The sequence below is a fragment of the Pseudomonas imperatae genome, from assembly GCF_057128625.1.
Genome location: NZ_JBSKHP010000006.1, coordinates 1 through 112334 on the forward strand (window position 1 = coordinate 1; position 112334 = coordinate 112334).

Below are 112334 nucleotides of genomic sequence, written 5' to 3' on the forward strand. Positions count from 1 at the left end.
GCCCTTCGGGCAGCCCGTTGATCGACGCCTCCAGTCGGCCCTGGCGCTTTACGGGGCATACAATCAAGATCACAAGCAAGATCAAGATCAAGAGCCAGATCACAAGCAGATCAACAGCAGATCAAAATCCGATCGAGAGCTACCGCAATTACTTCTGCGCCAGCGCCTGGGTGAACAACGGATCGCTGTACAGCGCTTTGAGCAGGTCACGCACGAGCGGGTTATAAGCATTCGCCGCATTCGCGACGGCAATCACCCCGAAAAAACTACTGCTCCACTCGCTGTTCACCGTCTTGGTAGCGTCATACTTCACCACCGAACCGTCCAGCAAGGTGAACCGCGCCGCCAGGGTGCCATTGCCTGTCACCAGGCCTGCAGCCAGGTTGGTTTCGGTTACCAGCACATTCAGATGGCGTGGCGACTGCGGGTTAACCAGCCCGGCGCGGGCCAGCTCACCGTTGAGCGCGTCCTGCACGTGGCCGGCAATGCTGCCGCTGGGCGAGCTGATGGGGTTCATGCGCACGAACATCGAGCCCTGGCCCGGCGCCGCGGTCACCTGGGCCGGGGTCACCGGTTGCAGGGGAGCGTGCTGCTTGAGGGTCTGGACGTTATCGAAGTTGGGCTCGTAGGGGGTCATGGTGGCGCCACAGCCTTGCAGCAACAGGGCGAACAACGGCACCAACAATAAAGCTTTTTTCACAGCGGTTCCTTGCTTGGGGGTATTCAGAGGGCTTGATTATCGGGGGCAGGGCGCGACAGGGCAACCATGGGTGATGGCATAACGATATCTTTCATGTTCACGCTCCCTGACGCGGCCTGGGGCCGCTGCTACAGGAGTGCTGAACGGTTGCTGAAGCGGCGGCTGGTTTATCGCACGGCGCCGGCCCATGTCGTTAGGCTGCGCTGGCGCTTCGGGCGCCAATGACCTGGACGATCAAGGAAACCTACATGGACCGTTTTTTCCGTTATCACCCTCGGCTGGTGCAGCTGCAGCTCTACGGCGTCATCTGTCCGTTGATGTGCGTCTATGCGTATTTGTCCTTCCGCTACGTGCCGCTCATCGCGCTGTTTGCCTTTGGCGCGGTGTCATTGCTGGTCTTGCTGCTTATCCCCTTATTTCTGTGGTGGGGACTGTTTGGCCTGGTTCGCCTGTTCAGGTATTTCAGTGGGGAACAGGTACGGATCGGCTTCAAGACCTGGCTGGGTATCGGCGGTAGCCTGGCTGTCATGGCGTTGATGCTGCTATGGAAAAAAACGCCCGGCGGGAAATTGATGTGGCTGGCTGCCGGGGGGGCTTATTTGCTGGTGGCTACGCATTGGACGTGGCTGTATCGGAAACACTACCGACAAACCATCCTGGCCTCCCGAGGATTTAACTGGGTGGTCATCATGATGCTGCTGGTTGGATGTGGTTACGCACTCAACGTGCCGCTGGGGATCAACTTCGGCCGGCTTTGACCGCCGTCATACCCCGTAGCAGCGGCCCCAAGGCCGCGTCCTCAGGCGCCGCGTGCCCACGGTCCTGGTGGTGTCGTACTTGACCACCGAGCCGTCAAGCAGGGTGAAATGCTCACCCTAGCTAAGGTAGTCTACCGCCCGTTCATCTCCCTCACTGCCAAGCGACACCCCATGACACCCGAGCCGCCCGCCAAACTCACCAGCCAGTCCCCCGTGCCGCTGTACGCGCAACTCAAGGAACACCTGCGCTCGCGCATTCTGGATGGCACCTACCCGCCCAGCAGCCGCATGGGTTCGGAGAGCGAACTGGGCGCAGCGTTCGGCGTCAGCCGCATTACCGTGCGCCAGGCGCTGGGCGACCTGCAAAAGGAAGGGCTGATCTTCAAGATCCACGGCAAGGGCACCTTTGTGTCCAAGCCCAAGGCGTTCCAGAACGTCAGTTCACTGCAAGGGCTGGCCGAAGCGCTGGCGGCGTCCGGGCACGAAGTGGTCAACCGCATGTGTGGCTTCGAGTACGTGCCGGCGGATGCCATCGTCGCTCAGCGGCTGGGGCTGGAGGAGGGGCAAGCAGTGGCGGAGATTCGCCGGGTGCGGCTGGTCAATCGCGAGCCCGTGTCCCTGGAAATCACCTACTTGCCCGAAGCGGTGGGGCGCCGCCTGGCCTCGGCGGACCTGGCCACCCGCGACATTTTCCTGATTCTGGAAAACGACCTGGACATTGCCCTGGGGCATGCGGACCTTGCCATCGACGCCACCGAAGCCGATGCAGCCATGGCTGCCGCGCTGGGCGTGAAGGCGAAGGCGCCGATCATGCGCATCGAGCGCTTGACCCACACCGCCGACGGCCAGCCGCTGGACTTCGAATACCTGTATTACCGCGGCGACGCGTTCCAGTACCGTCTGCGCATCGACCGCTGACAGCCAATATATCGTTATAGCCAAACAGTATTTACGGCTCTCCCGTGATAACCAATAACATCCTCCCCTATCTTGTTATAACAAGTTACATCAAGGTGCGGCGGCGACCTGTTGGGTGCCGCGCAAGAGGAGCAGGGGATGACCGAGTTCAAGACAATCGAGCGCGAGTACGACATCGTCGTCATCGGCGGTGGCACGGCCGGCCCCATGGCGGCCATCAAGGCCAAGGAGCGCAACCGCGACCTGCGCGTGCTGCTGCTGGACAAGGCCAACGTCAAGCGCAGCGGTGCCATCAGCATGGGCATGGACGGCCTCAACAACGCGGTCATTCCCGGCCACGCCACGGCGCAGCAGTACACCAAGGAAATCACCGTCGCCAATGACGGCATCGTCAACCAGACGGCCGTGCTGGCCTACGCCGAACACAGCTTCGAAACCATCGAGCAGCTCGACCGTTGGGGCGTGAAGTTCGAAAAGGACGAGACCGGCGACTACGCGGTGAAGAAGGTGCACCACATGGGCGCCTACGTGTTGCCGATGCCCGAAGGCCACGACATCAAGAAGGTGCTGTACCGCCAGCTCAAGCGGGCGCGGGTCGAGATCACCAACCGGGTCATCGCCACCCGTTTGTTGACGGATAGCGAAGGCGCGGTCAGCGGCGTGATGGGCTTCGACTGCCGCACCGCCGACTTCCACGTGATCAAGGCCAAGGCGGTGATTCTCTGCTGCGGCGCCGCCGGGCGCCTGGGGCTGCCGGCTTCGGGCTACCTGATGGGCACCTACGAGAACCCCACCAACGCCGGCGACGGTTACGCCATGGCCTACCACGCAGGCGCGGAGCTGGCGAACCTGGAGTGCTTCCAGATCAACCCGCTGATCAAGGACTACAACGGTCCGGCCTGCGCCTACGTCACCGGCCCGCTGGGGGGCTACACCGCCAACAACAAGGGCGAGCGCTTCATCGAGTGCGACTACTGGAGCGGCCAGATGATGTGGGAGTTCCACCAGGAACTCGAGGGCGGCAACGGCCCGGTGTTCCTCAAGTTGGACCACCTGGCCGAAGAAACCATCCAGAACATCGAGCAGATCCTGCACAGCAACGAGCGTCCCAGCCGTGGCCAGTTCCACGCAGGGCGCGGCACCGACTACCGCCAGCAGATGGTGGAAATGCACATCTCCGAAATCGGTTTCTGCAGCGGCCACAGCGCCTCGGGCGTGTGGGTGAACGAGCGCGCGGAAACCTCGGTGAAAGGCCTGTACTCGGCGGGCGATATGGCCGCAGTGCCGCACAACTACATGCTCGGCGCCTTTACCTACGGCTGGTTCGCCGGCGTCAACGCTGCCGACCACGTGGCCACCGTGGCTTTCCAGGCGCCGTCTGCCGGGCAGGTGGCGGCTGAACAGGCGCGGGTGTACGCGCCATTGCTGCGTGAACACGGGCTGCCGCCAGCGCAGGTGGAATACAAGCTGCGGCGCATGGTGAACGATTACCTGCAGCCGCCCAAGGTCACCCGCAAGATGGAGATCGGCCTGCAGCGCTTCGCGCAGATCGAGGCGGACCTGGCCAGCATGAAGGCCAGCAACCCCCACGAACTGATGCGCGCCCTGGAAGTGACGGTGATTCGCGACTGCGCGGAAATGGCCGCGCGCGCCTCGCTGTTCCGTGAGGAAAGCCGCTGGGGCCTGTACCACCACCGGGTGGACCACCCGCTGCGCAACGATGCCGACTGGTTCTGCCATTGCCACCTGAAGAAGGACGCCGATGGCCGCATGGTCAGTTTCAAGCGACCGGTGGAACCCTATGTGGTGGCCCTGGATAACGACGAGCGCACCGCCTACAACCGGCTGCGGGTGGCCCCCGGCCAACCTGCCTGACTTCTGCCCGCCATCGAGGACCGCACCATGGCCTTTGCCCCCCAGGATATTTTCTTCCGCAGCACCGCCCCGGTGACCGTGGACAGCGACAAGTGCATTGCCGAGAAGGGCTGCACCGTGTGCGTCGACGTTTGCCCGATGGACCTGCTGGCCATCGACCCCACCACCCACAAGGCGTTCATGCAGTTCGATGAATGCTGGTACTGCATGCCCTGCGAAACCGACTGCCCCACGGGCGCGGTGAAAGTGGAAATTCCTTACCTGTTGCGCTGAACACCCGCCGAGGGGATAACCTATGATGCTTCGTACCACACTGGCCGGCCTGCTGCTGGCGGCCACCGCTTTCGGCGCCCAGGCGCAGACCATCCGCATTGCCATCGGCACCCAGGACACCACCATCAATTGCGCCGCCGGTGGCCTGATGATTCGTGAGCTGGGCCTGCTGCAGAAGTATTTGCCCCATGACGGCCAGTACAAGGACGCCCAGTACGACATCCAGTGGAAGAACTTCACCAGCGGCGCGCCCCTGACCAACGAGATGGTCGCTGGCAAGCTGGACTTCGGCGCCATGGCCGATTTCCCCGGCGCCCTCAACGGCGTGGCCCATGAGGCGGCGGGGCATCACAGCCTGTTTATCAACGTGTTGTCGGGCAGCGTGCAGGGCAGCGGCAACGGTATCGTGGTGCCCAAGGACTCGTCGGTGCAGTCGATTGCCGAACTCAAGGGCAAGACCGTCTCCGTGCCGTTCGCCTCCACGGCCCACGGCATGCTGCTGCGCGCCGTGGCGGCCCAGGGCTGGGACCCGGAGCGCGACCTGACCATCATCGCCCAGCCGCCGGAAGTGGCCGGCTCGGCGCTGCAGGCGGGCAAGATCGACGCCCACGCCGACTTCGTGCCGTTCGCCGAGCTGTTCGTCAGCCGAGGTTTTGCGCGCAAGATCTACGACGGCTCGCAAGCCAAGGCGCCGACCTTCCATGGCGCCCTGGTGGAACAGGATTTTGCCCGCCAGTACCCGGAGATCGTCGTCGCCTACCTGCGAGCCACGCAGGAAGCCAACCGCCTGCTGGCCGAGCAGCCCGAGCAGTACAGCGAGTTGATCGAAAAAGTCACCGGCATCGACGCTGCGGTGAACTACCTGTACCACGGCCCGCTGGGCCTGCAGACCCGCGACCTGACCTGGAAGCCTGAATACCGCCAGGCCGTGAGCACCGCCATCGATACGCTGAAGCTATTGAAGAAGGCTGACCGTGGCTTGAACACCGACACCTTCATCGACGACCAGTACCTGCGGGCTGCCTTCAAGGCCAGCGGCGTCGATTACGCCAAGGCCCTCGCCAACTATGCGCCGCAGCCGCTGGTGGCCAGGGACGCCGTGACCGGCCAGCCGATCACCGATTTCAAGCGGGTGGCGCAAATCTGGGTCAAGGGTGAAGCCAAGGTGCGCAGCTATGCCACGCCTGAAGAGGCGCTGGTGCAACTGGCGGCGCTGAAGCAGGCGGGCACGCCGATCCGTGGCTTCTACGCCCAGGCCAGCGACAGCGGCATCAAGCTGCTGGCCGACGACGCCTGGTTCGTCAAGACCGCCCAGGGCCGGGTCGACGCCTTCCTGCTCAAGGACCAGGCCAGCCGTGACGCGCAAAGCCGCGGCGGGCAGGTGCTGGACTTCGCCGGCGTTACCGGCACCGCTGCGCTGACTGCGCGCTGAGGACCAGCCATGAGCCATTCCATTCCGGCCCGCTGGGGCCTGCGCGGGCTGTCGATACTGGCCTGCCTGCTGTTCTGGCAGGTCGCGGCCGGCCACCACCTGGACCTGGGGTTGGTGACCTTTCGCAACGTGCCCACCCCGGGCGAGGTGTTCGCGGCGCTGCACGAACTGCTGTCGTCCGCCGCCCTGGCCCGCCACGTGGCCGCCAGCCTGGCGCGGGTGGCGGCCGGCTATGCCACCGCGGCGCTGCTGGGGGTGGCGCTGGGTGTATTGATTGGCCGCTGGCGCTGGGCGTCCGACCTGCTGCTGCCACCACTGGAAGTGCTGCGGCCGATTCCGGCGGTGGCGTGGATTCCCCTGGCGATCCTGATGTTCCCCTCATCGGAGCTGTCGATGGTCTTCATCACCTTCACCGGCGCGCTGTTCCCGATCCTGCTGAATACCGTGCACGGCGTGGAGAACGTCGACCGCCGGTTGGTGGCTTCGGCCCGTAGCCTGGGGGCAGGGCGGCTGGCCATCCTGCGCGAAGTGGTGCTGCCGGGCGCCGGGCCCAGCATCGTCACCGGCCTTGCCATCGGCATGGGCACCTCGTGGTTCTGCCTGGTGACCGCCGAAATGATCTCCGGGCAATGGGGCCTGGGCTATTACACCTGGGAGTCGTACACCTTGCAGAACTACGCGGACATCATGGTCGGCATGCTGCTGATCGGCCTATTCGGGCTGCTCAGCAGCCTGCTGGTGAAACGCCTGGGCGCCTGGTGCATGCCATGGCACAGCCAGGCGGGGGCACAGCAATGAGTGCCGGGCGCATCGAAGGCGAACGCGTGGGTATTCGCCTGGGCGCTGGCGCCGAGGCGTTCGAAGCGGTGCAGGCGCTGGACTTCAGCATCGAGCCGGGCCAGTTTGTGTGCATCCTGGGGCCTTCGGGTTGCGGCAAATCCACCTTGCTGGGCGCGCTGGCCGGCCACCTGCAGCCCAGCAGTGGCCAACTGCGCGTGGACGGCGCGGCGGTAAACGGGCCGTCGCCGAGCCGTGGCATGGTGTTCCAGCACCACACCTTGCTGCCCTGGCGCAGTGTGCTCGACAACGTCGCCTTCGGCCTGAAGATGCAAGGCGTGGCCACCGCCGAGCGCCATCGCCAGGCCCTGGAAATGCTGCGTTGGGTGGGCCTGGAGGATTTTGCCGGGCATTGGCCGCGGCAGCTCTCGGGCGGCATGCAGCAGCGTGCCGAAATCGCCCGGGTGTTGATCAATCGGCCGCGCCTGCTGCTGATGGACGAGCCCTTTGGCGCCCTGGACGCGCAGACCCGTGCGCGCATGCAGCAACTGCTGCTGGATATCTGGGGGCGCATCGGCACCACCGTAGTGTTCGTCACCCACGACATCGATGAGGCGTTGTTCCTGGGCGACCGCATCCTGGTGATGAGCGCCCGGCCCGGGCGTTTCATCGCCGACCTGCAGCTGCCGTTCCAGCGGCCCCGGCAGCCGGGATTGCTGACCAGCCCCGAGTTCGTCGCCCTCAAGCGCCACTGCCTGGAGCTGCTGGAACACGGCCCCGACGCACCGGCGTTGCCGCGCCTGACCCCCCTTGGCCTGCCCCTGCCACACGACCTGTCCCGAATTGCACTGTGAGCCAACCATGACCCTGAGCACCGACAACCCCGATATCCTTGACCTGCAACCGCGCCTGGAAGACGCCGACCCGGTGGTGCGGCGCATCGCCGTGATCGCCCTGGCCGACCTTGAAGACCCCGACAGCCTGCCGTGGCTAATCGCCACCCTCAAGCACGACCCCGCCGCCAGCGTGCGCGCCGAAGCCGCGCGCCTGCTGGAAGCCTGGGAAGAACAGCCGGTAGTAGCCGGCCTGTGCGAAGCCCTGGCCGACACCGACGCCCAGGTGCGCGAAGCGGCCGCGCAAAGCCTGTCCCAGCTGAAGACCGAAGCCGCCGGGCGCTGGGTGTTGCCCTGGGCGCGCCACGCCGATCCCTTCGTGCGTGCCAGTGCCTTGCGCGCCTTGCGCGAGCTGCGCCTGGCGGACAGCGCCGAGGTGGCCCGCGAAGCGTTGCAGGACGCTGCCGCCGACATTCGCCGCGAAGCCGTGGGCATTCTGGGGTGGTTGAAGCACACCGAAGCGCTGGCCGACCTGGCCCGACACCTGGCCAACGACGACGACCTGGAGGTACGACGCATGGCCGCCGGCGCTATTGGTTTTGCCAGCACCCCGGCAGTGACCGACGCCCTGACCGCCGCGCTGGGCGACCCGCACTGGCGGGTGCGCGAGGAAGCTGCCAGCACGTTGGGCAAGGTCGGCGACGACGGCGCCGGCCCGGCGTTGGTGGCCGCGGCAGACGACGCCTATTGGCAAGTGCGCCTGCGCGCCGTGCGCTCCCTGGGCCGCCTCAAATACCGCCCGGCACGGGCCGCGGTCGAGGCGTTGCTGGCGCACAGCATCAGCAACCTGCGCAAGGAATCAGCCCTGGCCCTCGGCGAGTTCGGCGACGCCCGCGCCTTGCCGGCCCTGTGGGCGGCCGAACACGATGGCGACCCCGAAGTGCGCAAGGCCGTACGTATCGCCCTGTCGCAGCTGCAGCCATGAGCACGCCCGTGGCCGTGCGCAACAGCTCGCACAGCGGTGTGCTGAAGGTGGAGTGGCCCGGCGGCAGGGTACAGGTGCTCACCCATGGCCAGTTGCGCGCACGCTGCCCCTGTTCCCACTGCCGAGCGGCACGGCTGCGTGGGCGAATCGACGTGGTGAACCCTGAGGTGCGCATCACCCAGGTGGTGGACCAAGGGTATGGGCTGCAGGTGGTGTTCAGCGATGGGCATGACCGCGGGATTTACCCGTGGGCGTATGTGGCGGGGCTGGGTTAAGGAGGGTGGAGTACATACGTACTCCTTCAGGCAAGGCTCAGGACGCAGCCTTCGGCAGCTGCTACGGGGTGGTTCTAGGCGCTTTCGACGCGGCGTGGCACACTGGCGCCCCGTTTTTTCATGGACTCGATTTATGCCCGCTCCCCACGTCTCGCCCGCGCTCTGGCAAGCCATCACCGAAGCCGCCGGCGCCTCCCTGCTGACGCCGGGCGGCCAGCGCAATTTCCTCGTAGGCGAGGGCGGCGAGACGCACATCGACGTGTTCACCGGGGCCGAGCGTGCCACCCGCGTGCGCCTGCCGCGCCGGGCCTTCGAGCAGACCCTGGGGTACCTGGCCAGCAACGGCCACCTCGATCGCCCCAATGCCATCGAGGTCAAGGCCAACCAGGACCCCGAGCGCGCCGGCCCGCTGTGCCGTGCCGCACGCCAGCGGCCCGACGGCAGCTTCGGCGCGCGGGTGGTGACCTACGTGCTGCCGATCCTGGAGTTCTGCGACGTGGTGGGCATCAACCGCACGGCGCTGCCCAGCGTTGCCTGGCTGGAGCCTTCCTGACGATGTTGACCTTGCAGCAATTCCTCGGATTCCTCGCAGCCGCGCTGCTGATCACCGCCACGCCCGGCCCGGACAACCTGATGGTGCTGGGCATGGGCATGTCCAAGGGCCGGCGCCAGGGCATCGCCTTTGGCCTGGGCTGCGCCTTTGGCTGCCTCAGCCACACGCTGCTGGCGGTGGTCGGCGTCAGCGCCTTGATCGCCGCGTCGCCTACCGCTTTCACCCTGTTGAAGATCGCCGGCGGCCTGTACCTGATCTGGCTGGGCTACAACGCCTGGCGCAGCTCTGGCGCGGTGAAGGTCGGCGCAGTCAACGTCGCGGACGAGTCGCTGGCAAAGCTGTTTTTCAAAGGCTGCTTCGCCAACGCCATCAACCCCAAGGTGGTGCTGTTCTTCCTGTCGTTCCTGCCGCAGTTCGTGGTCGCCGGCAACGGCAGCGTTGGCGCCCAGGTGGCGCAGCTGGGGCTGACCTTCACCCTGCAGGCGGCGCTGCTGTTCGGCCTGCTGGGCTATTTTTCTGGCGCGCTGGGGCAGTGGCTGAACCGTCGGCCCAAGGCGGGGGTGATCCTGGATCGGGTCGCGGGCACGGTGTTTATCGGGTTGGGGTTGAAGATCATGTTGACGCGCTGAGCGCTTAGGCCACGCAATTTTCGCCGGGAGCGCTGGCGAGTGAAGAAAAAATGGTGATAATCCCCTTAAGTTAAGATTTTCTTGGGTCGCTGAAGAAAAAATGCCCGGCGACGCGAGCAATTAAGGATTTACCAAGTGAGTGCTGGACCACACCCACCTGGGAGCCGCTTGCCAGCCTTGCGCCCTAGCGCGCCGTCAACAACCGCTTTACCGTCAACGCCAACGGCACCGTGAAGAAGAAGTGCGACATGAAGCCGCCGATGATCACCGCCGGGTCGTAGTAGTTGGGGTGGTTGTCGGAGGCGATGGAGATGGCCACGTGCATCGCCAGCCAGGCGATGACTGCGTAGAACAGGGCGATGAAAGTGGCTTCATAGCCGCGACGGCGGAAATACGGCCAGATCAGCGCGAACAACACGCCCCAGCCGATGGCGAAGGCGAAGTGAATGACCGTACCCAGCACCGACGCCCACAGGCCCAGGGCCTCCTGCACGTCCTTGCCGAACACCAGCCCCGTGGCGTTGCGCGGGATGCCGGCCAACGGCAGCAAGTGCTGCACGCCCACCCAGATCAACGCCTCGTAGACCCAGATGCACACCGCGCCGGTCAGGCCGCCCAGTGCACCGGCGCGCAACAGGGTCTTCAGGGTGTGTTTGTCCAGGCTGGCGCCTGTGCTGCGGCCGCTGGCGTTCAAGCTGAAATCTGCTTCGTGACTCATGCGCTCACCTTTTTATTGTTGTACGGAGGAACCGTCCGACAGCCGAACGTTGGGCACGACTATAGGCCTCGGGTGGTGGGCGCCTCCTCCGGGAAATGCTTAAGCAGGTATCGGTTCTTTTTATCGGCTTGAAAGCGCTCAGGTGGCGCTGAGCAACCGCTCCAGCTGCGCCCGTTCCCAGCCGCTCAACAGCTCCACGGGGTTGCTGCCGTAGGGCTTGGACGCGTCGAAGCGATAGGCCCGGGCATCCGGGCCGTGGCAGCTCTCGCAGTACTCCAGCACGGCGCCGTCGCAGTGCAGCGTAATGACCCAGTCATCGACGTCGAAGGTCACGGCGTCCAGCCGTTGCAAGCGGCGTTCGCCCATGGCGACGTCCCGCAGCACTTGGTAAACCTCGCGCGCAGCGAGGGGTGTGGTCGGCACGGTGGCAGCCCCTTTCATTCTGACGACGCGGGGCAGGGTACACGAACAGGGGGCTTGCCGCTCGCCCGAGGCATGCGGCAAGCGGCAAGCGGTGGCTATTTGAAACGCGCCGCGAACAGCGGCACCTGGTCAGGCTTGATCAGCTGGAAGGGCACGAAGGTGTCGCCACTCACCTGCTCGCCCTGGATCATCTTCAGCGCGATGGCCACCGCCGCCTGCGCCTGGGCCTTGGGGTCCTGGAACACCGAGGCAGCGAGCAGGCCCTTGTCGATGGCGGCCAGGCCATCGGGCAGGCCGTCGATGCCCACCACGGGAGTATCTTGCTGGCCGGCCTGCTTCAAGGCCATGGCCGCGCCGATGGCCATCTCGTCGTTGTTGGCGGCGATGCCGTCGATGCGGGTGCCGGCCAGCAGCCAGTTGCTGGTCAGGTCCATGCCTTTGTCACGCTGCCACAGGGCCGTTTGCTCGCCGACGATCTTGATGTCCGGGTACTGCTTGAGCACCTGCTTGAGCCCTTCGGTGCGGCCCAACGTGGCGTTGTTCACCAGGTCGCCCATGATGATCGCCAGGTTGCCCTTGCCGCCCATTTTCTCCGCCAGGTAGCGCATCTGCAGTTGGCCGGCCTCGATGTCGTTGGAGGTCACCGCCGCCACGCCGGGCGGCAGCGTTTTCTCGTCCGGGCGGCGGTTGACGTACACCAGCGGCACCTTGGCGGCGGTGGCCGCGCGGGTGATGTTCACTGCGCCGGCAGTGTCGGCGGGCAGCACGATCACGGCGTCGACCTTCTGCGCCAGGAAGTCCTCCACCTGGCTGAGCTGGCGCACCACGTCACCCTGGGCGTCCTGCACCTGCACCTGGATGTGCTGCTCCTTGGCGGCCTCCACCAGGTTGTTGCGGATATAGGTCATGAAATTGTCGTCGACCTTGGCGATGGTGATGCCGACGCGGTAGTCGGCCAACGCCAGCTGGCTGGCCAGCAAGGCAGCGGCGGCAAGAAGCAGTCTGGAGCTACGCATGGGGAGTGTCCTGTTGTTGTTATGGGGTGGAGTACAGGCTTAAAGGTGCAAGGTGAACGCCTCGCGGAACCGCTGCAACGCCAGCGCCGAGTCGCCCGAGGCCCAGCCTTCGAGGCCGACCACGCCGGTGTAGCCCAGCGCGTGCAGGGCCCTGGCGATGGCCGGGTAGTTGATCTCGCCGGTGCCGGGTTCCCTGCGCCCGGGCACGTCGGCCACCTGGATCTCGCCGATGGCGGGGCCGGCGCGGCGCAGCAGTTCGATCAGATTGCCCTCGCCAATTTGCGCGTGGTACAGGTCCAGGTTGAGCTTGAGGTGCGGGCTGCCGACGGCCTCGATCAGGGCCAGGGTGTCCTCGGCGCGGGCGAACGGCACGCCGGGGTGGTCCACGGCGGTGTTGAGGTTTTCCAGCAGGAACACCTTGCCGTGCGCTTCGCCCAGGCGGGCGAGCTGCTCCAGGGTCTTGCAGGCCTGCAGCCACATGCGCCCGGTGGTGACCTGCACCGGCCGCACCGGCAAGCCGCCTTCGCCAAGGCCGGTGCCGTGCAGGTTGAGGCTGGGGCAGCCCAGTTGCTCGGCCACGCCCAGGGACTCGCGCGCGGTTTCCAGCAGGCGTTGGATGCCGTCGGCCTCGGTGAGGTTGCCCTCGATGTAGCCGGTCATGGAGGTGAAGCGCGCGCCGGTGGCCACCAGCGCGGCGATGTCCTTGTGGGTCCAGTCCCAGATCTCGGCGGCGAAGCCCTGCGCATGAATGCGCCGCACGCGCTCCACCAACGGCAGGTCGAGGAAGACCATTTCGGCGCTGATGGCGAGGGTGAACGGGCAGTGGCTCATGCCGACACCCCCGCCAGCTGGATGGCCTTGCCCTGTTGCACAGACTCGATGCAGGCGCGGGCGATGGCCAGCGCGGCGCGGGCGTCGGCACCACTGGCCAGCGGCGTGGCACCGGTGCGCAGGCAGCCGACGAAGTGGTTGAGCTCGGCCACGTAGGCGTCGCGCAGCAGGTCGGTGTCCAGGCGCTGGGTGTCGGCCTGGATGCCGTCGGCCAGGTAGCGCACCAGCTCGGACTGGGCGACGCTGCCCATGGTCAGCATGCCGGCGCTGCCGAACACTTCGCCGCGCACGTCGTAGCCGTACACGGCCTGGAAGTTGGCCTCGGCGGTGGCGATGGCGCCGTTGTCGAAGCGAATCGTGACCACGGCGGTGTCCAGCAGGCCCTTGGCCTTGAAGGCGGGCGCCACCAGCGCGTCGGCCATCACGAACACCTCCACCGCCTGGGCGCCGGGGTTGAGGTAGCGCAGGGCGTCGAAGTCGTGGATCAGGGTTTCCAGGAAGATCACCCACTGGCCAATGCCCGCCGGGTTGTTCAGCGCCGGGTCACGGGTGACCGAGCGCAGCAGCTGCGGCGTGCCGATGCGCCCGCCGACCACGTCCAGGTGCGCCTGGCGGAAGCTGCGGGCGAAGCGGCGGTTGAAGCCCACCTGCAACGGCACCCGGGCGTCTGCGGCGGCAGCGATGGCGCGGTCGGCCTCATCAAGGGTGATGGCCATGGGTTTTTCGCAGAAGATGCCCTTGCCGGCGCGGGCGGCGCTGATCACCAGTTCCGCGTGGCTGCGGGCTGGAGCGGCGATCAGCACGCCGTCGATGTCCGGGTCGTCGAGCAGCTGCTGCGGGTCGGTGTAGACCTTCTGCACGCCCAGTTGCCCGGCCAGGCGCGCGGCCTGGCCGGGGGTGGGGTCGGCAATGGCGGCCAGGCAGGCGCCGGGAATATGCAGCGCGGCGGTCTGGCCGTGGAAGCTGCCCATGCGGCCGGCGCCGATCAGGCCCAGGCGAATGATGTTGCTCATCGATGACGCTCCTTTTTTGTTGTTGGGCGAAAGCGTGGTCACGCTTGGACAGGGAAAGAGCAAGGCCTGTGCCAGCGCCATAAGCCACTGATTTACCTAGGCTTTATGAGTTTTGCATGGGCTGGAGGTGTCTATTTCCAAGACATGTCTACACTGACATGTCCAGAATCCAGACACTGCCAAGGCCCGCGATGACGCCCATGGAGTTGACCCAGGAAGCCCTCGACTACATCACCACCCTCGACCCCCGCGAGCTCAGCGACGGCCCCGTCGCCGGCCTCGAACAGGCCTGGCAGGCTTGCCTGGAGGGGCAAACGGCGCGGCCGCCCAAGGTCCGCCCGCTGATCTGGGAGTCCTGGCGGCGCAGTTGCGCCGCCGGCATCGACCCGCAAGACGCCGCCTACCGCTTCGTCACCCCCCAGCGCCTGGCCGCCAAGCTGCACGAGCACCGGCTGCTGATCGACACGGCGATGGAGATCATGGGCGGCCTGCTGGCCTACAACCCGCGCGGCCACATCAACCTCACCGACGCCGAAGGCACCACCCTGTGCTTCTGCGGCCTGGAGCTGACGCCCATCGGCAGCCAGCTGCTGGAGTCCACCCAGGGCACCAACTGCACCGGCCTGGCCATTGCCGAGGACCGCCTGGTGTACGTGCTGGCCGAGGAAAACTTCGCCAGCGCCCTGCGCCAACGCCGCATGCATTGCGCCGCCGCGCCGATCCGCGACGCCAAGGGCCGTACCCTGGCCATCCTGACCCTGACCGCCGAGCCCGGCTGGTTCCACTTCCACACCCTGGGCACGGTGCAGGCGGCGGGCGAGGCCATCTCCCGGCAGCTGGCGCTGCAGGGCCTGCTGCAGGAACAGCGCAGCGTGCTGGAACTGCTCAACGAAGGCCTGGTGGTGCTTGATGAGGCGGGGCGCATCAAGGCCCTCAACCACTACGCCCGCCAGCTGTTCAAGGCCGGCCCGGAGCTGCTGGGCAGCCCCTTCGCGCAGCTGGGGCGCAGCGACCTCAATGCCGAGATCTGCCAGCACGCCGGCGACGGCCTGCGCGACCTGGACTGCACCTTCCAGCTGCACGACGGCAGCCAGCTGGCCTGCCTGGTGTCGGTGTGCCTGGTGGGGCGCCAGGGGCGGGTGGTGTCGGTGCGCGAAAACCGGCGCATCCGCGAGATCACCCGGCGCATCATGGGCGCCCAGGCGCGCTACACCTTCGACACCATCCTGGGCGGCTCGCCAGTGATGCAGCACGCCCTGCGCCTGGGGCGCATCGCCAGCCAGAGTGATTCCACCACCCTGATCCTCGGCGAAAGCGGCACCGGCAAGGAGCTGTTCGCCCAGGCCATTCACAACGCCAGCCCGCGCAGCGCCGGCGCCTTCGTGGCGGTGAACTGCGGGGCCATTCCCCGCGACCTGGTGCAGAGTGAGCTGTTCGGCCACAGCGAGGGCGCCTTTACCGGCGCGGCCCGCGGCGGCTCGGCGGGCAAGTTCGAGCTGGCCGACGGCGGCACCATCTTCCTCGACGAGATCGGCGACATGGCCTTCGACGCCCAGGTCAGCCTGCTGCGCGTGTTGCAGGAAGGCGAGGTGACGCCGGTGGGCGCGCGCAAATCGCGGCGGGTGGACGTGCGCATCATCGCCGCCACCCACCGCAACCTGAGCCAGGCCGTGGCCGAGGGCGCCTTTCGCGAAGATCTCTACTACCGTCTGAATGTGCTCAACCTCAGCGTGCCGCCGCTGCGCCTGCGCCGCGAGGACATTCCGCTGCTGGCGCAGCACTTCCTGCAGCGGTGCGCACGGTCGTTGCGCAAGGCGGTCAGCGGTTTCGCCCCGGCAGCCTTGGAGGTGCTGGCCGCCCATGGCTGGCCGGGCAACGTGCGCGAACTGGAGAACGCGGTGGAGCGGGCGGTGCACATGGCCTCCGGCAGCCTGATCGAGCCAGCCGACCTGCCGGTGGAACTGATGCACAGGGGCCGCCGCGAGGCGGGCCAGGAGCAGGCGAGCGGCATGGACCTGGGCACCCAGGAGATGAGCGCGATCATCGGCGCCCTGCGCAGCACCGGCGGCAACGTGCGGGTGGCGGCGCAGCTGTTGAAGGTGTCGCGGGCGGGGCTGTACGGGAAAATGGAGCGGTTTTCGATTCGCGCGGGGGATTTTCGCTGAGGGCTTGCTGATACGTATTGCGGTATGAATCAACGCACAACAATAACAAGGAGAGGGTATGGAACACTCGCTGCTGGCCTACGAACGCAGCACGCCGACCCCGGCGGACCTGCGCCAGTGCCTGCGTTTCTCGGACGAGGAGGCGCGCATCTGGCTGGACGACCAGAGCATGGTCATGCTGCATTCAACGGCCTTGGGCGCGTTGCGCCAGGAGTTGATCGACAGCCTCGGCCAGGACGGCGCCCAGCGTGTGCTGACGCGCATCGGCCACGCGGCCGGCAGCCAGGACGCCCTGCGCGTGCGCAAGCGCTGGCCCGGCTCGGACCCGCGCAGCGCCTTTATTGCCGGCGGCCGGCTGCACGCGCTGCAAGGCATCGTGCGGGTGCAGACCCTGCAACTGGAGTTGAACCTTGCACAGGGGCATTTCCACGGCGAGTACCTGTGGCACGAGTCCCGCGAGGCCCACGAACACCTGGCCCGCCATGGCGTCGGTGACCAGGCGGTGTGCTGGATGACCCTGGGCTACGCCGCCGGTTATGCCAGCGCCTTCCTGGGCCGGCCGGTGGTGTTCCGCGAGGTCGAATGCGTGGCGGCGGACGGGCATGCCTGCCGCATCGTCGGTGATACCGCCGGCGACGCGCCCGGCCTTGAACTGGCGACGCAGGCCCCGGTCGCCGCCTGCAGCCATCCCCAGGAAGCAATGATCGGCATCTCCACGGCCTTCCGGCTGGCCCGCCACCAGGTCGCGCAAGTGGCGCCTACCCGGGCGACGGTGCTGCTCAGTGGCGAGTCGGGGGTGGGCAAGGAGGTGTTCGCCCAGTGCCTGCATCGCCTCAGCCCCCGCGCCAACCGGCCGCTGGTGGCGGTCAATTGCGCGGCGCTGCCGGAGAGCCTGCTGGACGCCGAGCTGTTCGGCGCGCAGAAGGGCGCCTACACCGGCGCCAGCCATGACCGCGCCGGCCGCTTCGAACGGGCAGCGGGCGGCACGCTGTTTCTCGATGAAGTGCAGGCCCTGAGCCTGGGCGCCCAGGCCAAGCTGCTGCGGGCGCTGCAGGAAGGGGAAATAGAGCGGGTGGGCGGCACACGGCCGATCAAGGTGGACGTACGCGTGGTGGCGGCCACCAACGCCAACATGCGGGCGGCCATTGCCCAGGGCACCTTTCGCGAGGACCTGTTCTTCCGCCTCAACGTCTTCCCCATTCACCTGCCGCCCCTGCGCGAGCGGCGCGACGACCTGCCACTGCTGATGGAGCACTTCCTCGCCCACTTCACCCAGCTGCATGGCAAAGCGGTGAGCGGCTTCAGCGCCGCGGCGGTGCAGGCGCTGCTGGCCCACGACTACCCCGGCAACGTGCGCGAGCTGCAGAACCTGGTGGAGCGCGGGGTGATCGCCGCGCCCGCCCATGGCGCCATCGGCCCCCAGCATGTGTTCCCGGGTGGGGAACAGGCGTACGTCTGCGTAGGCGCGGCACCGCTGCGGCAGGCAGTGCGGCAGCAACAGTTGCAGCAGTACCACCAGGTGCTGCACGCCTGCGGCGGCAACCTCTCGGCCGCCGCGCGCCAGCTGGGCATGACTCGGCCGCAGCTGGCCTACCGGCTCAAGGCCCACGGCCAGCGGTGAGGTTCAAGGCAGGTGTGGCGCAACCAGCACCTTGCAGTGGTGGGTGCGCTGGCGCAGGGCGTCGAACGCCTGGGGCAACTGCGCCAGCGACACGGTGCTGCTGACCAGGGCCAAGGGCGCCGCGCCGGGCCCCTCCAGCACGTCGACCGCGGCGCGGAACTCGTCGCGCTCGAAGAACGCCGAGGTCACCAGGTTGACCTCCTTGGACACCGCCCGGAACGGGACGAAGCTATCGGCCACGGTGCACAGGCCCAGCACCACCACGGTGCCACGGGGGCGCACGTGCTCCAGCGCCTGGGCAATCAAGCCGGGGCGGCCCACGCATTCGAAGACGATGTCCGGCGGCCCGCCCAGCTGCTCGGGGATGCGCCTGTGCAGGCTGCCGTCGTCCACCAGCAAGGCACTGGCGCCCAGCTGCAGGGCGCGCTCGCGTTGCCAGTCGCCCAGGTCGGTGATGGCCACCTTGGCAGCGCCCAGGCGCCGGGCCCAGAACGCCACGGCGAGGCCAATGGCCCCGGCGCCCAGCACCAACACCTTGGCGCCGGGGCGCAGCTGCGCGCGCATGACCCCGTGCAACGCCACCGCCAGGGGTTCGGCCAGGGCGCTGTCCGCCACGCCAACGCTGGCGGGCAGCACCACGCACTGGTGCCAGCGGGCGGTCGCCCACTGGGCGAAACCACCGCCCTGCAGGCTGAACCCGGCGCACCAGGCCGGCCTGCCGCGCTGACACTCGGGGCAATGGCCGCAACCGCGCAAGGGCGCCACCGCGACGTGGTCGCCGACGCGCACCCCCTGCACCTGGGCGCCACACTCCACCACGCGCCCGCTATACTCGTGGCCCAGCACGCTGCCGGGCGCCAGGCCGAACGCCGGTTCTTGGGTCATGTGCAGGTCGCTGCCGCAGATGCCGCAGCGGCACACCTCGATCAACACCTCATCGGCCCGGGGCTCCGGCATGGGCAGGGTGTGCAGCTGCATGGGCTGCTTCAGCGCCTTGAAGACAATGGCTTGCATGTGCACCTCCTCAGTCCACGCGGCCAAGCATCTGCCCGCCATCGATAACGATCTGCGCGCCGGTGATGTAGCTGGCCGCCGGGGAGGCGAGGAACAGCGCCAGGCCCTTGATCTCCTCGGTGGAGGCGATGCGGTGTTGCGGCACCCGTGTGGCGAAGGCGGCGCGGTCCGCCGGGTTGCGCAGGCGGCCGCCGGCGATGTTGGTCACGAACGGCCCCGGGGCGATGGCGTTCACGGTGATGCCATGGCGCGCCAGCTCCATTGCCGCCTGGCGCACCAGCGCGGCGGCGCCGGCCTTGGCCGGCATGTACGGGGTGCCGACGATGGCTTCGTTGAGCATCGCCGCGTTGGAGGTGGTGACGATGATGCGCCCCTGGCCCCTGGGCTTCATCAGCCGCACCGCGGCCCTGAGCGTGGTGAACACCGAGGTCAGGTTGGTGGCCAGCACCTTGTCCCAGTGGGCCTCGTCGAGCGCCTCCAGCGCGCCTTGCGGGCAACGCTGGCCGTCGCAGTCGAGAAAACCGGGGCCGGCGTCGATGCCGGCGTTGGCGAATACCACGTCGAGGTGGCCGTAGTGCGCGCCCACCCGCTCGAAACAGGCGTACAGGGCCGCGCGGTCGGTGGCGTCCACCACCTCGCCGCGCACCGCCAGCCCCTGGGCTTGCAGGCGGGCCAACTGGTCGTGCAGTTGCGCCGCGTCAATGTCCAGCAAGGTCACCTGGGCGCCGCCTTCGGCCATCACCTCGGCGTAGGCCAGGCCGATGCCGCTGGCGGCGCCGGTCACCACGCAGGTCAGGCCGTCCACGGAGAATCGTTGCACTGTGTTCATGTTGATTCCCCCGGCACTCAAACGAATAGCGCGGTATTGATCGGCAGGCCGTGCTGCCGGCAATGGCTGACGTAATGGTTGATGAACCAGAACACGTCGGTGGTTTCGGTGTGGTTGCCGCACTCGTCGAAGAACTCGATGGGCCCGTGTATCCAGAACAGCGCCTTCATGCCGTCGGGGCCTTCGGCGTACAGGGTGTGGGCGGTGCCCGGGGTCTCGTACACGTAGCTGCCGGGGCGCGCCAGCCAGTCATATTCCTCGTAGCCCCAAGTGCCTTCCAGGGTCACGGCCTGCACCGCCGCCCGGTGCCGGTGGGTGCCGATGCGCCCGCCGCCCTTGACCCAGAGGATGTTGCAGACGCTGCCGGTGCGCACGTCGAAGCTCAGGTGGCGGATGGCGGCGCTGTCGCCGAAGGGCACCCAGGGCGACTCATCCTCGCCGGTGCCGATATGGCCGCCGTGCAGGCCGAAGCGCTCGATCATGGCGGCGTGGGGTTCTGGGGGGAGCTGGACGATAGAGGGGGAGGTAGGCATGGGACGGTTCCTGCTGATTGTTATTAGGTAGCAGGGCGGTTGCATGGGCTGTGCCAGGCGGGCAGGGGCCCGGATTTGCGAGGGGAAAGGGCGGCGGGAGTTGAGCGGATTGGTGCGGTTTGATGATCAAAAGTGGTGAAAAGGTGAAAGCCGGCAAGTCCTGTAGCCGCTGCCGCCAGGCTGCGTTGGCCCCTGCGTGCGCTGAAGCTCTATCCACGGTCATTTAACCGACACATGTGCAGGCTACAGTGGCCGCAGGGTCAATCATTCGGAGCAGCGCATGAAGGCAATGGACATTGCTACAGCCAGGCGCAAGGGCATCAAGCTTCGCGCCACGGTCATTTATCGCAGGGACGGCGAAGTATTGTTTGTGCGCAAGCGCAACGCGAAGTGGAACCTGCCAGGGGGCAGGGTCGAGGCGGACGAGACGCCGTTGCAGGCGGCGCAACGGGAAATGGCCGAGGAAACCGGCCTGGCCTTCGATGAACTGCGCTACATCTCCGAGTACCGCGAAGACAAGGTCATCCATTACCTGTTCGAAGCGCGCAAGTCGGCTGACAAGCCGCGCCCACTCAACGAAATAGACGCCTGCCGCTGGATCAAGCCCCGTGACGTGGCCAAGCGCCGCGTGCGCCGGCCGATCAAGACCCTGCTCAAGCGCTGCGCATAACACGCCAGCCACCCCCGTAGCAGCTGCCGCCAGGCTGCGTCAGCTTGGTCGCCCGCCAGGCCCGGCGTAGCAGCTGCCGCCAGGCTGCGTCAGGCACACCCCGGCGCTTATGACGCGGCCTTTGGCCGCTGCTACAGGGGTTCTGCGGCTGGCGGCAGGGCGCATTGGGTTGCCAACGCCGACCAATCCAGCTCCCCAAGGCCTGCGTCCACGCACGCCGCCATGACCTGCTGCACCCGTGCCGCCCCCGGCAATGCCAACCCTTCGGCGCCGGCGGCCTGCAAGGCCAGGCCGACGTCTTTCAAGCCCAGGCGCAGGGCAAACCCCGGCTCGAAGCGCTGCGCGACGATGTTGCCGGCGTAGCGCTGGTAGCTGGGGCAGGCGAACAGCGTCTGGGTGACCACCTCGGTGAACACCGCAGGCGGCAGCCCATGGCTGCGCACCAGGGCGCAGGCTTCGGCGATGGAAGCGATGGCCTGGGCGATCATCAGGTTGCCGGCGATCTTGGCGATACTCGCCTGGCGCGGCTGCGTGCCTAGGCGCCAGGTGTGCTTGCCGAGGGTGTCGAACAGCGGCTGCACCTGGGCGACGGCCTCGTCCGCACCGGCCGCCAGAATGTTCAACTGCCCCTGGCGGGCCACGGCAGGAATGCCGAACACGGGCGCTGCGACGAAACCGATGGTCGCCTGCCGATGCAACGTCTCCAGTTCACCGACCATCTGGGGGGAAAGCGTCGACATCACCACGTGCACCTTGCACGCGACCGAAGGGTGAATGACAACTGGTGCCACCAGCGTCTGCCGCACTGCAGCGTCATCGGCCAACAGCGTGATCACCACGTCCTGCTCGAACGCCTGCGCCACGCCCGCCAGGGCCCGCACCCGTCCTAGCCCCTCAAGCGCACCGGCGCTGCGGTTCCAGGCGCTGACTTCATGGCCTGCCTCCACCAGCACCGGGATGATTGCCCGGGCCATGCTGCCAATACCGACGATTGCTACTTTCATGGAAGCTCCGTTGCCTGTGCGTGTGCCGAGCATTGTCGGCGCCCGGCGCCTTGCTTGAGGACTGACAGGGGTGCATATTCGGCGTGCATTTTTGTAAGGGCGGCACATGAACTGGAGTGACATCAGGGTTTTCCTGGCAATCGCACGGGCCGGCTCACTGGGCGGCGCGGCGAAGGCGCTTGGCATCAGCCACCCCACGGCAGGCCGACGCCTCAAGGTGCTGGAGCAGGACAGCGGCGGCGCCTTGTTCCGGCGCGTGGGCGAGCGTTTGATCACTACCCAGCTGGGCGACTCGGTGCTGGCGCTGGCCGAGGAAATGGAAGCCAGCGCGCTGGCCATCGACCGCACCCTGGCCGGCAGGCCCCGGGAGGTGGAGGGCATCCTGCGGATATCCTCCGCGGACTGGTTTGCCGCCCATGTGCTCACGCCCGTGCTGGCCGAGCTGAGCCGTCGCTACCCCTTGATCGTGCCCGAGATAATGCCCGGGGCGCGCCAGTTCGACCTGGCCCGGCGCGAGGCCGACCTGGCGTTTCGCCTTGTGCCGTTCACCGAGCCCGACATTGTCCAGCGCAGGGTCATGAACATGGCCTACGGGCTCTACCGCAGTGCCCGCCACTGCGTGCCGTTCGACCCCGGGCAACCTGGCCAGGCGCTGATCCTGATGAACACCGCGCAGCTGCATTACCCCGACGTCGCCTGGCTGCAAGCGACAGTGCCGCACGCCAGGATTGTCGCGCACAGCAGCAGCCGGTCCGTGCAGGCGCAGCTCTGTGCCCAGGGCCTGGGCCTGGCGGTGTTGCCGCGGCCGGTCGGCGACAGCCTGGCGTCATTGACCCGCGTGGCCACCGCCGATCCGCCACCGGCGCGGGACATCTGGATGGGCTACCACCAGGACCTGCGCCGCAGCGACAAGCTGCGGGCCCTGGCCGACCTGGCCGGCGAGATGCTGGCCAGTGGTTAAGGGCGAGGGCGGGCTCGGCGTTTTGGTATAGTGCACGGCTGCCTTCCCAGGAACCGCCCCATGAACCGCCCGCTGTTTATCTCCATGGATGGCCCCAAGGGCACCGGCAAGACCACGCTGCTGGAAACGGTGACCCAGGCCCTGAGGGCCACCGGCCAGAAGGTCGTCCGCCTGTGCGAGCGCAATAACGATCCCTACCGGCGCGAGACCATGGCCCTGGTCAACCAGCTTGCTCGCCGGCCGTGCGCGGACCTGGAGTGGCAGGTGTGCGAGCGCCTGGCGCAGAGCCGCGCGTGGATAACTGCGCAGGTGCTGCCCAAGCAGCCGGCCGGCAGCATCATCCTCATCGACCGCTGGTACCCCTCCGATGCCGCATTCCGGCGGCTGGTGCCGTTCGCCGACATCCTGCGCTTGAACCTGGCGCTCGACGTGCGCGTGCCCGACCTGCACATCGGCGTGGTCACCACGCCTGAAATTTCCTGGGCGCGGGCCGCCGCGCGCAGCCGTGGCCTGGGCAGCACGGTAATCCTCGACCAGCAGGAGCAAGTGGCCTGCACCCAGGCGTTCGAACGCGCGGCCGCCGAGCAAGGCTGGCTGTTGTGCCGGAACGAGGGCAGCGTCGACGACGCGACCCGGCAGATAGCCGCCGCCATCAATCACCTGCTGTAATCCGTCGCGTCAGGCTTGCGGCGGTTTGACAACAAATCTGCATTCCGTTTACGTTAACGTCACATCTGCACAGGTGGCACATCAAGCAGGAAGCGACATCAGCACACAATAAGCACAACAAAGGTTTACGCCATGAACCCGCTGAGCTACTCCCACGGATCGACACACCCTCCACTGTTCAACCAGACCATCGGCGCGGTCTTCGATGCCACCGTCGCGCGGTTTCCCGAGCGGCCCGCCCTGGTGGTCCACGACCAGGCCGTGCGCTGGTCATGGGCCACGCTCAAGGCCAACGTCGACCGCCATGCGCGGGCGCTGATGGCCCTGGGCGTCCAGCCGGGCGATCGCGTCGGCATCTGGGCCTCCAACCGCGCCGAGTGGTGCCTGACCCAGTTCGCCTCGGCCAAGGTCGGCGCCATCCTGGTGAACATCAACCCGGCCTACCGGGCCAGCGAGTTCGAATACGCGCTGGCGCAGTCAGGCTGCAGCTGGCTTATCGCCGAAGCCGCGTTCAAGTCCTCCGACTACCACGCGATGATCAACCAGGTGCTGCCCGAGCTGGCCGCTACTGCGCCCGGAACCCTGTGCATCGAGCGCCTGCCCAGCCTGCGCGGGGTAATCAGCCTGGGCGCCGAGCCGCCTGCCGGCATGCTCGCCTGGGCGGCGTTGCAGCAGCTGGCCGAGTCGGTCAGTGACCAAGCGCTGCAGGCCCGCCAGGCCGCGCTGCAACCCAGCGACCCGATCAACATCCAGTACACCTCGGGCACCACCGGCGCGCCCAAGGGCGCAACGCTCAGCCACCATAACATCCTCAACAACGGCTTCCTGGTGGGCGAAAGCCTGGGCCTGTGCGAACAGGACAAGGTGGTGATCCCGGTGCCGCTCTACCATTGCTTCGGCATGGTCATGGGCAACCTGGGCTGCATGACCCACGGCAGCACCATGATCTACCCCTGCGCAGCGTTCGACCCACTGAAGGTGCTGGAAGTGGTGGCGGCCGAGCGCGCCACCGCGCTGTACGGCGTGCCCACCATGTTCATCGCCCAGCTGGACCACCCCCGGCGCGCAGCGTTTGACCTGTCCAGCCTGCGCACCGGCATCATGGCCGGCGCCGCGTGCCCGGTGGACGTGATGCAACGGGTGATGGAACAGATGCACATGGCGCAGATCCAGATCGCCTACGGCATGACCGAGACCAGCCCGGTGTCGCTGCAGACCGCGGCCCACGACGAGGTGGACAAGCGCGTGGCCACCGTCGGCAAGACCCAGCCGCACCTGCAAAGCAAGATCGTCGACGCCAGCGGCGCCATCGTGCCCAGGGGCGAGGTGGGCGAACTGTGCACCCGCGGCTACAGCGTGATGCTCGGCTACTGGGGCAACCCCCAGGCCACCGCGGAAGTGCTGGACGGCGAGGGCTGGATGCACACCGGCGACCTGGCGACCATGGACGCGCAGGGCTACGTCAGTGTGGTGGGGCGCATCAAGGACATGATTATCCGCGGCGGCGAGAACATTTACCCGGGCGAGATCGAAGCGTTCTACCGCGGCCACCCTGCGGTGGCGGACATCGCCATCATCGGCGTGCCCGACCCCAAGTACGGCGAGGCCCTTGTGGCCTGGGTGCGCTTGCATCCTGCCCAGCATGCAACGCAGGAGGCGTTGAAACTGTGGGCCAGGGAGCGCATCGCTCATTACAAGATTCCGCGGGACTTCACCTTCGTCGAGGCGTTTCCCCTGACCGTCACCGGCAAGGTGCAGAAATTCAAGATGCGCGAAATCACCCTCCAGGCGCTAAAACTCGGCTAAGCCCACCGTTAGATGGCAAAATTGCCGGGAACCGATGATTTGGAGACCCCCATGCTGCGCGTGCTTGAACGATGGCTAGACCCTTTCCCACCCGATGAGCTGCCACCGCCGCCCGAGGGTCTGGCCCGGTTCATGTGGGCGTGCACGCGCGGCGCGCGGGGCTACGTGCTGGCGCTGGCGCTGCTCAGCGCCGGCGTGTCGATCTACGAAGCCTGGCTGTTCTCCTTCCTCGGCCAGGTGGTGGACCTGCTGTCCACCTGGCAGGCCGGTGGCGACGCCGCCGCGCAAGAGCGCCATGTGCTGTGGGGCATTGGCCTGGTGCTGCTGGCCAGCATCGGCCTGGTGGGGCTGCGCACGATGGTCCAGCACCAGGTGCTGGCCATCAACCTGCCGCTGCGCCTGCGCTGGGACTTTCACCGGCTGATGTTGCGCCAGAGCCTGTCGTTCTTCTCCGATGAATTCTCCGGGCGGGTGACCACCAAGGTCATGCAGACCGCGCTCGCCGTGCGTGACGTGCTGTTCACCATCATCGAGATCGTGCCGGGCATCGGCGTGTACTTCATCGCCATCATCGCCCTGGCCGGCGCCTTCGACCTCAAGCTGGTGCTGCCTTTCATTGCCTGGATCGTGCTGTTCGGCCTGGCCATGCTGTACTTCGTGCCGCGCCTGGGCAAGGTCGGCCAGGAACAGGCGCACGCGCGCTCGTCGATGACCGGGCGCATCTCCGACGCCTACACCAACATCACCACCGTGAAGCTGTTCTCCCACTCCAAGCGCGAGGCGCAATTCGCCCGCGCCGCCATGGAAGACTTCAAGGACACCGGCTTCCGGCAGATGCGCCTGGTGAGCCAGTTCGAGATCGTCAACCAGACCCTGGTGGTTGCGCTGATCATCGGCGCCGGCGGCTATGCCCTGTGGCTGTGGCACCAGGGCCAGGTCGGCACTGGCGCGGTGGCGGCGATCACAGCCATGGCCCTGCGCATCAACGGCATGTCGCACTGGATCATGTGGCAGATGACCTCGCTGTTCGAGAACATCGGCACCGTGCAGGACGGCATGGCCACCCTCACGCGCGGCCCCAAGGTGCAGGACCGCCCCGACGCCGGCACCCTGGTCACCCGCGGCGGCGCCGTGACCTTCGACCACGTCAGCTTCAACTACAACGGCGAACGCCAGGTGCTCGACGGCCTGAGCCTGAACATTCGCGCGGGCGAGAAGGTCGGCCTGGTCGGCCGCTCCGGCGCCGGCAAATCAACGCTGATCAACCTGCTGCTGCGCTTCTATGACGTCGACAGCGGCACCATTCGCATCGACGGCCAGGACATTGCCCACGTCACCCAGGACAGCCTGCGCAGTGCTATCGGCATGGTCACCCAGGACACCTCGCTGCTGCACCGTTCCATTCGCGACAACATCGCCTACGGCCGCCCCGACGCCACCGACGCGCAAATCCGCACCGCCGCGGCCAACGCCCAGGCCGATGGCTTCATCGCCCAGCTCAGCGACCGTGACGGCCACTCTGGCTACGACACCCTGGTGGGCGAGCGCGGCATCAAACTGTCCGGCGGCCAGCGCCAGCGCATCGCCATCGCCCGGGTGATGCTCAAGAACGCGCCCATCCTGCTGCTGGACGAAGCCACCAGCGCCCTCGACTCCGAGGTGGAAGTGGCCATCCAGGAGAGCCTGGACGAGATGATGCAGGGCAAGACCGTGATCGCCATCGCTCACCGGCTGTCGACGATCGCGGCGATGGACCGGCTGATCGTGATGGATGAGGGGCAGATCATCGAGCAAGGCTCCCACGCCGAGCTGCTGGGGCGCAACGGGGTGTATGCGCGGTTGTGGCAGCATCAGAGTGGTGGGTTTTTGGGTGAGGATCGTGGGGTGGTGGAGGAAGTGGAGTAGGGGGTCGTGCGCCTTGGACGCGGCCTTTGGCCGCTGCTACGGGGATACGACCAAAGGCCAATTATGGAACTCAAGGCTCTAATGAATGGAATTTCACCCAATTAATCTATTTCAGGACGAAGGCTAGAATCCCGCCCCAGCCGTGTGGCCACGCCTGCTGAAGGCCATCACGTTCAACCTTCACACCCATACCCACCTGCGCACGAGCCCGGTTTTTTCGGGCTCGCGCATTCGTGCACCTTGACGAATGCCGCGGGGTCCTGGAGCTTCCATGAAAAGATTATTTCCCCTCGCGCTGGCAGCGGGCCTGCCGTTGTCGGCGCTGTTGCTGGCGGGGTGCAGCCCCTCCCAGGCGCAACCCAAGGCCGCCACGGCGGTGAAGGTCGGCTACTACGAGGTGGCCGCCGCGCCGCTGACGCTGACCACCGACCTGCCAGGCCGCACCGCAGCCCTGCGCGTGGCGGAAGTCCGGCCGCAGGTGGCCGGCATCCTGCAGCGGCGCCTGTTCACCGAGGGCAGCGAGGTCAAGCAGGGCCAGCCGCTGTACCAGATCGACCCGCGCACCTACGTCGCCCAGCAAGCCCGCGCGCAGGCCAACCTGCGCAGCGCCCGCAACCTCGCCGAGCGCTACGGGCGCCTGCTGCAGGCCCACGCCGTCAGCCAGCAGCAGTACGACGACGCCGTCGCGGCCTGGAAGCAGGCCGAGGCCGACCAGCGCGTTGCCGACATCAACGTGCAGTACACCCAGGTGCTGGCGCCGATCACCGGGCGTATTGGCCGCTCGGCGGTGACCGAAGGCGCGCTGGTGACTGACGGCCAGAGCAGCGCCATGGCCACGGTCAACCAGCTCGATCCGATCTACGTGGACGTCACCCAGCCCGTGACCCGCCTCCTGGCCCTGAAGCGTGCGCTCAAGGCCGGCGACTTGCAGAGCGCTGGCGCCGACCAGGCCGAGGTAAGCCTGACCCTCGACGACGGCAGCGCCTACCCCTTGAAGGGCACCTTGAAATTCTCTGAGGTCAGCGTTGACCCAGGCACCGGCTCCGTCACCTTGCGCGCGGTGTTCCCCAACCCCGAGCGGGCGTTGCTGCCCGGCATGTTCGTGCACGCCCAAGTGAAGGAGGGCGTGCGCGAGCAGGCCCTGCTGGTGCCCCAGCAGGCCATCGTGCGCGACAGCCGCGGCGTGGCCACCGCCTGGGTCATCACCGCCGACAACCACGTTGAACAGCGCGACCTGCAGACCCTGCGCACGGTCGGCAACGCCTGGCTGGTGGACAGCGGCGTGAAGCCGGGCGAGCGGGTCATCACCGAGGGGCTGCAGTTCGTGCAGGCCGACTCGCTGGTGGACGCGCAGCCAGCGGACAACGTCCAGCTGCAGACCGCCCTGACGGCAAACTGAGAGGTCGACCATGTCCCGTTTTTTTATTGATCGACCGATCTTCGCCTGGGTGATCGCCCTGGCCATCATGCTCGGCGGCGTGCTGGCGATCCACGGCCTGCCGGTGAACCAGTACCCCAACATCGCAGCGCCCGCGGTGCAGATCACCGTGACCTACCCGGGCGCCTCGGCGCAGACGGTGCAAGACACCGTGGTGCAGGTCATCGAGCAGCAGCTCAACGGCCTCGATGGCCTGCGCTACATCAGCTCGGCCGCCAACAGCGACGGTAGCGTCGAAATCACCGTCACCTTCGACCAGGGCATCAACCCCGACATCGCCCAGGTGCAGGTGCAGAACAAGCTGCAACTGGCCACCCCGAACCTGCCCGAGGAGGTGCAGCGCCAGGGCATTCGCGTGGTGAAATACCAGGCCAACTTCATGTTGCTGGTCAGCCTTTATTCCAAGGACGGCAAGCTCAACTACGGCGACCTGGGCAACATCATCGTCTCCAGCTTCCAGGACCCGCTGTCCCGCACCCAAGGGGTGGGCGACTTCTTCGTCTTCGGCTTCCAGAACGCCATGCGTATCTGGCTCGACCCGGCCAAGCTCAACAGCTACCAGCTGATGCCCAGCGACGTGACGGCCGCGATTGCGGCGCAGAACGTGCAGGTGTCCTCCGGCTCGATTGGTGGGCTGCCGACGCGCAAAGGCGTTGAACTCAGCGCCACGGTCATCGGCAAGACCCGCCTGCGTTCGGCGGATGAGTTCAAGGAAATCCTGGTCAAGGTCCAGCCCGACGGCTCGCAGATCCGCCTGAAGGATGTGGGCGAGGTGGTGCTGGGCAACGAGACCTACTCCTACGACGTCAACTACAACGGCAAGCCCGCCGCAGGCATTGCCCTGCGCCTGGCCACCGGCGCGAACATGCTGGAGACGGTAGAGCGCGTCAAGAAAACCGTGGACCAGCTCAAGCCGTACCTGCCGCCCGGTGTCGAGGTGGTCTACCCCTATGACACCAGCCCCTCGGTCAAGGCCTCGATCGAGTCGGTGGTGCACACGCTGTTCGAAGCCATCATCCTGGTGTTCCTGGTGATGCTGCTGTTCCTGCAGAACCTGCGCGCCACGCTGATCCCGACGCTGGCGGTGCCCGTGGTGTTGCTGGGCACCTTCGGCGTGCTGTACGCCTGTGGCTTCACCATCAACGTGATGACCATGTTTGCCATGGTATTGGCCATCGGCCTGCTGGTGGATGACGCCATCGTGGTGGTGGAGAACGTCGAGCGGCTGATGGCCGAGGAACACCTGTCGCCGCGCGAGGCTACCTACAAGTCCATGCAGCAGATCTCCGGGGCGCTGGTGGGCATTGCCCTGGTGATCAGCGCGGTGTTCATGCCGATGGCGTTCTTTGGCGGCTCGGCGGGGATCATCTACCGCCAGTTCTCCATCACCATCATCACGGCGATGGCGCTGTCGGTACTGGTGGCGCTGATCTTTACCCCGGCACTGTGCGCCACGCTGCTCAAGACTCACCCGGCGGCCGGCGAGAAGCAACAAACAGGCTTCTTTGCCTGGTTCAACCGGGTGTTCGAGCGCAACACCGGGCGTTACGAAGCCTCTGTCAGCAGGATTCTGCGCAACCCCCGGCGCACCTTCGTGGTGTATGTGCTGCTGTTGGTCGGCGTGGCGATGATGTTCCGCCACCTACCCACCGCGTTCCTGCCCGATGAAGACCAGGGGCTGCTGATCGTGCAGATCCAGACCCCGCCCAACAGCAGCGCCGAGCGTACCGAGGCGGTGCTGAACCAGGTGCGTGGCTACCTGCTGGACCACGAGCAGGCCGGCGTGGTCTCGGCGTTCTCCATCAGCGGCTACAACTTCGCCGGGCGCGGGCAGAACTCCGCCGTGGTGTGGGTGCGGCTCAAGCCGTTCGAAGCGCGCACCGGCGGCGACAACACGGCGAACGCCATTGCCCAGCGCATCACTCAATTCGCCAGCACCGTGAAGGACGCCAGCATCGTCTCGATCGTGCCGCCGGCGATCATGGAAATGGGCAACGCCACCGGCTTCGACCTGTTCCTGCAGGACAACGGCGCCCGCGGCCACGCCGCCTTGATGCAGGCGCGCAATCAGCTGATGAAGCTCGCTGCCAAGGAGCCGGCATTGGCTATCACCAGGGCCAACGGCCTGGACGACGAAGCGCAGTACCAGGTGACCATCGACGATGAAAAGGCCCGGGCGCTGCAAGTGTCCATCGAGGCCATCGACAACACCATGTCAGTGGCCTGGGGCTCGACCTACGTCAACGACTTCATCGACAAGGGCCGGGTGAAGAAGGTCTACGTCCAGGGCGAAATGGACGCGCGGCTGTCGCCCGAGGACTTCGACAAATGGTACGTGCGCAACGACGCCGGGCAGATGGTGCCGTTCTCGGCGTTCGCCTCGGGCCAGTGGGTGTACGGTTCGCCGAAGCTTGAGCGTTACGGCGGTATTCCGGCGGTGGAACTGCTGGGCCAGCCGGCACCGGGCTACAGCACGGGCGATGCCATGGCGGCCATCGAGCGGGTGGCCGCCCAGTTGCCAAGCGGCTTCGGGGTGTCCTGGACCGGGCTGTCATTTGAAGAGCGCGCGGCCGGTTCCCAGGCGACGATGCTCTACGTGCTGTCGCTGATGATCGTGTTCCTGTGCCTGGCGGCCATGTATGAAAGCTGGTCGGTGCCGGTATCGGTGATGCTGGTGGTGCCCCTGGGCGTGCTGGGCGCCGTGGCCGCCACCCTGGGCCGCGGCCTGGCCAACGACATCTTCTTCCAGGTGGGGATGCTGACCACCATGGGCCTGGCCGCGAAGAACGCCATCCTGATCGTCGAGTTCGCCAAGGACCTTCACGACAACCAGGGCCGCACCCTGGTGCAGGCCGCCACCGAAGCGGCACGCCTGCGCCTGCGGCCGATTATCATGACCTCGATCGCCTTCGTCATGGGCACGCTGCCGTTGGCCCGCGCCCATGGGCCAGGCAGCGGCAGCCAGCACTCGATCGGCACTGCCGTGGTCGGCGGCACCCTGGCCGCGACCTTCCTGGCGATTTTCTTCGTGCCGTTGTTCTACGTGGCGGTGATGCAGCTGTTCAAGCCCACGCCACGCCACGCCAACCTGGAAGGGGCCCGCCATGACGCCTAAGCCACTGCTGCTCGCCCTGGCAATGACCTTGGGCGGTTGCAGCCTGATCCCCGCGTACCAGCGCCCGGCCTTGCCGGTGCCCGCGCAGTTCCCCCAGGGTGGCTCTTATGCGGCGCCCGTGGCGGGCAGCGGCGCCCAGGTCAACTGGCAGCGCTTCTTCAAGGACCCGGCGCTGCACCAGCTGATTGACCTCGCCATCCGCCACAACCGTGACCTGCGCAAAGCCGTCCTTAACGTCGACGCCTACCGCGCCCAGTACCGCATTCAAGGCGCTGCACTGCTGCCGGAAATCGGCGTGGACGCCAGCGCGGGTCGCTCACGCACGCCGGCGGACCTGTCGTCCACCGGCCAGCAGCTGACCACCGGCAACAACAGCCTGCAGGTTGGCCTGACAAGCTATGAACTCGACCTGTGGGGCCGCGTGCGCAGCCTGGACAAAAGCGCGATGGAAACCTACCTGGCCAGCGAACAGCACCAGCGCACGGTGCAGCTGGCGCTGGTGGCCAACGTCGCCGTCGCCTACCTGACGTGGCAGACCGACCAGCAACTGCTCGGCGTCACTCAATCGACGCTGCAGAACTACCGCCACAACCTGGCGCTGGTACAAGCCAGCAGCGAAGCGGGTACGGCCTCGGACCTCGACGTGCGGCAAGCCCGCACGCTGGTCGACAGCGCCCGTGGCCAGCAGCAGGCCTACCTGCGCCAGGTGGCCCAGGACGTCAACGCCTTGCAACTGCTGGTGGGCACGCAGCTGCCGGCAGCGCTGCCCAGCGCCAGCCTCGACCAGCAGGTGCTGGCGCCGATTCCCGCCGGGCTGCCGGCGGCCAGCCTGCTGCAGCGGCCCGACATCCAGGCCGCCGAGCACCAACTGCTGGCCGCCCACGCCGACATCGGCGCCGCGCGCGCCGCGTTCTTGCCCAGCATCACCCTGACCGGCAGCGGCGGCACGGCCAGCAGCCACCTCAGCGGGCTGTTCGACAACGGCTCGGCAAGCTGGAGCTTCGTCCCGCAGATTCACCTGCCGATCTTCACCGGCGGCCGCCTGCAGGCCAGCCTCGACTACGCCAACATCCAGCAGGACATCGGCGTGGCCACCTACGAGCAGGCCATTCAGGCTGCGTTCCGCGAAGTAGCGGATGGCTTGGCGGCGCTGGGCACTTGGGACGAGCAACTGCGCAGCCAACAGGACCTGTTGCACACCGCCGAGGCGTATGCGCAGATGGCCCAGCAGCGCTATGACGAGGGCGTGGACAGCTACCTGGTGCTGCTGGATGCCCAGCGGCAGCTGCTCAGCGCACGGCAGCAGCTGCTGACCGGCCGCCTGGCCCAGCTCACGGCCCAGGTCCAGCTGTACAAGGCACTGGGAGGAGGGTGGTCGCCGCCGCCGGCCGGTTAACCGGTACCGCGCCCGGGCCTTGCCTGGGCGCATCCCTGGATTGGTGTATGATTTAGCGCTTCACAGGGCAAACGCCCACCTATTACAGCCTCGGATTCCACAATGCCCACCCCAAGCTTCGACGGTATCAGAGAGTTCGTGACCTGCGCCCGCACCCTCAGCTTCACTACCGCAGCCCTCGAACTGGGCGTCACCAGCTCCGCCGTCGGCAAGAGCGTCACCCGCCTTGAGGCCCGCCTGGGCGTCAAGCTGCTGCACCGCAGCACCCGCCGCCTCATCCTCACCAGCGAAGGCGAGGCCTACCTGGCCAGCTGCCAACGCGCCATGGACGCGTTGGCCGAGTCCGAGAGCTTCCTCACCACCGGCCAGCAGGAGCCCGTTGGCCGGCTGCGCGTCGACCTGCCCGCCGCCTTCGGCCGCCGGCACATCGTGCCGGCACTGATCGCGCTGTCGGTGCGCTACCAGCAGCTGGACCTGTCGGTCAGCTTCAGCGAGCGCCTGGTCGACATCATCAACGATGGCGTGGACCTGGTGGTGAGGATCGGCAATCTCAAGGACGACGGGGAAATTGTTGCGCGCAAACTGGGCAGTCAAAGCCTGCTGATCTGCGCCACCCCCGACTACCTGGCCCGGCGTGGCACGCCCCAGGTCGCCGAGGACCTGCTGCACCACGACTGCATCGTCGGCTGGCGCAACGGCACCCGCAAGACCTGGATGCTGCTGCAGCCCAACGGCAACGTGGTGGAGCAGGAAGTGTGCGTGAAGCACGAGATGGGTGACGGCGAGATGCTGCTGGACATGACCCTGGCCGGCGGCGGGCTGGCGCAGCTGCCCACCTGGCTGGTGCAGGACTTCATCGACCAGGGCCGGCTGGTGCCGGTGCTCGACGCCTATGCCGGCGCCGAAATGCCGATCAACGTGCTCTGGCCGCGCACGCGCTACATCCAGCCCAAGGTGCGGATGATCGTCGATGAGCTGGTGGCGCTGTCCCGGCGCGAGGCGAAGGTGTTTCGCCCGGATTGAGCAGGGGCCTGCACAGGGCAGCCCCCCGGTTGTTTACTCCGCTGCCGAATAGACCGGATAGTCCACATAGCCTTTGGCACCACTGTTGCCGTAGAACGTGGCGCGGTCCGGCGTCGCCAGCGGCCAGTCGTTGCGCAGGCGCTCAACCAGGTCCGGGTTGGCAATAAACGGCCGGCCAAAGGCCGTCAGGTCCAGCTCACCCGTCTCCAGCGCCCGCTGCGCCGAGTCCCGCGCAAACCCACCGGCAGCAATCAACGTGCCCTGGTACGACGCCCGGAACGTGCGGGCAAAGCCCTCCGGCATGCCCTCGGCACCAATGGTCAACTGGTCGCTGAGGTGCACATAGGCGATGTCGCGCTGCTGCAGCGCCTTGGCCACCTGCACCCAGGTCTCGGCTTCATCCTCGAACGCGGCCATATCGAACAGCCGGCCAAACGGCGAAATACGCACGCCGACCTTGCCCCGGCCAATGGCCGCAGCTACCGCATCAACGGTCTCCAGCAACAGCCGCAGGCGGTTCTCGATCGAGCCACCGTACTCATCCATGCGGTCGTTCACCGTAGGGTTGATGAACTGCTCGAACAGATAGCCGTTGGCGCCATGAATCTCCACGCCATCAAAACCCGCCTCGATAGCGCGCCGCGCCGCCAGCACAAAGTCCGCCACCACGCCCTTGACCTCAGCCGTCGTCAACGCCCGCGGCACCGACGCCTGCACCGGCCCCGGCTGCCCGTGCTCGTCATAGGCATACGCCATGGAATGGGCCGCCTGCTTGCCGCTGGCCGACACCGGCGCCTCACCCTCGGCCTGCAACGTGGTGTGCGACACGCGTCCCACATGCCACAGCTGCGCAAAAATCCTGCCGCCCTCGGCATGCACCGCAGCGGTCACCGTCTTCCAACCGTCCACCTGCGCCTGGGTGTACAGCCCCGGGTTGAACAGATAGCCGCGGCCCTGCAACGACACCGGCACGCCCTCACTGATAATCAGCCCGGCGCTGGCACGCTGGCGGTAATAGCGCTCGGTAAGCTCATCGGGCACCGTCGTCACGGCGCGGGCCCGGGTCATGGGCGCCATGACCACGCGGTTCTTCAGCTGGGTACCAGCCAAGGTGTACGGCGAAAACAAAATACTCATTGGGGTCTCTCAAGTGAAGCGCTGCGATGCGCTGACCCTGGCCACCATACGCACAAACAATGCGCAGATAACCGGGCTCCAAGGCCAAGCAGTCTGGAATGCGCGTCCAGAATCGCCCGGCACACTTCATCCTCCCGCGCTCAAGTGCCTGGAATCCAACCCGGATTATCTTTCCCCTGCGCGGGGTTACAGTGATCACCATCGAGCGTTGCTCGCACCATTAAGAGGTCAAACACGATGGACACCACACTCAAGGCACTGCTCGACCGCGAGGCAATTCGCAACCTGCGCACCCTGTATGCTCACCACCTGGACAGCAACAACATCGCCCAGCTTGACCAGGTGTTCACCGAAGATGCAGTGGTGGAAGTAACAGTTGGCCGAATGGAAGGGCTTGACGCCATTCGCGCCGGCTTGACGGACGCGTTCGCGCTGTACGACCGCGATCATCGGGGCAGCTACCCGTTCCTGCACGTGATCGCCAACCACTGGATCAACGTGACCGGGCCGGATACGGCGGAGGGGCGCTGTTACCTGGTGGATTTCGAGACGGCCAAGAAGCCTGACCCGAACCCGTTGTTGTTGCTGGGGGTGTATGCGGATGAGTACCGGCGGGTGGCGGGGGAGTGGCGGATCAGTTGGACGCGGTTGGAGGTTGTTTGGCCGGGGAGTGGGGAGTAGAGGCCCGTGAATGAAGGTATGCTGCATGGCTTACTCGTCAAGGACAGCGCACAGGAATGGCATCCCTAAATCTTCACTTCATAGACGCCCGCGGCCTACTGACCGACCACCGCGACTGGCTTCACGCGCGGTTGATAGCCACCCACCGTAAGGCGAGCGCGTTGCTACCGCTGGGCCCGCTGGATGTGATCGTGAAAGCCGGCGGCCAGGTTATTCCTGAAAAGGGGCACCTGGGATATTCGCCTGAGCCTGGGCTGATCTATTTGACTGTCGATCCAGCGAGTGACGTTTTCAGGGCGAATGAAAATGCCTCGCTTGAGCGGATGTTCGCGCATGAGCTTCACCATGCGGCGCGTTGGGATGGGCCGGGGTATGGGGCGTCGCTAGGCCAGGTTCTGGTTTCCGAGGGGCTTGCGGGTGTGTTTGCGCAGGAGGTGTGGGGTGGTTGTCCTGAGCCGTGGGAGCGGGTTGATGTGGAGGTTGTACGGCGGTATGTCGATATGGCGGCGGCCTGCTGGGACCGGGAGGATTATGGGCATGGGGCGTGGTTTTTTGGGGTGGGTGAGTTGCCTAGGTGGTTGGGGTATTCGCTTGGGGGTGAGTTGGTGAGGCGGTATTTGCGGGAGAATGAGGGGAGTAGTGCGGCGGGGCTTGTGGGGGTAGATGCTGGGGTGTTTCGGGGTGGGCTTGGGGGTATTTGATGGGTTTGGGTTCGGCGTTGGTTCTGCGGGGGGATTTGGCAGGTGCGGCTGAAGGTACCGGGATTTGTTTGCGCCTCCGATACTCAAAGCTGTTGGTTTCTTGATACGGCGATACAGCTGGCGCCAGTTTCATTCAACGATCGGTTACCTTCTGCAGTCGCTGATTAAATACCAAAGCAGTGTCCGGAATCAGTTGACCACTACAATAATCGCCAATCATGCTTCCACCAGTATTCCCAGCCCACGCAGACGAATTGCCACTGCTGTCTTCGAGACCTCGAAAAATCGGCTCAGCGCGTTGAGGATCAGGTGATAATTTTCTATATTATCCCGCTGATTATCAACGAAAAGGGCTCCGTGCCCTCGATTGCGGATACCATGGTGCTTAGCCAGAAGTGAAAACGCTTCCAGCAATTGCCTTTTGGGCATGAGCAGGGAGGAGGCAAAGGCGTTCGCTTGCCATTCTAGGCGCTCCAATTCGCTTCTTGGAACGGCGACATAATCAGTCCGATCAACATCCTTGGCACGTATGCTTTCCCGAGCAACGTAGCGCCCGTGTTTGAGATAGTGATGCCCCAGTTCGTGTGCCAATGTGAATCGTGTGATGTGGGCCTTTTTATTTGTGGAGAAGATTTTTATCTCTGTAGGCATGAATGTGATGCTCCCGAGCACGGAACTCGGTTCATCCAAGTAGCTTACGCTGAGCGCGCTAGCCGCACTGGTAACAACCCCATCCAGATCAACTGAACCTTGTTTATAGCATGCAGACCTCAAGACGTCCTCTGACAAGTCTTCAATCTCCTGCCGGGAGACGTAGGCGATTCGTAACCTTGGCGCACGTGGCGCCCGGATTCGCTCTAGGCTCGCGGCGTCAAACGCGCTAATCAGATCCAGCCCTAACCAGATGCCCTCCCAGGTGCTCGTATAGCCCCCAGGAGTTACACCGTAAGCGCCTGAAAGCGTTGGACGAAATTCTGGATGGGTCATTGCATACTCAATCCCGGCCCGTTTTCGCGACTTAGCGTTGCTCACGCCAGTGAGCAGAGCGCGAGCTAGTTCCCATTGGAATCCTTCGTCTAGGAAGTACCGAATCACGCTGAAACCGCGGTTCCTGGCAATATTGAGCGTTCCTGATTGAAAAGCGCTCGCCGACACGAAGATTCCCTTTGCGTTGAATCCCGCTACCTGTCCAATTTTTGCTCCGAACTCTTCAATGTCACCGACAGGAACCGTGCCGGCGTAATTCTTACACTCGACAAGGACAAGCAACGACGGTTTAGATTGACCAGGAATATAGACCTCAACGGCGATATCAAAAACGATGTCATCTTCTCGGTCACGGGAGTAGTAGCGTCGCTTTCTGAATATCGCGCAGTGCTCGGGTCTGCAGAAAAATCGCCCTTCATCAATTTCGCGGCTTAAGAATTGAAATACCTCCTCCTCGAAGATATCGCCCTTCGCGTAAGTACTGAGAACACTTGCTTCCATTTTGATAACAGAGATCCTGAGTTTGCTTGCGCCATGGGGCGCCCGGGCGTTCGAACGCCGTGAATAGGACGACCTCAATCTTGCGCGGCTCGCCCAACGTGGGACTGCATCAGGTAGCGGAGAGATACCCCGATAGGCACTGCCATTTGCTAGGTATGGGCTGACTGCCCGCGAGCGAAATGGGCGGCTCCGTCGATGTCCAGGTGTGTCGAAGCATATGACTTCATCAGTAGCTGATGCGGTAATGCCCAATCCCACTTTTCGCGCGCCAGATTTTTCACTTTCTTTAAGAGAAGATCAATCGACAATGGCGCGAGGCTCGCCACCTCAGCAAGCGCTCGTGAGGTGTCCTCAGGCGAGGCGTTGATTTCCAGAGCAAGTCCGGAAACCTGGCACTCGACACCGACGTGGCCAAGCATGAGAGCAAGAGCATCGTTGGTGTAATCCCCGCGCCAGGTCAGCAGGTTTGTTTTACTGGCGGAGCCGAACGTGCTGCAAGACGCCAGCCCCAGCGCCTTGAAGTTGGTGCGGGCCTCCTCCAGCAGCGCTTTGGCCTGATTGTCCAGGAAAGGGTAGAGCTCCTCCGAAGTCAGGACGGAATGCATCTCCTGCCGGACGCGGTCATGTACCTGTGCCCCCAGACCATCGAACTGAGGAGGTTCCCCACCGCGGGCGGCAGTCACGACGATGACTTTCGCCTCCTGATCAACCTGACTGACTTGCCATCGGCGCCCACCAAAGATAATCCGCTGCCCAACCGCGAGCGGCCTGCTGATGGGTACTGAACCAAGAGGTTTTCCGTCTTTTATGAGACGGAACTCCTCTTCGCTGGTAAAGGCGCTGTAGAACTCGTAGTGATTTATCAAGCGTTCGCCAACTTCTCCCGGTAACAGCAGACCCGAGCTGTCCTGGACGATCAATTCATTATTCCCAAGGGCCGTCAGTAGCCCTGCGAATTCCGCTTTCGAGATGCACGGAAAAACGCCGGTAGCTATCAAATTGCTCCAGAGCTGACCCGCGCTCGCGCCGCCCAATTGCGCAATGGTGGACAGGCACTGCTGCACAAGCGTGGACACGTGCAACCCCTCAGTCCGTGGTGGTTCAAACCAGTTCCCGATAAGCAGCCGGATCATTGCCACAGACTGTACGAGCGTTTCACGTAGCTGATCCGACAGGCTCGATTTCGCCGTCAGGGAACGCTCCGAGCAATACACCCTGAGAATGGCAGGCTCACCCGCCCTTCGACCTGAGCGCCCTAATCGCTGGCGCAAACTCGCAACGGAAGGCGGACAGCCGATTTGCGCAACCGTTTTGATGTTGCCTATGTCGATTCCAAGCTCAAGCGTAGTAGTGCATATCGCAGAGGCAGGCAGCCCGCCAGCCTTCAGTGCCCGCTCGGTATCCTCTCGGAGTTCCTTGGACAAGCTGCCATGATGTGGCCAGAACTCATTGACGACACCGTCCCGATCACAGAGCGAACGGAGGCGATCTGCATACCACTCCACGCCCTGTCGACTGTTGGGGAAAATCAGGTTGTTGCTTCCCCGCAGCACTTTGTACAGGTGCTCGGCGATCGCCATCTTCGTTCCAGCGCCAGTGTTTTCGTCGTCGTCGTCATCTTCGACGGGCTGTGCGGATGACTCGGCGTGCTGGCGCAGTACTTCTTCCATCGGGCGCTCCAGGTATCCGCGAACCTGCACGAGCAACTCTTGCCCAGACGACTTCGACTCAATAACCTTGACAGCCTGAGGTGTGGTAGGTCTCAGGAAGGACTGCGCCAATGACATGTCGCCTAGGGTCGCTGATAACCCCACCCGCGGCACGGTACGTCCAACCACCAGTTCAACACGCTGCATCAGGGACTGAAGCTGTTTTCCACGCTCACTACCAATGAATGCATGGAGCTCATCCACCACAATGTAACGAAGGGCGGTGAACAAGCCTGGCAGAGCCGTACCTCGGTTGACGAACAGCGCTTCTAGCGACTCAGGGGTAATCAGCAGCACTCCCTCAGGTGTCTTGAGAAACCGCTGCTTCCTACTCGCTGAAACATCCCCATGCCAAGCAACGACCGGCAGCTCCAGGCGCTCGCACAGGTGGCTGAGCCTGTCCCATTGGTCATTGATCAAAGCCTTGAGCGGGCTGATATAGAGGACGCAGCCCCGCCCACCTTCCTGATTGAGCAGGTGAGTCAATATGGGCAGGAAGGCCGCCTCGGTTTTGCCTGATGCCGTGGATGCAGCGATGATGACGTCCCTGTCTGCCTCCACAAGCGCCGGTACCGCCCATTCCTGCGCGTCCCGCAGTGATGTCCAGCCCTGAGACCACACCCACTGCTGCACATCCGGATGCAGGCGCTCGAAGGACGATGACTCAGAGTTTGAAGCTTGCGAGTTCATCGTCGGCCTCGACTGCAAGATCCTGCCTGCCTCCATCGTCCTGTGCCACCTCAACAGCACCTAGTAAAGCCCGCCATTCGGCCCCCGGGTTCTGCTCCAGGACAGCCAACAAGTTGATGAAGGCCGTTATCGTGGTACGGGGTGTGCGGAAGTACGCCTCCCCCAAACGGTGGTTGCAATGCGCCATGAACGCTGGGATAGCTTCATCGGGCAAAAGGTATTTCTCTGGATCCCCATAGCCGTAGACGTTGCGCAGCTTTTGCAGGAGGACGTAAAAATCTTCAGGCGTGAGACTGCTCAACCGAATAACCGGGCCGGACAGGTCGACCAGGCCCGTGCGGGCAAAGGAATTCTCGGCCAGACGTGATTGCAGGGCAGGGTAGCTGTACAAACCGCGTCGGGTGTCCATTAGGAATTCAGGGGTTCCACCCAAGACAAATCCTAGTCCTTCGGCGGAGCCCTGAAGCGAGTCATTCAGAATCCGCAGGATCTGCTCGTAATTAGCATTCCGCGCTTGGGTGTTGGCCAGTTTGTACAAGTTGACCAGCTCGTCAAGGCAGACCATCAGCCCGGAAAAGCCTGCCAACCGCACGAAGCGGGCGAGCAGTTTCAACTGATCGTACACGGATGCGTCGTCGATGATGGTACGCACCCCGAGCGCCGCGCGCGCGTCCGTCTTGGTCGTGAATTCCCCACGCAACCAGCGAATAGCATCGGCCTTCAGTTGCTCGTTGCCCTCCTCGAATCCCCGGTAGTAGGCCGCGATGACGTCCGCGAAGTCATACCCGTTCACCATCTCCGTGAGATCGGATAGATATTGTCGAATGACCACGTCGGTCTCCACGCCTTTGCCTTTTGCTTCCGCTTTGGCCTGGGAGATGAACTTTTCGACGATACCCTGCAAGGCGCCACCATCAGGCTTTGTGCGGGTGGCCATGTTCTTGGCTAGCTCAGAGTACAGTGAGCGAGCTTGTCCGCCAGAAGCATGCAGGCGCCGATCAGGGTTCAAGTCCGCGTGCATGGTGACTAGCTTGCGCTCCATGGCGATACCTCGCACGAGGTTCAGGAAGAAGGTTTTCCCGGCGCCATACTCACCGATCACAATTCGAAACGCCGAACCGCCATCCGCAAGACGATCAATATCCTTGAGCAGGGAGTCCAACTCTCCGGAGCGACCAACTTGAATCAGGTGCTGGCCGACACGTGGTACCACCCCAGCGCGCAGCGACTGGATGACCGCATCGCGATCTTTGGCTCGTATCGTCGTCATAAAGCTAGCTCGTCCAAAATTTCAGGGTTGATTTCGATGGGGTCGTCGCCTTCGGAGACCGGTATGTCAAAGCGCTCGAATGCCATGTCGTTGATGTTTTCCAGGGCTCCGTCCAGCATGAGGTCGAGATCGGCAGCAGCGTCCTCAAGCTCCGCACGGCTCCATTCTTTGCGGGACACAAGCAGGCGCAGGAATGCCGAGTGATCGATGTCCAGGCCGTAGAGAGTTGCGTCCTCGGTTTCGACCTGTGCCTCGGGCACTTCCTGCGGTTGTGGAGCGGGCGCTTCGACAGCGGTTTCGTCCACGAAGACGCCCGCGAGCAAGGCTGAGACCTCCGCGGTCTCACGCTGAAGGCGGGCGATCTTATTCATGTCGAGTGCAAACGCAGGTGCAGAGGCCGCCGGCGGATTAGAGGAATCGATTGATCCGGGTGCTGGCGCAGAGGTCACCGGTGAGGTACTTGCCGTCCCCGCAGCGGCTGAGTGAAGGTCGCTGTACACCGCTTGAGGGTCGAGGGAGAGAGCTTTGTAGACCCGCTCAAGCAACTTCACCTCCTGAGGACTCACTACACCGTCCGCCTGAGCCAGATGGGCGAGAAAACTGGCTAACTTGCGTTTGGCATCAAGACCAAGCGGCTCCAGCTTTTTCTTCAAGCTTGCAAGGGTAGGGGGCTGCTTGAGCTGAATGGCCAAATGAGCGCTCAGCCGACGACGATGCGCTGAACTCAAGTGATCCCAGGAATCAATGTGCCCTAAGAGCAGGCGGATCTCTTCAAGCGACGTGTCGCCATCGGCCGCGGCGACGGCGCTTGCCAGATCCAACGTAACAACCGCGGTGTTGTAGGCATCATCGGCACGTGCCGTACCCTCTGCCGACAAAATGGCAAACAGCGCAATCGTATCGTCCGCCTTTGGCGTTCGGGCACCTGACAGCACATCAGGCTCGAATCCGATGCTCAGAGATTCCAAGGCTCGCGCCAAAGCCAAGAGTTTGTCACGCGAAAGTATGCCGGCGAATTTGAAACGGCCAGAGAGCTCGCCAAAGCTCATACACACGGTATCCACACCCACGCTCTCCTTGAGCAATTCAAGCTCGGTCAGAGATGCGGCCGGCCAAAGCGTGGTAGGCAATTGGACTAATCCGTCCAGCGATTCGGCGCCCTCAGGGTTGCGCCCCAAGTAACGGCTGTAAGGGTCAAGAATGGCCGAGCAGTCATCGACGATCGTTTGAAGCTTGTTGCGTGTCCCAGAAGTGGCAGAAACATCAGGTAGGTCACCTAGCTTGACGGGGATTACATCCAGTCGTGACGAGGCAGGCCGATAAGCGATTTGCAGCTTGGTCTTATTGTTGGTCAGTACAATCCCGTTTGGATAGCGGCGGGAGTACTCCTCAGTGAACAACAGAGCGAATTTATCGCCACACCGCGTGACGGGCGTACGTCGCCCAATGTTGGGATCACTTAGCGCCCACGCCAGTGCCCAGGCCGAATTCAGTGGAAACTTGTCGACGGCCATTTGGCCCAATGCAATCCGTAGGGGCATCGATAGCTCGTAGGAGCCCGAGTAGTCTGTGCTTGGCGCCTGCAGATAGGTTCGCGGAGCGATTTCCCCTATGTTCAGGTGCTCCAGGAATCGAGATGCATAGCCCCTGAATGAGTGGTTCTGCCCATACAAGGCCAACAAGCGGCGCACCTCCTGCTCGATCACCGGTACTTCCTGGCGCGCCTCGACAACCTCAGATGTATCCACGAGGGCTCGACGTTCTAGCCCATAGAAAAATAGGAAGACGTTGCCAATATCAGCGTCGGGATCACTTCGCCCACCGGCCTGCCACTGAAGGTAGCCCCGCCGCGCTTCGGGAGAAATATCGTTGTATCGGGGCCAGTAGGACATGTGGCTTACGCTGATGTCGACCGCCGACTTGCGCACTTGCTGTGAGGCATCGATAAGTGAGGGCTCCTCGTAGCCAAACATCGGAGCACTCTGTGCAAAATATAAAAGCCCGCCTGGCAGTTTGAGGCCCGCAACCTCAATAACCTCGTTCAGCCCCAACCAACGCGCCTTAGCACGGCGCTCCGAGGCTGTTGGAATAGAAAATTTAAGGTCCGCTTCCGAACCAATCTGCACTCGATGAAAATCGGCCGAAACGGAACGTGCCGTACTGCCCTGCAGCTGTCGTGGCGCACTATGAGTCACGAGGGATGGTGAACCGTGTTGCGAACCAGCGGCAGCTGCCAGCGCCTTTGCCTTTGTCCTCTGAACCAGCCAGACAAAAATAGCCAAGGCCGCAACGATGCCAATCACGACCCATGCTGGTTTAGGTACCCGTGCCAATAAGGCCAATACGATGATGATGGGGAGGGCTCTCCCCAGACCAGCACCGCGCCCTTTTCGCTTCCGTGCCATGGCTGTATTCCATGAAAAAATAGTGGCTTATTACCAGTATTGCGGATTTGCGACTCGGGGCCAAGTAGCGCGACTGGGTGAGCCGCCATACGGCAAGCTATGTTGAGATAAGGTGCAGATTCTCGATGCAGCCCAAAGTACGATCACCTTGGGAAAGACTGACTAGCCACGAAGAGAACATTTGTACTCATGCAGTACGTAACTGCTTGTCTGCTTCACAGCGATGAAATCAGCCTATATGTCACCGACGTTTCCGCTAAAGTCTATGTCGCTGCCGTTTCAAACCGGGCATGTTTGCATCGCAGCAGCCATGACAACCCGCCAAAGGAGCCGAATGGTTACCGGAGGTGGACTACATGACCACGTACCTCTCCCAGGCTCCTGGTTCGCCTGTACACCTGATTCCGAGTGGACTTCAGCGGTGGGGCTCGCCGCCCTGGTCATCGCACTAATGGCAGCCACGAACCAGTTCATTTGTCCGTAGCGCCCCGACAGCACCATTAGCTAGGCGTGATCACCGGACGCTTACCTCTTGCCCGGAATAACCTGTGCCTGTACACGATGCGCTAGAAGGAAACCCAGGGGCAAACCGAAGGTTCTTACCGCACCCGATCAACGTGGGTTACACCAACCAGAGCACAGCCTTCCGGTCGTTTCCGACTGAACGCACCGACTCCTTTCACCACCCCGAGGACGATAAGGCCAATGCCAATTGCTTCTGGCACTGTCGGGTATCGGTGGTGAAACGCCAGGCCCAAACAAGTCGCAAACACCATCTCCATTGAGAGCAGTTGGCTGGCCAAGGTAATCGGCAGGCGCTGGGAGGCGATTGTCCACGCGCCGGCTCCAATAATTGATGCAACTACGGCAAGCATGGCCGCAGGGAGCAAGAGATGGGTAGCGGTATTGATATCCAGATGGAGGCCCGCCTCGCCAATCGTGAATACACCCAGTTGCATCCCTAGCGGGATAGCGACTAGGGTTTGGACACTGCCTCCGATCATCATCAATGCTGTCCAGACCCAAGCGTCCATGGATGGCCGCCGGGCTAGGGCCTTTTGGTTCGCCAAGCCGAACCACGTCCAGAGTGCCACCGCAGAAATGGATGCCGCAACGCCCAACAAGAGCGTCGAAATGGGCGTATGAACCGGGAGCGTAAGCGTTTGAACGTTCACCAGGATCAGGCCGGTGGCAGCCATGCCAAAGGGAAGGTAAAGGTAGCGCCAAGGCGTACCGCCACCCAGGTTTCCGCTGATCGCAAGTATTACCGGAACAAGACCGAGAAATGCGGGAGCGATGACTGGCCCGGCGTAGGTCGCGGCGATCATCACCGCCATGAAATAGCCTACATAGCCAATGAAGCCGATGGCTGCTGCTGCGACCCAGTCTTGCAGGACCAAGCCACGCACGCCCTTGCTGCGGATGGCCAGAATCGACACGCCGATTAGCCCCGAGATGATGAATCTACAAGCGGCCAGGTCGTAAATGGTAAAGTCGCCAATCACCAGCGGTGCGACAAAATTCATCGACCATGTCAACGCCGCAAAGAGGGCCGCGGCTATTCCCACGGTTGATGTACTGCTAACGCCAAGTGATGGGTTCATGGGCAAACTCATTCGGAGGTAAGAGATGCGGCGACGGGCTGCTCAAGCGATTTTCTATTGCTTACAGGTGCGCGCTAAAACAGCGATCCTGCTCTTCAATTCGGAAGAGTCCAGATAGCAACCTTGGAAAAAACGGTCACCGCTCGAAGTGTCAAACCCATTCCTGCCGTGCAAAATCCGCCTGTTATTGAAGGCCAGCATTTCACCGGGTTGAAGTTTTATTGTGATGAGGTGATCAGGATGCTCCAGTTGCGCCACAAACAGCCGGATTGCCTCTCGCATCTTTTCCATTCGCGAAGGGGGCACGTCCAGTGGAGCGGAGGTGCTATTGGACCAGTTTATGTACCGGGGTATCTTGTGATGATCACACTCGATCAACGGGTGCCTGGCCGTGTAATCACTATCGGCATCCTGAAAGCGATAAGGTATTGTCTCGGAGCACAGGATGTTGTACGCGTCCGGATGGGATTCTTTAAGCTTGATGGCTACTTTCAGGCCATCTGACAACAGCGACTCCCCACCACTTGCTGAATTAATTCGACAATGAAGCAGCTGAAACCCTGGTGGGAGTTCGTAATGCGGCATGTCCGTGTGCAGGGGTAAGTGGTATGAGGTATAAGCATTGCTATTGGGGTTGGGCTTGGAGCGCACGTCGAAGCTGAATCCAAAGTTGCTAGAACGGATCACTCCGATTTTCTGCCCGAACTTAATGCACGCCCCGTCCTCATTCGGCACCCCGCTGACAACTGACCATCCCATTTCGTGCATATTCGATAGCCATTTGAAGAAGTGTTCTTCGTTGTCCATTAACGACTGCCAGTCTCCGCGCAATGGTTCGCGGCCTTTGCTGATGGGCGTGGCTAAAGTATTTCCCGGCTCTGGGCTTGAGGTGTAACAGTGCGCTCGCAACCAGCCCGGGGTGTAGAGGCTTCGATGGCCAGCGTCGGTCGATTGTTGATTTGCGGTCGGCCAGATTATTGCCAAGGCACCGTGACTATCGAGGCTGACTGATAGTGGTTGTATCGTCACGGGAATGCTGAGCGGATGAATGAGACGCTCCATGGATGTTGGGTGACGCGAAGTAGGGGACGGGCAGTTTTCCCGCAACCAGCCATGATGAAAATAACTAAGATGACCGTCGTACCAGGTCACGGCCACATGGGAGGAACTTACTTCGTACGACTGAATCCGGTCGTGCGAGCCATAGTTTTTCAGGTCTGCCATGGCGTTCTGGTGAAACGCGCCGTCCAGAGGCAAAGCTGCATTTTCTGTTCCGCATTGCTTTGCGATTACTGATTTCATGAGTCACACATCCATTGTGAGAGTAAGAGAACCGTCGCCACGAGTTGATTTTCGAGTAAACCACCCTGAAATGGAATTCCTTCATTTTTCTCAACAGCTGTTCCATAATGGAACAAAAGGAGGGGTGGATGGACCGATATAGCGACATGGCAGTCCTGGTTGCAGTAGTTGACGCACGTGGATTTTCACCTGCAGCTAGGCAACTGAATATGACCCACTCTGCACTCAGCAAGAGGGTGCAGCGCTTGGAGGAACGCTTGGGCGTCCAGTTGCTGCTCCGTACAACGCGGCAGATGAGCCTTACGGAAGCCGGGGAGCTTTACGTTGGCGAAGCACGGGAGATTCTGGAAACCATCAGGGCGCTGGAGTTGTCTGTCGTCTCTGAATCCGAGACGCTTCGCGGGCAATTGAAAATATCCGCTTCCAATGTATTTGGCCGCTATCATGTAGTGCCAATGCTGGTCGATTTCATGAAAGCACACCCTGACATCAAGGTCGATCTGGTATTGACGGATGACTTTGTTGATATTCGAAGAGAAAAAATCGACGTAGCAATACGCCTTGGCGAAATGGGTACTCCCGGGGCGGTCTCATGTGCAGTCGGGGTCAGTGAACGTGTCATCTGCGCCGCTCCAGAATATCTACATCGGTTTGGTCAGCCCTCCAATCTTGCCGATCTGGCAAAGCATATTTGTTTAGGCTTGAACTTTGAAACAAGTTTTAATGATTGGGGTATTTCTCAGTCAACCGGCCGCGCACTCACATTTTCCGACAGGTTTTCATGCAACAGCGTCGAAGCGCTTTATGCGGTGTGCCTAGCGGGTGAAGGGGTATCTCAACTGCCCAAGTATATCGTCAAGGATGATATTAAATCTGGTAGGTTGCATCGGCTGTTCGAGGGGGTATTTACCCCGCCTTCTTCAACTGTTTATGCCGTCCGATCAGAAAGTAATTTCGTGCCGGGGAAAACCAGGGCATTGATTGCTTTTCTTCAAGAGCGGTTTCGGGAATACGAGGACGTTTGAAGCCCGGCCACAAAACACTCAAGGTGAGCGGGTGACCAAACCCGGCCGCTGTGTAAGCGGCGAGGGGAGGTTAGTCACCTGTTCAGAAGGGTGCAAGCGCGGAAATGTAAGGTGTTTATTCGATTATTCATTCCGGGACTCATCCTGCATGGCATCGACATCTAAAGCCTGGGAGATCGACTTCATACCCTCCACAAACGCTTCAGAGAAGTCCCGGGCGGGAATGTACCTGGGTACCACAACCTGAAGGCGTCGAAAATCATCGTGCTCCTGGAGCAATTCAAGATAGCGGCGCAGCCGTTCAGGGGCGGTTGTTTTTCGACTCAGGTGCTTCTTAAGCCGTTCTTCAGCCTGCATGATCTCTTCAGGGGTATCAGTCGTATCTTCAAACTCGAGTGCATGAATCTCTCGAGCAAGGCGCTTTTGCGACCAGCCCAGCCGACTAATCAGCCCGTTAATTTCATTCTGCAACGTCTCTGTTTCTGTCCCCATTTGTCCCTACGCACCTCCGTAATGTTCGAGTCGTCCCAGCGGGGACATCAACCATATAAGGAAACTGAAAATGAGCAAAATGACCAAAGCCGACGCTTCGCGTATTCAATCGGGCGCTGCAGCTACGACCGGTGAAAAAACCGATTCCGACTCTTTTGCGGTTCGAGCCCAGCGCGCCGCCGACAAAAATGTGAATGCTTCGAAGGGTGGCAACGGAAAAAAGTGATCACCCTGGATAGGATGATGATGTCCTAGCCGCCTTGCACTGCCTGGCAGCCGCTGCAAAGGTTGTCAGGTAGTGCGCGCGGTCTTCATTAAAGTCTTTGGTCTTCAAGGTTTTTTGCACTTGCTCCAGCGCGCAGACGCAATCGTCACGCTTGCCCTCATACGCCGATACGGCGATCGGGCGTTCAGACGAGTTCAGGCACATGTCCACGATCGCGTATTCGCTACGTATCGAGTATCGCTCGGGTACAAAATGGTGTCTCACCTGTACCGTACCAACTACGCCTAGGCTGAATGCGACCACTGCAGCGCTGACTGCCTTCTTGACCTTTCGGTATTTGAAGCCCGACATAGGCTTCTGACATTTACTGCATTCTAAAGTCGCTTCGCATCGCAATTGGTTGGCTGTCGAGCAGTGCGGACAATCAATTTCTAACGCTAAGCCCTGTGGCAGATCCATCGATTTACTTCACTCCATATTGGCTTTTCATCATACCGTACACCGGTAAAAGCTCTCTACGGCGAGCACCTGCAGGCGTGTCGTACTGCCGCCCGAATAGACCAAATGGGAAGGCAGCAAGCGGAGTACAGATGTGCTCCATGTGCGATGGGATGTTCAATGCCGACTGCTGTGTAAGCGGCAAGGGGGGAGGTTAGTCGCCTCATTCGGGGAGAGGGGGGGCAAGTCGATCACTTACTACCCACCCTATGCCGCGCATACATCGAAGTAGCTCCCCCAGAACCACCCCGCGCCTGCAACTCAAACGCCTGCGGATAAGCCTTGATCAAGTCACTCAACTTCTTGAACCCATGAGTCCGAGGATCAAACTCCGGCCGCAGCTTGGTGATGTTCGTGCCCAGGGCACCCAACTGCGCCCAGCCATCCTCATCGGCAATGTCATCGAGGATCTTGGTAATGAAACTGATCGGCGCCTTGGGCTTCTTGGGTTTGTCCGCCGCAACCGTCCTGGCTGCATCCGGCACAACGGCTGACTCAACCGATGGTTCTGGGCTCGGCGCTGGCGCCACTTCATCACGCAGCAGCTCGATGTAGATGAACTTGTCGCAAGCCGCCACGAACGGCTTGGGCGTTTTTTCTTCGCCGAAGCCGTACACGGTCAAGCCTTCTTCGCGCAGCCGCGAGGCCAGGCGGGTGAAGTCGCTGTCGCTGGACACCAGGCAGAAGCCGTCGAAGCGCCGGGTGTAGAGCAAGTCCATGGCGTCGATGATGAGCGAGCTGTCGGTGGCGTTCTTGCCCTTGGTGTAGGCGAATTGCTGGATGGGCTGGATGGAATGGTCGAGCAGCACTTTTTTCCAGCCGCCCAGTTGTGGGCCGGTCCAGTCGCCGTAGATGCGTTTGACGCTGGCAACGCCGTATTTGGCGATTTCCTCGAAGAGGCCTTCGACGATGGCGGCTGGGGCGTTGTCGGCGTCGATTAGGACGGCCAGGTGTTTTTGGGCGGTGGTTGCGTGGGTGGCCATTGGGCGTCCTTGATGGCGTGGGGGCTGGGGTTACCTTACACCATGGTGGGTGTGGTGATGCGGTTGGCCAGCGCAGCCTTCGGCAGCGGCTACGGAATTAGGCGCTGGGTGAAATGTTGTTGGTGGTTGCCCAGGTGGTTGTGCAGATTTCGCGTAGCGGCGCATTAAAAGCTCGCTGGCAAGCCAGCTCCCACAGGACGCCAGCCGGCGCGAGATTGCAGAGGTTTGGGTGGAGCAGACCGGAGCCTGGCAACTCGACCCACAACCCAATACGCGATTTAACATAATATACATTATGCGTAGTGTCGTATGCGAAGGTCTGGGTCAGGTGTGGCGCTTTTCAAACGCCGAATCCAGCCCAAACCCACCCTCAGGGATAATCAACACCACCATTCGGAAACCTGCACCGACCAATCCGCTTCAACGCCAATCCCCAACCGCTCAACGCTCCGTGCTTCCGAATCGCCAACAACGTGTAACTCGAACAGCTCGGCTCGAACCTGCACGCATCCCTCAACCGCGCCGGCGCGACACGTTGGTACAGCCGAATGCCGTACACCGATGCACGAACCATCACGCCGGCTTGCGCAACGATATGACGTGGTAGCTCGCCAGCGAGTCTTTCTTCCCGCGCAAGGCGTCGAGGCATCCGGCCTTGACCGCGACGCCAATCGAGTCGATGCGGTAGAACTCCCAGCCTTCGGCCGCGTGTTGGTTGACGACATGCTGCAGGTACAAGGCGGCTTCGTTGCCGCGGTGTTTGCTGGCCTGGACCTGAATGGTCGGCGGCACTTGGACCATCTTGTAGGTGTACATCGCGTTTCCTTGAGTCTGCTGCCTGGTGATAGGTGTCTCGGACGTTAACGAATCCCGTTGATTGAATGCACGCCAGGCGTTGTGTAGTGCTGGGGATTTTCCGATTTGCCGTATCGCGCGGCCGAAGCATGGCCGATGAATGCCGATTTATCGTTGAAATTCAACGCGTTGCAGCATGAAAAGCGCGCTCCTACGCGAAATCCAGGTGTACCCGTAGGGGTAACGGGCACAGATTTCACGTAGGAGCACGCTTAAAGATCGAGAACTTTAGCCAAGGAGCGGTCGTTTGATGTTCAACCAGGTGAAGTGGCCGGTATTGCATCAGGCCGGGCAACCTGATTGATAATGATGTGCGCAATTGCATGAAAGGGTTGTAGGATAGGCACCCTCCTTCCTCAATTCCCCAGCCTCCAGTATTAACTCAACTAAAGAACTATTTAGTTGAGTTATCTTTGCACGTTCGTCTCGCCGTTCGCCTCCCTCACTTGCCAAGCCACCATCCGTTATCCGTCGCTTCGCAAGGCGTGACCATCATTTGATACGTATTACGTATGATCCCAATGCCCGCCTCCGCGCTGGGCCAGGACGCGGCCTGTGGGCCGCTGCTACAGGTCTAGTAACAGTGTGGGGGTTTTCGCGCGTGAACAGCACACCATCATCACGTTGTTGCGCGCCCGCTCGCGGTCTGTCAGTAGCATGTCGCGATGGTCCGGCACGCCATCCAGTACCCGCGTTTCACACATTCCGCACACGCCCTGCTCACAGGACGACGGCACCTCGATGCCGACGTCGCGCAACGCATGCATGATCGAACGATTCGCCGGCACTTCCACCTCCAGGCCGCTGCGGGCGAGGATTACTTTCAGCTCACCGCCCTCGCCCTCTGCCACCGGCAACGGCGCTGCGCTGAAGCGCTCCAGGTGCAGGCGCTGGCCCAGTTCCTGGGCCTGGAAGCGCGCGGTCAGGGCGTCCAGCAATACGCCGGGGCCGCAGCTGTAGGTCTCGGCGCCGGCGGCGGCGCGGGCGGCGATGGCGTCCAGGTCCAGCAGGCCGAACTCGTCGGCCGGGAGGATTTGCACGTGCGCTCCGGCATGGGGCAACAGGCGTTCGAGAAATGCCATGGAGGCCCGCGAGCGCCCGCCGTACACCAGGTGCCACGGCACCCCTGCCCGCTCGGCTGCGAGGATCATCGGCAAGATTGGCGTGATGCCTATGCCACCGGCAACGAACTGGTAGCCGGCCGCCGGCGCCAGGGCGAAGGCGTTGCGCGGCGCACTGATGGCCAGCCGCTGACCCACGCGCAGCTCGTCGTGGATCTCCCGCGAACCACCCCGCCCCTTGTCCTCGCGCAGCACGGCAATGTGCAGGTGGCGTCGGTCCGACGGATCGCCGCACAACGAGTACTGCCGCACGGTGCCCGACGGCAGGCGCACGTCAATGTGCGCCCCCGCCTGCCACTCGGGCACGGAATCTGCGCCCAGCGCCCGCAGTTCCAGGGCCATGACGCCCTCGGCCTCCAGGCGCATGGCGCTGATCAGCATCTCCCGGTCCTGGGCCGGGCGGCTCATGCCGCACCTTCCGGCACCGCGCGGTCGATGAACTCGCGGAACGCGCGGCGGTAGTTGAGGGTGAACAGGTCGGCGGGCACCGAGTGCTCGACGAACACGCCGTCCCAGTCGATTTCCCGCGGGAAGATGCCGGCGGCGATGGGCATGTCTTCCAGGTAGACCATCTCTTCGATGCGCAGGTTTTCCTCGAGGCTGGCGCCCTTGAAGTCGACGGCGTTGGCCACGCCCCAGAAGATTTTCACCTCGTCGTAGGCCACCGGGCACGGGAAGCCGGCGACCACGCGCTTGCCCAGGCGCTCGTAGTCGTAGGTGATGGTGGCCAGGCCCGGGGCGGCGCAGTGGTAATACATCATGCAGTCGCCGTCGTTGGCCCACTCGCCGTCGCCGGCGTCCAGTGGCCGCTCCATGACAATGTCGAGGCCGTCGCGGCGCACCTTCAGCGGTTCCACCACGTGCTTGCTGGGGCCCATGGAGACAAAATGCACGAAGGGGAAATGCGCCACGTCGCGGAAGTTCTCGATGGCCACGGCCACGCCGGTGGGCGAATGCAGCGGCTCGGCGGCCAGCCATTGCAGGTCCACGTCTTTCCACTGCTGGGGATCGTAAAGGTCCTCGACCGGGTCTTCCAGCACCGTCCACACGTGGGCGAAGCGCTCGATGACGCGGTAAGTGGCGATCTTCGCCTGGGGCGGGATCTTGCACTGGTCTTCCAGCGACGGCACGTGGCTGCACTTGCCGTCGGCGGCCGCGAACTGCCAGCCGTGGTACGGGCAGGCAATGTTCTCGCCGTGCACCTGGCCCAGGGCGAAGTCGGCGCCGCGGTGCGGGCAGCGGGCGTCCTGCACCACGGCCTGGCCGGAGGCGGTGCGGTACACCACCAGGCGCTGGCCCAGCAGGGTGGCCGATTGCGGCGTGGTCAGGTCGACGCTGCGGGCCACCGGGAACCACTGGCGGCGCATGGCCGCTTCGGCGCGTTGGCGTTGAGTCATTGTATTGGTCATGTTCGTGTCCTCATCAGGCCTTGCTTAGATACCCACCACCAGCGCACCACCGTTCACCGCCAGCACCTGGCCGGTGATGAACGCCGCCTCGTCACTGGCCAGGAACGCCACGGCGGCGGCGATTTCCTCGGGGTGCACCAGGCGGCCGAGGGGAATGTTGGCTTTTTCGCCTTCCACGTACTCCTCCGGCACCATGCGCGTCAGGATCGCGCCCGGGGTAATGGCGTTGACCAGAATCCCCTGCCCCACGAACTCCTTGGCCATGGTTTTCATCAGGCCCAGCTGCGCGGTCTTCGAGACCATGTAGGCGTAGGAGTGCCCGTCCGGCACCTGGCCCCACTGCGAGTTGATGAAGATCACCCGCGGCGCGCGGCTGTTGCGCAGCGCCGGCAGTGCCGCGCGGGTCAGGTACAGCGGCGCGTGCACGTTGATCGCCAGCAGTTGGTTGAAGTTGGCGTCGTCGGTGGCTTCAAGGCCGGTGAGCGAGTACATCATCCCGGCGTTGTGCACCAGGATGTCCAGCTGGCCGAAGTGCTCCACGGCCTGGGCAATCAAGCGCTCGGCGTTGTCGCGGGTGGTGATGTCGCAGGCCAGGGCGATGGCGGTGCCGCCTGCCTCATTGATCTCGACAGCGGTGGCCTGGGCCACGTCGGCGTCGATGTCGTTGACCACCACCGCGGCGCCACGGGCGGCCAGCAGGCGGGCGTGGGCACGGCCGGCACCGCGGCCGGCGCCGGTGACCAGGGCCACGCGGCCAGTGAACGTCTGCGCCTCGGGGGCCAGTTCCAGCACGGGCTGGGGGGCGAGCTTGGCGGCTTGGGCGGAAACAGTCGCTGTCATTTTATTGTTCTCCAGGTGGCCAGGGCGTCAGGCTTTGTGCGGTTCGGTGATGTAGAGCATGTTGCCGTCTGGGTCGAACATCGGCCGGTAGCGGTAGTGGGTGCCGCTGGGGTGCTGCCAGGCGATGGGCTGGTCGGTCACCCACTGCACCTTGCCGTCCAGGTAGGCGATGGCCTCGTCCAGGTTTTCCACCTCGAAGGCGAAGGAGTCGAAGCCGGGCTGGTCTTCCACGTTCACGGCGGTGCGGCGGGCCACGCGGGCCGGGTTATCGGTGTGGAACAGGTACAGGGTCAGGTTGCCGGTCTCGATGGCGGCCCAGCGTTCCTCGGCCACGTACGGCAGGAAGAAGCCCAGGCCCAGGGTGCCGTGGTAGAAGTCCACCAGGCGCTGTACGTCGTGGGTGAGGATGTCCATGTTGTCGATGCGTTTGAGCTTGAGCATGCGTGGTTCTCCGTTGGGTATCGGTCAGGAATGGTTGACGTGGGCGCAGGGCCCGCCCGCCAGGGCTTGCAGGGTGCCGGCCGGCACGTCGAGCACCACCGTGACCAGGGTCTGGTACTGGTCGGCGCTGCTGGCCGGGTCCGGGTGGCAGCACACGGCACCGGTGCTGCCCAGGTGGCTGTTCATGGCGGCGATGATCTGGCCGGCGGCAAGGTCGCGGCGGTTGGCCAGGCGCCGGGTGAGCAGGTCGTGGCGCACCAGGGTGTCGGGGTACGTGGCCCACTCGGTGTCGCCGGCCTTGGCGCGGCCATCGAGGAAATGGTTGGTGTGCACCAGCAGGCCGTCGGCGCCGGGGAACACGAAGGCCGGGCCTTCGGGGTACAGCTCCACCGACACCGCGCTGCTCTCCCCGCCCTTGGCGGTGACCACGGTCAGCACGCTGGACGCCGAGAAGCGGGTAGCGGCCAGCAGCTGCAGGGCGTCGTTGAAATCGGCGGTGCTGTCCAGCAGCCAGCGCGACGCCACGTGCACCGGCACACCGATGCCTTGGCCGTCGGTGGCGTGGTGAAGAATGTTGAAGTGCACGCCCAGGCCTTGCCGGTTGACGCCGATCTTGCCGACGATGCCGTACTCGGTCACCGTGGTGGTCATGCGCCCATCGCCATGGGGGATCTCCCACACCAGCCACTGCGGGGCGAATTGCGCGTACCAGTCCCAGGTCTGTACCGAGATGGGGATGGGCGACTGCGGGTCGAGATGGACGACGGTGGAGCACTCGCCACGCAACGTGGCACCGGCGTAGGCAAGGATCTCGGTGCGGGCGTTGATGGCGCCCAGCTCGCGAGGGTCCAGCCCTGCCCCTTCGGCCATGCCGAGGATTTCGGCGTGCAGCGGTGGTGCGAAGGCGGCGATTTTCGCCAGCGCCTGGGCGCCCAGGCCCAGCAGGTCCACGGGGCGTTGCGCGGTGCGCTCGAACAGGCCGCGATAGGCCTGCACCGATGCCTTGATCTGCGCGGCGTGGCATTCGCCGAACTCGCGGCCACGGCCATGGGGATCGCTGACGGTGGAACGGAAGACGTAGGTCATCGTGCGCGCTCCAGCTGCGGCGCCACCTGGGCGGCGACTTCATCCAGGCGTGCGAACCACACGTCGCCGTCGCTGACCAGGCGCTCGACGAAGCGCTCCAGCTGTTCGAAGCGGGCGGCGCGGCCGATCACTTCCGGGTGCATGGTGAAGGTGGTGTGACGGCCGTCGCGGCGCGCCGACTCGTACTCGGCCAGCCACACGTCGGTGAGGGTGCGCGGGTGGGTGAAGTTGCCGCCGTTGTCGATGCCCCAGCCGAACATCGGCCAGTCGTCCAGCGACCAGTGCACCGGCAGCTCGAGGATTTGCTGGCCGTTGCAGCGCTCGAAGTACGGGCGGTCGTCGCCCATGCAGCTGGAGTCGTACTGGAAGCCGTGCTCGACGATCATCGCGAAGGTCTCGGGGGTCAGTTCCCACGACGACGAGCGATAGCCGGCGGGCTTCGGTGCGCCAGCGCGTTGCAGGGCTTCCAGACCACGGTGCATTTCGTCCTGCTGCTCCTGCACGGACACCTTGTCGCTGCGCAGGTGCAGGTGGCCGTGGTGGCCCACTTCGTGGCCGGCCTTGAGCAACTGCTCGACCAGGCCGGGGTGGCTGTCGGCGGTGTGGCCGGGCACGAAGAACGAAGCCTTGAGGTGGTGGCGCGCCAGCAGCTCGAGGATGCGCGGCACGCCACGGGTCACGCCGAAGCGCCCTTCGGACAGCGCGGTCAGGCGCCGCGCAAAGCTGGGGCTGTCGCCCAGCAGGCCGGCCTCGGCGTCGACGTCGAAGGTCAGGGACACAGCCACGGGGCTGCGGTTCGGCCACACGGGGCCGAATGAGTGATCAATGCTCATGGCGAAGTTCCTTGAAGAAAAGTGTTCCCGTAGCCGCTGCCGAAGGCTGCGCTGGCCAGGGAGTTCAACCGGGATGTCTGCGTTGCAATGTGGGCCAGCGCAGCCTGGCGGCAGCGGCTACGTGCGCAGGGGCACGGCCGGAGGCTGCTTGCGGTCCTGCCACTGGCGCCAGCGGTACATGACCTGGGAAACCGCCAGCACCGCGATGGCGATGGCCACTTCCTTGTAGCCGCCGTAGCCGGTGATGGCGCTGCTGGTGATGCCCACCAGCAGAATCAGCCCGTCGAACAGCGCCAGCGCCGCGGCGATGCCGAGCCAGCGTCGTGGCAGGCGAATCGGCCGTGGCGTGTCGGGTTGATCCTTGCGCAGCACCACGAAACCGGCCACCGCCAGCAGGTGCGCCAGCACGTAGCCGACATTGCCCGCCACGATCACTGCCAGCGCGTTGCCCACGAACAGCACCAGCGCCACGTTGATCAACAGCTGCACGGTCACCGCCCGGGCCGGCACGCCATTGCGATTGAGCACGCCGAACTGGCGCACGGTGAGGCCGTCGCGCGAGCTTTGGTACAGCGCCCGCGCCGCGTCCGCCGTACCCATCACCGAGAGCACCAGGATACCGGCGATCAGCACCAGGGTGATGCCCGCCGCCCCGCCGCCCAGCAACGCCACGGCGCCGGCTTGCAGGAAACCGTTGGGCTGGTTGGCCAGGGTCTGTTCGCCCAGCAGGCCGGCCAGGCCCAGGGGCGTGAGGGTGAACACCAGCAGCAGGATCATCGCCGACACGCGCAGGGCCTTGCGGGTGTCGCGCACGGTGTCGCGGTACTCGGGAATGAACGACGCCGCCGCCTCCACCGCGTACGCCGACCAAGCCATCACGAACAGCCACGCCAGCACCGTGCGCACGCCTTCCAGGCCAGCGGGAATGCGCCAGGTGAAGCTGGCGCTGCTCCACAGGTGCGAGGCGAAGGCGCCGCTGCCGAAGATCACCACCGGGATCATCAACAGCACCCCCGCCAGGGTGATGAGGATCATGGTGAAGCGCAGCTCGATCATGCTCAGCGCCCACGACAGCAGCGCCACGCCCAAAGCGATCAGCTTGGGCAGGTCCAGCTGTACCAGGCCCAGGTCGAGGCTATAGGTTGCGTTTGGCCAGAACTGCTCGGTGAGGATCTGCGCCACTGCCAGGCCCCAGATGGCCGGCGCCGTGGCCCAGGCGAACCAGTAGGCGTAGGTGGCCAGCGGGCCCAGGGCCGGTGCACGGCGGCTCCAAGCCTCGTTGGCGTACAGGGCGATGCCGCCGGACTTGTGGCTGAACATGGCGCCCATTTCCGAGTACACCCAGTTATGCAGGGCGGCCACCGCGGCAATGGTGGCCCACAGCGCCACCGCCGCCCAGGCGCCGATGGCGCCCATGGAATAGCCCAGGCCCACGAACAGCGCCGCGGGCAGGCTGAGGGTGATGGCGACGCCATCCCACCAGCGAATCGTCTTCTCGAAACCTTGCTGCGGCGCGTGGCCGTCGGTGCTCTCGTGCATGGTGTTTAACCCTCATTCGCTATTTTTGTAACAGCTTGTGATGGGTCAATAATAATCATCTTTTCTGCGCATTAGCACGGTTTTATTGCCACAAAACTGCGCAATGCGCAGATTATGTCGCGCATAGATACGCAATAATTCCATTGATTATAGCTGCACCAATACGGCGCGCAGGCCGCAGACGGCTTGCAGCGGACAGGTGGGGGCGCGGTGCCCCAGGTCGGGGCACCGATGCGTGTCGCAATCAGATAAATGAAATATTGCGCAATGCGCGTAAAAAGCCGTGCCGTTATGCGCAGAAGCCAGGTCGGAGGTTACAGCTCGATCTCGGAGGCGGGAATGGTGAAGCGGATCTTGTGCACCTTCACTTCCTGCATCAGCCGCACCTCCTCTACCCCCGGCAAGGCGCGAATGCGCTGCTTCAGCGCCCACAGCGCGTCGTTGTCGCGGCACAGCACCTGCACGCAGATGTCGGCGGTGCCCATGGTGGTGGACAGGTAGCTGACTTCTGTCCAGCGCCCCAGGGTGTCCACCACCCGTTCGTGATCCTGCGGTGCGACGTTGACGAACATCAGCGCCAGCTTGGCGTCGCCCAGCTTGGCCGGGTTGGTGAACGCCAGGATCTGCAGGATGCCCTGGTCCTGCAGGCGCTTGACCCGGGTGCGCACGGTGGCTTCGGGCACCGACAGGTTGCGGGCCACTTCACGGAACGGACGACGACCGTCTTCCTGCAACTCGCGGACGATGTCCGAGTCGAGGGCGTCGAGTTTTGACATCGGCATAATGGGGTCTCAAAGGCTGCGTACGGGGAACCGATCTGCAGGCTATCAGACTGCATGGGGCGCCGAAACGCCCCATTCACCCTTACTGCGCCTTCAAGGTCAGGACACTGAAGGTGTCCGGGTGGAACTGCGGGTCAGGCTTGGGCACCGCCGTGGTGGGCGCCGGTTGGGTGAAGTCCATCGCCAGCAGGTAGACGCTGGCCCTGGCAGCGTCGAACACCATGTTGTGCGCCCACGGCCGCGTGCCCAGGCTGCCCAGCAGGCGGAAGCTGCCATCGGCGGCCTTGCCCACCACGCCCAGGCTGGCGTCGGCGCCGCTGGGAATCAGCAGTTGCCGGCGGGCGGCATCGAACGCCATGGCGTTGACCGCACGGCCGATGGGCAGCGTCTGCAACGGCGCGCCGCTGGCCAGGTCAGCGATCACCAGCTGCGGCTGGCCACCGCGGCAGGCGATGAACAGCCGACCGCCCTGCTCGTCCGCCGCCAGCGCGCTGGGTTGATGGCAACCGGGGAAGCTGAGCAAGCGCTGTTGCGCCAGCAGCGGGCCACTGAGCACGGCGACCTGGTCCTCGTCGCGCAGCGGCACGATGAAGCGGCCATCGCTGAGCCCGATGGGACCGTCGAGCTTGCGCGCGGCAATATCGCGTTGGCCCACCAGCCGGTCGGTAGCCGGGTCCAGCAGGTACAGCGTCGAGTGGTCGCCGCGACGCCCGCTGGTGATGATCACCCGGTCACTGTGCGCGTCATACAGCAGGTTGTTGAGATTGCCGCTGTCCACCGGCAGGCGCTGCAGCACCTTCAGCTGCGCAAGGTCGAGGATGCCCAGGGTGCCGTCCATGTTGGCCACGTAGGCGCGGTTGTGCCCGGGCACGAACGCCACGGCGTTGGCGCCGTTGGTGTTGGCCAGGGTCGGCAGCGCCTGCTGCTTGTCGACGTCGAACGGTGTCAGGCCGTTCTCGCGCCGGGCAATCAGCAGCAGCGGCCGGGCCGGGTCCAGCGCGGCGAAGCCCCAGCTGTGGCCGCTGCCGGGCAAGGTGCGCACGGCGCTGGTGCGGTACAGCAGGCCATCGTCGGCCTGGGCCTGGGTGCCCAGCAACGCCAGGGCCAGGGCCATCGCTTGCAATGTGCGCATGGCTTAGAACTCCAGGGTCGAGGACAGGATGAACTGACGCACATCGCCCATGGAGATGAAGTACTGGTTGACGCTGGAGGTGTAGTAGGTGCGGTCGAACAGGTTCTTGACGTTCAGCGACAGGTTCACCTTGTGGCCGTCCAGGTGCGTGTCGTACGAGGCGAAGGCATCCACCGTGGTGTAGGCCGGCAGGTAGAAACTGTTGGCCGAGTCCCCCGGGCGTTCGCCCACGTAGTGCGCGCCGCTGCCGACCCGCAGGCGGTCGCCGCCAAAGATGTTGCCGAAGTCGTACACCGCAGACAACGAGGCGGTCTGGCGTGCGGTGTTCCACAGGCGGTTGCCCTCGTACAGCTGGTCCTTGGTGGTGATGGCGTCCAGGTAGGCGTAGCTGCCGATCAGGCTCCAGGCGTCGGTGATCTCGCCGCTCACGTCCAGCTCCACGCCGCGCGAACGGGCGGCGCCGCTGGTGCGCCAGTCGGTGGTGGCGGTGGCGCTGTTGTACTGCGAGACCAGCACGTTCTTCTTGTCGATGTCGAACAGCGCCAGGGTGCCGGTGATGCGCCCCGGGATCTCCAGCTTGGCGCCGATCTCATAGGACTTGGCGTGCTCGGGCAGCACCGAGGAATCGATGGTCACGCCGCTGGACAGCTGGGCGATGCTGGAGGTGGGCTTCAGCGACTCGGTGTAGCTGCCGTAGAACGACAGCATGTCGTTGTACTGGTACACCAGGCCGGCGCGGGGCAGGAATTTCTGGCCGTTGATGTCGGTGTTGGCCTTGAACGGGCGGCCCTTGCCGGCCAGTTGGTCGTACATCTGGTAGCGGCCACCGAGCACCAGGGTCCACTGGTCGGTGAGGTGCACGGCGTCCTGCAGGAACAGCGACTGGGCGCGCAGCTTGTCGGTCTGGTCGCTGTCGCTGGCCGACACGGTGGAAGACGGGCTCAGCTGGCCATACACCGGGTCGTAGACGTTGAAGCCGCTGGTGGGCGTCTCGCGCAGCAGGTCGGCGCGGTAGATCTTGCGCTTCTCGTTGTCGGCGCCGAACTGCAGGTCGTTCTGCAAACCGGCCACGCCAACGCTGCCTTCCATCGAGGCAATCACGTAGCTGTCGGTGCTCACCGCGCCGTGGGTGGCGTCGTTGCTGCGGGTGGCGGTGCCGTCGGCGGCGATCTTGGAGATGCGCAGCTGGTTGGCGTCGTAGGTCTCGCGGTTCCAGCTGTAGCCCAGGTGGCCCTTCCAGTTGTCGTCGAACTGGTGGTCGATCAGCAGCTGGGTCAGGTCCGAGCGGCCTTCCATGGTGTTGAACTTGTCGTCCAGGCGCTCGGTGCGCGGGATGTCGAGGATCTTGCCGTTGCTGCCCAGCGCCGTGCCGCGGTCGAAGGGCGTCAGGTACTCGCGGTGCTCGTAGGACAACACCGCCTGGGTGTCGTCGCCGTACCAGGCCAGCGACGGCGCCACCAGGGATTCGCGGTGGGTGCCGAAGTTGCGCCAGTAGTCCTCGTCCTCGTAGTCCACCACCAGGCGGTAGGCCAGCGGCGTGTCGCCGATCGGCCCGGTGCTGTCCAGGGTGCCGCCGCTGCCGTCACGGCCGTGGGCGTAGCCCGAGGCGCGCGCGGTGATGGTGTTGTAGGCCTGCAGCGACGGCCGCTTGCTGACCACGTTGACCACCCCGCCGGGGTCCATGATGCCGTACAGCAGCGACGACGGGCCCTTGAGCACCTCGACGCTGTCGGCGGCGGCGTTGTAGCCGCGGCCCTGCACCAGCGGCATGCCGTTGTGCATGATCGAACCGTCGCGGTTGCCACCGAAGCCGCGCTTCATGATGGTGTCCTGGGTGGACGCCAGGGTGTTGCCCTGGGTGATGCCGCTGACGTTGGCCAGGGCGTCGTCGAGGTTGCGCGGCTTCTGGTCGCGCAGCACTTGGCTGGTGACCACGTTCACCACCTGCGGGGTGTTCAGCGTGGGTTTGTCGCTGTGCAGGATGGAGCTCGAGGTCGGCGGCGCCGGCTGGTAGCTGGTGTTGATGTCGGTGCTGGAGTCGATCTCGGTGGCGCCCAGCTGCAGGTCGCCGCTGGCCACCAGCACGTAGGCGCCATTGGCCTGCTTCTGCGCGGTCAGCCCGGCGCCGCCGAGCAGCACGGCCAGGGCGCCGTCGACGCTGTAGTCGCCTTCCAGGGTCGGCCCGGTGCGGCCATCGGTGAGCTGGGCGTTGCCGGCCAGCTCGATGCCGGCCTGCTGGGCGAAGCGCGCCAGTTGCAGGGTGAGGTTGCCTGCGGGCACGTGGAACGTCTGCACCCCCTGGGCGGCCTGGGCGCTGGCCATGCCCAGGGCGGCCACGCTGCCGAACGCCAGGGGAATGACCATGGCCAGGGGCGAAAGGTTGAATCGACGGGTGCGTTTTTGGATCGAAGACATGGGGCCGGTTCCGCAACGTTGGGTAGGTGAAATGGCGTGCTTTCCCTGACACCGAACGAGGCCCTCGAAAAGGGAACCGCGTGTTGAAAAAAAGTTTTCCCAGGCGCGCCCGTGGCTCAGGCGCGCGCCTCCAGGCTGACCCACCAGGGCAGCACGCGGCTGACCCGCACCGGCAAGGCGCTGGCCAGCGACGCCAGCGCACGGTCGGTATCACGAATGGAAAACGTCCCCACCACCGGCAGCTGCGCCACCCGTGGGTCGCAACCCAGGTAGCCATGGCGGTAGCGCGCCAGCTCTGCCACCACCTGCCCCAGCGGCGTGCCGTCGGCCACCATCACCCCGTTGACCCAGGCGCGGTGTGCCTCGTTGGCCGGCAGCAGTGGCCCCAGGCCCTGATGGCCGACGCGCAACTGCTGGCCCTGTTGCACGCGCTGGCTGCGGCCATTGCAGGCCACCTCTACCACGCCGGCGTACACGTCCAGGCACAGGCCGGCTTCGGCCAGGCGCAGGTTGAACAGCGCCTGCTGCGAGGTCAGTTCGGCCACCGGCGTGGTGATGCGGAAGGTGGCGCCCCGGCGCTGTTGGTCATCCAGCAGGATCTCGCCGCTGATCAGCTTGAGGCCGCCGTCGTGCTGCAGGTCCACGGCGCTCAGGGTGTTCAGCCACAGCTGCCCTCCCCCGGCCAGCGCCACGTGGCGGTGCTCGCCCGTGCGGGTAGCGTAATCGGCGAACCAACCGCTGCCGCCCGCGTCCAGCGTGCGCCAGCCCAGCCAGGACGCCAGCCCCAGGCCACCCAGCGACAGCAGCGTGCGCCGCCGGCTGATGCCGGCGCTGCCACCTGCCCGCAGCGCCGCCAGGGCGCCGTGTTTCTCGGCGCTGTCGCCGAACTGGCCAAAGCGCCCGCCCACCCGTTCCACCAGGCTCCAGGCGTGGCGGTGCTCGGGGTGCTGGTCATGCCAGTGGCGCCATTTGGCCTGGTCCTGCTCGCTGGCCCGTTCCGAGCGCAGCAAGGCGTACCAGGCGGCGGCCTGCTGCAGCACCTGGTGCTGGGAATGGCTCATGGCGCCAGGCCCGCTTCCAGCAGCAGGCACTGGAACATCGCCTGGGCCATGTACTTCTTCACCATGCGCTCCGACACCTGCACCCGCGCGGCAATCTCGCGGTAGCCCAGGCCATACAGCTGGGCCAGCAGGAACGCCTCGCGCGCCTTGCCCGGCAGGCGCCGCAGCATGGCGTCGATCTCCTCCAGCGCTTCCAGCACCAGCGCGCGGTACTCCAGCGACGGCTCGACGAACTCCGGCTGCGCCGCCAGCGCCTCCAGCCACGCCCGTTCGATGCGCTGGCGTCGCCACTGGTCGATGCACAAGCCCCGCGCCACCGTGCACAGGAACGCCCGGGCATCGCCGCTGCCGGCGAACTGGCGCGGCTTGAGCAGCAGGCGCACGAAGGTGTCGTGGGTCAGGTCGGCGACGTCCGCGGCGTTGAAGGAATGGCCGAAACGCCGGCTCAGCCAGTGCTGCAGCCACCCGCCATGATCGACATAGAGGTGGCCGACGTCAGCGGCAGACGGGGCGCAAGGGCTTGGCGTGGACAAGGGCGGATCAACCAGGGGTGCGAATGAAGGTGCGGATAATAACCACTCTCATAAAAGCTGTCGATGGCCGCTCCCTCGTCTGCCTTACAGCACATTGAAATCATACTGAAGGTTCATCTTCACATCGAAGTAATCCAGGCGATTGCCCAGTGAACTGCCGTCACGCTGCTCGCGCGCCACATTCAAAACCAGCAGCGACCGGAAGCCCTTCAAGAAGCCGTCTTGTGGCGTGTACCCCAGATAGAGGTCGGTGGCGAGACCGCGGATCTTCACCTCGCGGTGATAGTTCTCGTAACCGTTGGTAGCCAGCTCCGCCACTCCGAAGAACGTGTCGTGGGGCAGGTTCCAACTATGGCCGACCTGCGCGGACCACATGTCGCTGTAGTTGCGATCGATGCTCAAGTCAAAGGTGTAACTGACATCTGTGTCGACGCCGGCCAGCCAGTTCAGCATGTGCCCGGTTTTGTTGACTGCCACGGAAGTGGAGCCGGCCGGGTTGATGTAGCTCAGCTTGCCGCCCACGATATAGGTGTGATCCGAGCCATCATAGCCAGTCGCGGTGCCATTGAGCCGGGCGTAGAACGCCACCCACTCCGGCTTGATGTAGCTGCGCCCATCCGCACTCATGGGGTAGCGCTGCGAGGCTCGGGTCATCAGGAGGGTCGCAACGTCGTCCTGCCAGCTGGCGCTGTAGGCATAGGTGTCAAGGTTGGCGTGGTAGACCGTGGAAACCAGGTACTGGGGCCGCAACGTGTCGTAGGTATAGGTGGCGGGATTGATGGGGCCGGCCTTGTGCACCCCAACGGCCACATCCGGGTAGTTGTAGACGCCCACGCGGTACATGCCGTAGATATCCAGGGTGGGCCGCGGGCTGTACTTGAGCAGCGCCCCGTCCGACATCGACGGCTGAGTGCGTTGCGAAGACGAGTTGATCAGCGGAATGTCATCCTGGCCGCTGTAGGCAGAGTCAGTGACCATGCGGCCAATTTTCACCCGCAGCTTATCCGACAGCTTGAGCTTCAGCGCGGCGGTATAGAGGCTGAAGTCATCATGGTCATTGAGGTACCAGCGTGTACTCCAGCCTTTGTGGTCGCCCAGCTTCTCAGTGTAGAAGGCCCCAACATCAACCCCCACCACGTCGTTGATGAACGGGCTGTTGTATTCCAGGGCCGCACCCTGCACCCAGGCGTAGATGTCATGCCCGGAACCGGCGCTGGGCTTGTCAGCCCGCCTTAGCTCGTTCCTCAGGCGCAGCCGCAAGGCATCGTCCTGCTCGTAGAAATCATCGGCAACGGCCTGCCCGGCCAAGCCCGTGAGCAATGAAACAAGGCAGCCAGCAGCAATAAGTGTGTGGTTAATCATCTAGGAGCCCGCTTCTTGTTGGAGTTATTGGACAAAACTTTTATTGACGGCAAACACCCTCCCGTCAGGCGCCAGGCAGTCATGCCTCTGCCATATGGAGCCATTTCAACTATCAAGGCACTTCGATAAATCGAATAGGTAAGGGTGAGCGCTCGCAACGAATAAGGCAGCCATCGCTCTACTCATCATACAAGACCGATGCAATTTGCCTAGTTCGCCGGGGACCAGCGTCCATCTTTTCAGGCGATACCAGCCATCGTGTTACTCCATACCTGCAGCGCGAGCCGTGTAGCCCGCCCTAGCGAACAATGTGGCGTTGCGGGTCTAACGCCAAAGGCATGGTTTACTTGTATGATGAGGTGAGTTACAAGCAACTGTCACACATGCCATCGCTATTCCAACTGGCAGATTCAAACTTCAAAGACACTCAAAAGAGTCACGTATCTATTCAAATAACAACAGGAAGAAGTTGATGAAACAGGGAACAAGTGCAATGACAAAAATAGTTGCCCTGGCCGCACTGGGAATTCAGCCAGGCCTTGCGCTGTGCGCAAACCTTGGGCCTGCCCTGTCGCCGGCAGCGTTCGTGCAAACCGGCACGGTTGATGAGCGCTTCCAGTCCTACAACGTGGAAATGCTGGAAGTGACCGGGGGCAGGTTCTGGAAGCCCTATGCCGACTTGCCGGCAGCACCTTCTCCCGTCGACGCCAAGCCCGTAGGGATGAACCCTGCGATGTTTGCGTACCGCGCGCCACTGGACCTCAGCCAACGCCGCCTGCGGACATTAGCGGCTGCGTTGTCGCCAGCCTACGTGAGGGTCAGTGGCACCTGGGCCAACTCCACCTACTTTGCCGACACCGATGACGCACCGGCCACCCCGCCGACCGGCTTCGCGGGGGTACTGACCCGCCAGCAGTGGAGTGGGCTGGTGGCGTTTTCCAACTCAGTGGGCGCGCCCATCATCACCTCCTTTGCCACCAGCGCCGGTACCCGTGACAGCAGCGGTACCTGGACTACCGACCAGGCCCGGCGCTTGCTGACCTACACCCGGTCCATCGGCGGCAACATCGCTGCCGCCGAATACATGAACGAGCCAAATATCGCGGCAATCGGCGGTGCGCCAAAAGGGTACAGCGCCGCTGACTATGGCCGCGACTTCAAGGTATTTCAGGCGTTCAGCCGCAAGGAGGCACCGGGTATGCTGATCCTGGGGCCCGGTTCGGTGGGCGAGAACGACACGGCGTGGGGCATGGCCAAGGCCGGAATGCCCATGATTGCCACGCAGGACTTACTCGCTGCCGCAGGCAAAGGCGTCGACCGTTTTTCCTACCACCACTACTACGGTGTGTCCCAGCGCTGCGCCCCGTTGAACCAGACCACCGAGCAGGCGGCGTTGTCGGAAGAATGGCTGGCGCGCACCGACGTGACATTGGCGTTCTACCGCCAACAGCGCGACAGGTTCGAACCCGGCAAACCACTCTGGCTCACGGAAACCGGCGACGCTGCCTGCGGCGGCAACCCATGGGCGAACACATTCAGGGACACCTTCCGCTACCTTGACCAACTTGGCCGCCTCGCCCGCCAAGGGGTCAAGGTGGTGGCGCACAATACCCTGGTCGCCAGTGACTACGGTTTGCTGGATGAGGCTTCACTCGCGCCCAAGCCCAATTACTGGGGCGCCCTGCTGTGGCACCGGCTGATGGGCACGGTGGTGCTCGACCCTGGCATCCAGCGCCGCGAAGGCTTGCATGCCTACGCCCACTGCATGCGCGGCGCGCCAGGCGGTGTGGTGCTGATGGTCATCAACAATGACGAGGCTCATACAAGCCATGTGCGCCTGGCGCAACCCGCCCAGCGTTACACACTGGCAGGCCATGGCCGCGATCTCTCGCTCAATGGCAAGGTGCTGCAGCTTTCCGACGACGACCAGTTGCCGGTGCTGCAGGGGGTGGAAACCGGGGCCGAAGACGTAGTGTTCAAACCTGCCACCATCACCTTCCTGGCGATGCCTGGGGCGGGCAACAAAGCCTGCCGGTGAATAACCCCAGCCTTGGCTCAAGGCATGGGCTAAAACCTGAACTCCCCGGCGGGGCATGGTGACTAACCTGCTGTGCCCCTAAACCGAGGAAACCCCATGCCCAGCAAAAAAGTCGCCGACGTGGTCATCGAAACACTCCAGGCCGCCGGGGTCCGCCATTGTTACGGGATTGTCGGCGACACACTCAACCACGTCACCGATGCCATTCACCGCAGCGACATCCAGTGGGTGCACATGCGCCACGAGGAGGTCGCCGCCTTCGCCGCCGGCGCCGAGTCGTTCATCAGCGGGCGGCTCACCGCCTGCGCCGGTTCGTGCGGGCCTGGTGGGCTGCATTTCATCAACGGCGTGTTCGAGGCCCAGCGCAACGGCGCGCCGATGGTGCTGATCGCCAGCCAGGTGATCACCAGCGAACTGGGCATGGACTTTCCCCAGGAGGTGGACTTCAAGGCCATCTATGGCCCCTGCACGGTGTTCTGCGAGCAGGTCTACACGCCTGGCCAGGCACGGCGGGTCACCGCCCTCGCCGCCCAGACCGCGCTGAACGAAGGCGGCGTGGCGGTGATCATCCTGCCGTCGGACATCAGCATGGCCGAGGTCAAGGATGACCTGCCCTTCGCCGCGCACCACCCCCGCCCGCAGAGCCAGCCCAACCCCGACGAGCTGGCGCAGGTGGCGGCGTTGCTGGCCGCCGGCAAGAAGGTCTCCATCTATGCCGGGTTCGGCTGCGCCGGTGCCCACGACGAGCTGCTGGAGCTGGCGCGGCTGCTCAAGGCGCCCATTGCCCACACCTCGCGGGCCAAGGATTTCGTCGAGTACGACAACCCCTACAACATGGGCATGACCGGCGTGTTCGGCGTCGAGTCGGGCTACCACGCCATGATGGAGTGCGACACGCTGCTGTTGCTGGGCGCCGACTTTGCCTGGAAGCAGTTCTACCCGCAGAAGGCCAAGGTCATCCAGGTGGACCGCAAGGGCGCGCACCTGGGCCGCCGCCACCCGGTGGACCTGGGCGTGGTGGGCGATGTGCTGCCGACGCTGCGCGCGCTGCTGCCGCTTATCGAGGAAAAAACCACCGTGGCCTGGCTGGAGGAATGCCTCAAGCATCGCCAGGACACTTTGAAGACCTTGGCCCACGACCAGCGCCACACCGACGGCGAACTGATTCACCCGCAGTACCTGACCCACCTGTTGGACACGCACGCCAGCAGCGACGCGCTGTTCACCGCCGACGGCGGCTCGCCCATGGTGTGGGTGCTGCGCCATATCAACGTCAACGGCGCCCGGCGCACGCTCACCAGCCTGCGCCACGGCACCATGGCCAACGCCATGCCCCAGGCGCTGGGCCTGCAGAAGGCCTACCCGGACCGCCAGGTCATCTCGCTGTCGGGCGATGGCGGCCTGGCCATGCTGCTGGGGGATCTGCTCACTGCGGTGCAGGAAAAGCTACCCATCAAGGTGGTGGTGTACAACAACGCCTCGCTGAACTTCGTGCAGATCGAGCAGAAGGTCGAGGGCCTGCTGGACAACTACACCGACCTGCACAACCCGGACTTTGCCGAAGTGGCGCGGGCCATGGGGCTGTGGGGGCGGCAGGTCAGCGAGGGCGCCGAGCTCGAGGAGGCCGTGCAGGCATTCCTGGCCCAGCCAGGGCCGGCGCTGCTGGACGTCAAGGTCAACCCCGAGGAGCTGGTGATGCCGGCCAAGGTCGAGTTCGCCCAGGTGGCCGGCATGGCGCTGTACTCGGCCAAGGCGGTGCTGGGCGGGCGTGGCGGGGATGTGAAAGACCTGCTGGTGAACAACTTCCTCAAGTGAGGGCCGTCAGCCCAGCAGCATCGCGATCACCGGTGCCAGCACCACGGTCAGCACGCCGCTGAAGATCATCGTCAGGCTGGCCACCGCGCCCTCCTCCGGGCCCACGGCGCGGGCGATGCTCAAGCCAAAGCCATGGGCCGCCGCGCCAAACGGCGCGCCCCTGGCCACCCGCGAGCGCAGCGGCAGCAGCGTCAGGATCACCTCACCCAGCACAATCCCGAACAGCCCGGTGATGATCACGAACAGCCCGGTCAGCTGCGCCGTGCCGCCCAGGTGCGCCGAGGCCTCTACCGCAAACGGCGTGGACACCGAGCGGGCCAGCAGGCTGCGGGCGATGTGGCTGTCGATGTGCAGCGCCTTGACCAGCAGTTCAGTGGTGGCGATGGACACCACGATGCCCGCTACGCTGCCCAGGCACAGGGCCAGCCAGTATTTCTGGATCAGCCGCCGTTGCTGGTAGATCGGCAAGGCGAAGGCCACGGTGGCCGGGCCCAGCAGCCACACCAGCCAATGGGCGTCCTGGAAGTACAGCGGGTACGGCGTGGCGGTGACCTGCACCAGCACGATCAACAGCAGCGAGGTGACGATGGCGGGCATCAGCCACACGCGCTTGTAGCGCTTGTAGACGGCCTGGTTGGCGTAGAACAACCCCACGGTCACCAGCAGGAACAGCAGCGAGATCAGCGACGCGCTCATTGTGCCAACTCCTGTGGGCCGGCCACCGGGCGCTTGCCGCGCTGTGCGGTCAGGCGCTGCAACTGGCGCTTGCGGGTCCAGGCGCACAGCCACTCGACGGTGAAGGCCGTGGTCACCAGCACCGAGACGAAGCCCACGCCGATGGCGACCATCAGCTTCAGGCCTTCGCTTTCGAACAGGCTGGTGTACTGCACCACCGACACCACCAGTGGAATGAAGTACAGCAGCATGTTGGCCAGCAACAGCTCGCCGCCCTGCTCGAACAGGGTCGGCTTGACCACCCCGCTCAGCAGCAGCGCCACCAGCACCAGCAGCCCGAGGATGCCGCCGGAAATGGGCAGGTGCGCCAGTGTGGCAACGCGGTCGGCCAGGGACCAGACCAGTATCAGCAGCAGGATCTGGCCGATGATTTGCAGCCAGCGCAGCGCGGTCCGCGAGGGACGTGAGGGAGTAAGGGGGCGGGTCGACATGAGGCGTTCCAGGGTGCAATGAACCAGGTGAAGTGACGCCATGCTAGCCAGTTGACCTTGAAAGATATAATGAATTAACTTCATCAAAATCATGCCAATCTGGAATGCACCATGGACATCCGTGCCCTGCGCTATTACGTGGAAGTGGTCGACCAGCAGAGCTTCACCCGCGCCGCCACGCGCCTGCACGTCACCCAGCCGACGGTGAGCAAGATGGTCCAGCAGCTGGAGCAGAGCTTTGGCGTGGCGCTGCTGGCCCGCGACGGCAAGCGCTTCCAGGTCACCGATGCCGGGCTGGTGGTGTTGCAACGGGCCCGCGAGATCATCGCCCTGCACGACGCCATGAAGGTGGAAGTGCGCGACCTGCAGCAGATCGAGCGCGGCGTGCTGCGCATGGGCCTGTCGCCCTTCACCCACACGGTGTTGGCGCCGGTGCTGGCGGCGTACCACGCCAACCACCCGAAAATCGAGCTGAAGCTGTTCGAGATCGGCAGCAACGCCACGGTCGCCGACCTGCGCGACGGCGCCCTGGAGCTGGGCACTTTGCTGGACTTTCCGCGGGTGGCCGACATCTGGGCCGAATTCGACTCGCTGCCGCTGTTCGAGTCGCCCTTGTGCCTGCTGGCCCCGGCGCAGTCCGTGTGGCAGGGCCGCGACTTCGTCGAACTGCGCGAGCTGGCCGACTGCGACTTCATCTTCTACGGCGATGCCTTCGCCCTCAATGACCTGGTGACCGACGCCTGCGCCGAGGCCGGTTTCGTGCCGCGCATCAGCGGCCGCAGCGGCCAGTGGGACTTCATCGCCTCGCTGGTGGGCCTGGGCGTGGGCATCGCGCTGCTGCCGCAGATGTACTGCCAGACCCTGCGCCCCGAGCAATTCACCATCGTGCCGGTGCGCTCGCCGGCGCTGATCTGGAAGCTGGTGCTGGCGTGGCGGCGCAACGGCCAGCTGTCGTTTGCGGCCCAGGCGTGGCTGCAGCTCGCCAGAACCCTGCTCCCCCAGCGCCCCTGACGCGGCCTGTGGGAGCTGGCTTGCCAGCGAGCTGTTGGGGCCAGAAAAGCTCGCTGGCAAGCCAGCTCCCACAAAGACAATGCCGAAGTCTGCGTCCGCCACCCTGACGCGGCCTGCCGGCCGCTGCTACATTGTTAACAACGATTGCGCCGCGCAAGGGTCTACGATGGCCGCAGAGATCACCGCCGCCAGGCTGCGGAGCAACCCCGGCTGGGCCATTGCCGCCCTGGCGCTGGGGCTGGTGCTCACGGGACTGGCGGTGTGGCAGCGCCTGGACACCAACCAGCAGGAACTCGACGAAGCCGTCGCCCAGCAGGCCAATCAAATTGCCGACCGGGTGGTGGAGCGCCTGACCTTGTACCAGTACGGCCTGCGCTCCCTGCGCGGGCTGTGGCACACCGTGGGCGTCGATAGCCTCAGCCCCGCGCAGTTCGCCACCTACAACGCCACCCGCAACGTGGTGCTGGAGTTCCCCGGCGCGCTGAGCTTCGGCATCGTGCGCAAGATCTCCGCCGCCCAGGTCGCCAACTTTACCCAACAGGCCGTGCAGGAAGGCGAAACCGCGTTCACCGTGCACGGCTTCGCCCCCCACGACGGCGACGTCTACGTGATCCGCTACGTGCAGCCACCCGGCCCGCGCAACATCGCCCAGGGCCTGGACATCGCCTCCGAGCCCAACCGCCGCAAGGCCGCCGACGCCGCCTTGCTCACCGGCGAGCCGCAGCTCACCGGCCCCGTCACCCTGGTGCAGAGCGAGGGCGAGGTGCGCCGTGGCTTCCTGATGGTGATGCCGGTGTACCAGACGCCCACCCCGCCTGACGGTTACGCCCAGCGCACCGCGCAGGGCATCGGCTGGACCTACGTGTCGCTGTTGATCAGGGACGTGCTCAAGGACCTGAACTGGCACAGCGCCGGCACCCAGCTGGAAATCGCCGACATCACCGATACCTCGGCGGCCCCGCCCTTCTACGTGCAGGCACGCAGCCCCGAGGATGCAAAGGCCGTGGCCAGCTCCAGCATCGAACGGCAACTGTTCGGCCGCACCTGGCACATCACCCTCACGGTGTTCCCACCGTTCGTTCGCCAACTGCACCCTACCCCGCCCGGGCTGATCCTGGCCCTGGGCCTGCTCAGCAGCCTGCTGCTGGCCCTGCTGGTGCAACTGCTGCGCCAGCGCCTGCTGCGCGACATCACCGAGCAGAAAGCCCACCACGCCAGGACGCAACAATTGGCCCAGGTGCTGGAAAGCGAGGTCAACCAACGCACCCAGGCGCTGCAGAGCCTGGACCTGCTGCTGAAAAACATCCTCGACGCCGCCACCGGCGTGTCGATCATTGCCACCGACCCCAACCGTATCATCCGTGTGTTCAACCGCGGCGCCGAGCGCATGCTGGGCTACAGTGCCGAGGACGTCATCGGCCGCTTCACCCCGGAGCTGATGCACGACCCCGAAGAGTTGCGCGCCCAGAACCAGCAGATGGCCGCCCGCTACGGCGGCGAGTTCAGCGGCATCGACGGCTACGTCGCGCAAACCCGCAACCAGGCCGAGCCGTCGGTGTTCCAGTGCCATTACCGGCGCAAGGACGGCAGCTACCTGCTGGTGCACCTGGTAGTGACGGTGATGCGCGACCACACCCAGGCCATCACCGGCTACCTGGGCTTCGCCATCGACGTCAGTGCCCAGCGCGAGCTGGAAATCAACCTGCAGAAGGCCAAGGTCGAGGCCGACAAGGCCAACATGGCCAAGTCCGCGTTCCTGGCCAGCATGAGCCACGAGATCCGCACGCCCATGAACGCCGTGCTGGGCATGCTGCAACTGGCCGCGCAGTCGGGCCTGAACGCCGACCAGCAGGACTTCGTCAGCCGCGCCCAGACCGCCGCCACGCTGTTGCTGGGGCTGCTCAATGACATCCTCGACTATTCCAAGATCGAGGCCGGCAAGCTGCAGGTCGACGAGCACCCGTTCAACCTCGAAGAGCTGCTGCGCGACCTGGGCGTGGTGCTGTCCGGCAACCAGCCGCACAACGACGTCGAACTGATGTTCGACATCGACCCGCAACTGCCCCTGGGCCTGATCGGCGACAGCCTGCGCCTGCAACAGGTGCTGATCAACCTGGCCGGCAACGCGCTGAAATTCACCTCGGCCGGCCAGGTGGTCATCAGCGTGCGCCAGGTGCGCCGCAGCGCCAGCCGCGTGGGCATCGAGTTCGCCGTGGCCGACAGCGGCATCGGCATGGACGCCGAACAGTTGGCGCGGATTTTCCAGGCGTTCAGCCAGGGCGATGCCTCCACCGCGCGCAAGTTCGGCGGCTCAGGGCTGGGGCTGTTGATCTGCAAACGGCTCACCGACCTGATGGGCAGCGACCTGCGGGTGGACAGCGAACCGGGCCTGGGCAGCCGCTTCTGGTTCGAACTGGGCCTGGCCATCGACCCGGCGCAACAGCCTGCCAGCCCGTTGCCGCCGTTGCAGGTGCTGCTGGTCGACGACAACCCCCTGGCCGGCGCTTTGCTCAAGCGCAACCTGGAAGGCCTGGGTTGGGCGGCCGAGCGCATCACCCGCCTGGACCAGGGGTTCACCCAGGCGTTCGATGTGCTGGTGGTGGATTGGCGGCTGCTGGAGGCGCAGCCGCCCCAGGCGTTGGGCCCGCTGAAGGCCATCGAACAACTGGTGGTGCTGGTGACCGCCTTCAGCCGCGACGCCGCCACCCAGGCCTTGCACGGCGCCGGGCTGCGGCCACCGCTGCTGCTGACCAAACCCCTGACCCCGCGCCAGCTGGCCAGGCACCTGGCCGACCTGCGCCCGGCGCCCAGCCAGCCCCCGGCAAAACCTGCCACCGCCCCTGCCCGGCCCAAACGCCTGGCCGGCCTGCGCCTGCTGCTGGTGGAAGACAACGCGGTAAACCAGATGGTCGCTGCCGGCCTGCTCAAGGCCGAGGGCGCCAACGTCGACCTGGCCGACTGCGGCATGGCCGGGGTGGAGCGCGCCCTGCACGCCCAGCCGCCCTACGACCTGGTGCTGATGGACCTGCGCATGCCCGACATCGACGGCCAGGAAGCCACCCGCCGCATCCGCCAGGCCATCCCGGCCGACCAGCTGCCCATCGTCGCCATGACCGCCAACGTCTCCGAGCAAGACCGCGAACAGTGCCTGGCGGCGGGGATGAATGAACACGTGGGCAAGCCGATCAATCTGGAGCGGTTGGTGGAAGTTATTCGCAGGTTCAGGTGAAGTAGGCCTGGGAAAACAGCTCTCCTGGCCCCGTTGTTTAGATGCTCAAGGGGCAATACGATGCCGAATACAACTCCGCCGCCGTTGATACTCGGTATATTGTTCAGTAAAAACACCCCATAGCGGTCGAAGCAAACCCACACAATGGACAACCGCAGAGGAGCAACAATGAATTCCCCACTACCGCAGGCACCCGTGGAGCGTCCAGATAGCGCAACTGCATTTTACGTCAGGAATGAAGGGCTGTTGATAAAGGGGGCTCCGCTGCTGATAGGGTTCTTGATTTTTTTCCTTTATTTTGCCGAAAATAGCTTTTTCCCGTCGACAGACCTTTTTGGGCTTGCATCACTTATGTTGTCCGCCTTTATTGTAGGCGCGGGAATACTAGCAATTGCGATCTTGGGGCTTTGGCTTCCTACCTGGATGTGGACAACTACTATCTTGGGCGATTCAAGTATATGGCAAAAACTGAACAGCGGTAAAAAAGCGAATGTCGGGGACCAACACGTCGCTCTTGGCTTAATCATCGCTTATTTTGTCTTCCCCTGCCTGCTAACCTCAATTGCGTGGATCGCAGCAACCTATCTATTTTTTTCTGGCATTTCCTCGACATTCACCTTGGCATTATTTCTTTTGGTCGGGACGGCGACCGCCACGATAATTGCCCGGACCTATAAAATTTCTTGGCGCAAGCTGCCTTCTCTCATAGCAGGCGTTGGAATTCCAATAGGGCTATATGGACTGATAGCAACTGTAGTAACACTGCAGCTCTACAAACATGTTGCAACATCAGGAACTCAACTTGAGCTCGCTTGCGCTCTTGCAATAAGCTGCGCATTCACGTGGATGGTCGTGTCAGCATATGCCATCACCCACAAGATGCATTGGAAGCTATCACTTTCGCTCAAACTGTTTTTTGCCTTGGTGATCGCAATTCCGAGCAATATGTACAGAGAAGTTCCAGACTTTATAGTAAACCTTCTGGGCGCCGGCAACTATGAAGCAACAAGCCTGCTCCTGTCCGACAGTCAATGCAAAACACTGACAAACAAATACCCAGACATCGAGAAATGCACACTGGACAACGTCCATGTTATTTGGGGCTTGGGAGATACGCTCAAGATTCGGGTCGCACTTCACAATTTTATATCCGGAGATTTTCTGACCTACCCCTGCACCGCGCGAACTAGATGCCTGAATGATTTGACCATCGCAAAGGACGGGGTCACCTCGATCGTACGTTAGCGGACAGAGGGGTTGAACTCCCTACTCCTCCCCGGTAACCTCCCCGCCGTCGCTGCACATCAGCGACCAGCTTTGACAGGCTGAATGAACACATGACGCGTCAGCGTCCAATACACGACCTCCGGCATTCTTTGCGGTGGCCTCGTGCAATGGCGGCTGTGTGTGGGGCATCTTCGGATGCGCCGGGTTCTTGTGTTCCTCGGTCTGTCAACCTACGCACAGCTGCCACCCAATCCCGATTGACAGCGGGGTGTGGCAGATTTCATCTGACACAGGAGCTTTACCATGGACACCCCAACATCCGATTTACCCCCGACCTTAACGACTAGCACCTTGCCCTTCGGGCCATGTGACGCGGACCAGACGCCTTTTTTCATTGTGCGTGAGGGCCTGCCTGCCGACGACGTGTTGGCCCATGTTTCCTTGTTGCTGAAATGCGCAATGGAAACAGGCTATGGGCTATGTGAAGGACCGACGCCTGAACGCGGGTTGCTTTGGTCAACCCTCCACTCCGTAGATGCGGCTAAGGCGTTGGTAGATTCGCTGCTCGTACGCGCGGACTGATTTGCGGCAATACCTGCCATGGTCGGGTCCGACTGTGGCAGGAACAAGTTCCAAATCAACGCCGATGCCGGTGCGTTCATGACACTTCCCCTTCCTCGGCCAGGTCCAACCGCTGTAGCCGCTGCCGAAGGCTGCGCTGGCCCTGATCTGCGCTGGAGACTTCCGGTGTAAGGGCGGGCCAGCGCAGCCTACGGCAGCGGCTACGAAGCAGTTTGCTTCACCGCTTGTGCGATTCGTCGCCCCACTGAATTCCGCATAACGTTATTCTTATTTCTGCAATAATCAACCACCTGTCGGCACTCCACCGATTTCATCTGCACGCCTGAAAACCGGTGCTTAACTGAGGAAGCCACCGGGCAGGTGGCACGACTTGCACCCCAAGATGCGGAGCCGAACAACCCGTAATCATTAGGCCAACACCTAAACGCCAGGCGCCACGGCGAACGGTTTCGTGCCTGCGGGCTTCGCGCTCCACCCACCGTCTGCCTTGTGACTAACGCAACTTGATCCTTAACCATTGCTTGCATTGGAGGCAACAATGTCTGAATCAACTCTGCACACCGTCGTTGGGCTTTTCCCCGTTTCCCTGGATGTGGGCACCCACAAGCCTGGTGCCCAGCAGCTGCAGCTGGACCTGCTGGTGAACACCCCGCGCCGCGTGCTGACCGGCGCCGCCACCCTGACCCAGGCCATCAACCCGCCGCTGGACCTGCATGTGCAGGTCGCAGGCGACTACACCTACCTGGGCCTGATTCCACCGACCGATGCGCGCATCCTGCTGACCCTGCAGGGCCGCAAGGCGGGCCAGGGGCCGACGGCGCCGATCATCTTCAAGGCGCAGCTGGTGCTGGAGCCGAACTGGCAGGTCGGCGTTGCCAGCTACTCGTATGAGGTCAACGGCCAGTGGCATTCGGTCGAGCAGGTACCGGTGAAAGTGGACTCCCAGCGCATCCGCGAACGCGGCCATGTCGACCAGGCCGCGCGCTTCCACCAGGCCACGGTGGAAGCCGCCATTGCCGGCGGCGACCTGGTGCAGCTCAAGCGCCTGGCCGGCGACCATGCGGGCGCGGCCTTGCACAGCGCCATCGACCAGAACAAGGCGGCTGCCAGCAAACCCGCCAAATCCGCCAAAGCCTGAGCAAGGAGCACTGACATGGCTAACGCTATCGGTCTGTTTCATACCCGCCTCAACGTGCGCAGACCCATCCTGGGTGCGCCGGAGCTGACCCTGGACCTGGTGGTCAACACGGTGACCCGCCAGGTGTTTGGCAGCGCCCGCATCACCCAGCCCACCCACCCAGTGCGCGAATTCCACGCCGACCTGTGGGGCGAGTTCGCCGAGCTGCCGTTCGGACCAGGCGGCGTCAACCAGCTCAGCCTGCACCTGGACGGCAACCCCAGCGGCCGCACCAGCGAGCTGGCCGAGACCTTCCACCTGCAGGCGCTGCTGGCCGGCGACTGGGCCCAGGGCAACGCCAGCTACCGGTTCTTCGACAACGGCCACTGGACCAACCTGGCCAGCGTGCCGGTGCGCCAGGCGCCGGACGTGGCCTTGCAGACGGCTGCCAACGAGCGGTTGCATGAGGTGATTCGGCAGTTGGAATCGGCTTAGGGCCAGGACGCGGCCTGCGGCAGCTGCTACGAAAACGCGGTCCTGTAGCAGCGGCCGCAGGCCGCGTCACTTCAGGCAGGCAAACGCCACCGGCCGGATGATCCGCGTTTCCTGCGCCACCACCAGGTGCCGCGTGGCCTGCAAATAGGCAGCAAACTCCACATCCCCATCACGCGCCAGGCTGCGGCGCTCGAAATCGGCCAAATCCTCATAGCCCCACAGGTGCACCACCTGGTTCAGCGGGCCGATGCTGCTGGTGTAGAACGCCAACGGCCGCCCCAGGTGCCGCAGCAGGATCGGCATCGCCAGGCGCTCGAATACTTCCAGAAACTCGGGCATGCCCCGCGGCACGATGGTATAGACGCGATGGTCGACGATCATGCTGGCTGCTCCTCTACCTGTTTCTGCAACATCCCCGCCAGGTGCCGCCCGGTGATGTAGCCGAAGGTCATGATCGGCCCCAGGGTGATGCCGGCGCCGGGGTAGTTGCCACCCATGATGCTGGCGCGGTCGTTGCCCACCGCATACAGGCCTTCGATGGGCCGGTCGCTGGCGTCCAGCACCTCGCCCACCACGCTGGTACGCAGGCCGTCGAAGGTACCCAGGTCGCCCATCAGGGTTTTCACCGCGTAATAGGGCCCGTCGCCAATGGGCGCCACGCAGGGGTTGGGGCGTTGCTGGGGGTCGGCCAGGTAGCGGTTGAACGTGGTGCTGCCACGGCCGAACGCTTCGTCGCGACCTTGGGCGGCGCCACGGTTGTAGCTGGCGACGGTGCGCGCCAGGCCCTCGGCGTCGATGCCGGCCTTGCCGGCCAGCTGCGCCAGGGTAAGGCCCTTGAACAGGTAGCCCTGGCGAATCAGCTTGCCCAGGGGCATGGGCGAGGGCTTGGCGTAGCCCAGGCCGTACTTGCCCAGGGTCTTCGCGTCGCACACCAGCCACATGGCCGTGTCGCTGCGTGCGGCGTCATTGGCGATCATGGCCTCGCCGACGTCGTGGTAACTGTTGGCCTCGTTGGTGAAGCGCTGGCCGCTGGCGTCCACGCCGATCACCCCGGGCTTGTAGCGGTCCAGCAGGTGCGGGAACGCAGTGAAACGGCCCTTGCCCTTCGGCACCTTCGACACCGGCATCCACGCGGCGGCGGCTTGCAGGCGAATGTCCACGCGCCCGCCCACGGCTTCGGCCAGGCGCGCGCCGTCGCCGGTGTTGCTGTCGGGCACCGGCGAGAAGTGCTCGCCGCCGCGCTTGACGTGGGGGTAGGCCTCGCGCAGCCGCTGGCGGTCGTGGGAGAAGCCGCCGCCGGCCAGCACCACCGCGCGGCGCGCGTGCAGGCGGCATTCGCCCTGGGCGCTGGTGGCGAGCAGGCCGGTGATGCGGCCCTGGTCCTTGAGCAACTGCCGCGCCGCAGTGCCGGTGAGAATCGGAATGCCCAGGTCCAACGCCGACTTGGCCAACCGCGCGGCCAGGGCGTTGCCGCTGGTGACCTGGGTGCCGCGGCGGTACAGCAACATCTCCTTGAGGTGGGTGGCCAGGCGCCGGGCCACGTAGACGAACGAGGTCAGCGAGCGCGTGGCGTTGAAGAAGTGCTTGAGGTCGGCGTTGGACGAATTGAACATCATGCCGATGAAGGTGATGGTTTTCAGTGGCGGGCGCAGGCGCGCCATGTCGGCGCCCAGCTGGCGGATGTCGAACGGCGCGGCGAGGATCGAGCGGCCCACGTCGAGGCCGCCCGGGGCGTCGGGGTGGTAGTCGGGGTACAGGGTGGGGACGAACTGCACGGCGGTCTCGCGCTGGAAGAAATCGACCATCTGCGGGCCGTGCGCCAGGAAGGCTTCGATGGCCGCGTCGTTATAGAAGGCCCCGGCCTGGTCGCGCAAGTAAGTGCGCGCCAGCGCCAGGCTATCGTTGGCCTGCTGGGCCTTGCCCAGGCGGTTGTTGGGTATCCACAGCACACCGCCGGAGAACGCCGTGGTGCCGCCGAAGCAGTCGGCCTTCTCGATGACCACCACGTCCAGGCCGGCCTTCTTCGCCGTGATGGCGGTGCTCAGCCCCCCTGCTCCGGCGCCTACCACCACTACGTCGCAGGTCCGGTTCATGGCCGTGCCCCTTCGAAGCCTGGGCGTGGCAACAGGGCCATGGGCATGCTTTCGAAGCCGCCGTCCACCAGCAGTTCGGCGCCGTTGATGTAGCTGGCGCGCTGGCTGGCCAGGAACAGCACGGCGTCGGCAATGTCCTGGGGCTCGCCGATGCGCCGGCTGGCGGTCATGGCGCTGCGCTGTTGTTCCACCTGCGGGTCGGCGTAGAACGCCGCCGATAGCGGCGTGCGGATCAGCCCCGGGCACACCGCGTTGCTGCGCACGCCGCGCGCACCCCACTCTACCGCCAGCTGGCGCGACAGCATGCTCACCCCCGCCTTGGCGGTGCTGTAGGCGCCGCTCCAGGGTTGCGGCGCGTGGGCGGCAATGGACGCGACATGGATGATGCTGCCGCTGCCTTGGGCCAGCATCGGCTGGCCGAACGCCTGGGCGCACAGCAGGTAGCCGCTGAGGTTCACCGCCAGCACCTGGTTCCAGTGTGCCAGGCTGATGTCTTCCAGGCGGCCGGGACGCATCACGCTGGCGTTGTTGACCAGCACGTCGCAACGGCCATGGCTGGCCAGCACCTGGGCGGCGGCCTGGCGCACGCTGGCGGCATCGCTGATGTCGCAGGCCAGGGCGCTGGCCGCGCCGCCCAGGGTGGCGGCCAGGGATTGGCAGGTGTCCAGGTCAAGGTCCAGCAGCACCAGGGTGGCGCCCTGGGCGGCCAGTTCGCGGGCCACTATGGCGCCAATGCCACCGGCGGCGCCGGTGACCACGCAGACGCGTGAGGCCAGGTTGAGCCAGTCATTGTTCTTGTTGTGCATGGTTTTCTCCAACGGGCGCCGCGACAGGCGGCGCTTCCACAGGCCACAGGGTAGGCCTGGCGCCCACCGGGCTTGAATGGACAAAACCTGCAAAGGCCGGCACATGCCGATCAAACTACGCCGCCCGCCACGACGCTGTGGCACAGTAGCGGTGCCCATAACAACAACACCTGACACCATGGCCGCCATTCCCAACTACGCCCTGTACGGCGAGCGCATGCAGCCGATCTGGCATGACGCGCTGCACGTCGAATCAATTTCCCTGCGCTCCGGCGCGCACCACTGGGAGATCGCCCCCCACCGCCATGAAGGCCTGTTGCAGCTGCTGTACCTGCAACACGGCAGCGGCCAACTGCGTTTCGACGGCCAGGTGCTGCGCGTGCAGGCGCCCTGCGCCATCATCGTGCCGGCGCCTATCGTGCATGGCTTCAGCTGGGACGGCGCGGTGGAGGGCCAGGTGATCACGGCCGTGCAGACCCTGCTGCAGGCCATGGCCGACGCCGTGTCGGCGCCGCTGGCGGCACGGCTGCTGCAGGCACAGGTGGTGGACCTGCCCACCTGGCCCGCCGCAGCCGACCCGCTGCTGCCCCTGTTCACCAGCCTGCGCGATGAGTACCACAACCGCGCCAGCGACCACGTGGCCTGCAGCATGGGCCTGCTGCTGGGCCTGCTGGTGCAGGTGCTGCGCCACGGCCGCTGCCCGCAGGGCGTGGACGAGGCGCCGGCGTCGCGGCGCTCGCAGCAGATGGTGCGGTTTCGCGAACTGGTCGACATGCACTTCCGCCAGCACCGGCCGCTGCAGGCCTATGCCCGGGAGCTGGGCATGACCCTGGTGACCCTGGGGCGCCTGTGCCAGGAGCACCTGGGCATGCCGCCCATGGCGCTGATCAACGCCCGGCTGGTGCTGGAGGCCCGGCGCGAGCTGGCCTATTCCAGCCTGAGCATCAAGGCCATCGGCCATGGGTTGGGGTTCAACGACGTGGCGTACTTCAGCCGCTTCTTCCGCAAGCACACGGGGCTGTCGCCCAGCCAATACCGCGAGCAGACGTAGCAGCAACTGTCTTGTGGGAGCTGGCTTGCCAGCGAGCTTTTATGGCCCCAACAGCTCGCTGGCAAGCCAGCTCCCACAGGATGTAGCAGCGGCCGATGGCCGCGTCCAAGGCGCTGCGGGGTGCCAGGCGGACCGCGTTTGTAGCCGGACGCCGCCTGCGGCAGCTGCTACGGTAAGTGGGGGAAGGTTGGGGGTGTTGCATGGTGCTGCGTAGAGGGTTTCGCTTGTTCGGGGGCATTGTGTTCGGCGGCCTGCTGCTTTATCTGGCGCTATGCGCGGCCTTGCTGGTGTTCCAGCGGGCGCTGATCTATCACCCGCAACCCAACGAGGGCGATACGCCCGCCTCGCTCATGGCGTTCACGGTGGACGGCGTGCGCCTGCAAGCCTCGGTGCGCCCCCATGACGGGCCTGACGCGGTGCTGTACCTGGGTGGCAACGCCGAGGACGTGTCGCTGAACCTCGCTGACTTCTCGGCAACTTTCGCCGACCAGGCGCTGTACCTGCTGCATTACCGCGGCTTCGGCGGCAGCGGCGGCTCGCCCACCCAGGCCGCGTTGCAGGCCGATGCGCTGGCGCTGTATGACCTGGTTGCTGCCGGCCACCCCCACGTGACGGTGATCGGCCGCAGCCTGGGCAGCGCCGTGGCGGTGTACCTGGCCAGCCAGCGGCCGGTGGCGCGGCTGGTGCTGGTGACGCCGTTCAACAGCCTGGCGGAGCTGGCCAGCCAGCGCTTCGCGCTGTTCCCGGTGCAGTGGATGCTCAAGGACCGCTTCGACTCATGGCGCTACGCCCCCCAGGTCAGCGCCCCTACCCGCCTGGTGGCGGCCGCCGACGACAGCTTGGTGCCGCGGGCCAGCACCGAGCGGCTGTACGCGCATTTCGCCCCGGGCGTGGCGACGCTGCAGTTCATCCCGGCCTGCGACCACAACAGCATCTCCGACAGCCCGGCGTATCTGCCGGCGCTGAAGGCTCGCTGAAACCCTGACGCGGCCTGGGGCCACTGCTACGTTGATCCGTGTCACATTAGTGAAATATACAAGGCTTACCATGGCGCAGATGACTGCTATATGACAGTTTGAAGACAGCTGACCACTGACACAGGGAGTGACCATGGAATCGTCTCTAGACGCGCTTCGCCAGCAGATCCAGCAAGCCGAACCGGTGCTCAAGCGCCTGGACGTGGCCATGGAGAACCTGACGTTCGACCCGCTGCAGCCCGCCAGCGTTGACGCTGCCAACGCCACCGTCTCCCACCTGATCGCCACCTTGCTGGCCGGGTTTGAACACAACCCCATCCTCGGCCCCCTGGCCAATGACCTTGAAGCCCAGTACCTGGAAGGCATCCGCCTGAAAGTACGTGCGGCCCGCGCCCAGGCGGCCTGACGCCTAGCCCTTCACCCGCGCCAGCCCGGCCTTGAGCCGGGCAATCTCGTTGCTGTCGCTGCCGTGCATGGTCACCAGCGCAGCGATGCGCTGGCGGCATGCCCGCAGTTCGGCATTGGTTTCATCCAGCTCGTTGGCCAGCAGCGTGCATTGATGTTCCAGCAATTCCAGGTGGGACGGAAAGGGTTCGAAACCAGTGGCGTCTACGAGGTCGTTTGTCATGAGCATGGGGCACCAACGGGGTGGAGTACAAATGTTCTCCGCGCAGAATAACCGCAACCACTGGATGCATCAACAGTGTTTCGTCGGCACTTCAATACGCAAACGCGTGCCCCAGCTCCTGCTCCATCCACGCCAGGAAGCGCCGCACCCGCGGAAAGCTGGAGTGTGCGCGCGGAAACACCAGGTGATGGGCCGCCACCGGCGCGCTGAGTGACGCCGGCGTCACCGCCACCAACGCCCCCGAGGCCAGGTATTTCTGCGCCAGCAAGGTGCTTTCCAGGGCAAAGCCCAGGCCCAGGCTGGCCGCCTCCAGGGTCATGTACGAGCGGTCGAAGCTCAGCGCATAAGGCTTCTCCGGCAGCGCCAGGCCGTGCTGGGCGAACCATTCGGGCCAGGTCAGCAAGGTCGAGGCCGACAGGATCAGGTCGCTGCCCAGCAGGTCGGCGGCCTGCCGCACCGGGTGGCGGGCCAGCAGCGCCGGCGCCGCCAGCACCGCCACCGACTCGTCGCGCACGGTGCGCACCTCGTAGCTGGGCCAGGCGGGCCGGCCGTGGCGAATGTCGACGTCGATCTTGTCGCGGCTGAAATGCAGCGCCTCGTAGGAGCACGACAGGTTGATCTGGATGTCCGGGTGGCTCTGGCGGAACGCCTCCAGGCGCGGCATCAGCCACAGCAGGCCGAAGCTGGGCGAGGCATGCAGGCGCAGGCAGTCGATGCTGACGTCGCTGGCCGCCCGCTCAGTGGCCACCGCCAGGGTCTGCAGAATGCCGGAGACCTCCTTGAGGTACTGCTCGCCCACGGGTGTCAGGTGCACGCCACGGGCGCCACGGGTAAACAGCTGGCGGCCGATCAAGGCTTCCAGGTTGGCCAGCTGGTGGCTGACCGCCGAGGGCGTCAGGTCCAGCACCTCGGCGGCCCTGGCCACGCTGCCGAAGCGCGCGGTCTGTTCGAAGGCCTGAATTGCTTTCAGGGGTGGCAGTGGCGGCATGACCGGGGACATGGCGGATCCTTGCGCGTGGGTCTTGTTATTGATGGCTTCATTCAAGCACCGCTGGCCGCGAGTGCTGAATTTTTTTCAGCCACCGATGATGTTTAGCGCATTGCTCAGGGCCGCCGCCCGGCACAAGCTGAGTCATCGGTTGAGCACAACCGACCCATAACAACAATCAGAGGGACTGCACATGTTGCTCAAAGACAAGGTTGTCATCATCACCGGCGCCGCCTCCGCCCGTGGCATCGGCCGCGCCACCGCCACCACCTTCGCCGCCCAGGGCGCGCGGGTGGTGATCCTTGACCTGGACGCCGCCGCTGCCCGCGACGCCGCCGCCACCCTGGGCGAAGGCCACCTAGGCCTGGCCGCCAACGTTGCCGACGAAGGCCAGGTCAACCAGGCCGTGGGCCAGGTGCTGGAGCAGTTCGGGCGCATCGACGTGCTGGTCAACAACGCCGGCATCACCCAGCCGCTGAAGACCCTGGACATTCGCGGCAGCGACTACGACAAGGTGCTGGACGTGAGCCTGCGCGGCACCCTGCTGATGTCCCAGGCGGTGATTCCGGCAATGCGCCGCCAGGGCGCGGGCAGCATCGTCTGCATGTCCTCGGTGTCGGCCCAGCGCGGCGGCGGCATCTTCGGCGGCCCGCACTACAGCGCCGCCAAGGCCGGCGTGCTGGGCCTGGCCCGGGCCATGGCGCGGGAGCTGGGCCCGGACAAGGTGCGCGTCAATTCCATCGCCCCCGGGCTGATCCACACCGACATCACCGGCGGCCTGCTGCAGGACGAGCGCCGCCAGGCCATTCTCGACGGCATCCCCCTGGGCCGCCTGGGCCAGGCGCAGGACGTGGCCAACGCCGCGCTGTTCCTGGCCAGCGACCTGTCTTCCTACCTGACGGGCATCACCCTGGACGTGAACGGCGGCATGCTCATTCATTGAGCCACCCACGCTGGCCCTGGTGCCAGCGTTGTTCTTATAACAACAAGAGAACAGACCATCATGACCACTCTATCGCTCGACGCGGTGGTGTCCGTGCGCTCCAACGCCTATCGCAAGACGGCGTGGCGGCTGATGCCGTTCCTGATGCTGTGCTACCTGTGCGCCTACCTTGACCGGGTCAACGTCGGCTTCGCCAAACTGCAGATGATGAACGACCTGGCCTTGAGCGAGGCGGTCTACGGCCTGGGCGCCGGCATGTTCTTCATCGGCTATTTCCTCTGCGAGGTACCCAGCAACCTCATCCTCCACCGCGTGGGTGCGCGCCGCTGGATCGCGCGCATCATGATTTCGTGGGGCGTCATCTCCGCCCTGTTCGCCTTCGTCGAGACCGCCTGGCAGTTCTACGGCCTGCGTTTCCTGTTGGGCATCGCCGAGGCGGGCCTGGCGCCGGGGCTACTGCTGTACATGACCTACTGGTTCCCCTCGTACCGGCGGGCGCGCATGACCGTGCTGTGGTTCGTGGCCATTCCGTTGTCGGGCATGCTCGGCGGGCCGCTGTCGGGGCTGATCATGGCCAAATTCGCCGGCGTGCATGGCTGGGCCGGCTGGCAGTGGCTGTTCGTCATCGAGGCCATCCCCACCGTGGTGGTCGGGCTGCTGGTGCTGACCTGCCTGAAGGACGGCGTGGCCCAGGCCACCTGGCTGCGCGACGATGAAAAGGAGTTGGTGCGCCAGGAACTGGCCGAGGACAACAGCCGCAAGGTCAGCCATGCCTCGGTGGGCGCGTTCCTGCGCGACAGGCGCCTGTGGCTGCTGGCCGGCATCTACTTCTGCGTGGTCATGGGCCAGTATGCCCTGACGTTCTGGCTGCCCACGCTGATCCGCAACGCCGGGGTCGCCGACCCGCTGCACATCGGCCTGATGACCAGCCTGCCGTACCTGTGCGCCATCGCCGCCATGCTGCTGATGGGCCGCAGCAGCGACCGCCAGGGCGAGCGGCGCTGGCACCTGATAGTGCCGATGCTGGCCGGCGCCGTGGGGCTGGCGCTGGCGGCGCTGCTGGGCAGCAACCTGCTGCTGTCGGTGCTCAGCCTGTGCCTGGCGGCCGCCGGGGTGCTGAGCGCGTCCTCGCTGTTCTGGATGCTGCCTACCACCCTGCTGGGCGGGGTGTCGGCGGCGGCCGGTATCGCCGGCATCAACAGCTTCGCCAACCTGGCCGGCTTCTGCTCGCCCTACCTGATCGGCTGGGTCACCACCCGCACCGGGTCCAGCGCCATCGGCATGTACCTGATCACCGCCGTGCTGTGCCTGGGCGCCTGGCTGGTGCTGCGCGTTCCGGCCGCTTCGGTCAACCGTTGAAACCATGGAGTCTTGATCATGACAGCTACTTCCGCACACCCATCCAGCGTGCCCCTGGCACAACGCGCGTACAACATCCGCCAGCACGCCCTGCGCATGGGCCAGGTGCAGGGCCAGGGCTACGTGGGCCAGGCCCTGGGCGCCGCCGACCTGCTGGCCGTGGCCTACTTCCACGCCCTGCGCTACCAGCCCCACGACCCGCACTGGGAGCAGCGCGACCGCTTCTACCTGTCCATCGGCCACTACGCCATTGCCCTGTACGCCGCGCTGATCGAGGCGCAGGTCATTCCCCTGGATGAGCTGGAAACCTACGGCTGCGACGACAGCCGCCTGCCCATGTCGGGCATGGCCGCCTACACCCCTGGCATGGAAATCACCGGCGGTTCGCTGGGCCACGGCCTGGGCATCGCAGTGGGCGCCTGCCTGGGCCTCAAGCGCAAGCAGTCGGCTTCGTTCGTCTACAACCTGCTGTCCGACGGCGAGCTGAACGAGGGCTCGACCTGGGAGGCGGCCATGTCGGCCTCGCACCGCAAGCTCGACAACCTGATCGCCATCATCGACGTCAACAACCAGCAGGCCGACGGCCACAGCAGCGAGATCCTCGCCTTCGAGCCCATCGTCGACCGCTGGCAGGCGTTCGGCTGGTTCGTGCAGCGCGTCGACGGCAACGACCTCGACGCCCTGGTGCAGGCCTTCGACACCGCCCGCAGCCACACCGGCGCGCAGCCGCGGGTGATCATCTGCGACACCCGGATGGGCAAGGGCGTTAGTTTCCTGGAGCAGCGCGAGAAAACCCATTTCATCCGCGTCGACGAACACGAATGGCAAGTGGCCCTGGACACCCTCGAGCACGGGAGCAGCAAATGAACAGCATCAACCAGACCCCAGCGGGCAAGAAGCGCCTGACCACCTCGGCGATGATCGCCTCCATTGCCGCCGAGGGCCAGCCGGTGCGCCCGGCGCCGTTTGGCCACGCCCTGGCGGCGCTGGCCGAGCAGCGCGCCGACATCGTCGGCTTGTCGGCCGACCTGTCCAAGTACACCGACCTGCACGTCTTCGCCAAGGCCCACCCCCAGCGCTTCTACCAGATGGGCATGGCCGAGCAGCTGCTGATGAGCGCCGCGGCCGGCATGGCCCGCGAAGGCTTCGTGCCGTTCGCCACCACCTACGCGGTGTTTGCCGCGCGCCGGGCCTATGACTTCATCTGCATGGCCATTGCCGAGGAGAACCTCAACGTCAAGATCGTCTGCGCCCTGCCCGGCCTGACCACCGGCTACGGCCCCAGCCACCAGGCCACCGACGACCTGGCGATCTTCCGGGCCATGCCCAACCTGATGGTCATCGACCCCTGCGACGCCTTGGAGATCGAACAGGCCGTGCCGGCCATCGCCGCCCATCAGGGCCCGGTGTACATGCGCCTGCTGCGCGGCAACGTGCCGCTGGTGCTGGATGAGTACGGCTATACGTTCGAGATCGGCAAGGCCAAGACCCTGCGCACCGGCAACGACGTGCTGATGATCAGCACCGGGTTGATGACCATGCGCACCCTGGAGGCGGCCGAACAGCTGCGCGCCGACGGCATCGACGTGGCGGTGCTGCACGTGCCCACCATCAAGCCGCTGGACGCGCAGACGATTCTGGCCGAGGCGCGCAAGCCAGGCAGGCTGGTGGTGACGGCCGAGAACCATTCGATTGTCGGTGGCCTGGGCGAAGCCGTGGCCGGGTTGTTGATGCGCAATGGTGTGACCCCGACGTTCCGGCAGATCGCCCTGCCCGACGCGTTCTTGGACGCGGGGGCGCTGCCGACCTTGCATGACCGTTATGGCATATCCACGAGTGCGGTGTGCGCGCAGGTGAAGGGCTGGTTGTAGGCGGCGCGTTCGGACGCGGCCTTGCGGCCGCTGCTACAGATGGATTCGCGTAGCAGCTGCCGCAGGCTGCGTCTGGTATCACGCGATGCCAAGGATGCTACCCACCCTTGGCCATCCCCGCGCTATCGGCGATCTCGTTCCACAGGTGCATCGCCGCATACGCCCGCCACGGCCGCCAGGTCTCGGTGTCAAGCGGCGCCTCGCGGCGGGCAATGGCCTGCATCAGCACCAGGTCCGTGCCGGGCCAGGCATCGGCGTCGCGCCAGGCGCGCATGGCCACGTATTCCACCGTCCAGGGGCCAATGCCCTTCAGGGCCAGCAGGCCCTTGCGCAGGGCCGGAACGTCCGGCGTCGCCGCATCGATATCCAGCACCCCCTCCGCCACCGCACGGGCAAACGCCTGCAGGGTCTCCACGCGCTTGCCGGGCATGCCGATCTTCTCCAGGTTGGCGTCCGCCAGGGCCGCCGGCGTGGGGAACAGCCAGGCCGTGTCGGGGTGGAACGGCGCCTGGGCCGGCGCACCGGCGCGCTGCACCAGGCGCCCGACGATGGTGGTGGCCGCCTTGACGCTGACCTGCTGGCCAACAATGGTGCGCACCACCAGCTCAAAGCCCGACCAGGCCCCGGGAATACGCAGGCCCGGCGCCTGGGCGACCAGGCGGCGCAGCCAGGGGTCGCGGTCGAACGCCTCGCGCAGGTGCTGCGGGTTGGTGTGCAGGTCGAACAGGTGGCCGAACCTGGGCGCCATGTCCACCAGGAAACGGCTGGCTTCGCCTTCCACCCTGGCGATCAGGCAGGGGCGCGTGGGGTCCTTGCGCACCGTGAGCAGCCCTGGCGCGTCTTGCCAATGCAGGGTGCGGATATAACGGTCGCCGTCCACGGTCTCGACGCCACCGGTGGAACGGCCGCCGAAGAAGCGCAGCATGCGCGCCCAGTCGAAGGGTGGGGTGAAGGGTAGTTCCAGCTCATCGGCAGGGGTGCCTGCGGTGATTTTCATTCAGGGCCTCAGCAACGTTCGGCAGGGTCAAGGCGCCCGTCCAGGGCGAAGGGTTCCTGCAACACGACTTCGTGCAGGCCGGCGGCCAGCGCAGGGTTCATCAGCAGGTTCCAGCTGTGCCGGGACACACTGGACGGCACCACCACGAACGGATGCTGGCCCAGCAGTTGCGCGCCGAACTGCTGCTGGCTGCGGCTGGGCGTGCCCGGCACCAGCCAGTTGGGGTTGGGCAAGGCGTGGGGTTCGAGCACATGCACGGCCGAGGCATCCAGCACCCGCACCTGGGTGAGCACGTGGGCCTTGCTGTCCAGCGCCGCGAAGCCCTTGTGCACCGCCACCTCGAGAATGGCCGTGGCCGGGTCGAGGCTGGCGTATACCGTGGCCAGGCCCTTGGGGTTCCAGCGCCCGCCGCCGCGTTCGGCGCCCAGCCCGGTGCGCCAGCCAGGGGCGTGCCGGGCGGCGTCCAGCCGCCAGAAGTGTATTTCACCGCTCAGTGGATGCCTGGGCATCAATACACTCCGTAGTCCATGCGGGTGAGGAAGTCGTTCACCAGTTCAACGCCTACCGCGTTGGCGATGAGGCCCAGCGGCGCTTCGCCGTCCAGGCCCCGCGCCGGCTGCACCAGCCACTGCTCGGCCAGCGCACGCGAGCCCAGCACGTCGGTGGCCTTTTCCATGATTTCGGCGTAGTACAAGGCCCGCGTGCTCTGCTCGGCGGATAACGCCCGGGCCGGCTCCTGCAGGCGGCGCGCCAGGGTGCGATCCGAGGCGCCGATGATCTTCGCCAGCACGCCACCGCGCCGGAAGGCCTCGCTGGTGTTGACCATGTGCAGCACGTCCGCCAGGGGGAAGCCCGCCTGCACCGCGTGGTAGACCGCCATGCGGTCGTCGCCCCTGCCCTTCAGCAGGTAATCCACCAAGGGGCCTTCCACCGTTTCACCAAGGCCATAGACGGCAGCCTGCTCGCGGGTTTCGATAGGTGGGCGGCGCTTGGTTTTCCGGGGCTCGGGCTTGTGCCCGGTGTTGTCGCTGGCTGCGGCGTTCATGGTGCCTCCTGCAATCTTGCCAATTGGCATATAACTTACTGCCAAATGGCCAAGGTCGCCAGGCTGCTTGTATTGCCAGAAATGTGTAACAGTGGGTCGTCAGCCGACCTTGTGAATGGCAACGCCTGGCTGCAAGGTCTGGGCGATGGCCACCACCAGCGCATCGATGGACCAGGGCTTGAGCAGGTAGACCAATGGCGGCGGCAAGCCGGAGACGTCGAGCAAATAGCCCGAGGTCAACACAAAGCCGGTGCCCGGCCATTTCTGCTGCACCATGGCAGCCAGCTCCATGCCCTTGATGCTGCCAGGCACGCCGTGATCGGCAATCACCAGCCCACAGTTCGCCACGGGGCTGAGCATGTGCACCAAGGCGTCCTCGGCGTTGTCGAAGGCGATGCACGAAGCCCCCAGTTCGACGACGATGTCCACCATCAACTGCCGCAAGGTGGGGTCATCCTCGACAACGACCACCTCGCCCTGGATCGGCTGCAGCCCTTTCCATTGGATATTCACGGCGTGCTCTTCTTCCCCTTCAAACCCCGAGTGTTTCACCCTTGAGAGTAGCGGTCGATGGTAGCCGAAGGCCAGTGGACCGGCGGCTCACCCACCGTCAATGCCACGTGTTCACTGAGGTAATCCACCAGCGCCCGCACCTTGGGCGACGGGTGTTTGCTGGCCGGCCACAGTACGTGGAAGACATTGGTCTGCTGCACATGGTCAACCAGAATCGGGCGCAGGCTACCGGCGGCCAAGGCGTCGCGGATGGCGAACTCGGGCAGGTAGGCGATGCCAAGGCCGCGCAGGGCAAAGCACACGCGGGTCTCGATGTTGTTGCAGATCATCGACACCGGCAACTGCACCTGCTCGGCATCGCGCAGTGCCCAGGTCTCCAGTTTGCCGCTGGTGGTGGAGCGGTAATGCAGACAGGTGTGCCCTTGCAGGTCGGCTGGCGCTTGGGGGGTGCCATGGCGTGCCAGGTAGTCAGGGGACGCTACCAGCAGCAGGCGGAAGGTTCCCAGCCTGCGCGCTGAAAGCCGTGAGTCGGCAGGCTCACCGGTACGGATCACGGCGTCGAAGCCGTCCTCGATCACGTCGACCAGGCGGTCGGTGAAGTCCAGGTCCAGTTCGATGGCCGGATACTGCGCCATGAAGTCGCCGAGCACCGGCAGCATCAGCGGGCTGACCAGGGGCAGGCTGACCCGCAGGCGGCCACGGGGTGCAGCGGCGGCTTGGGACAGCTCCCACTGCGCGGCCTCGATTTCGGCGAGGATGCGCCGGCTGCGCTCCAGGAACATCGCCCCTTCGGGCGTCAGGGTGACGCTGCGGGTGCTGCGGTGGAACAGCCGCACCGCCAGCTTTTTCTCCAGGCGCACCACCGTCTTGCCCACCGCCGAGGCCGACACCCCCAGCAGCCGGCCCGCCGCCACGAAGCTGCGGGTTTCGGCGACCTGCACAAACACCGCGAAACTGTTCAGGCTGTCCATCGCGCTCCCATTGCGGACGTTTGTGTCCGTGCAAACCGGAACCTTACCCTACTTTTTCCACAGTCCTGGACTTTCTATCGTGGGCCTCTCTTCATAAAGGACGCTCACCCATGCCCTCCACTCCCCCTGAAAAACTGCCGCTGGCGGCGCTCTTGGCCATGGCGATGGCCGGTTTCATCACCATCGTCACCGAAGCCCTGCCGGCCGGCCTGCTGCCGCAGATCGCCGCCGGGATGCAAATCCCGCCAACCTGGGCGGGGCAAATGATCACTGTGTATGCCTTGGGCTCGTTGTTGGCGGCGATCCCGCTGACCGCGGCGACCCAAGGGCTGCGCCGCCGGCCGCTGCTGTTGGCGGCGATCGCCGGGTTCGCCGTGGCCAATACCATTACGGCCGTGTCCGCCAGTTACCCGCTGAGCCTGGTGGCACGCCTGCTGGCGGGTGTCTCGGCGGGGTTGTTGTGGGCGCTGCTGGCCGGCTATGCGGCGCGGTTGGTGCCAGCGCACCAGCAAGGCCGAGCGATTGCCGTGGCCATGGCCGGCGCGCCGGTGGCGTTGTCCCTGGGGCTGCCCCTGGGTACCTGGCTGGGCAACCTGCTGGGCTGGCGCCTGTGCTTTGGCTTGATCAGCGTGCTGACGCTGCTGCTGATGGCCTGGGTGCGCCTGCGCGTGCCGGATTTCCCCGGCACGCCGGCGGGCAAGCGTTTCGCCTTGCGCGACGTCGTGAAAATGCCCGGTGTGCGGCCTGTACTGGTGGTCGTGCTGGCGTTCGTACTGGCCCACAACATTCTCTACACCTACATCGCGCCGTTTCTGCAACTGGCACACTTGCAAGCGCGCACCGACAGCGTGCTGCTGGTGTTCGGCCTGGCCTCGATGGCGGGCATCTGGGGTGTGGGCATGCTGATCGACCAGCACCTGCGTCCGTTGACCCTGGCCAGCACCGCGCTGTTCGCCGGTGCGGCCCTGCTGTTGGGGCTGGCCGGCAGCCAACCGTTGGCGGTGTACGCCGCCGTCGCCATCTGGGGCCTGGGCTTCGGCGGCGCAGCCACGCTGTTCCAGACTGCCCTGGCGAAAACCGCGGGCGCCGCCACCGATGTCGCGCAGTCCATGCTGGTGACGGCGTGGAACGCGGCCATTGCGGGCGGCGGCATCGTGGGTGGGCTGTTGCTGGACGGTTATGGCGCCGGGGCGTTTCCCGGTGCGGTGCTGGTGTTGCTGCTGGCGACCTTTGGCGTGGTCTGGGGCGCGCGGCAACAGGGTTTCCCTGGCGCTGCGCGGTTCTCGTAGCAGCGGCCGCAGGCCGCGTCAGCGGTGGCGCGGGACGCCGCCTTCGGCAGCTGCTACGAGGCTCATATAGACTGATCTGTCTATGTTGCCGCCGGAGAGGATCACTGCCACGCGTTTGCCTTGCATCGCCTCGCGTTCCTGCATCAGCGCGGCCAGGGCCGCGGCGCCGGCGCCTTCGGCGAGGTTGTGGGTGTCGGTGTAGTAGACGTTCACGGCGTCGGCGAGCTGTTGCTCGGTGACGGCGACGAAGCGTTCTGCACCCGCCGCGTACATCGCGAACGCCTCGGCGATCGGCTTGCGCACGGCCAGGCCGTCGGCGAAGGTGTTGGCGGTGGCCGTCTCCTGGACGGTGCCGCTGTCGAAGGAGCACTTGGCCGCCGCCGCTTCGCTGGCCACCACACCCACCACTCGGGTGTTCAACCCCAGCGCGTCACGGGCGGCGATGACCGCGCAGATCCCCGAGCCGCAGCCCACCGGCACATACAGGGTGTGCAGGTCCGGCACTGCGTTGAACAGCTCCAGGGCGTAGGTGGCCACGCCCTTCACCAGTTCATCGTGGAACGGCGGCACCAGGAACAGGCCTTCGCGCTGGGCCAGGCGCGCCGCTTCCTCGCGGGCCTCGTCGAAGTCGCGGCCGTATTCCACCACCTCGCCACCGAAGGCACGCATGGCGCTGTTCTTCTCCAGCGAATTGCCGAACGGCACCACGATCAGCGCCCGCAGCCCGGCCGCGCGGGCCGCCAGCGCCAGGCTCTGGCCGTGGTTGCCGCGGGTGGCGGTGACGATGCCGGCGGTGTCGGGATGGGCCTGCTTGAGCCAGTGCATGAAGGTGATGCCGCCGCGCACCTTGAAGGCGCCGGTGGGCGTGTGGTTCTCGTGCTTCACCCACACCTCGCAGCCCAGCCGCTGGGCCAGCAGCGGCCAGGCGTACTGGGCGGTGGCGGGCATCACCGGGTAGACCTGGCGGGCGGCGGCTTCGATATCGTGGCGGGTCAGCGTGAGCATGGGACAGTCCTCCTGGGTTTCCCCCACTGTAGAGGGCACGGCCGCGCACAGGCTTTCAAAAAACTGACCTGACCTTTTGGCCGCACTTTGCGTAGGATGACCGGCATGACCCAGCCATTACGCCCGTCCCCTGCCAGCGAACCGGTCCGCCGCGCCGAAGCCGGGCCGTGGGCGATCGAATTGCTGCCGGCCAATGCCTATGACGCGCGCTATGTCGCCAGCCAATCGGCGATCGGCTTCGCCTTCGACAGCCAGCGCGGCGTGCACGCCATCGGCAGCGACCGGGTGCGCCCCTTCCTGGCCACGCCCAACGGCCTGGCGTTCGTGCCGGCCGGCTGCGACGTGTATTCCACCTCGGCGCGCGGCGGCGAATACCTGCGCGTGGTGCGCACCGATGGCCTGCCGCTGGCCGGCGCGCAGCCGTTCAACAACCGCAACGACCGCCAGGCCACGGCGCTGGCCCTGGGCATGCGCCGGGCGTTGCTGCGGGCCTCGTCCACTGATGAGTGGGAAGCCTGGGCGCTGGCCCTGGCGGCGCGCGCAGCCGGTGAGGCGCTGCCTGCTGCCCACGGCGACGCCATGACCGCGCGGCGCCTGGGCCTGTTGGATGAATTCATCGACGCCGGCCTTGACGGGCCTTTGAGTGTGCAGGCCATGGCCGCGCTGCTGGGGCTGTCGGAAGGCTATTTCCTCCGTGCGTTCAAGCAGGCCACCGGCCAGAGCCCCCACAGCTACCTGATCGACCGACGCCTGGCACGGGCGCGTGAGCTGCTGCGTGACCGCCGCGCGCGGCTGGCCGATATCGCCCTGGCTTGTGGCTTCGCCTCCCAGGCGCACCTGGCCACGGCGTTCAAGCAGCGCCTGGGCCTGAGCCCCAGCGCGCTGCGGGGTTGAGCCTCAGCCCTGGCGCGGCAAGGCCTGGTAGGCTTGCTGCACCGCGTCATGGCCGTAGCGCCGCTCTAGCTGGCGCACCATGAAGTGCCCGCGGGCCATGTCCTGGAAGTGATCGATGAACGCCAGGTTGATCAGCGAGCCGCCCACCGCGCCAAGCGCCGGAATCGCCTGGGCCGCGGCCTTTTCGCCGACGTTGACGCTGAAGCGCTCGGCAATGGCGCTGATCAGCTTGATGATCGAACCATCGCTCAACGACTTCGCCAAGGCCGCGCGCACGGTGTAGTAGCCGGTTTCCGACTCGTCATCGCTGGCCGAGCGGCCGCCCAGCGCGAACACCGCCAGGCACGCCTGCTTGGCCTCTTCGCTGTCGATGCGTTCGCCGTGGCTGCGGGCGATGTCGGCGATGGAGCGCAGCATGATCGAGGTCGACAGCGGCAGCTCGACGCTCAGCCCGGCGAAGCCGAAGAAACCGCCCACCCCGCCGCTGACAGCGATGCCCGCCTTGTGCCACAAGTTGGAGGACTTCTCGCCCGGCACGTCCTTGAGGGTGAACACCGCGGCGTCCAGCGCCTTGACCAGCGCCGAGCGGGTCACCGTGGCGATTTGCCGGGTGACGCTGCCCGGCAGGTGCCGCAGCGCCGCCTCCACCGGCATGCCGATGATGCTGGTGACCTTGGCGACGAAACCAGGGTTTTCCAGCAGGTTCTTCGCCACTTGCAGTTGGGCGAGGTCTTCGGGGGCAAGGTTCATGGCAGTACTCATCTCGAAGTTGCAGGCACCGTAGCCGCTGCCGCCAGGCTGCGCTGGCCCTCGGCGGCGCTGATTACCCCCAGTGTACACAAGGCCCGGCGCAGAGCTGCGCAAGCCGCTACAGGTTTCATTTTGCCTTGGCCTGCGCGTTCGCTAGGATCAGGGATTGGCCCGACGAGACCCTGCGATGAGCACATCCCACGCCCCCTGGCGCTACATCCTGCTGCTGGGCGCCTGCACTGCCCTGCCGCCGTTGTCCACCGACATGGCGCTGCCGGCCATCAGCCAGGTGGGCAGCGCGTTGCACAGCGACTCCGCCGCGGCGGCGCAGACCATTACCCTGTTCATCCTCGGCTTTGTGCTCGGCCCGCTGCTGTTCGGGCCGCTGTCCGACCGCCTGGGCCGGCGGCCGATCCTGTTTGCCGGGCTGGCGGTGTTCGCCCTGGCCGGCCTTGCTTGCGCGCTGGCCCCGAGCATGCCCGTGCTGCTGGCCAGCCGCCTGCTGCAAGGCGCGGCGGCGGGTGCGGCGGCAGCCATGCCCATCGCCATCGTACGTGATGCCTTCACAGGCACCCAGGGCCGCTCGCTGCAAAGCGCGCTGGTGGCCATCAACAACGTCGCGCCGCTGCTGGCCCCGCTGCTGGGCGCCGGCATCCTCAGCCTGGGCAGCTGGCGCAGCATTTATGCGACCCTGGCGCTGGCCGGCGTGGCCTTGCTGGTGAGCGCCAGGCTGTCTTTGCAGGAATCCCACCCGCCGGCCAAACGCAGCGCCCAGCCGCTGATCGCCACCTACCGCCAGGTGCTGCGCAACCGCCGTTTCGTGGTGTGTGCGCTGATCCTGGCGCTGAACTTCGCCGGCCTGTTCGCCTACATCACCGCCTCGCCGCTGGTGTTCATGGACGCCCTGGGCCTGAGCAGCAAGGGCTTTGCCGTGCTGTTCGCAGTGACCGCGCTGGGCACCCTGGGCGGCTCGTGGCTGAACGGGCGGCTGATTCGCAGCGGCTGGGGCGAGGCGCGCATCATTGGCCTGAGCCTGCTCGCCAGCCTGGGCTGCAGCCTGGGGCTGGTGCTGTGCAGCGCGTTCGCCAGCGCGCCGATGCTGCAACTGGCGGCCCTGGTGGTGCTGAGCAATGTGTGCACCGGGCTGGTGATGCCCAACGCCACCCACGCCTCGCTGGAAGACCTGCACCAGGTGGCCGGCTCCGGCGCCGCGTTGCTGCGGGCGATGCAGATGGCCGGTGGCGCGGCCTCGGGCTTCCTGGTCGGCTTGCTGTACGACGGCCATTCGGCCCACGCCATGGCCGGGGTGATGCTCGGTTGCTCGGTGCTGGCGCTGCTGTGCTTTGCCGCTGGCTACGGGGCTATCAATCAGGTCGATAGTCCAAATCTGCCTGATCGATTACCCCTTGAGCGCGAACCTTCATAAGCTGCCTGCATTCCATTTGCCAACGGACGACGCCGCCATGAATGTTCACTTGACCCTTGCTGCCATTTTGGTGCTGTTTTTCTCGGTGGCGCTGATTCACGTGTAGACCCTGTGACGCGGCCTATGGCCGCTGCTACACGATGGTGGCGTAGCAGCTGCCGAAGGCTGCGTCCGGCGGCCTACCTGCGGGGGGCGTGGGGGCGTGGGGCCGTGACGCAGCCTGGCGGCAGCTGCTACGATCGGTGGTTCAGGCATTTGTTTGGACGCCCCATGCTCGCCACCCTTCGGCACTACCCCCTGGCCGTCAACCTGCTGCTGGCCAGCGCCTTCCTGCTGACCCTGGGCCGGGCGATCACCCTGCCCTATCTGGTCATCTATCTGACGTCGCACTACGGTTTGGACGTATCCACCGTGGGCGCGGTGATTGGCGGCGCGCTGGTGGCGGGCTCGGTGCTGAGCCTGTATGGCGGCTACCTCACCGACCGGCTCAGCCCCTACCGGCTGATCCTCGGCTTCACCGGCTGTTTCGTCGCCGGTTTCGTGGGCATGTGCCTGACCTCCAGCCTGACGGTGTTCTTCCTGTTCCTGGTGGCCTTCAACTTCGCCTACTCGGTGATCGACGTGGTGGCCAAGGCCAGCTTCGGCCGGCTGCTGCCCGACCACGAGCAGGCCCGGGTGTTTTCCCTGCGCTACACCCTGATCAACATCGCCTACGCCGTGGGCCCGTTCATGGGCGCGGGGCTGGCGGGCGTCAGCCTGGAACTGCCGTTCATGCTGTCGGCGCTGCTGGGCGTGGTGTTCCTGGGGCTGTACGCGCTGTACGGTGACCGCCACTTGAGTGGGCCCGAGGCGGCCAGCGAAGGCTTTTCCTTCATGCGCGTGGGCCAGGTGCTGCTCAAGGACCGGCGCCTGGTGTGCTTCACCGTCGGCGGCATTCTCAGCGCGGTGGTGTTCGGCCAGTTTACCGCCTACCTGTCGCAATACCTGGTGCTGACCAGCGACCCGCAGCAGGTGTATGCGGTGATCAGCACCGTGCTGGCGGTGAACGCCAGCGTGGTCATCGGCCTGCAGTACGCGGTGGGCAAGCACATCGACGCGCGGCGCCTGACGCCCTGGCTGATCGTCGGCCTGGCGTTGTTCCTGGCCGGCCTGGTGGGCTTTTCCGTGGCCCACAGCTTGACGGCCTGGGCGCTGGCGATGTTCATCTTCACCCTGGGCGAAATCATCGTGTTCCCGGCCGAGTACATGTTCATCGACCGCATCGCCCCCACGCACCTGCGCGGCATGTACTACGCGGCGCAGAACCTCTCCAACCTGGGCGGCGCCCTGGGCCCGGTGGTGTGCGGCCTGGCCCTGGCCTGCCTGGCGCCGGCGGCGATGTTCTACGTGCTGGCGGCGTTCCTGGTGGTGGGCGGCGCGTTGTACGTGCTGGGCGGCTCGCTGGCCGAGAAGGTTGGCTGAAGCGCCGGGTTGGCGGTATGGTGCCCGCCTTTCATAACACTGACCCCCGAGGTGCACATGCTGACTTTCACTCCTGACCCGGACGCGGACTCCATCTCGTCCGACGTTGCCAGCTTCAACGGCATCCTGGTCTCCACCCAGATCCCCACCCGCGCCGACGGCAGCCTGGAGCTGGGCAGCATCACTGCCCAGAGCGAATGCACCCTGCAGGCGCTGAAAGTGGCCCTGGAGCGCGCCGGCAGCTCCATGGACCGGGTGATGCACCTGACCATCTACCTCACCGACATGGCCGACCGCGCCGCGTTCAACGAGGTGTACCAGCGCTTCTTCGCCAAGCCCTGGCCGGTGCGCGCCGCGGTGGGCGTGGCGTCGCTGGCGGTGGAAGGCATGCGCGTGGAAGTCACCGCCATGGCCGCCAAGGCGTAAATCCAGTAGCAGCGGCCGCAGGTCGCGTCCCGCACGCCAAATTCAGCGCCGCCAGCGGACGCCGCCTGGCGGCAGCTGCTACGGGAAAGCTGCCACTGCTTCTATTTCACCGCTACAATGCCCGCCTTGACCGTGCAAAAGCCTGACTAAAAAAACATGTCCCTACCCAAGCATCACCTGGAATTGCTGAGCCCTGCCCGCGACGTAGAGATCGCGCGCGAGGCCATCCTGCATGGCGCCGACGCCATCTACATCGGCGGCCCAAGCTTCGGCGCGCGCCACAACGCTTCCAACGAGGTGGCCGATATCGCCCGCCTGGTGGAATTCGCCCGCCGTTACCACGCCCGCGTGTTCACCACCATCAACACCATCCTGCACGATGACGAGCTGGAACCGGCGCGCAAACTGATCCACCAGCTGTACGATGCCGGCGTCGACGCGCTGATCGTCCAGGACCTGGGGGTGATGGAGCTGGACATTCCGCCCATCGAGCTGCACGCCAGCACCCAGACCGACATCCGCACCCTGGCCCGGGCCAAGTTCCTCGACCAGGCCGGCTTCTCCCAGCTGGTGCTGGCCCGCGAGCTGAACCTGCAGGAAATTCGCGCGATTGCCGATGAAACCGATGCTGCCATCGAGTTCTTCATCCACGGCGCCCTGTGCGTGGCGTTCTCCGGCCAGTGCAACATCAGCCACGCGCAGAACGGCCGCAGCGCCAACCGTGGCGACTGCTCCCAGGCCTGCCGCCTGCCCTACACCCTGAAAGACGACCAGGGCCGCGTGGTGGCATTCGAGAAGCACCTGCTGTCGATGAAAGACAACAACCAGAGCGCCAACCTGCGCGCCCTGGTGGAAGCCGGCGTGCGCTCGTTCAAGATCGAAGGCCGCTACAAGGACATGGGCTATGTGAAGAACATCACCGCCTACTACCGCCAGCGCCTGGACGATATCCTCGAAGGCCGCCCGGACCTGGCCCGCGCCTCCAGCGGCCGCACCGCGCACTTCTTCGTGCCCGACCCGGACAAGACCTTCCACCGCGGCAGCACCGACTACTTCGTCACCGACCGCAAGGTGGACATCGGCGCCTTCGACACCCCTACCTTCACCGGCCTGGCCGTAGGCGTGGTGGAAAAGGTCGGCAAGCGCGACCTGCTGGTGGTCACCCATGAGCCGCTAACCAACGGCGACGGCCTCAACGTGCAGATCAAGCGCGAAGTGGTGGGTTTCCGCGCCAACATCGCCGAGCCTAAAGGCGAGTTCGAGGAAGACGGCGAGAAGCGCTACCGCTACCGCGTCGAGCCCAACGAGATGCCGGCCGACCTGTACAAGGCGCGCCCCAACCACCCGCTCAACCGCAACCTGGACCACAACTGGCAACAGGCCCTGCAGAAGACCTCCGCCGAGCGCCGCATTGGCGTGAACTGGAAGGTGCAGTTGCGCGAGGATCGCCTGCAACTGACCGTCACCAGCGAGGAAGGCATCAGCGCCAGCGTCAGCCTGGACGGCCCCTTCGGCGCGGCCAACAAGCCCGAGCAGGCGCTGGACCAACTGCATGACCTGCTGGGCCAATTGGGCACTACCCAGTACCACGCCACCGACATCAAGCTGGACGCACCGCAGGCGTACTTCATCCCCAACTCGCAGCTCAAGGCCCTGCGCCGCGAAGTGATCGACGCCCTGACCGAGGCGCGCGTCGCTGCCCACCCGCGCGGTGGCCGCAAGGCCGAGACCGTGCCGGCACCGGTGTACCCCGACTCGCACCTGTCGTTCCTGGCCAACGTCTACAACCAGAAGGCCCGCGACTTCTATCACCGCCACGGCGTGAAGCTGATCGACGCCGCGTACGAGGCCCACGAGGAACCGGGCGAAGTGCCGGTGATGATCACCAAGCACTGCCTGCGCTTCTCCTTCAACCTGTGCCCCAAGCAGGCCAAGGGCGTGACGGGCGTGCGCACCAAGGTCGCGCCGATGCAGCTGATTCACGGCGATGAAGTGCTGACCCTGAAGTTCGACTGCAAGCCGTGCGAGATGCACGTCATCGGCAAGATGAAAGGCCACATCCTCGACCTGGCGCCGCCGGGCAGCAACAAGAGCGTTGTGGGGCACATCACCCCGGAAGACCTGCTGAAGACCATTCCGCGCGCGCTGCATTGATCGGCTGCCGTGGGAGCGGGCTCTGCCCGCGAAAAATGCACCGCGTATTGCCTGACATACCGCAGTGTTCTTTTCGCGGGCAGAGCCCGCTCCCACATTATTTCAGGCAGTCCAGGACTGCCTGGGCCGTGCGCTCGAAGGTCAACGGCGTCACGGTTACATAGCCATTGAACACACCGTAAGTCTCGGTGCCCTCTTCGTCGAAGCTCTCCGTGCGCGACATGTTCAACCAGAAATACTCGACGTTGCGCGGGTCTTGCTGCCCCGTCACCTGAATACCGTTCAGCCTGCCCGTGCCCTGGGACGTGTACTGCGTGCCCTTGCAGGCCGCCGGTTCCACGTCGGGGAAATTGATGTTCAGGCAACTGCCCGCCGCCCAGTCCGCCTGCGCCACGCGCGCCAGCACATCCACCCCCAGCGCCTCGGCGGTAGCCCACTTCACCGGTTGGCCTTTGGTAAACGCCTGGCTCAGGGCAATCGACGGAACACCCAGCAACATGCCCGCCATCGCCGCGCCCACCGTGCCGGAAAATGCCGTTTCCACCCCCAGATTGGCGCCGCGGTTGACCCCGGACAGAATCAACGTCGGCTTGTGCGGCATCAGGTGCTGCAACGCCAGCACCACGCAATCGCCCGGCGTGCCCTGTACGGCAAAGCGCCGCTCGCCCAGGGTTTCCACGCGCAGCGGGTGGTGAATGCTGATGGCATGGGACACGCCACTCTGGTCGTGGGCCGGTGCCACCACCCAGACCTCGCGGGCCAGTTTCGTGGCAATGACTTCCAGCGCGGCCAGGCCAGGGGCGCTGATGCCGTCATCGTTGGTCAGCAGAACGCGGTCGAACAAGGGGGTGTACGGGTCCATGTGCATCTCCAGGTGAAAGGCGGTCAGGCCGGTTGCGAAATCTCGATCAGGTTCAGGTCCGGGTCACGCACATACACCGAGCGGATCGGCCCGGTGGCGCCGGTGCGCATCACCGGCCCTTCGAGGATAGGCCACTGCTGGGCGTGCAAGTGTTCGATCACCTGCTCCAGGGGCGTGCTGGCAATGAAGCACAGGTCCAGCGCGCCCGGCACCGGCAGGTGCGCCTTGGGCTCGAACTCGTGGCCGCGCACGTGCACGTTGATCTTCTGCCGGCCAAACACGAAGGCCAGGCGGCCCTGGCCGAAGGTTTCCAGGCGCATGCCGAGCACGCGGGTGTAGAAGTCCTTGCAGGCGTCCAGGTCGATGGTGGTGAGGACCAGGTGGTCGAGGTGGTCGATCATCAGCGAAGCTCCAAGGCGGTTGGCCCCTGATGATGCCCTGCTGGCACGCCAGTGAAAATCACGACGTTTGTCGATACCCGCGTCAGGGCTTGCGCTCCGCCAACTGCTCCAGCAGTTCCGCCGAAGGCACGAAGAACAACCCGCCGGTCACCGCCGTGCTGTAGTCGAGCAAGCGGTCGTAGTTGCCCGCCGGGCGGCCCACGAACATGTTCTCGAGCATTTTTTCCAGGGCCGACGGCGAGCGCGCATAGCCAATGAAATAGGTGCCGAACTCGCCCATGCCGGGGCGGCCGAACGGCATGTTGTCGCGGAGGATTTTCACTTCCTGGCCGTTTTCAGTGAGCGTGGTCAGGGCGCTGTGGGAGTTGCTGGGCTTGTGGGCGTCGTCCAATTCCACGTCCGAGAGCTTCCTGCGGCCGATCACCCGTTCCTGGTCTTCCACGCTCAGGGCGTTCCAGGCGTTCATGTTGTGCAGGTACTTCTGCACCATCACGTAGCTGCCGCCGGCGAAGGCCGGGTCTTCGCTGTCGATCAGGGTGGAATCAGTCAGTTTGCGGCCGGCGGGGTTCTCGGTGCCGTCGACGAAGCCGACCATGCTGCGCATGTCGAAGTTGCGGAAGCCCTGCACCTCGTCCACCACCAGGATGGCATCGCCCAGGGCGGTGCACAGCTGGGTGGCCAATTCGAAACACAGGTCCATGCGGTCGGCGCGGATGTGCAGCAGCAGGTCACCGGCCGTGGCGGGCGCACGGCGGCCTTCGGGGCCGAACTCGCGGAACGGGTGCAACTGCATCGGGCGCGGCGCGCCGAACAGCACGTCCCAGGCTGTGGAGCCGAAGCCGCACACGCAGGACAGCTTGCCGTCGGGCACGCGCTTGCCCACCGTGCGGGTCAGCGCCGCCACGTCGCCACACCAGCCGCGCACCGTGTCGGCGGCCTCGGCGCCCAGCGCCACGGTGGCGACGATAAAGATGACGCTGCTGGTGATGGGACTGCAGACGGCCTGGGGTTCGGGAAGGAGGTCAGTCATGGTCGGCCTTCAGGGCTGGGAAAACCATTGCTCAGCGTAGCTTGCGCCGGTGGTTGCCGGGGCTTTTTCCATTGTCTCTGCACGTTCCGGCGGTAGACTGCGGGCATTTACCCACCAGGGAAGTCTTTGCCATGATCGATCTCCACCAGCCCCTGGGCGCCCTCACCGCCCTGCGCAAACTCCACGGTTCCACCGTGGACGGCAAGCCCGTGGTGTTCCACTGGTCCGGCCAGGCCTGGGCGCGGCGCGAAGGCGAGCCCGACCGTTTGCTGTTCAAGGTCGAGGGCATGAACATTCGTCAATGCGGCAGCCTGCACGACCCCCAGCGCGGCGCCGGCTTCCGGCTGGTGTCGCGCGAACTGATGCTGTACCTCGACCCGGTGACGGGCGAACCCTTGAAGACCTGGCACAACCCCTGGACTCAAGCTGCCGTGCCGGTGATGCACGTGGCCAACGACCCGGTGAACCTGCGCCCGTTCTTCGAGCGCGACCCTCAGGGCCAGCCTTTGGCCTCCCCCTTCCGCGTCCAGGGCGAGCGTGTATTCGCCGCCAGCGAGATCCCGCTGTTCTACCCCAATCCCTTGGCGGGCGATTACCAGGAGTACGTCGGCAACCACTACCACGCCATGGAAATCTTCGATTTCGTGGCCGACCGCGAGGCGCTGCTCAGTAAAGACACCGACAGCGCGAATGCGGCGTTGGCATGGGTGCGTATCGCGCCGTGGCTGCCGTTCATGCGCATGGGCAGCCGGCCGGGGTTGATGGTGTTCAACGCCATGGGGCAGACCGTTGCAGGTATCGAAGCCTTGCCGGCGGTGCTGCGCGAGGCGATTGGCCGGGATTACCCGGAGTACCGTGAGCCGCCGGCGCTGGATGATGTGCGCCCGAACGTTACCAGTTGGACAGTCGCGCAGCGACTCACAGAAGCACAGAGCCCGCGCACCTGATCTTGACCTGGCTTGTGATCTGTTTGTGATCTGCTGTTGATCTGGCTTTTGATCTTGATTGTATGCCCCGTAAAGCGCCCGGGCCGACTGGAGGCGTCGATCAACGGGCTGCCCGAAGGGCCGAGGCCGCAGGCCGAAGAGACGGTAACCCGCAGGCTTCTATAGCGGGTGCCGTCTGCCCGTTGAGCGGCGCCGGAAGGAGGGGACCCGTAGCGAAGCGTAGGGCCCAAGCAGGGGCAAGTGTTTTTTGCTTACTTTTTTTGGCGTCTGAAAAAAAGTGAGTCGCCGTAAGGGCGAAACGGTCAGTGGTCGCACCACAAAAATGGATATGTTCGAAATCGCCGAAGCGGAATACAGAATCCGCGAACATATCTATTACTACGGGTGATGCAAAATCACCTTTTCGGCCTTACGCCGAGTCACTTTTTGACAAACGCCTCAAAAAGTAACCAAAAAAGGCTTGCCCCTGCTTGGTCCCTCCGCTTCGCTGCGGGTCCCCTCCCTCCGGCGTCGCCCAAGCGGCCGACGGCCCGGAATAGAAGCGCCTCCGGTTCCGTCTTCCCTGGCTACGCCAGGGACCGCTTGGCCAACGCCTCCAGTCGGCCCTGGCGCTTTATGGGGCACACAATCAAGATCAAAGGCCGCACGGGATCAAGATCAGAGGCAGTTCGTGGTGGTTTGAGGAAGTTATTTCACCTGCCCCAACCACTGCTCCACGGTATCACCACTGCTGATATTCCCCTGCACCAATCCATCCACCATGAACGTCGGCGACACATGAATGCCGTTCTGCCGCGCGTACTTGCAGTGCCACTTTGTCTCCCGGTCCAGATCAGGAATGGCAAACGCCGCGGCCAGTTGCACGCCGCTGTACTGCTCGATGCGGGCGATGATGTCATTGGGCGTGGCATCCCTATTCGGCCCGCTGGCGTGGTGGCTGAACTCGAACTCTTCGCGGTGCGCGGCCACGGCCGCCATCACCGCCTTGGCGTTGGCCTTGCCGCCGGGCAGCGTCGAGGCCGCCAGGATGCAGCGCACGATCACCCCGGAGAACAGGTGCCAGGGCTGGGACTGCAAACGCACCTTGATCGTGATGCGGTCTTCGCCAGCCAGGGCCAGCAGGTCGTCGAGCTTGTTGAAGGCGCGCACCGAGAACGGACAGGTGGGTTCGAGGAACACCTCGAACACCCGCGGGCCGTGGCCCCAGGTCAGTGGGTCGGCGTGCCAGGTGGTGTTTTCCATGGTCGATCTCCTTGAAGTCTGCGCCGCAGTATACCCATCAGACACCGCGCGTAGCCGCTGCCGAAGGCTGCGCTGGCCATGATGTACACCGAAAATCTGCAGCGGGGCATAAGGCCAGCGCAGCCTGGCGGCAGCGGCTACAGATGACTGTTGCTACTGCAACAGTGACTCCACAGTCTGTTGCGCAGTAAACAGCAGAATCAACGCAATCCCCTCTGGAACCCTCGTCCCAGCAACTGGCACAAAGCCTGCAATATTCCATTCCAGCAGAAAAGCCGTACCCATACCGACTTTTCCGACATAACAACCGTTCTGGAGCCCCCTCATGAAACGCACCCTCTTCTACTCCCTGATCGGCGCCTGCGCCCTGACCCTGGCCGTGCACCCCAGCGCCCAGGCCGCGGATGCGCCGCCGGCCGAGGTGCACCTGGACTACGCCTACTATTCGCCGGTGAGCCTGGTGCTCAAGCACTTCGGCTTCCTCGAAAAAGCCCTGCCGCAGACCAAGGTGGACTGGGTGTTCAGCCAGGGCAGCAACCGCTCGCTGGAGTACCTCAACAGCGGCGGCGTCGACTTTGCCTCGTCGGCCAGCCTGGCGGCGGTGCTCAGCCGCGCCAACGGCGCGCCGATCAAGTCGGTGTACGTGTACAGCCGCGCCGAATGGACCGCGTTGGTGGTGCGCAAGGACTCGCCACTGCACAGCGTGGCGGACCTGAAAGGCAAGAAGATCGCCGCCACCAAGGGCACCGACCCTTACCTGTTTACCCTGCGCGCCCTGCAGCAGGCCGGCCTGAAGAAAGACGACGTGGAGCTGGTGCACCTGCAGCACCCCGACGGCCGCGTGGCCTTGGAAAAAGGCGACGTCGACGCCTGGGCCGGCCTGGACCCGCACATGGCCGCCAGCCAGGTGCAGGCCGGCGCGCGCTTGCTGTACCGCAACCGCGATTTCAACAGCTATGGCGTGGTCAGCGTCACCGAGCGCTACGCCAAGGAGCACCCGGACACCATCAAAACCGTCATCGGCGCCTATGAGCAGGCGCGCCAGTGGTCCGTCGGCCACCCCGAGGAGTTTGCCCAACTGCTGGCCACCGAAGCCGGCTTGCCGCTGGACGTGGCCAAGTTGCAGCTGTCGCGCACTGACCTGAGCAGCCCCCAACTAACCACCCAGGACGTCGCCGCCTCGAAGGCCGCCGCGCCCATCCTGGTGTCCGAGGAACTGGTACGCCGCGGCACCGACGTCAATCAGGTAATCGACCAGCTGATCACGCCAGGTTTAGACCAAGCGGTCGCCGACCAATGAGCAGCCGCTTCAAAGCCCTGGCCCTGCCCGTCGCCATCCTCCTGATCCTTGAAGGCGTGGTGCGCGCAGGCTGGCTGCCGGCCTACCAGATGCCCGCCCCCAGCGACGTCCTGCTGACCCTGCGCGACCTCGCGGAGGGCGCGCTGTGGAAGCACATCGGCGCCAGCCTGGCGCGGGTGCTGGCAGGCTTTGTGATTGGCGCCAGCCTGGCCCTGGTGTTCGCGGCCTGGGTGGGCCTGAGCCGCGAGGCCGAAGCCTACCTGGCGCCGACGTTTGCCGGCCTGCGCTCGATTCCCAGCCTGGCCTGGGTACCGCTGTTGCTGTTGTGGCTGGGCATCGACGAAACTTCGAAGGTCGTGCTGATCGCCATCGGCGCGTTCTTTCCGGTGTACCACAACGGCGTGGCGGCGATCCGCGACATCGACCGCAAACTGGTGGAGGTCGGCCGCATCTACGGTTTCAATCGCTGGCAATTGGTGCGGCGCATCCTGCTGCCGGCCGCCCTGCCTGGCCTGTTCACCGGCTTGCGCAGCGGCCTGAGCCTGGTGTGGATGTTCCTGGTGGCGGCCGAGCTGATCGCCGCCACCCGCGGCCTGGGCTACCTGCTGAGCGACGGCCGGGAAACCTCGCGGCCTGACATTGTACTGGCGGCGATCATTGTGTTGGCGCTGCTGGGCAAGCTCAGCGATGGCCTGCTCGCTGCGCTGGAGAAGCGCTGCCTGGGCTGGCGTGACACCTTCACCGGGCAGCCGGCGGAGGGCTGATCGGCCAGGCATTAGTTTATGAATTTAAGTTATTTAAATTTATTCTCTTATAGCTATATCTTCAGCGCACCTACCCGCTGACAGCAAGGCAGAACCCCCATGGCATCACTGAGCACCGCGTTTCCCCGCCTGAGCCAACTGACCACCGCCCTGGGCCTCGGCCTGTCGCTGCTGGCGGGTAGCCTGGTGATGCCCAGCGCCGCCCAGGCCGAGGGTCAACTGCGCATCGCCGAGCAGTTCGGCGTGGTCTACCTGCTGCTCAACGTAGTCCGCGACCAGCAGTTGGTGGAAAAATACGGCAAGCAGGAGGGCCTGGACATCAAGGTGGACTGGACCCAACTGTCCGGCGGCTCGGCGGTGAACGACGCGCTGCTGGCCGGCGCCGTGGACATCGCCGGCGCCGGTACCGGGCCGCTGCTGACCATCTGGGACCGCACCTACGGCCGCCAGAACGTCAAGGCCGTGGCCTCTTTGGGCAACTTCCCGTACCTGTTGGTCAGCAACAACCCCAACGTCAAGACCATCGCCGACTTCACCGCCAAGGACCGCATCGCCGTGCCTGCGGTGGGCGTCTCGGTGCAGTCGCGCTACCTGCAGTATGCTGCGGCGAAGCTATGGGGCGACAAGGATTTCGCCCGCCTGGACCCGTACTCCATCAACCTGCCACACCCGGACGCGGCCACCAGCATCACGTCGGGCGGCACCGAGGTCACCGGGCACTTCTCCAACCCGCCGTTCCAGGAACAGGAACTGGCCAAGGCCGGCGTGCACACCGTGCTGGACACCTACGACCTGCTGGGCCCCAATTCGCCCACCGTGCTGTTCGCCACCGAGAAGTTCCGCAACGACAACCCCAAGACCTACCACGCCTTCATCGAAGCACTGACCGAGGCCGCCGCCTACATCCAGAAGGACAAGGCCGGCGCCGCCGACACCTACATCCGCGTCACCCACGCCAAGATCGACCGCGACCAACTGCTGAAGATCATCAGCAACCCGCGCTTCGAGTTCACCATCAACCCGAAGAACACCTACCCGCTGGCCGAGTTCATGTACCGCGTGGGCGCCATCAAACACAAGCCGGCGTCGTGGCAGGACTACTTCTTCGAAGACGCCAAGCCGCTGCAGGGCAGCTGACCCCCCCTACCGTCTCATCCCGCCGATTCCTTGTGGGAGCTGGCAAGCCAGCTCCCACAGGTCGGTGGGTGCTTATCACAGGAGCTTTCCCCAATGACAATCAACAAACGTTTGCCCCTGCTTGCCGCGCTGTTGCTGTGCAGCACCGCCACCCTCGCCGCCGGCCTGCTGGACAAGGGCCGCAGCGACGGCCTTACCGCCGGCATCGCCAACGAACAGCCCTACGCCTACCTGGGCACCGACGGCAAGGCCACCGGCGCCAACATCGAAGTGCTGCAGGCCATTCTCACGCCGCTGGGCATTACCCACATCGACACGCCCATCACCGACTTCGGCTCGCTGGTACCGGGCCTGGCCGCCGGGCGTTTCGACCTGATCGGCGCCGGGCTGTTCATCAACCCCAGCCGCTGCAAGGTCATCAGCTTCTCCAACCCGGTCACCCGTTCCGGCGGCGCCTTCATCGTCAAGGCCGGCAACCCGCTGAAGCTGCACAGCCTCAAGGACGTCGCCGCCAGCGGCAAGGCGCGCCTGGCCACCCAGACCGGGTCCAACCAGGTGCAGGAAGCCAAGGACAGCGGCATCGCCACCGCCAACGTGGTGCTGTTCGACAAGGACACCGAGGCCCTGGCCGCCCTGGAAGCCGGCCGCGTGGACGTGGTGTATTTCCCCGACGCCGAGATCATCGGCCTGCTGGCCAAGGCCAACAGCCCGAGCATCGAACGCGCGCTGCCGTTCCAGCAGATCCCCGACGCCAACGGCAAGCCCAGCTGGAACTACCACGCCTACGGCCTGCCGCGTAACGACCCGGCGTTCGCCCAGGCTTTCAACGAACAACTGGCCAAGCTGCGCGCCTCCGGTGAGCTGCTGAAGATCCTGAGCAAGTACGGCTACACCGTGAACGAACTGCCAGACCCGGCCGTCACCGCCGCGCAGCGTTGCAGCCTGTGACCCCGGACAGCGCGCTGTTCATCGCCACGCAGCTGGGCCATGGCGCGCTGGTCACGGTGGAGATCACCGTGCTGGCTGAAGTGCTGGTGCTGGCACTGGGTTTCGCCATCGCCCTGATGCGCCTGTCGCGTTCGCGGCTGCTGCGCGCCTTCGCCGTCACCTACGTGCAGGTGCTGCGCGGCTTGTCGGCGCTGGTGCTGCTGTTCTACCTGTTCTTCATCCTGCCGCTGTTCGGCGTTCGCCTGCCGCCCATGGCCACCGGGGTCATCGGCTTGGGCCTGACGTTTTCCGCCTACGCCTCGGAGATCATCCGCGCGGCGCTGGCCAACGTCAGCCAGGGCCAGCGCGACGCCGTGCGCGCGCTGGACTTTGGCCGGCTGGCGGCACTGCGCCGGGTGCTTTTGCCGCAAGCGCTGCCGTTCATGCTGCCGCCCCTGGGCAACCAGCTGGTGGAATTGATGAAGACCACCTCGCTGGTGTCGTTGATCACCCTCACCGACCTGACCTTCTCCGGCAGCCAGCTGATTACCACCCTGGGCAACCAATCGCTGATCTGGAGCATCGTGCTGGTGTGTTATTTCGTCATGGCCTGGCCGCTGAGCTGGCTGGTGCGCCGCTATGAAACCCACAGCACGGCCTGGCGCCAGGCCAAGGAGTAGCCATGGATTTCGATTTCGCATTCGCCTGGTCGATACTGCCCGACCTGCTGGCCGGGCTGCTGGTGACCGTCGAGGTGGTGCTGCTGGGCTTCGTGCTGGCCGTGGTGCTGGGCCTGGTGCTGGCGCTGGCCGGCCGCGCGCCCTGGGCCGTGGTGCGCCGCGCTGCCGCGGGGTACCTGAGCTTCTTGCGCCTGACGCCGTTGATGGTGCAGCTGTACGCGCTGTTCTTCGTGCTGCCGCAGGCGGGCATCACCCTGCCGGCGTTCGCCACCGGGGTCATCGGCCTGGGCCTGTATTACAGCGCCTACATCGCCGAAGCCTACCGCGGCGCCATCGACGGCATCGCCATCGGCCAGTGGGAAGCGGCCCGCGCCCTGGACTTGAACACTGCCCAGACCTGGCGGCGGATCATCCTGCCCCAGGCCTGGAAGCCCATGGTGCCGGTGCTGGGCAACTACCTGATCGGCATGTTCAAGGAGACCCCGCTGCTGGCGGTGATCACCATTCCCGAGCTGTTCCAGGCCGCCAAGCAGGTGGCCGGCATGACCTACCGCTACAACGAACCCTACACGCTGATGGCGCTGCTGTTCCTGCTGATCAGCGTGCCCACCTCGCTGTTGTTCAACCACCTGGAGAAGCGCAGCCATGCCTGATTCCCCCGCACAGATCCGCCTCACCCAGGTGGTCAAGGACTTCGGCAGCACGCGGGTCATCGACCATCTGGACCTGAACATTCCCCAGGGCCAGAAAGTGGCCCTGATCGGCCCCAGCGGCTCGGGCAAGTCCACGGTGCTGCGGCTGATCAAGGGCCTGGAAAGCTACCAGCACGGCCACATCGAGGTGGCCGGCGCGCCCGTGCCGGCGCCGCGCCGTGGCTGGCGCTGGCGGCCCGAGCCGGTGGTGCACCGGGTGGGCATGGTGTTCCAGCAGTTCAACCTG

At 64.9% G+C, this 112334-nt stretch carries 107 protein-coding genes (1 of these 107 running past the window's edge); 54 read left to right on the forward strand and 53 right to left on the reverse strand.

All coding sequences use genetic code 11. The features are described from left to right. Window positions 1-148: 148 nt before the first annotated feature. Window positions 149-700 (reverse strand): hypothetical protein, encoded by a 552-nt coding sequence (locus ACWKWX_RS09275; RefSeq protein WP_416424350.1) that lies wholly within the window; start codon window positions 698-700, stop codon window positions 149-151. Window positions 701-948: 248 nt separating this feature from the next. Between ACWKWX_RS09275 and ACWKWX_RS09280 the strand changes: the two genes are divergently transcribed. The 11 genes from ACWKWX_RS09280 (at window position 949) to ACWKWX_RS09330 (ending at window position 10008) form a co-directional block, all read left to right on the forward strand. Then, window positions 949-1458 (forward strand): hypothetical protein, encoded by a 510-nt coding sequence (locus ACWKWX_RS09280; RefSeq protein ID WP_416424349.1) that lies wholly within the window; start codon window positions 949-951, stop codon window positions 1456-1458. A 171-nt stretch (window positions 1459-1629) separates the two neighbouring features. Next, the gene (locus ACWKWX_RS09285; protein WP_416427609.1) at window positions 1630-2376 is read left to right on the forward strand and encodes a GntR family transcriptional regulator; all 747 of its coding nucleotides are present in this window, start codon (window positions 1630-1632) and stop codon (window positions 2374-2376) included. Between the two features lie 138 nt (window positions 2377-2514). Continuing rightward, window positions 2515-4251, forward strand: a complete 1737-nt coding sequence (locus ACWKWX_RS09290) for a fumarate reductase/succinate dehydrogenase flavoprotein subunit (protein WP_483827567.1) — start codon at window positions 2515-2517, stop codon at window positions 4249-4251. 27 nt (window positions 4252-4278) lie between these two features. Then, the gene (locus ACWKWX_RS09295; RefSeq protein ID WP_416424347.1) at window positions 4279-4524 is read left to right on the forward strand and encodes a 4Fe-4S dicluster domain-containing protein; all 246 of its coding nucleotides are present in this window, start codon (window positions 4279-4281) and stop codon (window positions 4522-4524) included. A 22-nt stretch (window positions 4525-4546) separates the two neighbouring features. Next, window positions 4547-5956 carry an ABC transporter substrate-binding protein gene (locus ACWKWX_RS09300; RefSeq protein WP_483827568.1) on the forward strand — a complete coding sequence of 470 codons (1410 nt, stop codon included), beginning with the start codon at window positions 4547-4549 and terminating at the stop codon, window positions 5954-5956. A gap of 9 nt (window positions 5957-5965) precedes the next feature. Next, window positions 5966-6754, forward strand: coding sequence for an ABC transporter permease (locus ACWKWX_RS09305; RefSeq protein ID WP_483827569.1), 789 nt, complete (start codon window positions 5966-5968; stop codon window positions 6752-6754). After that, window positions 6751-7587, forward strand: coding sequence for an ABC transporter ATP-binding protein (locus tag ACWKWX_RS09310; RefSeq protein ID WP_483827570.1), 837 nt, complete (start codon window positions 6751-6753; stop codon window positions 7585-7587). The genes ACWKWX_RS09305 and ACWKWX_RS09310 overlap by 4 nt, the downstream gene beginning before the upstream one ends. Window positions 7588-7594: 7 nt before the next feature. Then, window positions 7595-8551 carry a HEAT repeat domain-containing protein gene (locus ACWKWX_RS09315; RefSeq protein ID WP_483827571.1) on the forward strand — a complete coding sequence of 319 codons (957 nt, stop codon included), beginning with the start codon at window positions 7595-7597 and terminating at the stop codon, window positions 8549-8551. After that, window positions 8548-8826 (forward strand): DUF971 domain-containing protein, encoded by a 279-nt coding sequence (locus ACWKWX_RS09320; RefSeq protein ID WP_483827572.1) that lies wholly within the window; start codon window positions 8548-8550, stop codon window positions 8824-8826. Before ACWKWX_RS09315 ends, ACWKWX_RS09320 begins: the two co-directional genes overlap by 4 nt. A gap of 133 nt (window positions 8827-8959) precedes the next feature. After that, window positions 8960-9379, forward strand: a complete 420-nt coding sequence (locus tag ACWKWX_RS09325; protein WP_483827573.1) for a hypothetical protein — start codon at window positions 8960-8962, stop codon at window positions 9377-9379. Between the two features lie 2 nt (window positions 9380-9381). After that, window positions 9382-10008, forward strand: a complete 627-nt coding sequence (locus tag ACWKWX_RS09330) for a LysE family translocator (protein ID WP_473006773.1) — start codon at window positions 9382-9384, stop codon at window positions 10006-10008. A gap of 184 nt (window positions 10009-10192) precedes the next feature. Here ACWKWX_RS09330 and ACWKWX_RS09335 read toward each other — a convergent pair whose 3' ends face one another. From ACWKWX_RS09335 to ACWKWX_RS09355, 5 genes are all read right to left on the reverse strand, one after another. Continuing rightward, on the reverse strand, window positions 10193-10726 hold the full coding sequence (locus ACWKWX_RS09335) for a hypothetical protein (protein WP_483827574.1): 534 nt from the start codon (window positions 10724-10726) through the stop codon (window positions 10193-10195). A gap of 138 nt (window positions 10727-10864) precedes the next feature. After that, on the reverse strand, window positions 10865-11149 hold the full coding sequence (locus ACWKWX_RS09340; protein WP_483827575.1) for a DUF7693 family protein: 285 nt from the start codon (window positions 11147-11149) through the stop codon (window positions 10865-10867). Window positions 11150-11244: 95 nt separating this feature from the next. Further along, window positions 11245-12165 carry a substrate-binding domain-containing protein gene (locus ACWKWX_RS09345; protein ID WP_483827576.1) on the reverse strand — a complete coding sequence of 307 codons (921 nt, stop codon included), beginning with the start codon at window positions 12163-12165 and terminating at the stop codon, window positions 11245-11247. 39 nt (window positions 12166-12204) lie between these two features. Next, window positions 12205-12996 carry a TIM barrel protein gene (locus tag ACWKWX_RS09350; protein WP_483827577.1) on the reverse strand — a complete coding sequence of 264 codons (792 nt, stop codon included), beginning with the start codon at window positions 12994-12996 and terminating at the stop codon, window positions 12205-12207. Then, window positions 12993-14009 (reverse strand): Gfo/Idh/MocA family oxidoreductase, encoded by a 1017-nt coding sequence (locus ACWKWX_RS09355; protein ID WP_483827578.1) that lies wholly within the window; start codon window positions 14007-14009, stop codon window positions 12993-12995. Before ACWKWX_RS09355 ends, ACWKWX_RS09350 begins: the two co-directional genes overlap by 4 nt. Window positions 14010-14200: 191 nt before the next feature. On the opposite strand from ACWKWX_RS09355, the gene ACWKWX_RS09360 reads away from it, so the two are divergent. Together ACWKWX_RS09360 and ACWKWX_RS09365 are read left to right on the forward strand one after the other, a co-directional pair. Further along, the gene (locus tag ACWKWX_RS09360; RefSeq protein ID WP_483827733.1) at window positions 14201-16174 is read left to right on the forward strand and encodes a sigma-54-dependent Fis family transcriptional regulator; all 1974 of its coding nucleotides are present in this window, start codon (window positions 14201-14203) and stop codon (window positions 16172-16174) included. A 58-nt stretch (window positions 16175-16232) separates the two neighbouring features. After that, window positions 16233-17795, forward strand: a complete 1563-nt coding sequence (locus tag ACWKWX_RS09365) for a sigma 54-interacting transcriptional regulator (RefSeq protein WP_483827579.1) — start codon at window positions 16233-16235, stop codon at window positions 17793-17795. Between the two features lie 3 nt (window positions 17796-17798). Here ACWKWX_RS09365 and ACWKWX_RS09370 read toward each other — a convergent pair whose 3' ends face one another. From ACWKWX_RS09370 to ACWKWX_RS09380, 3 genes are read right to left on the reverse strand one after another with little or no spacing between them, the layout of a single operon-like run. Further along, on the reverse strand, window positions 17799-18809 hold the full coding sequence (locus tag ACWKWX_RS09370; RefSeq protein ID WP_483827580.1) for a zinc-dependent alcohol dehydrogenase: 1011 nt from the start codon (window positions 18807-18809) through the stop codon (window positions 17799-17801). A gap of 10 nt (window positions 18810-18819) precedes the next feature. Next, window positions 18820-19638, reverse strand: coding sequence for an SDR family NAD(P)-dependent oxidoreductase (locus ACWKWX_RS09375; protein WP_416424333.1), 819 nt, complete (start codon window positions 19636-19638; stop codon window positions 18820-18822). Between the two features lie 17 nt (window positions 19639-19655). Further along, entirely contained in the window at window positions 19656-20171 is a 516-nt protein-coding gene (locus ACWKWX_RS09380; RefSeq protein WP_483827581.1) for a 2,4'-dihydroxyacetophenone dioxygenase family protein, read from the reverse strand. Window positions 20172-20451: 280 nt separating this feature from the next. Here ACWKWX_RS09380 and ACWKWX_RS09385 point away from each other — a divergent pair, with 280 nt between their 5' ends. Then, the gene (locus tag ACWKWX_RS09385; RefSeq protein ID WP_416424331.1) at window positions 20452-20841 is read left to right on the forward strand and encodes an NUDIX domain-containing protein; all 390 of its coding nucleotides are present in this window, start codon (window positions 20452-20454) and stop codon (window positions 20839-20841) included. A 131-nt stretch (window positions 20842-20972) separates the two neighbouring features. Here ACWKWX_RS09385 and ACWKWX_RS09390 read toward each other — a convergent pair whose 3' ends face one another. Then, the gene (locus tag ACWKWX_RS09390; RefSeq protein ID WP_483827582.1) at window positions 20973-21845 is read right to left on the reverse strand and encodes an NAD(P)-dependent oxidoreductase; all 873 of its coding nucleotides are present in this window, start codon (window positions 21843-21845) and stop codon (window positions 20973-20975) included. 106 nt (window positions 21846-21951) lie between these two features. Between ACWKWX_RS09390 and ACWKWX_RS09395 the strand changes: the two genes are divergently transcribed. From ACWKWX_RS09395 to ACWKWX_RS09430, 8 genes are all read left to right on the forward strand, one after another. Beyond that, complete coding sequence (locus ACWKWX_RS09395; protein ID WP_483827583.1) at window positions 21952-22806, forward strand: LysR family transcriptional regulator; 855 nt, start codon at window positions 21952-21954, stop codon at window positions 22804-22806. Between the two features lie 60 nt (window positions 22807-22866). Then, complete coding sequence (locus ACWKWX_RS09400) at window positions 22867-23475, forward strand: dTMP kinase (protein ID WP_483827584.1); 609 nt, start codon at window positions 22867-22869, stop codon at window positions 23473-23475. Between the two features lie 132 nt (window positions 23476-23607). Beyond that, the gene (locus tag ACWKWX_RS09405) at window positions 23608-25281 is read left to right on the forward strand and encodes an AMP-binding protein (RefSeq protein WP_416424327.1); all 1674 of its coding nucleotides are present in this window, start codon (window positions 23608-23610) and stop codon (window positions 25279-25281) included. Between the two features lie 51 nt (window positions 25282-25332). Continuing rightward, complete coding sequence (locus ACWKWX_RS09410; protein WP_416424326.1) at window positions 25333-27186, forward strand: ABC transporter ATP-binding protein; 1854 nt, start codon at window positions 25333-25335, stop codon at window positions 27184-27186. Window positions 27187-27457: 271 nt separating this feature from the next. Continuing rightward, on the forward strand, window positions 27458-28585 hold the full coding sequence (locus ACWKWX_RS09415; RefSeq protein WP_483827585.1) for an efflux RND transporter periplasmic adaptor subunit: 1128 nt from the start codon (window positions 27458-27460) through the stop codon (window positions 28583-28585). A gap of 10 nt (window positions 28586-28595) precedes the next feature. Beyond that, window positions 28596-31739 (forward strand): efflux RND transporter permease subunit, encoded by a 3144-nt coding sequence (locus ACWKWX_RS09420; protein ID WP_483827586.1) that lies wholly within the window; start codon window positions 28596-28598, stop codon window positions 31737-31739. Continuing rightward, window positions 31729-33135, forward strand: a complete 1407-nt coding sequence (locus tag ACWKWX_RS09425; RefSeq protein WP_483827587.1) for an efflux transporter outer membrane subunit — start codon at window positions 31729-31731, stop codon at window positions 33133-33135. Before ACWKWX_RS09420 ends, ACWKWX_RS09425 begins: the two co-directional genes overlap by 11 nt. A 102-nt stretch (window positions 33136-33237) precedes the next feature. Beyond that, the gene (locus tag ACWKWX_RS09430; RefSeq protein ID WP_483827588.1) at window positions 33238-34158 is read left to right on the forward strand and encodes a LysR family transcriptional regulator; all 921 of its coding nucleotides are present in this window, start codon (window positions 33238-33240) and stop codon (window positions 34156-34158) included. A gap of 33 nt (window positions 34159-34191) precedes the next feature. On the opposite strand, the gene ACWKWX_RS09435 is transcribed toward ACWKWX_RS09430, so the two are convergent. Beyond that, entirely contained in the window at window positions 34192-35295 is a 1104-nt protein-coding gene (locus ACWKWX_RS09435) for an alkene reductase (protein WP_483827589.1), read from the reverse strand. A gap of 237 nt (window positions 35296-35532) precedes the next feature. Here ACWKWX_RS09435 and ACWKWX_RS09440 point away from each other — a divergent pair, with 237 nt between their 5' ends. Both ACWKWX_RS09440 and ACWKWX_RS09445 read left to right on the forward strand, forming a co-directional pair. After that, on the forward strand, window positions 35533-35976 hold the full coding sequence (locus tag ACWKWX_RS09440; protein ID WP_416424320.1) for a nuclear transport factor 2 family protein: 444 nt from the start codon (window positions 35533-35535) through the stop codon (window positions 35974-35976). Between the two features lie 56 nt (window positions 35977-36032). Beyond that, entirely contained in the window at window positions 36033-36677 is a 645-nt protein-coding gene (locus ACWKWX_RS09445; RefSeq protein WP_483827590.1) for a DUF2268 domain-containing putative Zn-dependent protease, read from the forward strand. A gap of 216 nt (window positions 36678-36893) precedes the next feature. Here the strand turns inward: ACWKWX_RS09445 and ACWKWX_RS09450 are convergent, their stop codons facing one another. From ACWKWX_RS09450 to ACWKWX_RS09475, 6 genes are all read right to left on the reverse strand, one after another. Next, window positions 36894-38165: an ImmA/IrrE family metallo-endopeptidase gene (locus tag ACWKWX_RS09450; RefSeq protein ID WP_483827591.1), complete on the reverse strand. Its 1272-nt coding sequence runs from the start codon at window positions 38163-38165 to the stop codon at window positions 36894-36896. Between the two features lie 149 nt (window positions 38166-38314). Then, window positions 38315-40495, reverse strand: coding sequence for a DEAD/DEAH box helicase (locus tag ACWKWX_RS09455; protein ID WP_483827734.1), 2181 nt, complete (start codon window positions 40493-40495; stop codon window positions 38315-38317). 43 nt (window positions 40496-40538) lie between these two features. Beyond that, window positions 40539-41834: an ATP-binding protein gene (locus ACWKWX_RS09460; RefSeq protein WP_483827592.1), complete on the reverse strand. Its 1296-nt coding sequence runs from the start codon at window positions 41832-41834 to the stop codon at window positions 40539-40541. After that, window positions 41831-44239, reverse strand: a complete 2409-nt coding sequence (locus ACWKWX_RS09465) for a tellurite resistance TerB family protein (protein WP_483827593.1) — start codon at window positions 44237-44239, stop codon at window positions 41831-41833. The genes ACWKWX_RS09460 and ACWKWX_RS09465 overlap by 4 nt, the downstream gene beginning before the upstream one ends. Before the next feature lie 599 nt (window positions 44240-44838). Beyond that, window positions 44839-45843, reverse strand: a complete 1005-nt coding sequence (locus ACWKWX_RS09470) for a DMT family transporter (protein WP_483827594.1) — start codon at window positions 45841-45843, stop codon at window positions 44839-44841. A gap of 54 nt (window positions 45844-45897) precedes the next feature. Then, window positions 45898-47145 (reverse strand): TauD/TfdA family dioxygenase, encoded by a 1248-nt coding sequence (locus ACWKWX_RS09475; RefSeq protein WP_483827595.1) that lies wholly within the window; start codon window positions 47143-47145, stop codon window positions 45898-45900. A 128-nt stretch (window positions 47146-47273) separates the two neighbouring features. On the opposite strand from ACWKWX_RS09475, the gene ACWKWX_RS09480 reads away from it, so the two are divergent. Next, entirely contained in the window at window positions 47274-48170 is an 897-nt protein-coding gene (locus ACWKWX_RS09480) for a LysR family transcriptional regulator (RefSeq protein WP_483827596.1), read from the forward strand. 123 nt (window positions 48171-48293) lie between these two features. Here the strand turns inward: ACWKWX_RS09480 and ACWKWX_RS09485 are convergent, their stop codons facing one another. Continuing rightward, window positions 48294-48662 (reverse strand): hypothetical protein, encoded by a 369-nt coding sequence (locus ACWKWX_RS09485; RefSeq protein WP_483827597.1) that lies wholly within the window; start codon window positions 48660-48662, stop codon window positions 48294-48296. A gap of 70 nt (window positions 48663-48732) precedes the next feature. On the opposite strand from ACWKWX_RS09485, the gene ACWKWX_RS09490 reads away from it, so the two are divergent. Then, window positions 48733-48888 (forward strand): hypothetical protein, encoded by a 156-nt coding sequence (locus tag ACWKWX_RS09490; RefSeq protein ID WP_483827598.1) that lies wholly within the window; start codon window positions 48733-48735, stop codon window positions 48886-48888. Here ACWKWX_RS09490 and ACWKWX_RS09495 read toward each other — a convergent pair whose 3' ends face one another. From ACWKWX_RS09495 to ACWKWX_RS09575, 17 genes are all read right to left on the reverse strand, one after another. Next, a complete protein-coding gene (locus ACWKWX_RS09495) occupies window positions 48889-49347 on the reverse strand; it encodes a hypothetical protein (RefSeq protein ID WP_483827599.1) in 459 nt (152 codons plus the stop codon). Between the two features lie 230 nt (window positions 49348-49577). Beyond that, window positions 49578-50369, reverse strand: coding sequence for an NYN domain-containing protein (locus ACWKWX_RS09500; RefSeq protein ID WP_483827600.1), 792 nt, complete (start codon window positions 50367-50369; stop codon window positions 49578-49580). Window positions 50370-50739: 370 nt separating this feature from the next. Next, window positions 50740-51018, reverse strand: coding sequence for a membrane protein insertion efficiency factor YidD (gene yidD, locus ACWKWX_RS09505; protein WP_483827601.1), 279 nt, complete (start codon window positions 51016-51018; stop codon window positions 50740-50742). Beyond that, window positions 50943-51185 carry a DUF4177 domain-containing protein gene (locus ACWKWX_RS09510; protein ID WP_416424308.1) on the reverse strand — a complete coding sequence of 81 codons (243 nt, stop codon included), beginning with the start codon at window positions 51183-51185 and terminating at the stop codon, window positions 50943-50945. Before ACWKWX_RS09510 ends, yidD begins: the two co-directional genes overlap by 76 nt. 605 nt (window positions 51186-51790) lie before the next feature. Beyond that, window positions 51791-52753: a PDR/VanB family oxidoreductase gene (locus ACWKWX_RS09515; RefSeq protein WP_483827602.1), complete on the reverse strand. Its 963-nt coding sequence runs from the start codon at window positions 52751-52753 to the stop codon at window positions 51791-51793. After that, window positions 52750-53754 (reverse strand): Rieske 2Fe-2S domain-containing protein, encoded by a 1005-nt coding sequence (locus tag ACWKWX_RS09520; RefSeq protein ID WP_416424305.1) that lies wholly within the window; start codon window positions 53752-53754, stop codon window positions 52750-52752. The genes ACWKWX_RS09515 and ACWKWX_RS09520 overlap by 4 nt, the downstream gene beginning before the upstream one ends. A 24-nt stretch (window positions 53755-53778) precedes the next feature. Then, on the reverse strand, window positions 53779-54594 hold the full coding sequence (locus ACWKWX_RS09525; RefSeq protein ID WP_483827603.1) for an SDR family NAD(P)-dependent oxidoreductase: 816 nt from the start codon (window positions 54592-54594) through the stop codon (window positions 53779-53781). Between the two features lie 27 nt (window positions 54595-54621). Beyond that, entirely contained in the window at window positions 54622-55035 is a 414-nt protein-coding gene (locus tag ACWKWX_RS09530; RefSeq protein ID WP_416424303.1) for a VOC family protein, read from the reverse strand. Window positions 55036-55059: 24 nt separating this feature from the next. After that, the gene (locus ACWKWX_RS09535) at window positions 55060-56121 is read right to left on the reverse strand and encodes a C45 family autoproteolytic acyltransferase/hydrolase (RefSeq protein ID WP_483827604.1); all 1062 of its coding nucleotides are present in this window, start codon (window positions 56119-56121) and stop codon (window positions 55060-55062) included. Further along, window positions 56118-56954 carry a polysaccharide deacetylase family protein gene (locus ACWKWX_RS09540; protein ID WP_483827605.1) on the reverse strand — a complete coding sequence of 279 codons (837 nt, stop codon included), beginning with the start codon at window positions 56952-56954 and terminating at the stop codon, window positions 56118-56120. Before ACWKWX_RS09540 ends, ACWKWX_RS09535 begins: the two co-directional genes overlap by 4 nt. A 117-nt stretch (window positions 56955-57071) precedes the next feature. Continuing rightward, complete coding sequence (locus tag ACWKWX_RS09545) at window positions 57072-58493, reverse strand: APC family permease (protein ID WP_483827606.1); 1422 nt, start codon at window positions 58491-58493, stop codon at window positions 57072-57074. A gap of 314 nt (window positions 58494-58807) precedes the next feature. Continuing rightward, window positions 58808-59275 carry an Lrp/AsnC family transcriptional regulator gene (locus tag ACWKWX_RS09550; RefSeq protein WP_416424299.1) on the reverse strand — a complete coding sequence of 156 codons (468 nt, stop codon included), beginning with the start codon at window positions 59273-59275 and terminating at the stop codon, window positions 58808-58810. Between the two features lie 82 nt (window positions 59276-59357). Beyond that, window positions 59358-60407 carry a YncE family protein gene (locus tag ACWKWX_RS09555; protein ID WP_483827607.1) on the reverse strand — a complete coding sequence of 350 codons (1050 nt, stop codon included), beginning with the start codon at window positions 60405-60407 and terminating at the stop codon, window positions 59358-59360. 3 nt (window positions 60408-60410) lie between these two features. Then, entirely contained in the window at window positions 60411-62822 is a 2412-nt protein-coding gene (locus ACWKWX_RS09560) for a TonB-dependent siderophore receptor (protein ID WP_483827608.1), read from the reverse strand. 116 nt (window positions 62823-62938) lie between these two features. Then, window positions 62939-63883, reverse strand: a complete 945-nt coding sequence (locus tag ACWKWX_RS09565; RefSeq protein ID WP_416424296.1) for a DUF4880 domain-containing protein — start codon at window positions 63881-63883, stop codon at window positions 62939-62941. Beyond that, window positions 63880-64416 carry a sigma-70 family RNA polymerase sigma factor gene (locus ACWKWX_RS09570; protein ID WP_416424295.1) on the reverse strand — a complete coding sequence of 179 codons (537 nt, stop codon included), beginning with the start codon at window positions 64414-64416 and terminating at the stop codon, window positions 63880-63882. Before ACWKWX_RS09570 ends, ACWKWX_RS09565 begins: the two co-directional genes overlap by 4 nt. Before the next feature lie 84 nt (window positions 64417-64500). Continuing rightward, the gene (locus tag ACWKWX_RS09575) at window positions 64501-65778 is read right to left on the reverse strand and encodes an OprD family outer membrane porin (RefSeq protein ID WP_483827609.1); all 1278 of its coding nucleotides are present in this window, start codon (window positions 65776-65778) and stop codon (window positions 64501-64503) included. A 493-nt stretch (window positions 65779-66271) separates the two neighbouring features. Between ACWKWX_RS09575 and ACWKWX_RS09580 the strand changes: the two genes are divergently transcribed. Then, entirely contained in the window at window positions 66272-67816 is a 1545-nt protein-coding gene (locus tag ACWKWX_RS09580) for a glycosyl hydrolase family 79 N-terminal domain-containing protein (protein WP_483827610.1), read from the forward strand. Window positions 67817-67912: 96 nt separating this feature from the next. Then, window positions 67913-69631 (forward strand): thiamine pyrophosphate-dependent enzyme, encoded by a 1719-nt coding sequence (locus ACWKWX_RS09585; protein ID WP_473006730.1) that lies wholly within the window; start codon window positions 67913-67915, stop codon window positions 69629-69631. Window positions 69632-69637: 6 nt separating this feature from the next. On the opposite strand, the gene ACWKWX_RS09590 is transcribed toward ACWKWX_RS09585, so the two are convergent. Next, window positions 69638-70327: an LrgB family protein gene (locus ACWKWX_RS09590; protein ID WP_483827611.1), complete on the reverse strand. Its 690-nt coding sequence runs from the start codon at window positions 70325-70327 to the stop codon at window positions 69638-69640. Next, window positions 70324-70797: a CidA/LrgA family protein gene (locus ACWKWX_RS09595; RefSeq protein ID WP_416424288.1), complete on the reverse strand. Its 474-nt coding sequence runs from the start codon at window positions 70795-70797 to the stop codon at window positions 70324-70326. Before ACWKWX_RS09595 ends, ACWKWX_RS09590 begins: the two co-directional genes overlap by 4 nt. A gap of 111 nt (window positions 70798-70908) precedes the next feature. Between ACWKWX_RS09595 and ACWKWX_RS09600 the strand changes: the two genes are divergently transcribed. The 5 genes from ACWKWX_RS09600 (at window position 70909) to ACWKWX_RS09620 (ending at window position 78458) form a co-directional block, all read left to right on the forward strand. Continuing rightward, on the forward strand, window positions 70909-71808 hold the full coding sequence (locus tag ACWKWX_RS09600) for a LysR substrate-binding domain-containing protein (RefSeq protein ID WP_483827612.1): 900 nt from the start codon (window positions 70909-70911) through the stop codon (window positions 71806-71808). Window positions 71809-71974: 166 nt separating this feature from the next. Beyond that, window positions 71975-75037, forward strand: a complete 3063-nt coding sequence (locus tag ACWKWX_RS09605) for a PAS domain-containing hybrid sensor histidine kinase/response regulator (RefSeq protein ID WP_483827613.1) — start codon at window positions 71975-71977, stop codon at window positions 75035-75037. A gap of 168 nt (window positions 75038-75205) precedes the next feature. Then, the gene (locus tag ACWKWX_RS09610) at window positions 75206-76282 is read left to right on the forward strand and encodes a hypothetical protein (protein WP_483827614.1); all 1077 of its coding nucleotides are present in this window, start codon (window positions 75206-75208) and stop codon (window positions 76280-76282) included. A gap of 1102 nt (window positions 76283-77384) precedes the next feature. Further along, on the forward strand, window positions 77385-77984 hold the full coding sequence (locus ACWKWX_RS09615) for a DUF1842 domain-containing protein (RefSeq protein WP_483827615.1): 600 nt from the start codon (window positions 77385-77387) through the stop codon (window positions 77982-77984). Between the two features lie 15 nt (window positions 77985-77999). Continuing rightward, the gene (locus tag ACWKWX_RS09620; RefSeq protein ID WP_483827616.1) at window positions 78000-78458 is read left to right on the forward strand and encodes a DUF1842 domain-containing protein; all 459 of its coding nucleotides are present in this window, start codon (window positions 78000-78002) and stop codon (window positions 78456-78458) included. 66 nt (window positions 78459-78524) lie between these two features. On the opposite strand, the gene ACWKWX_RS09625 is transcribed toward ACWKWX_RS09620, so the two are convergent. Genes ACWKWX_RS09625 through ACWKWX_RS09635 form a run of 3 tightly spaced genes read right to left on the reverse strand, consistent with a single transcriptional unit; the run spans window position 78525 to window position 81357 of the window. After that, window positions 78525-78839 carry an NIPSNAP family protein gene (locus tag ACWKWX_RS09625; RefSeq protein ID WP_483827617.1) on the reverse strand — a complete coding sequence of 105 codons (315 nt, stop codon included), beginning with the start codon at window positions 78837-78839 and terminating at the stop codon, window positions 78525-78527. Next, window positions 78836-80551 carry an FAD-dependent oxidoreductase gene (locus tag ACWKWX_RS09630; protein WP_483827618.1) on the reverse strand — a complete coding sequence of 572 codons (1716 nt, stop codon included), beginning with the start codon at window positions 80549-80551 and terminating at the stop codon, window positions 78836-78838. The genes ACWKWX_RS09625 and ACWKWX_RS09630 overlap by 4 nt, the downstream gene beginning before the upstream one ends. Beyond that, the gene (locus tag ACWKWX_RS09635) at window positions 80548-81357 is read right to left on the reverse strand and encodes an SDR family NAD(P)-dependent oxidoreductase (RefSeq protein WP_483827619.1); all 810 of its coding nucleotides are present in this window, start codon (window positions 81355-81357) and stop codon (window positions 80548-80550) included. Before ACWKWX_RS09635 ends, ACWKWX_RS09630 begins: the two co-directional genes overlap by 4 nt. A 178-nt stretch (window positions 81358-81535) precedes the next feature. Between ACWKWX_RS09635 and ACWKWX_RS09640 the strand changes: the two genes are divergently transcribed. The 3 genes from ACWKWX_RS09640 to ACWKWX_RS09650 all read left to right on the forward strand — a co-directional run bounded on the left by ACWKWX_RS09640 (window position 81536) and on the right by ACWKWX_RS09650 (window position 83791). After that, window positions 81536-82408: a helix-turn-helix domain-containing protein gene (locus tag ACWKWX_RS09640; RefSeq protein ID WP_416424268.1), complete on the forward strand. Its 873-nt coding sequence runs from the start codon at window positions 81536-81538 to the stop codon at window positions 82406-82408. 200 nt (window positions 82409-82608) lie between these two features. Beyond that, window positions 82609-83385, forward strand: a complete 777-nt coding sequence (locus tag ACWKWX_RS09645; protein WP_483827620.1) for an alpha/beta hydrolase — start codon at window positions 82609-82611, stop codon at window positions 83383-83385. A 133-nt stretch (window positions 83386-83518) separates the two neighbouring features. Further along, complete coding sequence (locus ACWKWX_RS09650) at window positions 83519-83791, forward strand: hypothetical protein (protein WP_476296155.1); 273 nt, start codon at window positions 83519-83521, stop codon at window positions 83789-83791. Between the two features lie 3 nt (window positions 83792-83794). Here ACWKWX_RS09650 and ACWKWX_RS09655 read toward each other — a convergent pair whose 3' ends face one another. Next, complete coding sequence (locus ACWKWX_RS09655; RefSeq protein WP_483827621.1) at window positions 83795-84013, reverse strand: hypothetical protein; 219 nt, start codon at window positions 84011-84013, stop codon at window positions 83795-83797. A 91-nt stretch (window positions 84014-84104) separates the two neighbouring features. Next, a complete protein-coding gene (locus ACWKWX_RS09660; RefSeq protein WP_416424264.1) occupies window positions 84105-85013 on the reverse strand; it encodes a LysR substrate-binding domain-containing protein in 909 nt (302 codons plus the stop codon). Between the two features lie 181 nt (window positions 85014-85194). Here ACWKWX_RS09660 and ACWKWX_RS09665 point away from each other — a divergent pair, with 181 nt between their 5' ends. The 4 genes from ACWKWX_RS09665 to ACWKWX_RS09680 are packed head-to-tail and all read left to right on the forward strand — an operon-like array spanning window position 85195 to window position 89174. Continuing rightward, complete coding sequence (locus ACWKWX_RS09665; protein ID WP_473006707.1) at window positions 85195-85944, forward strand: SDR family NAD(P)-dependent oxidoreductase; 750 nt, start codon at window positions 85195-85197, stop codon at window positions 85942-85944. Between the two features lie 60 nt (window positions 85945-86004). Further along, entirely contained in the window at window positions 86005-87303 is a 1299-nt protein-coding gene (locus ACWKWX_RS09670; protein WP_483827622.1) for an MFS transporter, read from the forward strand. An 18-nt stretch (window positions 87304-87321) separates the two neighbouring features. After that, on the forward strand, window positions 87322-88170 hold the full coding sequence (locus ACWKWX_RS09675) for a transketolase (RefSeq protein WP_416424261.1): 849 nt from the start codon (window positions 87322-87324) through the stop codon (window positions 88168-88170). After that, the gene (locus ACWKWX_RS09680; protein WP_416424260.1) at window positions 88167-89174 is read left to right on the forward strand and encodes a transketolase family protein; all 1008 of its coding nucleotides are present in this window, start codon (window positions 88167-88169) and stop codon (window positions 89172-89174) included. Before ACWKWX_RS09675 ends, ACWKWX_RS09680 begins: the two co-directional genes overlap by 4 nt. A 97-nt stretch (window positions 89175-89271) precedes the next feature. Here ACWKWX_RS09680 and ACWKWX_RS09685 read toward each other — a convergent pair whose 3' ends face one another. The 5 genes from ACWKWX_RS09685 to ACWKWX_RS09705 form a co-directional block, all read right to left on the reverse strand. Then, the gene (locus ACWKWX_RS09685) at window positions 89272-90171 is read right to left on the reverse strand and encodes a DNA-3-methyladenine glycosylase family protein (RefSeq protein WP_483827623.1); all 900 of its coding nucleotides are present in this window, start codon (window positions 90169-90171) and stop codon (window positions 89272-89274) included. A gap of 8 nt (window positions 90172-90179) precedes the next feature. Beyond that, on the reverse strand, window positions 90180-90680 hold the full coding sequence (locus ACWKWX_RS09690) for an RES family NAD+ phosphorylase (protein WP_483827624.1): 501 nt from the start codon (window positions 90678-90680) through the stop codon (window positions 90180-90182). Further along, a complete protein-coding gene (locus ACWKWX_RS09695) occupies window positions 90680-91216 on the reverse strand; it encodes an antitoxin Xre/MbcA/ParS toxin-binding domain-containing protein (protein WP_483827625.1) in 537 nt (178 codons plus the stop codon). Before ACWKWX_RS09695 ends, ACWKWX_RS09690 begins: the two co-directional genes overlap by 1 nt. A 99-nt stretch (window positions 91217-91315) precedes the next feature. Continuing rightward, entirely contained in the window at window positions 91316-91729 is a 414-nt protein-coding gene (locus ACWKWX_RS09700; protein ID WP_483827626.1) for a response regulator, read from the reverse strand. A 35-nt stretch (window positions 91730-91764) separates the two neighbouring features. After that, window positions 91765-92700 carry a LysR family transcriptional regulator gene (locus tag ACWKWX_RS09705; RefSeq protein WP_483827627.1) on the reverse strand — a complete coding sequence of 312 codons (936 nt, stop codon included), beginning with the start codon at window positions 92698-92700 and terminating at the stop codon, window positions 91765-91767. 110 nt (window positions 92701-92810) lie between these two features. Between ACWKWX_RS09705 and ACWKWX_RS09710 the strand changes: the two genes are divergently transcribed. Beyond that, on the forward strand, window positions 92811-93989 hold the full coding sequence (locus ACWKWX_RS09710; RefSeq protein WP_483827628.1) for an MFS transporter: 1179 nt from the start codon (window positions 92811-92813) through the stop codon (window positions 93987-93989). A gap of 18 nt (window positions 93990-94007) precedes the next feature. On the opposite strand, the gene ACWKWX_RS09715 is transcribed toward ACWKWX_RS09710, so the two are convergent. After that, complete coding sequence (locus tag ACWKWX_RS09715) at window positions 94008-94994, reverse strand: threonine dehydratase (protein WP_483827629.1); 987 nt, start codon at window positions 94992-94994, stop codon at window positions 94008-94010. Between the two features lie 105 nt (window positions 94995-95099). Here ACWKWX_RS09715 and ACWKWX_RS09720 point away from each other — a divergent pair, with 105 nt between their 5' ends. After that, window positions 95100-95888: a helix-turn-helix transcriptional regulator gene (locus ACWKWX_RS09720; protein WP_483827630.1), complete on the forward strand. Its 789-nt coding sequence runs from the start codon at window positions 95100-95102 to the stop codon at window positions 95886-95888. 3 nt (window positions 95889-95891) lie between these two features. On the opposite strand, the gene ACWKWX_RS09725 is transcribed toward ACWKWX_RS09720, so the two are convergent. After that, window positions 95892-96638 (reverse strand): EcsC family protein, encoded by a 747-nt coding sequence (locus tag ACWKWX_RS09725; RefSeq protein ID WP_483827631.1) that lies wholly within the window; start codon window positions 96636-96638, stop codon window positions 95892-95894. 187 nt (window positions 96639-96825) lie between these two features. On the opposite strand from ACWKWX_RS09725, the gene ACWKWX_RS09730 reads away from it, so the two are divergent. The 4 genes from ACWKWX_RS09730 to ACWKWX_RS09745 all read left to right on the forward strand — a co-directional run bounded on the left by ACWKWX_RS09730 (window position 96826) and on the right by ACWKWX_RS09745 (window position 102105). Further along, complete coding sequence (locus tag ACWKWX_RS09730) at window positions 96826-98064, forward strand: multidrug effflux MFS transporter (RefSeq protein WP_483827632.1); 1239 nt, start codon at window positions 96826-96828, stop codon at window positions 98062-98064. 270 nt (window positions 98065-98334) lie between these two features. Further along, the gene (locus ACWKWX_RS09735) at window positions 98335-99525 is read left to right on the forward strand and encodes an MFS transporter (RefSeq protein ID WP_483827633.1); all 1191 of its coding nucleotides are present in this window, start codon (window positions 98335-98337) and stop codon (window positions 99523-99525) included. A gap of 57 nt (window positions 99526-99582) precedes the next feature. After that, window positions 99583-99951: a RidA family protein gene (locus ACWKWX_RS09740; protein ID WP_416424250.1), complete on the forward strand. Its 369-nt coding sequence runs from the start codon at window positions 99583-99585 to the stop codon at window positions 99949-99951. Between the two features lie 156 nt (window positions 99952-100107). Then, complete coding sequence (locus tag ACWKWX_RS09745; protein ID WP_483827634.1) at window positions 100108-102105, forward strand: peptidase U32 family protein; 1998 nt, start codon at window positions 100108-100110, stop codon at window positions 102103-102105. Between the two features lie 97 nt (window positions 102106-102202). Here ACWKWX_RS09745 and surE read toward each other — a convergent pair whose 3' ends face one another. The 3 genes from surE to ACWKWX_RS09760 all read right to left on the reverse strand — a co-directional run bounded on the left by surE (window position 102203) and on the right by ACWKWX_RS09760 (window position 104398). After that, on the reverse strand, window positions 102203-102967 hold the full coding sequence (gene surE, locus ACWKWX_RS09750) for a 5'/3'-nucleotidase SurE (RefSeq protein ID WP_483827635.1): 765 nt from the start codon (window positions 102965-102967) through the stop codon (window positions 102203-102205). A gap of 23 nt (window positions 102968-102990) precedes the next feature. Next, on the reverse strand, window positions 102991-103368 hold the full coding sequence (locus ACWKWX_RS09755) for a VOC family protein (protein ID WP_483827636.1): 378 nt from the start codon (window positions 103366-103368) through the stop codon (window positions 102991-102993). 82 nt (window positions 103369-103450) lie between these two features. Beyond that, window positions 103451-104398 (reverse strand): Dyp-type peroxidase, encoded by a 948-nt coding sequence (locus ACWKWX_RS09760; protein WP_483827637.1) that lies wholly within the window; start codon window positions 104396-104398, stop codon window positions 103451-103453. Between the two features lie 131 nt (window positions 104399-104529). Here ACWKWX_RS09760 and ACWKWX_RS09765 point away from each other — a divergent pair, with 131 nt between their 5' ends. Further along, window positions 104530-105345: a DUF1838 family protein gene (locus ACWKWX_RS09765; RefSeq protein WP_483827638.1), complete on the forward strand. Its 816-nt coding sequence runs from the start codon at window positions 104530-104532 to the stop codon at window positions 105343-105345. Window positions 105346-106032: 687 nt separating this feature from the next. Here the strand turns inward: ACWKWX_RS09765 and ACWKWX_RS09770 are convergent. Beyond that, on the reverse strand, window positions 106033-106587 hold the full coding sequence (locus tag ACWKWX_RS09770; RefSeq protein WP_416424243.1) for a DsbA family protein: 555 nt from the start codon (window positions 106585-106587) through the stop codon (window positions 106033-106035). Window positions 106588-106912: 325 nt separating this feature from the next. On the opposite strand from ACWKWX_RS09770, the gene ACWKWX_RS09775 reads away from it, so the two are divergent. The 7 genes from ACWKWX_RS09775 to ACWKWX_RS09805 form a co-directional block, all read left to right on the forward strand. Beyond that, on the forward strand, window positions 106913-107887 hold the full coding sequence (locus ACWKWX_RS09775) for an aliphatic sulfonate ABC transporter substrate-binding protein (protein ID WP_416424242.1): 975 nt from the start codon (window positions 106913-106915) through the stop codon (window positions 107885-107887). Further along, a complete protein-coding gene (locus ACWKWX_RS09780; protein ID WP_483827639.1) occupies window positions 107884-108651 on the forward strand; it encodes an ABC transporter permease in 768 nt (255 codons plus the stop codon). The genes ACWKWX_RS09775 and ACWKWX_RS09780 overlap by 4 nt, the downstream gene beginning before the upstream one ends. A 99-nt stretch (window positions 108652-108750) precedes the next feature. Beyond that, window positions 108751-109788, forward strand: a complete 1038-nt coding sequence (locus ACWKWX_RS09785; RefSeq protein WP_483827640.1) for an ABC transporter substrate-binding protein — start codon at window positions 108751-108753, stop codon at window positions 109786-109788. A gap of 93 nt (window positions 109789-109881) precedes the next feature. Further along, window positions 109882-110736, forward strand: coding sequence for an ectoine/hydroxyectoine ABC transporter substrate-binding protein EhuB (ehuB, locus tag ACWKWX_RS09790; protein WP_483827641.1), 855 nt, complete (start codon window positions 109882-109884; stop codon window positions 110734-110736). Then, window positions 110724-111395: an ectoine/hydroxyectoine ABC transporter permease subunit EhuC gene (ehuC, locus tag ACWKWX_RS09795; RefSeq protein WP_483827642.1), complete on the forward strand. Its 672-nt coding sequence runs from the start codon at window positions 110724-110726 to the stop codon at window positions 111393-111395. The genes ehuB and ehuC overlap by 13 nt, the downstream gene beginning before the upstream one ends. A 2-nt stretch (window positions 111396-111397) precedes the next feature. After that, window positions 111398-112048 (forward strand): ectoine/hydroxyectoine ABC transporter permease subunit EhuD, encoded by a 651-nt coding sequence (gene ehuD / locus ACWKWX_RS09800; protein ID WP_483827643.1) that lies wholly within the window; start codon window positions 111398-111400, stop codon window positions 112046-112048. Next, on the forward strand, window positions 112041-112334 hold the beginning of the coding sequence (locus ACWKWX_RS09805) for an amino acid ABC transporter ATP-binding protein (RefSeq protein WP_483827644.1). Its footprint extends 468 nt past the window's final position; 294 of the gene's 762 nt are visible here — the first part of the coding sequence; it begins with the start codon at window positions 112041-112043; its stop codon lies beyond the right edge, outside the window. Before ehuD ends, ACWKWX_RS09805 begins: the two co-directional genes overlap by 8 nt.

Coding starts and splice junctions, on each gene's coding strand:
- ACWKWX_RS09280 (WP_416424349.1), top strand. CDS start 949: ATGGACCGTTTTTTCCGTTATCACCCTCGGCTGGTGCAGCTGCAGCTC.
- ACWKWX_RS09285 (WP_416427609.1), top strand. CDS start 1,630: ATGACACCCGAGCCGCCCGCCAAACTCACCAGCCAGTCCCCCGTGCCG.
- ACWKWX_RS09290 (WP_483827567.1), top strand. CDS start 2,515: ATGACCGAGTTCAAGACAATCGAGCGCGAGTACGACATCGTCGTCATC.
- ACWKWX_RS09295 (WP_416424347.1), top strand. CDS start 4,279: ATGGCCTTTGCCCCCCAGGATATTTTCTTCCGCAGCACCGCCCCGGTG.
- ACWKWX_RS09300 (WP_483827568.1), top strand. CDS start 4,547: ATGATGCTTCGTACCACACTGGCCGGCCTGCTGCTGGCGGCCACCGCT.
- ACWKWX_RS09305 (WP_483827569.1), top strand. CDS start 5,966: ATGAGCCATTCCATTCCGGCCCGCTGGGGCCTGCGCGGGCTGTCGATA.
- ACWKWX_RS09310 (WP_483827570.1), top strand. CDS start 6,751: ATGAGTGCCGGGCGCATCGAAGGCGAACGCGTGGGTATTCGCCTGGGC.
- ACWKWX_RS09315 (WP_483827571.1), top strand. CDS start 7,595: ATGACCCTGAGCACCGACAACCCCGATATCCTTGACCTGCAACCGCGC.
- ACWKWX_RS09320 (WP_483827572.1), top strand. CDS start 8,548: ATGAGCACGCCCGTGGCCGTGCGCAACAGCTCGCACAGCGGTGTGCTG.
- ACWKWX_RS09325 (WP_483827573.1), top strand. CDS start 8,960: ATGCCCGCTCCCCACGTCTCGCCCGCGCTCTGGCAAGCCATCACCGAA.
- ACWKWX_RS09330 (WP_473006773.1), top strand. CDS start 9,382: ATGTTGACCTTGCAGCAATTCCTCGGATTCCTCGCAGCCGCGCTGCTG.
- ACWKWX_RS09335 (WP_483827574.1), bottom strand. CDS start 10,726: ATGAGTCACGAAGCAGATTTCAGCTTGAACGCCAGCGGCCGCAGCACA.
- ACWKWX_RS09345 (WP_483827576.1), bottom strand. CDS start 12,165: ATGCGTAGCTCCAGACTGCTTCTTGCCGCCGCTGCCTTGCTGGCCAGC.
- ACWKWX_RS09350 (WP_483827577.1), bottom strand. CDS start 12,996: ATGAGCCACTGCCCGTTCACCCTCGCCATCAGCGCCGAAATGGTCTTC.
- ACWKWX_RS09355 (WP_483827578.1), bottom strand. CDS start 14,009: ATGAGCAACATCATTCGCCTGGGCCTGATCGGCGCCGGCCGCATGGGC.
- ACWKWX_RS09360 (WP_483827733.1), top strand. CDS start 14,201: ATGACGCCCATGGAGTTGACCCAGGAAGCCCTCGACTACATCACCACC.
- ACWKWX_RS09365 (WP_483827579.1), top strand. CDS start 16,233: ATGGAACACTCGCTGCTGGCCTACGAACGCAGCACGCCGACCCCGGCG.
- ACWKWX_RS09370 (WP_483827580.1), bottom strand. CDS start 18,809: ATGCAAGCCATTGTCTTCAAGGCGCTGAAGCAGCCCATGCAGCTGCAC.
- ACWKWX_RS09375 (WP_416424333.1), bottom strand. CDS start 19,638: ATGAACACAGTGCAACGATTCTCCGTGGACGGCCTGACCTGCGTGGTG.
- ACWKWX_RS09380 (WP_483827581.1), bottom strand. CDS start 20,171: ATGCCTACCTCCCCCTCTATCGTCCAGCTCCCCCCAGAACCCCACGCC.
- ACWKWX_RS09385 (WP_416424331.1), top strand. CDS start 20,452: ATGAAGGCAATGGACATTGCTACAGCCAGGCGCAAGGGCATCAAGCTT.
- ACWKWX_RS09390 (WP_483827582.1), bottom strand. CDS start 21,845: ATGAAAGTAGCAATCGTCGGTATTGGCAGCATGGCCCGGGCAATCATC.
- ACWKWX_RS09395 (WP_483827583.1), top strand. CDS start 21,952: ATGAACTGGAGTGACATCAGGGTTTTCCTGGCAATCGCACGGGCCGGC.
- ACWKWX_RS09400 (WP_483827584.1), top strand. CDS start 22,867: ATGAACCGCCCGCTGTTTATCTCCATGGATGGCCCCAAGGGCACCGGC.
- ACWKWX_RS09405 (WP_416424327.1), top strand. CDS start 23,608: ATGAACCCGCTGAGCTACTCCCACGGATCGACACACCCTCCACTGTTC.
- ACWKWX_RS09410 (WP_416424326.1), top strand. CDS start 25,333: ATGCTGCGCGTGCTTGAACGATGGCTAGACCCTTTCCCACCCGATGAG.
- ACWKWX_RS09415 (WP_483827585.1), top strand. CDS start 27,458: ATGAAAAGATTATTTCCCCTCGCGCTGGCAGCGGGCCTGCCGTTGTCG.
- ACWKWX_RS09420 (WP_483827586.1), top strand. CDS start 28,596: ATGTCCCGTTTTTTTATTGATCGACCGATCTTCGCCTGGGTGATCGCC.
- ACWKWX_RS09425 (WP_483827587.1), top strand. CDS start 31,729: ATGACGCCTAAGCCACTGCTGCTCGCCCTGGCAATGACCTTGGGCGGT.
- ACWKWX_RS09430 (WP_483827588.1), top strand. CDS start 33,238: ATGCCCACCCCAAGCTTCGACGGTATCAGAGAGTTCGTGACCTGCGCC.
- ACWKWX_RS09435 (WP_483827589.1), bottom strand. CDS start 35,295: ATGAGTATTTTGTTTTCGCCGTACACCTTGGCTGGTACCCAGCTGAAG.
- ACWKWX_RS09440 (WP_416424320.1), top strand. CDS start 35,533: ATGGACACCACACTCAAGGCACTGCTCGACCGCGAGGCAATTCGCAAC.
- ACWKWX_RS09445 (WP_483827590.1), top strand. CDS start 36,033: ATGGCATCCCTAAATCTTCACTTCATAGACGCCCGCGGCCTACTGACC.
- ACWKWX_RS09450 (WP_483827591.1), bottom strand. CDS start 38,165: ATGGAAGCAAGTGTTCTCAGTACTTACGCGAAGGGCGATATCTTCGAG.
- ACWKWX_RS09460 (WP_483827592.1), bottom strand. CDS start 41,834: ATGACGACGATACGAGCCAAAGATCGCGATGCGGTCATCCAGTCGCTG.
- ACWKWX_RS09465 (WP_483827593.1), bottom strand. CDS start 44,239: ATGGCACGGAAGCGAAAAGGGCGCGGTGCTGGTCTGGGGAGAGCCCTC.
- ACWKWX_RS09470 (WP_483827594.1), bottom strand. CDS start 45,843: ATGAACCCATCACTTGGCGTTAGCAGTACATCAACCGTGGGAATAGCC.
- ACWKWX_RS09475 (WP_483827595.1), bottom strand. CDS start 47,145: ATGAAATCAGTAATCGCAAAGCAATGCGGAACAGAAAATGCAGCTTTG.
- ACWKWX_RS09480 (WP_483827596.1), top strand. CDS start 47,274: ATGGACCGATATAGCGACATGGCAGTCCTGGTTGCAGTAGTTGACGCA.
- ACWKWX_RS09485 (WP_483827597.1), bottom strand. CDS start 48,662: ATGGGGACAGAAACAGAGACGTTGCAGAATGAAATTAACGGGCTGATT.
- ACWKWX_RS09490 (WP_483827598.1), top strand. CDS start 48,733: ATGAGCAAAATGACCAAAGCCGACGCTTCGCGTATTCAATCGGGCGCT.
- ACWKWX_RS09495 (WP_483827599.1), bottom strand. CDS start 49,347: ATGGATCTGCCACAGGGCTTAGCGTTAGAAATTGATTGTCCGCACTGC.
- ACWKWX_RS09500 (WP_483827600.1), bottom strand. CDS start 50,369: ATGGCCACCCACGCAACCACCGCCCAAAAACACCTGGCCGTCCTAATC.
- yidD (WP_483827601.1), bottom strand. CDS start 51,018: ATGCCTCGACGCCTTGCGCGGGAAGAAAGACTCGCTGGCGAGCTACCA.
- ACWKWX_RS09510 (WP_416424308.1), bottom strand. CDS start 51,185: ATGTACACCTACAAGATGGTCCAAGTGCCGCCGACCATTCAGGTCCAG.
- ACWKWX_RS09515 (WP_483827602.1), bottom strand. CDS start 52,753: ATGAGCCGCCCGGCCCAGGACCGGGAGATGCTGATCAGCGCCATGCGC.
- ACWKWX_RS09520 (WP_416424305.1), bottom strand. CDS start 53,754: ATGACCAATACAATGACTCAACGCCAACGCGCCGAAGCGGCCATGCGC.
- ACWKWX_RS09525 (WP_483827603.1), bottom strand. CDS start 54,594: ATGACAGCGACTGTTTCCGCCCAAGCCGCCAAGCTCGCCCCCCAGCCC.
- ACWKWX_RS09530 (WP_416424303.1), bottom strand. CDS start 55,035: ATGCTCAAGCTCAAACGCATCGACAACATGGACATCCTCACCCACGAC.
- ACWKWX_RS09535 (WP_483827604.1), bottom strand. CDS start 56,121: ATGACCTACGTCTTCCGTTCCACCGTCAGCGATCCCCATGGCCGTGGC.
- ACWKWX_RS09540 (WP_483827605.1), bottom strand. CDS start 56,954: ATGAGCATTGATCACTCATTCGGCCCCGTGTGGCCGAACCGCAGCCCC.
- ACWKWX_RS09545 (WP_483827606.1), bottom strand. CDS start 58,493: ATGCACGAGAGCACCGACGGCCACGCGCCGCAGCAAGGTTTCGAGAAG.
- ACWKWX_RS09550 (WP_416424299.1), bottom strand. CDS start 59,275: ATGCCGATGTCAAAACTCGACGCCCTCGACTCGGACATCGTCCGCGAG.
- ACWKWX_RS09555 (WP_483827607.1), bottom strand. CDS start 60,407: ATGCGCACATTGCAAGCGATGGCCCTGGCCCTGGCGTTGCTGGGCACC.
- ACWKWX_RS09560 (WP_483827608.1), bottom strand. CDS start 62,822: ATGTCTTCGATCCAAAAACGCACCCGTCGATTCAACCTTTCGCCCCTG.
- ACWKWX_RS09565 (WP_416424296.1), bottom strand. CDS start 63,883: ATGAGCCATTCCCAGCACCAGGTGCTGCAGCAGGCCGCCGCCTGGTAC.
- ACWKWX_RS09575 (WP_483827609.1), bottom strand. CDS start 65,778: ATGATTAACCACACACTTATTGCTGCTGGCTGCCTTGTTTCATTGCTC.
- ACWKWX_RS09580 (WP_483827610.1), top strand. CDS start 66,272: ATGACAAAAATAGTTGCCCTGGCCGCACTGGGAATTCAGCCAGGCCTT.
- ACWKWX_RS09585 (WP_473006730.1), top strand. CDS start 67,913: ATGCCCAGCAAAAAAGTCGCCGACGTGGTCATCGAAACACTCCAGGCC.
- ACWKWX_RS09590 (WP_483827611.1), bottom strand. CDS start 70,327: ATGAGCGCGTCGCTGATCTCGCTGCTGTTCCTGCTGGTGACCGTGGGG.
- ACWKWX_RS09595 (WP_416424288.1), bottom strand. CDS start 70,797: ATGTCGACCCGCCCCCTTACTCCCTCACGTCCCTCGCGGACCGCGCTG.
- ACWKWX_RS09600 (WP_483827612.1), top strand. CDS start 70,909: ATGGACATCCGTGCCCTGCGCTATTACGTGGAAGTGGTCGACCAGCAG.
- ACWKWX_RS09605 (WP_483827613.1), top strand. CDS start 71,975: ATGGCCGCAGAGATCACCGCCGCCAGGCTGCGGAGCAACCCCGGCTGG.
- ACWKWX_RS09610 (WP_483827614.1), top strand. CDS start 75,206: ATGAATTCCCCACTACCGCAGGCACCCGTGGAGCGTCCAGATAGCGCA.
- ACWKWX_RS09615 (WP_483827615.1), top strand. CDS start 77,385: ATGTCTGAATCAACTCTGCACACCGTCGTTGGGCTTTTCCCCGTTTCC.
- ACWKWX_RS09620 (WP_483827616.1), top strand. CDS start 78,000: ATGGCTAACGCTATCGGTCTGTTTCATACCCGCCTCAACGTGCGCAGA.
- ACWKWX_RS09625 (WP_483827617.1), bottom strand. CDS start 78,839: ATGATCGTCGACCATCGCGTCTATACCATCGTGCCGCGGGGCATGCCC.
- ACWKWX_RS09630 (WP_483827618.1), bottom strand. CDS start 80,551: ATGAACCGGACCTGCGACGTAGTGGTGGTAGGCGCCGGAGCAGGGGGG.
- ACWKWX_RS09635 (WP_483827619.1), bottom strand. CDS start 81,357: ATGCACAACAAGAACAATGACTGGCTCAACCTGGCCTCACGCGTCTGC.
- ACWKWX_RS09640 (WP_416424268.1), top strand. CDS start 81,536: ATGGCCGCCATTCCCAACTACGCCCTGTACGGCGAGCGCATGCAGCCG.
- ACWKWX_RS09645 (WP_483827620.1), top strand. CDS start 82,609: ATGGTGCTGCGTAGAGGGTTTCGCTTGTTCGGGGGCATTGTGTTCGGC.
- ACWKWX_RS09650 (WP_476296155.1), top strand. CDS start 83,519: ATGGAATCGTCTCTAGACGCGCTTCGCCAGCAGATCCAGCAAGCCGAA.
- ACWKWX_RS09655 (WP_483827621.1), bottom strand. CDS start 84,013: ATGACAAACGACCTCGTAGACGCCACTGGTTTCGAACCCTTTCCGTCC.
- ACWKWX_RS09660 (WP_416424264.1), bottom strand. CDS start 85,013: ATGTCCCCGGTCATGCCGCCACTGCCACCCCTGAAAGCAATTCAGGCC.
- ACWKWX_RS09665 (WP_473006707.1), top strand. CDS start 85,195: ATGTTGCTCAAAGACAAGGTTGTCATCATCACCGGCGCCGCCTCCGCC.
- ACWKWX_RS09670 (WP_483827622.1), top strand. CDS start 86,005: ATGACCACTCTATCGCTCGACGCGGTGGTGTCCGTGCGCTCCAACGCC.
- ACWKWX_RS09675 (WP_416424261.1), top strand. CDS start 87,322: ATGACAGCTACTTCCGCACACCCATCCAGCGTGCCCCTGGCACAACGC.
- ACWKWX_RS09680 (WP_416424260.1), top strand. CDS start 88,167: ATGAACAGCATCAACCAGACCCCAGCGGGCAAGAAGCGCCTGACCACC.
- ACWKWX_RS09685 (WP_483827623.1), bottom strand. CDS start 90,171: ATGAAAATCACCGCAGGCACCCCTGCCGATGAGCTGGAACTACCCTTC.
- ACWKWX_RS09690 (WP_483827624.1), bottom strand. CDS start 90,680: ATGCCCAGGCATCCACTGAGCGGTGAAATACACTTCTGGCGGCTGGAC.
- ACWKWX_RS09695 (WP_483827625.1), bottom strand. CDS start 91,216: ATGAACGCCGCAGCCAGCGACAACACCGGGCACAAGCCCGAGCCCCGG.
- ACWKWX_RS09705 (WP_483827627.1), bottom strand. CDS start 92,700: ATGGACAGCCTGAACAGTTTCGCGGTGTTTGTGCAGGTCGCCGAAACC.
- ACWKWX_RS09710 (WP_483827628.1), top strand. CDS start 92,811: ATGCCCTCCACTCCCCCTGAAAAACTGCCGCTGGCGGCGCTCTTGGCC.
- ACWKWX_RS09715 (WP_483827629.1), bottom strand. CDS start 94,994: ATGCTCACGCTGACCCGCCACGATATCGAAGCCGCCGCCCGCCAGGTC.
- ACWKWX_RS09720 (WP_483827630.1), top strand. CDS start 95,100: ATGACCCAGCCATTACGCCCGTCCCCTGCCAGCGAACCGGTCCGCCGC.
- ACWKWX_RS09725 (WP_483827631.1), bottom strand. CDS start 96,638: ATGAACCTTGCCCCCGAAGACCTCGCCCAACTGCAAGTGGCGAAGAAC.
- ACWKWX_RS09730 (WP_483827632.1), top strand. CDS start 96,826: ATGAGCACATCCCACGCCCCCTGGCGCTACATCCTGCTGCTGGGCGCC.
- ACWKWX_RS09735 (WP_483827633.1), top strand. CDS start 98,335: ATGCTCGCCACCCTTCGGCACTACCCCCTGGCCGTCAACCTGCTGCTG.
- ACWKWX_RS09740 (WP_416424250.1), top strand. CDS start 99,583: ATGCTGACTTTCACTCCTGACCCGGACGCGGACTCCATCTCGTCCGAC.
- ACWKWX_RS09745 (WP_483827634.1), top strand. CDS start 100,108: ATGTCCCTACCCAAGCATCACCTGGAATTGCTGAGCCCTGCCCGCGAC.
- surE (WP_483827635.1), bottom strand. CDS start 102,967: ATGGACCCGTACACCCCCTTGTTCGACCGCGTTCTGCTGACCAACGAT.
- ACWKWX_RS09755 (WP_483827636.1), bottom strand. CDS start 103,368: ATGATCGACCACCTCGACCACCTGGTCCTCACCACCATCGACCTGGAC.
- ACWKWX_RS09760 (WP_483827637.1), bottom strand. CDS start 104,398: ATGACTGACCTCCTTCCCGAACCCCAGGCCGTCTGCAGTCCCATCACC.
- ACWKWX_RS09765 (WP_483827638.1), top strand. CDS start 104,530: ATGATCGATCTCCACCAGCCCCTGGGCGCCCTCACCGCCCTGCGCAAA.
- ACWKWX_RS09770 (WP_416424243.1), bottom strand. CDS start 106,587: ATGGAAAACACCACCTGGCACGCCGACCCACTGACCTGGGGCCACGGC.
- ACWKWX_RS09775 (WP_416424242.1), top strand. CDS start 106,913: ATGAAACGCACCCTCTTCTACTCCCTGATCGGCGCCTGCGCCCTGACC.
- ACWKWX_RS09780 (WP_483827639.1), top strand. CDS start 107,884: ATGAGCAGCCGCTTCAAAGCCCTGGCCCTGCCCGTCGCCATCCTCCTG.
- ACWKWX_RS09785 (WP_483827640.1), top strand. CDS start 108,751: ATGGCATCACTGAGCACCGCGTTTCCCCGCCTGAGCCAACTGACCACC.
- ehuB (WP_483827641.1), top strand. CDS start 109,882: ATGACAATCAACAAACGTTTGCCCCTGCTTGCCGCGCTGTTGCTGTGC.
- ehuD (WP_483827643.1), top strand. CDS start 111,398: ATGGATTTCGATTTCGCATTCGCCTGGTCGATACTGCCCGACCTGCTG.